Source organism: Streptomyces sp. NPDC056883 (genome assembly GCF_042788835.1).
Classification (GTDB): Bacteria; Actinomycetota; Actinomycetes; order Streptomycetales; family Streptomycetaceae; genus Streptomyces; species Streptomyces stoeckheimensis.
Map to the genome: position 1 here is coordinate 1 of NZ_JBHUBS010000016.1, position 106,794 is coordinate 106,794.

The 106,794-nt window shown below is 70.3% G+C and carries 130 protein-coding genes (1 of these 130 only partly in view); 52 read left to right on the forward strand and 78 right to left on the reverse strand.

All coding sequences use genetic code 11. The features are described 5' to 3' along the window. Positions 1-69 precede the first annotated feature (69 nt). The 3 genes from ACFRU2_RS30955 to ACFRU2_RS30965 are packed head-to-tail and all read left to right on the forward strand — an operon-like array spanning position 70 to position 1,984. A complete protein-coding gene (locus tag ACFRU2_RS30955) occupies positions 70-825 on the forward strand; it encodes a class I SAM-dependent methyltransferase (protein ID WP_382978314.1) in 756 nt (251 codons plus the stop codon). Then, positions 822-1,427: a TIGR02466 family protein gene (locus ACFRU2_RS30960; RefSeq protein ID WP_382978317.1), complete on the forward strand. Its 606-nt coding sequence runs from the start codon at positions 822-824 to the stop codon at positions 1,425-1,427. The genes ACFRU2_RS30955 and ACFRU2_RS30960 overlap by 4 nt, the downstream gene beginning before the upstream one ends. Next, entirely contained in the window at positions 1,424-1,984 is a 561-nt protein-coding gene (locus ACFRU2_RS30965; protein ID WP_382978320.1) for a hypothetical protein, read from the forward strand. Before ACFRU2_RS30960 ends, ACFRU2_RS30965 begins: the two co-directional genes overlap by 4 nt. 12 nt (positions 1,985-1,996) lie before the next feature. Here the strand turns inward: ACFRU2_RS30965 and ACFRU2_RS30970 are convergent, their stop codons facing one another. Both ACFRU2_RS30970 and ACFRU2_RS30975 read right to left on the reverse strand, forming a co-directional pair. Continuing rightward, entirely contained in the window at positions 1,997-3,265 is a 1,269-nt protein-coding gene (locus ACFRU2_RS30970; RefSeq protein ID WP_382978323.1) for an MFS transporter, read from the reverse strand. Between the two features lie 125 nt (positions 3,266-3,390). Further along, entirely contained in the window at positions 3,391-4,026 is a 636-nt protein-coding gene (locus ACFRU2_RS30975) for a hypothetical protein (RefSeq protein ID WP_382978326.1), read from the reverse strand. A 199-nt stretch (positions 4,027-4,225) separates the two neighbouring features. Between ACFRU2_RS30975 and ACFRU2_RS30980 the strand changes: the two genes are divergently transcribed. Both ACFRU2_RS30980 and ACFRU2_RS30985 read left to right on the forward strand, forming a co-directional pair. Next, positions 4,226-4,672 carry an NUDIX domain-containing protein gene (locus ACFRU2_RS30980; RefSeq protein ID WP_382978329.1) on the forward strand — a complete coding sequence of 149 codons (447 nt, stop codon included), beginning with the start codon at positions 4,226-4,228 and terminating at the stop codon, positions 4,670-4,672. Next, entirely contained in the window at positions 4,669-6,003 is a 1,335-nt protein-coding gene (locus tag ACFRU2_RS30985) for an NUDIX domain-containing protein (RefSeq protein ID WP_382978332.1), read from the forward strand. The genes ACFRU2_RS30980 and ACFRU2_RS30985 overlap by 4 nt, the downstream gene beginning before the upstream one ends. A 102-nt stretch (positions 6,004-6,105) precedes the next feature. Here the strand turns inward: ACFRU2_RS30985 and ACFRU2_RS30990 are convergent, their stop codons facing one another. Continuing rightward, a complete protein-coding gene (locus ACFRU2_RS30990; RefSeq protein ID WP_382978335.1) occupies positions 6,106-7,242 on the reverse strand; it encodes a tyrosine-type recombinase/integrase in 1,137 nt (378 codons plus the stop codon). Between the two features lie 206 nt (positions 7,243-7,448). Between ACFRU2_RS30990 and ACFRU2_RS30995 the strand changes: the two genes are divergently transcribed. After that, positions 7,449-8,033 carry a hypothetical protein gene (locus ACFRU2_RS30995; protein ID WP_382978337.1) on the forward strand — a complete coding sequence of 195 codons (585 nt, stop codon included), beginning with the start codon at positions 7,449-7,451 and terminating at the stop codon, positions 8,031-8,033. A gap of 1,192 nt (positions 8,034-9,225) precedes the next feature. Here the strand turns inward: ACFRU2_RS30995 and ACFRU2_RS31000 are convergent. The 4 genes from ACFRU2_RS31000 to ACFRU2_RS31015 form a co-directional block, all read right to left on the reverse strand. Then, entirely contained in the window at positions 9,226-9,873 is a 648-nt protein-coding gene (locus ACFRU2_RS31000; RefSeq protein WP_382978340.1) for a hypothetical protein, read from the reverse strand. A gap of 104 nt (positions 9,874-9,977) precedes the next feature. Beyond that, positions 9,978-10,187, reverse strand: coding sequence for a YozE family protein (locus tag ACFRU2_RS31005; protein ID WP_382978343.1), 210 nt, complete (start codon positions 10,185-10,187; stop codon positions 9,978-9,980). Between the two features lie 362 nt (positions 10,188-10,549). Beyond that, positions 10,550-11,314, reverse strand: coding sequence for a hypothetical protein (locus ACFRU2_RS31010; RefSeq protein WP_382978346.1), 765 nt, complete (start codon positions 11,312-11,314; stop codon positions 10,550-10,552). Continuing rightward, complete coding sequence (locus ACFRU2_RS31015; protein ID WP_382978348.1) at positions 11,301-11,810, reverse strand: hypothetical protein; 510 nt, start codon at positions 11,808-11,810, stop codon at positions 11,301-11,303. The genes ACFRU2_RS31010 and ACFRU2_RS31015 overlap by 14 nt, the downstream gene beginning before the upstream one ends. A 337-nt stretch (positions 11,811-12,147) precedes the next feature. Between ACFRU2_RS31015 and ACFRU2_RS31020 the strand changes: the two genes are divergently transcribed. Continuing rightward, positions 12,148-12,696, forward strand: coding sequence for a hypothetical protein (locus ACFRU2_RS31020; protein ID WP_382978351.1), 549 nt, complete (start codon positions 12,148-12,150; stop codon positions 12,694-12,696). Positions 12,697-12,798: 102 nt separating this feature from the next. On the opposite strand, the gene ACFRU2_RS31025 is transcribed toward ACFRU2_RS31020, so the two are convergent. The 8 genes from ACFRU2_RS31025 to ACFRU2_RS31060 form a co-directional block, all read right to left on the reverse strand. Continuing rightward, a complete protein-coding gene (locus ACFRU2_RS31025; RefSeq protein ID WP_382978354.1) occupies positions 12,799-13,248 on the reverse strand; it encodes a hypothetical protein in 450 nt (149 codons plus the stop codon). 66 nt (positions 13,249-13,314) lie between these two features. Next, entirely contained in the window at positions 13,315-13,737 is a 423-nt protein-coding gene (locus ACFRU2_RS31030) for a hypothetical protein (RefSeq protein WP_382978356.1), read from the reverse strand. A gap of 70 nt (positions 13,738-13,807) precedes the next feature. After that, entirely contained in the window at positions 13,808-14,017 is a 210-nt protein-coding gene (locus ACFRU2_RS31035) for a hypothetical protein (protein WP_382978358.1), read from the reverse strand. A gap of 37 nt (positions 14,018-14,054) precedes the next feature. After that, positions 14,055-14,591 (reverse strand): hypothetical protein, encoded by a 537-nt coding sequence (locus ACFRU2_RS31040; protein WP_382978361.1) that lies wholly within the window; start codon positions 14,589-14,591, stop codon positions 14,055-14,057. 256 nt (positions 14,592-14,847) lie between these two features. After that, positions 14,848-15,162, reverse strand: a complete 315-nt coding sequence (locus tag ACFRU2_RS31045; protein ID WP_382978363.1) for a hypothetical protein — start codon at positions 15,160-15,162, stop codon at positions 14,848-14,850. Beyond that, positions 15,159-15,698, reverse strand: a complete 540-nt coding sequence (locus tag ACFRU2_RS31050; protein ID WP_382978365.1) for a 2'-5' RNA ligase family protein — start codon at positions 15,696-15,698, stop codon at positions 15,159-15,161. Before ACFRU2_RS31050 ends, ACFRU2_RS31045 begins: the two co-directional genes overlap by 4 nt. Before the next feature lie 134 nt (positions 15,699-15,832). Next, positions 15,833-16,315: a hypothetical protein gene (locus tag ACFRU2_RS31055; protein ID WP_382978368.1), complete on the reverse strand. Its 483-nt coding sequence runs from the start codon at positions 16,313-16,315 to the stop codon at positions 15,833-15,835. A 537-nt stretch (positions 16,316-16,852) separates the two neighbouring features. Then, positions 16,853-17,323, reverse strand: a complete 471-nt coding sequence (locus ACFRU2_RS31060; protein WP_382978371.1) for a hypothetical protein — start codon at positions 17,321-17,323, stop codon at positions 16,853-16,855. A 48-nt stretch (positions 17,324-17,371) separates the two neighbouring features. On the opposite strand from ACFRU2_RS31060, the gene ACFRU2_RS31065 reads away from it, so the two are divergent. Beyond that, complete coding sequence (locus ACFRU2_RS31065) at positions 17,372-18,028, forward strand: hypothetical protein (RefSeq protein WP_382978374.1); 657 nt, start codon at positions 17,372-17,374, stop codon at positions 18,026-18,028. 182 nt (positions 18,029-18,210) lie between these two features. Here the strand turns inward: ACFRU2_RS31065 and ACFRU2_RS31070 are convergent, their stop codons facing one another. From ACFRU2_RS31070 to ACFRU2_RS31080, 3 genes are all read right to left on the reverse strand, one after another. Then, positions 18,211-18,942 (reverse strand): GNAT family N-acetyltransferase, encoded by a 732-nt coding sequence (locus ACFRU2_RS31070; protein ID WP_382978376.1) that lies wholly within the window; start codon positions 18,940-18,942, stop codon positions 18,211-18,213. Next, positions 18,935-19,285 (reverse strand): hypothetical protein, encoded by a 351-nt coding sequence (locus ACFRU2_RS31075; protein WP_382978379.1) that lies wholly within the window; start codon positions 19,283-19,285, stop codon positions 18,935-18,937. Before ACFRU2_RS31075 ends, ACFRU2_RS31070 begins: the two co-directional genes overlap by 8 nt. Positions 19,286-19,437: 152 nt before the next feature. Further along, positions 19,438-19,704, reverse strand: a complete 267-nt coding sequence (locus ACFRU2_RS31080) for a hypothetical protein (protein ID WP_382978381.1) — start codon at positions 19,702-19,704, stop codon at positions 19,438-19,440. 269 nt (positions 19,705-19,973) lie between these two features. Between ACFRU2_RS31080 and ACFRU2_RS31085 the strand changes: the two genes are divergently transcribed. After that, entirely contained in the window at positions 19,974-20,570 is a 597-nt protein-coding gene (locus ACFRU2_RS31085) for a hypothetical protein (RefSeq protein WP_382978384.1), read from the forward strand. Between the two features lie 32 nt (positions 20,571-20,602). Here the strand turns inward: ACFRU2_RS31085 and ACFRU2_RS31090 are convergent, their stop codons facing one another. Beyond that, positions 20,603-21,109: a hypothetical protein gene (locus ACFRU2_RS31090; protein ID WP_382978387.1), complete on the reverse strand. Its 507-nt coding sequence runs from the start codon at positions 21,107-21,109 to the stop codon at positions 20,603-20,605. Positions 21,110-21,613: 504 nt separating this feature from the next. Between ACFRU2_RS31090 and ACFRU2_RS31095 the strand changes: the two genes are divergently transcribed. Then, positions 21,614-22,549: a hypothetical protein gene (locus tag ACFRU2_RS31095; protein WP_382978390.1), complete on the forward strand. Its 936-nt coding sequence runs from the start codon at positions 21,614-21,616 to the stop codon at positions 22,547-22,549. 83 nt (positions 22,550-22,632) lie between these two features. Beyond that, positions 22,633-23,370, forward strand: a complete 738-nt coding sequence (locus ACFRU2_RS31100; RefSeq protein WP_382978392.1) for a hypothetical protein — start codon at positions 22,633-22,635, stop codon at positions 23,368-23,370. A gap of 57 nt (positions 23,371-23,427) precedes the next feature. On the opposite strand, the gene ACFRU2_RS31105 is transcribed toward ACFRU2_RS31100, so the two are convergent. The 3 genes from ACFRU2_RS31105 to ACFRU2_RS31115 all read right to left on the reverse strand — a co-directional run bounded on the left by ACFRU2_RS31105 (position 23,428) and on the right by ACFRU2_RS31115 (position 25,286). Then, complete coding sequence (locus ACFRU2_RS31105) at positions 23,428-23,742, reverse strand: hypothetical protein (protein ID WP_382978394.1); 315 nt, start codon at positions 23,740-23,742, stop codon at positions 23,428-23,430. A 64-nt stretch (positions 23,743-23,806) separates the two neighbouring features. After that, entirely contained in the window at positions 23,807-24,199 is a 393-nt protein-coding gene (locus tag ACFRU2_RS31110; RefSeq protein WP_382978397.1) for a Pycsar system effector family protein, read from the reverse strand. A 205-nt stretch (positions 24,200-24,404) separates the two neighbouring features. Next, positions 24,405-25,286 carry a hypothetical protein gene (locus ACFRU2_RS31115; RefSeq protein WP_382978399.1) on the reverse strand — a complete coding sequence of 294 codons (882 nt, stop codon included), beginning with the start codon at positions 25,284-25,286 and terminating at the stop codon, positions 24,405-24,407. 217 nt (positions 25,287-25,503) lie between these two features. Here ACFRU2_RS31115 and ACFRU2_RS31120 point away from each other — a divergent pair, with 217 nt between their 5' ends. Next, on the forward strand, positions 25,504-25,929 hold the full coding sequence (locus ACFRU2_RS31120; protein WP_382978402.1) for a hypothetical protein: 426 nt from the start codon (positions 25,504-25,506) through the stop codon (positions 25,927-25,929). A gap of 9 nt (positions 25,930-25,938) precedes the next feature. Here ACFRU2_RS31120 and ACFRU2_RS31125 read toward each other — a convergent pair whose 3' ends face one another. Next, positions 25,939-26,241 carry a hypothetical protein gene (locus ACFRU2_RS31125; RefSeq protein WP_382978405.1) on the reverse strand — a complete coding sequence of 101 codons (303 nt, stop codon included), beginning with the start codon at positions 26,239-26,241 and terminating at the stop codon, positions 25,939-25,941. Positions 26,242-26,322: 81 nt separating this feature from the next. Here ACFRU2_RS31125 and ACFRU2_RS31130 point away from each other — a divergent pair, with 81 nt between their 5' ends. Then, positions 26,323-26,664 (forward strand): hypothetical protein, encoded by a 342-nt coding sequence (locus ACFRU2_RS31130; protein ID WP_382978408.1) that lies wholly within the window; start codon positions 26,323-26,325, stop codon positions 26,662-26,664. A gap of 196 nt (positions 26,665-26,860) precedes the next feature. On the opposite strand, the gene ACFRU2_RS31135 is transcribed toward ACFRU2_RS31130, so the two are convergent. The 3 genes from ACFRU2_RS31135 to ACFRU2_RS31145 form a co-directional block, all read right to left on the reverse strand. Then, a complete protein-coding gene (locus ACFRU2_RS31135) occupies positions 26,861-27,115 on the reverse strand; it encodes a hypothetical protein (RefSeq protein ID WP_382978411.1) in 255 nt (84 codons plus the stop codon). Between the two features lie 143 nt (positions 27,116-27,258). Then, positions 27,259-27,927, reverse strand: a complete 669-nt coding sequence (locus tag ACFRU2_RS31140) for a hypothetical protein (RefSeq protein ID WP_382978413.1) — start codon at positions 27,925-27,927, stop codon at positions 27,259-27,261. A 9-nt stretch (positions 27,928-27,936) separates the two neighbouring features. Further along, positions 27,937-28,947, reverse strand: a complete 1,011-nt coding sequence (locus ACFRU2_RS31145; protein ID WP_382978416.1) for a hypothetical protein — start codon at positions 28,945-28,947, stop codon at positions 27,937-27,939. 279 nt (positions 28,948-29,226) lie between these two features. Here ACFRU2_RS31145 and ACFRU2_RS31150 point away from each other — a divergent pair, with 279 nt between their 5' ends. After that, the gene (locus ACFRU2_RS31150; RefSeq protein WP_382978418.1) at positions 29,227-29,541 is read left to right on the forward strand and encodes a hypothetical protein; all 315 of its coding nucleotides are present in this window, start codon (positions 29,227-29,229) and stop codon (positions 29,539-29,541) included. Between the two features lie 247 nt (positions 29,542-29,788). On the opposite strand, the gene ACFRU2_RS31155 is transcribed toward ACFRU2_RS31150, so the two are convergent. Continuing rightward, positions 29,789-29,992 (reverse strand): hypothetical protein, encoded by a 204-nt coding sequence (locus ACFRU2_RS31155; RefSeq protein WP_382978421.1) that lies wholly within the window; start codon positions 29,990-29,992, stop codon positions 29,789-29,791. Next, positions 29,989-30,429: a hypothetical protein gene (locus tag ACFRU2_RS31160; RefSeq protein WP_382978424.1), complete on the reverse strand. Its 441-nt coding sequence runs from the start codon at positions 30,427-30,429 to the stop codon at positions 29,989-29,991. Before ACFRU2_RS31160 ends, ACFRU2_RS31155 begins: the two co-directional genes overlap by 4 nt. A 400-nt stretch (positions 30,430-30,829) precedes the next feature. Between ACFRU2_RS31160 and ACFRU2_RS31165 the strand changes: the two genes are divergently transcribed. Beyond that, positions 30,830-31,327: a hypothetical protein gene (locus ACFRU2_RS31165; protein ID WP_382978426.1), complete on the forward strand. Its 498-nt coding sequence runs from the start codon at positions 30,830-30,832 to the stop codon at positions 31,325-31,327. Positions 31,328-31,436: 109 nt separating this feature from the next. Continuing rightward, entirely contained in the window at positions 31,437-31,883 is a 447-nt protein-coding gene (locus tag ACFRU2_RS31170; protein ID WP_382978428.1) for a hypothetical protein, read from the forward strand. 56 nt (positions 31,884-31,939) lie between these two features. On the opposite strand, the gene ACFRU2_RS31175 is transcribed toward ACFRU2_RS31170, so the two are convergent. Next, positions 31,940-33,262 (reverse strand): NucA/NucB deoxyribonuclease domain-containing protein, encoded by a 1,323-nt coding sequence (locus ACFRU2_RS31175; RefSeq protein WP_382978431.1) that lies wholly within the window; start codon positions 33,260-33,262, stop codon positions 31,940-31,942. 118 nt (positions 33,263-33,380) lie between these two features. Between ACFRU2_RS31175 and ACFRU2_RS31180 the strand changes: the two genes are divergently transcribed. After that, a complete protein-coding gene (locus tag ACFRU2_RS31180; protein ID WP_382978432.1) occupies positions 33,381-33,725 on the forward strand; it encodes a DUF6087 family protein in 345 nt (114 codons plus the stop codon). On the opposite strand, the gene ACFRU2_RS31185 is transcribed toward ACFRU2_RS31180, so the two are convergent. The 6 genes from ACFRU2_RS31185 to ACFRU2_RS31210 form a co-directional block, all read right to left on the reverse strand. Further along, a complete protein-coding gene (locus ACFRU2_RS31185; RefSeq protein WP_382978435.1) occupies positions 33,707-34,036 on the reverse strand; it encodes a hypothetical protein in 330 nt (109 codons plus the stop codon). The genes ACFRU2_RS31180 and ACFRU2_RS31185 overlap by 19 nt on opposite strands. A 379-nt stretch (positions 34,037-34,415) precedes the next feature. Continuing rightward, entirely contained in the window at positions 34,416-34,754 is a 339-nt protein-coding gene (locus ACFRU2_RS31190; protein ID WP_382978437.1) for a hypothetical protein, read from the reverse strand. Positions 34,755-34,883: 129 nt separating this feature from the next. Next, entirely contained in the window at positions 34,884-35,828 is a 945-nt protein-coding gene (gene hemC / locus ACFRU2_RS31195; protein ID WP_382978440.1) for a hydroxymethylbilane synthase, read from the reverse strand. Positions 35,829-36,053: 225 nt separating this feature from the next. Next, the gene (locus ACFRU2_RS31200; protein WP_382978443.1) at positions 36,054-36,614 is read right to left on the reverse strand and encodes a hypothetical protein; all 561 of its coding nucleotides are present in this window, start codon (positions 36,612-36,614) and stop codon (positions 36,054-36,056) included. 555 nt (positions 36,615-37,169) lie between these two features. After that, positions 37,170-37,376, reverse strand: coding sequence for a DUF397 domain-containing protein (locus ACFRU2_RS31205; RefSeq protein ID WP_327258102.1), 207 nt, complete (start codon positions 37,374-37,376; stop codon positions 37,170-37,172). Between the two features lie 4 nt (positions 37,377-37,380). Then, positions 37,381-38,406, reverse strand: a complete 1,026-nt coding sequence (locus ACFRU2_RS31210; RefSeq protein ID WP_327258101.1) for a helix-turn-helix transcriptional regulator — start codon at positions 38,404-38,406, stop codon at positions 37,381-37,383. A 172-nt stretch (positions 38,407-38,578) separates the two neighbouring features. Between ACFRU2_RS31210 and ACFRU2_RS31215 the strand changes: the two genes are divergently transcribed. The 6 genes from ACFRU2_RS31215 (at position 38,579) to murC (ending at position 41,752) form a co-directional block, all read left to right on the forward strand. After that, on the forward strand, positions 38,579-39,064 hold the full coding sequence (locus ACFRU2_RS31215; protein ID WP_382978445.1) for a hypothetical protein: 486 nt from the start codon (positions 38,579-38,581) through the stop codon (positions 39,062-39,064). Between the two features lie 2 nt (positions 39,065-39,066). Next, positions 39,067-39,285: a hypothetical protein gene (locus ACFRU2_RS31220; protein ID WP_382978448.1), complete on the forward strand. Its 219-nt coding sequence runs from the start codon at positions 39,067-39,069 to the stop codon at positions 39,283-39,285. A 180-nt stretch (positions 39,286-39,465) separates the two neighbouring features. Beyond that, on the forward strand, positions 39,466-39,672 hold the full coding sequence (locus ACFRU2_RS31225; RefSeq protein ID WP_382978449.1) for a hypothetical protein: 207 nt from the start codon (positions 39,466-39,468) through the stop codon (positions 39,670-39,672). A 64-nt stretch (positions 39,673-39,736) separates the two neighbouring features. After that, the gene (locus ACFRU2_RS31230; protein WP_382978452.1) at positions 39,737-40,015 is read left to right on the forward strand and encodes a hypothetical protein; all 279 of its coding nucleotides are present in this window, start codon (positions 39,737-39,739) and stop codon (positions 40,013-40,015) included. A 41-nt stretch (positions 40,016-40,056) separates the two neighbouring features. Next, the gene (locus ACFRU2_RS31235) at positions 40,057-40,257 is read left to right on the forward strand and encodes a hypothetical protein (RefSeq protein ID WP_382978455.1); all 201 of its coding nucleotides are present in this window, start codon (positions 40,057-40,059) and stop codon (positions 40,255-40,257) included. A gap of 148 nt (positions 40,258-40,405) precedes the next feature. Continuing rightward, positions 40,406-41,752 (forward strand): UDP-N-acetylmuramate--L-alanine ligase, encoded by a 1,347-nt coding sequence (gene murC, locus ACFRU2_RS31240; RefSeq protein ID WP_382978826.1) that lies wholly within the window; start codon positions 40,406-40,408, stop codon positions 41,750-41,752. On the opposite strand, the gene murF is transcribed toward murC, so the two are convergent. Continuing rightward, positions 41,749-43,149, reverse strand: a complete 1,401-nt coding sequence (gene murF, locus ACFRU2_RS31245) for a UDP-N-acetylmuramoyl-tripeptide--D-alanyl-D-alanine ligase (RefSeq protein WP_382978457.1) — start codon at positions 43,147-43,149, stop codon at positions 41,749-41,751. The two genes, murC and murF, sit on opposite strands and share 4 nt — an antisense overlap. Before the next feature lie 148 nt (positions 43,150-43,297). On the opposite strand from murF, the gene ACFRU2_RS31250 reads away from it, so the two are divergent. The 5 genes from ACFRU2_RS31250 to ACFRU2_RS31270 all read left to right on the forward strand — a co-directional run bounded on the left by ACFRU2_RS31250 (position 43,298) and on the right by ACFRU2_RS31270 (position 47,210). After that, positions 43,298-44,257, forward strand: a complete 960-nt coding sequence (locus tag ACFRU2_RS31250; RefSeq protein WP_382978460.1) for a D-alanine--D-alanine ligase — start codon at positions 43,298-43,300, stop codon at positions 44,255-44,257. Further along, positions 44,254-45,252 (forward strand): threonine/serine dehydratase, encoded by a 999-nt coding sequence (locus ACFRU2_RS31255; protein WP_382978463.1) that lies wholly within the window; start codon positions 44,254-44,256, stop codon positions 45,250-45,252. The genes ACFRU2_RS31250 and ACFRU2_RS31255 overlap by 4 nt, the downstream gene beginning before the upstream one ends. Beyond that, positions 45,245-45,844, forward strand: a complete 600-nt coding sequence (locus ACFRU2_RS31260; RefSeq protein WP_382978465.1) for a C39 family peptidase — start codon at positions 45,245-45,247, stop codon at positions 45,842-45,844. The genes ACFRU2_RS31255 and ACFRU2_RS31260 overlap by 8 nt, the downstream gene beginning before the upstream one ends. 113 nt (positions 45,845-45,957) lie before the next feature. Next, a complete protein-coding gene (locus ACFRU2_RS31265; RefSeq protein ID WP_382978468.1) occupies positions 45,958-46,605 on the forward strand; it encodes a hypothetical protein in 648 nt (215 codons plus the stop codon). After that, on the forward strand, positions 46,602-47,210 hold the full coding sequence (locus ACFRU2_RS31270) for an NUDIX domain-containing protein (RefSeq protein WP_382978469.1): 609 nt from the start codon (positions 46,602-46,604) through the stop codon (positions 47,208-47,210). Before ACFRU2_RS31265 ends, ACFRU2_RS31270 begins: the two co-directional genes overlap by 4 nt. A 288-nt stretch (positions 47,211-47,498) precedes the next feature. Here the strand turns inward: ACFRU2_RS31270 and ACFRU2_RS31275 are convergent, their stop codons facing one another. Both ACFRU2_RS31275 and ACFRU2_RS31280 read right to left on the reverse strand, forming a co-directional pair. After that, positions 47,499-48,713, reverse strand: a complete 1,215-nt coding sequence (locus tag ACFRU2_RS31275; protein WP_382978471.1) for a hypothetical protein — start codon at positions 48,711-48,713, stop codon at positions 47,499-47,501. After that, positions 48,713-49,420 carry a hypothetical protein gene (locus tag ACFRU2_RS31280; protein WP_382978474.1) on the reverse strand — a complete coding sequence of 236 codons (708 nt, stop codon included), beginning with the start codon at positions 49,418-49,420 and terminating at the stop codon, positions 48,713-48,715. Before ACFRU2_RS31280 ends, ACFRU2_RS31275 begins: the two co-directional genes overlap by 1 nt. An 889-nt stretch (positions 49,421-50,309) precedes the next feature. Between ACFRU2_RS31280 and ACFRU2_RS31285 the strand changes: the two genes are divergently transcribed. Further along, complete coding sequence (locus tag ACFRU2_RS31285; RefSeq protein ID WP_327258087.1) at positions 50,310-50,681, forward strand: helix-turn-helix domain-containing protein; 372 nt, start codon at positions 50,310-50,312, stop codon at positions 50,679-50,681. 742 nt (positions 50,682-51,423) lie between these two features. On the opposite strand, the gene ACFRU2_RS31290 is transcribed toward ACFRU2_RS31285, so the two are convergent. The 5 genes from ACFRU2_RS31290 to ACFRU2_RS31310 all read right to left on the reverse strand — a co-directional run bounded on the left by ACFRU2_RS31290 (position 51,424) and on the right by ACFRU2_RS31310 (position 56,111). Beyond that, positions 51,424-52,632 (reverse strand): hypothetical protein, encoded by a 1,209-nt coding sequence (locus tag ACFRU2_RS31290; protein ID WP_382978475.1) that lies wholly within the window; start codon positions 52,630-52,632, stop codon positions 51,424-51,426. Continuing rightward, entirely contained in the window at positions 52,622-53,353 is a 732-nt protein-coding gene (locus ACFRU2_RS31295) for a hypothetical protein (protein WP_382978478.1), read from the reverse strand. The genes ACFRU2_RS31290 and ACFRU2_RS31295 overlap by 11 nt, the downstream gene beginning before the upstream one ends. A 223-nt stretch (positions 53,354-53,576) precedes the next feature. Continuing rightward, positions 53,577-54,740, reverse strand: a complete 1,164-nt coding sequence (locus ACFRU2_RS31300) for an MAB_1171c family putative transporter (RefSeq protein WP_382978481.1) — start codon at positions 54,738-54,740, stop codon at positions 53,577-53,579. 1 nt (position 54,741) lies between these two features. Further along, complete coding sequence (locus tag ACFRU2_RS31305) at positions 54,742-55,434, reverse strand: hypothetical protein (RefSeq protein ID WP_382978484.1); 693 nt, start codon at positions 55,432-55,434, stop codon at positions 54,742-54,744. Between the two features lie 164 nt (positions 55,435-55,598). Further along, positions 55,599-56,111, reverse strand: coding sequence for an XRE family transcriptional regulator (locus tag ACFRU2_RS31310; RefSeq protein WP_382978486.1), 513 nt, complete (start codon positions 56,109-56,111; stop codon positions 55,599-55,601). Between the two features lie 969 nt (positions 56,112-57,080). Between ACFRU2_RS31310 and ACFRU2_RS31315 the strand changes: the two genes are divergently transcribed. The 14 genes from ACFRU2_RS31315 to ACFRU2_RS31380 all read left to right on the forward strand — a co-directional run bounded on the left by ACFRU2_RS31315 (position 57,081) and on the right by ACFRU2_RS31380 (position 70,317). Beyond that, the gene (locus ACFRU2_RS31315) at positions 57,081-57,707 is read left to right on the forward strand and encodes a hypothetical protein (RefSeq protein ID WP_382978489.1); all 627 of its coding nucleotides are present in this window, start codon (positions 57,081-57,083) and stop codon (positions 57,705-57,707) included. 9 nt (positions 57,708-57,716) lie between these two features. After that, a complete protein-coding gene (locus ACFRU2_RS31320; RefSeq protein WP_382978492.1) occupies positions 57,717-58,709 on the forward strand; it encodes an NlpC/P60 family protein in 993 nt (330 codons plus the stop codon). Positions 58,710-58,793: 84 nt separating this feature from the next. Continuing rightward, positions 58,794-59,114, forward strand: coding sequence for a hypothetical protein (locus ACFRU2_RS31325; protein WP_382978495.1), 321 nt, complete (start codon positions 58,794-58,796; stop codon positions 59,112-59,114). Between the two features lie 10 nt (positions 59,115-59,124). Continuing rightward, a complete protein-coding gene (locus ACFRU2_RS31330; RefSeq protein ID WP_382978497.1) occupies positions 59,125-59,922 on the forward strand; it encodes a hypothetical protein in 798 nt (265 codons plus the stop codon). Then, complete coding sequence (locus ACFRU2_RS31335; RefSeq protein ID WP_382978499.1) at positions 59,900-61,666, forward strand: hypothetical protein; 1,767 nt, start codon at positions 59,900-59,902, stop codon at positions 61,664-61,666. Before ACFRU2_RS31330 ends, ACFRU2_RS31335 begins: the two co-directional genes overlap by 23 nt. Continuing rightward, on the forward strand, positions 61,666-63,195 hold the full coding sequence (locus ACFRU2_RS31340) for an SCO6880 family protein (protein WP_382978502.1): 1,530 nt from the start codon (positions 61,666-61,668) through the stop codon (positions 63,193-63,195). Before ACFRU2_RS31335 ends, ACFRU2_RS31340 begins: the two co-directional genes overlap by 1 nt. Next, positions 63,192-64,637: an ATP/GTP-binding protein gene (locus tag ACFRU2_RS31345; protein WP_327258075.1), complete on the forward strand. Its 1,446-nt coding sequence runs from the start codon at positions 63,192-63,194 to the stop codon at positions 64,635-64,637. Before ACFRU2_RS31340 ends, ACFRU2_RS31345 begins: the two co-directional genes overlap by 4 nt. A gap of 23 nt (positions 64,638-64,660) precedes the next feature. Beyond that, positions 64,661-64,795, forward strand: a complete 135-nt coding sequence (locus tag ACFRU2_RS31350) for a hypothetical protein (protein WP_382978505.1) — start codon at positions 64,661-64,663, stop codon at positions 64,793-64,795. Further along, on the forward strand, positions 64,792-65,778 hold the full coding sequence (locus ACFRU2_RS31355; RefSeq protein ID WP_382978508.1) for a hypothetical protein: 987 nt from the start codon (positions 64,792-64,794) through the stop codon (positions 65,776-65,778). The genes ACFRU2_RS31350 and ACFRU2_RS31355 overlap by 4 nt, the downstream gene beginning before the upstream one ends. Then, positions 65,775-67,232, forward strand: a complete 1,458-nt coding sequence (locus ACFRU2_RS31360; RefSeq protein WP_382978511.1) for a type IV secretory system conjugative DNA transfer family protein — start codon at positions 65,775-65,777, stop codon at positions 67,230-67,232. The genes ACFRU2_RS31355 and ACFRU2_RS31360 overlap by 4 nt, the downstream gene beginning before the upstream one ends. Further along, positions 67,225-67,767, forward strand: coding sequence for a hypothetical protein (locus ACFRU2_RS31365; protein WP_382978513.1), 543 nt, complete (start codon positions 67,225-67,227; stop codon positions 67,765-67,767). Before ACFRU2_RS31360 ends, ACFRU2_RS31365 begins: the two co-directional genes overlap by 8 nt. Beyond that, a complete protein-coding gene (locus ACFRU2_RS31370) occupies positions 67,764-68,612 on the forward strand; it encodes a hypothetical protein (protein WP_382978515.1) in 849 nt (282 codons plus the stop codon). Before ACFRU2_RS31365 ends, ACFRU2_RS31370 begins: the two co-directional genes overlap by 4 nt. Positions 68,613-68,648: 36 nt before the next feature. After that, a complete protein-coding gene (locus tag ACFRU2_RS31375; RefSeq protein ID WP_382978517.1) occupies positions 68,649-69,083 on the forward strand; it encodes a hypothetical protein in 435 nt (144 codons plus the stop codon). A gap of 7 nt (positions 69,084-69,090) precedes the next feature. Further along, positions 69,091-70,317, forward strand: a complete 1,227-nt coding sequence (locus tag ACFRU2_RS31380) for a nucleotidyl transferase AbiEii/AbiGii toxin family protein (RefSeq protein WP_382978519.1) — start codon at positions 69,091-69,093, stop codon at positions 70,315-70,317. A 143-nt stretch (positions 70,318-70,460) separates the two neighbouring features. Here the strand turns inward: ACFRU2_RS31380 and ACFRU2_RS31385 are convergent, their stop codons facing one another. Continuing rightward, the gene (locus ACFRU2_RS31385) at positions 70,461-71,453 is read right to left on the reverse strand and encodes a hypothetical protein (RefSeq protein WP_382978521.1); all 993 of its coding nucleotides are present in this window, start codon (positions 71,451-71,453) and stop codon (positions 70,461-70,463) included. A 169-nt stretch (positions 71,454-71,622) separates the two neighbouring features. Here ACFRU2_RS31385 and ACFRU2_RS31390 point away from each other — a divergent pair, with 169 nt between their 5' ends. Both ACFRU2_RS31390 and ACFRU2_RS31395 read left to right on the forward strand, forming a co-directional pair. Continuing rightward, the gene (locus ACFRU2_RS31390; protein ID WP_382978523.1) at positions 71,623-71,784 is read left to right on the forward strand and encodes a hypothetical protein; all 162 of its coding nucleotides are present in this window, start codon (positions 71,623-71,625) and stop codon (positions 71,782-71,784) included. A 155-nt stretch (positions 71,785-71,939) separates the two neighbouring features. Then, complete coding sequence (locus tag ACFRU2_RS31395) at positions 71,940-72,611, forward strand: hypothetical protein (RefSeq protein WP_382978526.1); 672 nt, start codon at positions 71,940-71,942, stop codon at positions 72,609-72,611. A 244-nt stretch (positions 72,612-72,855) separates the two neighbouring features. Here the strand turns inward: ACFRU2_RS31395 and ACFRU2_RS31400 are convergent, their stop codons facing one another. Next, on the reverse strand, positions 72,856-73,026 hold the full coding sequence (locus ACFRU2_RS31400; protein ID WP_382978528.1) for a hypothetical protein: 171 nt from the start codon (positions 73,024-73,026) through the stop codon (positions 72,856-72,858). A 128-nt stretch (positions 73,027-73,154) separates the two neighbouring features. On the opposite strand from ACFRU2_RS31400, the gene ACFRU2_RS31405 reads away from it, so the two are divergent. Then, complete coding sequence (locus tag ACFRU2_RS31405) at positions 73,155-73,490, forward strand: hypothetical protein (protein ID WP_382978530.1); 336 nt, start codon at positions 73,155-73,157, stop codon at positions 73,488-73,490. A gap of 110 nt (positions 73,491-73,600) precedes the next feature. Here the strand turns inward: ACFRU2_RS31405 and ACFRU2_RS31410 are convergent, their stop codons facing one another. From ACFRU2_RS31410 to mobF, 4 genes are all read right to left on the reverse strand, one after another. Further along, a complete protein-coding gene (locus ACFRU2_RS31410) occupies positions 73,601-74,137 on the reverse strand; it encodes a hypothetical protein (RefSeq protein WP_382978532.1) in 537 nt (178 codons plus the stop codon). Continuing rightward, the gene (locus ACFRU2_RS31415; RefSeq protein ID WP_382978534.1) at positions 74,134-74,688 is read right to left on the reverse strand and encodes a matrixin family metalloprotease; all 555 of its coding nucleotides are present in this window, start codon (positions 74,686-74,688) and stop codon (positions 74,134-74,136) included. The genes ACFRU2_RS31410 and ACFRU2_RS31415 overlap by 4 nt, the downstream gene beginning before the upstream one ends. A 252-nt stretch (positions 74,689-74,940) precedes the next feature. After that, the gene (locus tag ACFRU2_RS31420; protein WP_382978536.1) at positions 74,941-75,510 is read right to left on the reverse strand and encodes an AAA family ATPase; all 570 of its coding nucleotides are present in this window, start codon (positions 75,508-75,510) and stop codon (positions 74,941-74,943) included. Between the two features lie 235 nt (positions 75,511-75,745). Beyond that, entirely contained in the window at positions 75,746-80,746 is a 5,001-nt protein-coding gene (gene mobF / locus ACFRU2_RS31425; RefSeq protein ID WP_382978538.1) for a MobF family relaxase, read from the reverse strand. Between the two features lie 774 nt (positions 80,747-81,520). On the opposite strand from mobF, the gene ACFRU2_RS31430 reads away from it, so the two are divergent. Beyond that, positions 81,521-81,847, forward strand: a complete 327-nt coding sequence (locus ACFRU2_RS31430) for a hypothetical protein (protein WP_382978540.1) — start codon at positions 81,521-81,523, stop codon at positions 81,845-81,847. A gap of 251 nt (positions 81,848-82,098) precedes the next feature. Then, positions 82,099-82,602, forward strand: coding sequence for a hypothetical protein (locus ACFRU2_RS31435; RefSeq protein WP_382978542.1), 504 nt, complete (start codon positions 82,099-82,101; stop codon positions 82,600-82,602). A 78-nt stretch (positions 82,603-82,680) separates the two neighbouring features. On the opposite strand, the gene ACFRU2_RS31440 is transcribed toward ACFRU2_RS31435, so the two are convergent. From ACFRU2_RS31440 to ACFRU2_RS31545, 22 genes are all read right to left on the reverse strand, one after another. Continuing rightward, positions 82,681-83,550 carry a hypothetical protein gene (locus tag ACFRU2_RS31440; protein ID WP_382978544.1) on the reverse strand — a complete coding sequence of 290 codons (870 nt, stop codon included), beginning with the start codon at positions 83,548-83,550 and terminating at the stop codon, positions 82,681-82,683. A 199-nt stretch (positions 83,551-83,749) separates the two neighbouring features. Beyond that, the gene (locus ACFRU2_RS31445; RefSeq protein ID WP_382978545.1) at positions 83,750-84,190 is read right to left on the reverse strand and encodes a hypothetical protein; all 441 of its coding nucleotides are present in this window, start codon (positions 84,188-84,190) and stop codon (positions 83,750-83,752) included. A gap of 71 nt (positions 84,191-84,261) precedes the next feature. After that, a complete protein-coding gene (locus ACFRU2_RS31450; RefSeq protein ID WP_382978547.1) occupies positions 84,262-84,810 on the reverse strand; it encodes a hypothetical protein in 549 nt (182 codons plus the stop codon). Between the two features lie 63 nt (positions 84,811-84,873). Then, positions 84,874-85,380 (reverse strand): hypothetical protein, encoded by a 507-nt coding sequence (locus ACFRU2_RS31455; RefSeq protein WP_382978549.1) that lies wholly within the window; start codon positions 85,378-85,380, stop codon positions 84,874-84,876. 163 nt (positions 85,381-85,543) lie between these two features. After that, entirely contained in the window at positions 85,544-85,978 is a 435-nt protein-coding gene (locus ACFRU2_RS31460) for a hypothetical protein (protein ID WP_382978551.1), read from the reverse strand. A 40-nt stretch (positions 85,979-86,018) separates the two neighbouring features. After that, a complete protein-coding gene (locus ACFRU2_RS31465) occupies positions 86,019-86,300 on the reverse strand; it encodes a hypothetical protein (RefSeq protein ID WP_382978553.1) in 282 nt (93 codons plus the stop codon). Between the two features lie 325 nt (positions 86,301-86,625). Next, positions 86,626-87,102 (reverse strand): single-stranded DNA-binding protein, encoded by a 477-nt coding sequence (locus ACFRU2_RS31470; RefSeq protein WP_382978555.1) that lies wholly within the window; start codon positions 87,100-87,102, stop codon positions 86,626-86,628. 96 nt (positions 87,103-87,198) lie between these two features. Further along, entirely contained in the window at positions 87,199-87,621 is a 423-nt protein-coding gene (locus tag ACFRU2_RS31475) for a hypothetical protein (RefSeq protein WP_382978557.1), read from the reverse strand. A gap of 92 nt (positions 87,622-87,713) precedes the next feature. Then, complete coding sequence (locus tag ACFRU2_RS31480) at positions 87,714-87,998, reverse strand: hypothetical protein (RefSeq protein ID WP_382978559.1); 285 nt, start codon at positions 87,996-87,998, stop codon at positions 87,714-87,716. 152 nt (positions 87,999-88,150) lie between these two features. Beyond that, entirely contained in the window at positions 88,151-88,561 is a 411-nt protein-coding gene (locus tag ACFRU2_RS31485; protein WP_382978561.1) for a hypothetical protein, read from the reverse strand. Between the two features lie 154 nt (positions 88,562-88,715). Further along, complete coding sequence (locus ACFRU2_RS31490; protein ID WP_382978563.1) at positions 88,716-89,198, reverse strand: hypothetical protein; 483 nt, start codon at positions 89,196-89,198, stop codon at positions 88,716-88,718. A 255-nt stretch (positions 89,199-89,453) separates the two neighbouring features. Beyond that, positions 89,454-89,936: a hypothetical protein gene (locus ACFRU2_RS31495; protein WP_382978564.1), complete on the reverse strand. Its 483-nt coding sequence runs from the start codon at positions 89,934-89,936 to the stop codon at positions 89,454-89,456. 97 nt (positions 89,937-90,033) lie between these two features. Further along, positions 90,034-90,504, reverse strand: a complete 471-nt coding sequence (locus tag ACFRU2_RS31500) for a hypothetical protein (RefSeq protein WP_382978566.1) — start codon at positions 90,502-90,504, stop codon at positions 90,034-90,036. 283 nt (positions 90,505-90,787) lie between these two features. Then, entirely contained in the window at positions 90,788-91,078 is a 291-nt protein-coding gene (locus ACFRU2_RS31505; protein WP_382978568.1) for a hypothetical protein, read from the reverse strand. A 70-nt stretch (positions 91,079-91,148) separates the two neighbouring features. Further along, complete coding sequence (locus ACFRU2_RS31510; RefSeq protein ID WP_382978570.1) at positions 91,149-91,607, reverse strand: hypothetical protein; 459 nt, start codon at positions 91,605-91,607, stop codon at positions 91,149-91,151. A gap of 1 nt (position 91,608) precedes the next feature. Continuing rightward, on the reverse strand, positions 91,609-92,145 hold the full coding sequence (locus ACFRU2_RS31515; protein ID WP_382978572.1) for an antirestriction protein ArdA: 537 nt from the start codon (positions 92,143-92,145) through the stop codon (positions 91,609-91,611). 75 nt (positions 92,146-92,220) lie between these two features. Next, a complete protein-coding gene (locus ACFRU2_RS31520) occupies positions 92,221-92,490 on the reverse strand; it encodes a hypothetical protein (RefSeq protein ID WP_382978573.1) in 270 nt (89 codons plus the stop codon). A 119-nt stretch (positions 92,491-92,609) separates the two neighbouring features. Next, positions 92,610-93,005: a hypothetical protein gene (locus ACFRU2_RS31525; protein ID WP_382978575.1), complete on the reverse strand. Its 396-nt coding sequence runs from the start codon at positions 93,003-93,005 to the stop codon at positions 92,610-92,612. A gap of 656 nt (positions 93,006-93,661) precedes the next feature. Next, positions 93,662-94,303: a hypothetical protein gene (locus tag ACFRU2_RS31530; RefSeq protein WP_382978576.1), complete on the reverse strand. Its 642-nt coding sequence runs from the start codon at positions 94,301-94,303 to the stop codon at positions 93,662-93,664. A 143-nt stretch (positions 94,304-94,446) separates the two neighbouring features. Then, entirely contained in the window at positions 94,447-94,737 is a 291-nt protein-coding gene (locus ACFRU2_RS31535) for a hypothetical protein (protein ID WP_382978578.1), read from the reverse strand. Between the two features lie 163 nt (positions 94,738-94,900). Further along, entirely contained in the window at positions 94,901-95,218 is a 318-nt protein-coding gene (locus ACFRU2_RS31540; protein WP_382978580.1) for a hypothetical protein, read from the reverse strand. Positions 95,219-95,443: 225 nt separating this feature from the next. Beyond that, positions 95,444-96,628, reverse strand: coding sequence for a DUF932 domain-containing protein (locus ACFRU2_RS31545; RefSeq protein ID WP_382978582.1), 1,185 nt, complete (start codon positions 96,626-96,628; stop codon positions 95,444-95,446). A 544-nt stretch (positions 96,629-97,172) separates the two neighbouring features. On the opposite strand from ACFRU2_RS31545, the gene ACFRU2_RS31550 reads away from it, so the two are divergent. The 4 genes from ACFRU2_RS31550 to ACFRU2_RS31565 all read left to right on the forward strand — a co-directional run bounded on the left by ACFRU2_RS31550 (position 97,173) and on the right by ACFRU2_RS31565 (position 99,603). Then, on the forward strand, positions 97,173-97,958 hold the full coding sequence (locus tag ACFRU2_RS31550) for a hypothetical protein (RefSeq protein WP_382978584.1): 786 nt from the start codon (positions 97,173-97,175) through the stop codon (positions 97,956-97,958). Positions 97,959-97,990: 32 nt separating this feature from the next. Then, positions 97,991-98,293: a hypothetical protein gene (locus tag ACFRU2_RS31555; protein ID WP_382978587.1), complete on the forward strand. Its 303-nt coding sequence runs from the start codon at positions 97,991-97,993 to the stop codon at positions 98,291-98,293. 172 nt (positions 98,294-98,465) lie between these two features. After that, a complete protein-coding gene (locus tag ACFRU2_RS31560) occupies positions 98,466-98,855 on the forward strand; it encodes a hypothetical protein (RefSeq protein WP_382978589.1) in 390 nt (129 codons plus the stop codon). A gap of 97 nt (positions 98,856-98,952) precedes the next feature. Further along, on the forward strand, positions 98,953-99,603 hold the full coding sequence (locus ACFRU2_RS31565) for a DUF3223 domain-containing protein (RefSeq protein ID WP_382978591.1): 651 nt from the start codon (positions 98,953-98,955) through the stop codon (positions 99,601-99,603). A 73-nt stretch (positions 99,604-99,676) separates the two neighbouring features. On the opposite strand, the gene ACFRU2_RS31570 is transcribed toward ACFRU2_RS31565, so the two are convergent. The 7 genes from ACFRU2_RS31570 to ACFRU2_RS31600 all read right to left on the reverse strand — a co-directional run. Further along, positions 99,677-103,285 (reverse strand): DEAD/DEAH box helicase, encoded by a 3,609-nt coding sequence (locus tag ACFRU2_RS31570; RefSeq protein ID WP_382978593.1) that lies wholly within the window; start codon positions 103,283-103,285, stop codon positions 99,677-99,679. Then, positions 103,282-104,088, reverse strand: coding sequence for a Hachiman antiphage defense system protein HamA (locus ACFRU2_RS31575; RefSeq protein ID WP_382978594.1), 807 nt, complete (start codon positions 104,086-104,088; stop codon positions 103,282-103,284). Before ACFRU2_RS31575 ends, ACFRU2_RS31570 begins: the two co-directional genes overlap by 4 nt. A 186-nt stretch (positions 104,089-104,274) precedes the next feature. Continuing rightward, complete coding sequence (locus tag ACFRU2_RS31580; RefSeq protein ID WP_382978596.1) at positions 104,275-104,676, reverse strand: hypothetical protein; 402 nt, start codon at positions 104,674-104,676, stop codon at positions 104,275-104,277. 126 nt (positions 104,677-104,802) lie between these two features. Then, on the reverse strand, positions 104,803-105,393 hold the full coding sequence (locus ACFRU2_RS31585; protein WP_382978598.1) for a hypothetical protein: 591 nt from the start codon (positions 105,391-105,393) through the stop codon (positions 104,803-104,805). Between the two features lie 109 nt (positions 105,394-105,502). Continuing rightward, entirely contained in the window at positions 105,503-105,856 is a 354-nt protein-coding gene (locus ACFRU2_RS31590; protein WP_382978600.1) for a hypothetical protein, read from the reverse strand. A gap of 131 nt (positions 105,857-105,987) precedes the next feature. Further along, positions 105,988-106,431: a hypothetical protein gene (locus tag ACFRU2_RS31595; protein WP_382978601.1), complete on the reverse strand. Its 444-nt coding sequence runs from the start codon at positions 106,429-106,431 to the stop codon at positions 105,988-105,990. Then, positions 106,388-106,794, reverse strand: the 3' portion of a protein-coding gene (locus ACFRU2_RS31600) for a hypothetical protein (protein ID WP_382978603.1). Its footprint extends 334 nt past the window's final position; only the last 407 of its 741 coding nucleotides appear in the window; the start codon falls outside the window, past its right edge; it ends in the stop codon at positions 106,388-106,390. The genes ACFRU2_RS31595 and ACFRU2_RS31600 overlap by 44 nt, the downstream gene beginning before the upstream one ends.

A 106,794-nucleotide genomic window follows, 5' to 3' on the forward strand; every position in this document is an offset into this window, starting at 1 on the left:
GGGCCGGCACCGTCCCGACGGCCCGGGCGCTACCCGCGCTCCAGTCGAAACCGTCCGAAGGAGAGGCACGTGGACGAGTCCGGACGCCAGCAGCAGCTGTGGGACCAGTGGGCGCCCCACTACAACGCCGAGCACCACGAACGCGACCCCGCTCCGGCCGCCGAGTTCCTCGCATCGCTGGCCGGGACCGGAGGCCGGGCGCTGGAACTCGCGGTCGGCACCGGCCGCATCGCCCTCCCGCTCGCGGACCTCGGCACCCCCGTCATGGGCCTCGACGTCTCCCCGAACATGCTCGACGAGCTCCACCGCCACCGCGGCGACCGGCCCGTCACGACCCGTGTCGGGGACATGGCCGACCTCGACACCGGCGGCGAACGCTACGAGCTGATCTACGTCGCCTTCTCCAGCTTCTACTTCCTGATGACCCAGCCCCGCCAGGCCGCCTGCCTCCAGCAGATAGCCGACGCGCTCGCGCCCGGCGGCCGCTTCGTCATCGAGGCGACCGTCCCGCGCGCCCCCGGGCTCCTCGCCGGCCGCCAGCAGCTCGCCATCCGCGACCAGAGCGACACCCACCTGAGCCTGTCCGCGATCACCCACGACCCCATCGCCCAGACCATCCACTTCCAGGAACTGCGCTTCGACCAGACCGGCATGCGGCTCCTGCCGGTCGCCATGCGCTACGTCCACCTCTCCGAACTCGACCTCCTGGCCACGGCCGCCGGCCTCACGCTCGCCGACCGGTACGCCGACTGGCGCCGCACACCGCTGACCTCGGCCTCCACCCAGCACATCTCCGTCTACACCCCCACCGGAGCCGCCCCGTGACCCTCACGGCGCCCGCTGCCGGCGACTGGACGGTCCGCGGCGCCCGCCAGGACCTGTGGCCCACCCGGATCTACCAGCGCACCACCCCCACCGGCCCGGACACCGACGCCCTGGCCGAAGAGATCCTCACCCGCGAGCACGCCGACACCTCACGCTCCCTGGGCGTCGCCGCCGCGCGCAAGTCGGCTCCCGACATCCTGACCTGGCAGCTTCCCGCCATCACCTCCCTGAACGCGTGGATCCGCGAGGCTGCGCTCGCCCTCACCGGCGCCGGCCCGCAGACCCCGCTCAGGGCCTCGGCCTGGGCCGTCCACTACCGCACCGGCGGCTTCCACGAAGTCCACGCCCACCACGACAGCGCCGTCTCCGGCGTCTACTACCTGCGCACTGCCCCCGAACCCACCGGCGCCCTCGAACTCGCCGACCCCCGGCCCGCCCGCTGGGCCACCGAACCGGCAGGGCCCGGCGGCATCCACGAGGTCACGCCGCACCCGGGCCTGCTGATCGCCTTCCCGTCCTGGCTCCGGCACGGCGTCGCCCCCCACCACAGCGACACCGCCCGGCTGTGCATCGCCTTCAACGTCACCATGGAGGTCCGGTGACCACCCTCTCCCCGCACCCGCACCGCCTCCCGGCCACCGACGCGGTGACGGAGGACCGGTGGACCACCCCCGTCTGGCTCGGCACCGTGCACCCAGCCGTCGACCACGACCTCCTGCACAGCCAGATGATCAAGCCGCCCACTGACCGCCGGGCCCTCGACCCCGGCGACGTCCTCGATACGGACAAGGCCCTCACAGTCCTGACCGCTCTCGCCCAGACCATCCGCCCCGGCGCCGCCACGACCGCGGTACGACTGGGTGTGGAGATCTGGGCGCCGGGCCACCGCGTCCCGCTCGCCTACGGCCACGGAGACTGGACCGCCTGGTGCTACCTGGCCACCGCCGGCGACGCACCGCACGAAAGCTCCGCAGCACTGTGCCTGCACGACCCGCGGGCCGGCTGCGACTCCGCCACCGTGCCCGGCCTTCCCTGGGGACGCGCCCTGACCCTGCGCGCCCAGACCGGACTCACCGTCGTCGCCCCCGGCTGGCTCGCCCACTCCGTACTCCCCGTCGCCGAGGGGCACACGGTGGTCGTCCTCACCGCCCGCACCTGACCGGGCAGTTCCTCACGCGGAGGACGCGGCCGCCGGGGCCATCTCCTTGGCCAGCTGCGGGTCACCGGGGAGCGTACGGATGTCCCGCGAGAACAGGGCCACGCCCACCGCGACCACCACCAGCCCGACGCTGCCGAGCGCGATCGGCCCCGGGCCGAACACCGCGGCGAGCGGCCCGGCCACCGCCAGGCCGGCCGGGGCCAACGCCAAACAGCCCAGCAGGTCGATCGAGGAGACCCGGGAGATGGCCTCCTTCGGGACCTCCCGCTGCAGGCACGTGCGCCACAGCACCATCGTCACGTCCCACATCACCCCGTACGCCAGCGCTCCCGCCAGGATGACCGGCAGTGGTGCGCGCACTGCGAGCAGCAGCGCGGGCAGCGCCGCGCCCGCCGTACACAAGGTCGCCACCAGCATCGGGCGGGCGGGGCGCAGCCGTGCCGCCCATCCCGCGCCGGCGATCTGCCCGGCGATCTGCGCGACCATCACCAGCGCCCAGGCCCAGGCCCCGCCCAGGTACTCCTGCGCCAGCATCGGCCCCAGCAGCCCGGCCACCGCGTTGACCACCGCCAACACGAAGGCCAGCTGGCCGGTGGTCACCCACAGCCACTCGTGGGCGACGAACTCCCGCCACCCGTCACGAAGATCCCGCAGTGCCGAGGACTTGTAGCGCACGGGCCGGTCTGGCGTCCGCCGGCCCAGAGCCGTGAACAAGACGGCGCAGGCCGCGAAGGACACCGCGTCCAGGGCGAGAGCGAGAGCAGGGCCGAGGAGGCTCACCACGACCCCGGCGAGCGTCATGCCGAGCAGGCGCGCGGTGTTGGTCGACACCTTCAGCAAGGCGTTCGCCTGCTGCCGGTCGCCCTTGTCCTCCACCACGTCGAGGACCACGCCCTCGAGTGCCGGGGAGAACAGCGCGCGGGTCACTCCGCCCAACGCTGCGAGGACGGCGATCAGCCAGATAGGTCCCCCGGAGGCGAACAGCACGGCCAGACCTGCCCAGCACACGGCCGCCGCGGTCTCCGTCACGGCCACGAGCCGGAAACGGGACCGCACCCGGTCGCCGAGTACCCCGCCCCACAGCACGAAGACCAGCTGCGGCACCGCCTGGCATGCCAGTACGAGCGAGAGGTCCCAGGGCGTCGCACCAGGCAGCGCCAGGACCCCGAAGGAGACGGCGATCGGCCCGAAGGCGCTGCCGAGCACGGAGACGAACCGGGCGGAGGCCAGAAGCCGGAAGCGCGGCTGGGACAGGAGTGTGAAATTGAGACCGGAGAGCACCCGCGGACCCTATCGACGCCCAGGGCCGACTCCCCACACAATGCAGGGAATTCAGCCAAACGAGCAGTACCGGTGGGCCCTCGCGGGATCTCCCGCCGCAGCCCTGCTCCGTACAGGAGCAGCAGCTACTCGAAGAGGCTCTCCTGGACCGGGCCAGTGGGCAGCAGGTGCTCCTCCACCGGCCGCGGGCGCCTGCCCACAAGATCCTCTACTTGGCGCAGAGCCGACCACCGGCCGGCGACCACCCCCTGGACGACCGCACGATGGCAGATCTCCGACGTGGCCCACACCCGATGCGTCAGGACAGACCCCGCCCCCGGAAGCCCGACACCAAGCGCCGCGGCCAGCGTCTTCTCCGACACTTCTGCCACCGACGGGCACGCGATCTGCGCCAGGCGCAAGGCATCCCACACCATCAAGGACGCCAAACGCGGACAGAAAGCCCGATGCTCCCAGAACGTCGCGGCCTCCACCGCGCCCAACCGCGCCACCACCACGTGGGGCGTCACCGTCAGCCGCCGCTCGACCTCCGCGAGGGCCTTCCCCACGGAGTCCGTCCAGACAACCCCTCCGTCCGGCGCGGGCCCCGCAACCTCCCCGGCACCGGCCACGCGGGCATGCACGCGCCACTGGGGTGTCCAGGCCACCCCCTTGACTGCCAGAGCGGCGACACCGGCCACCCTGACCGTGCCGAACTCCCGCACTAGCTCAAGGCCGACGGCCACGAACGTGCACGCTTCGAAATCGCGATCCATCCGCATGCCGTCACCGTATCCGCGCTCGTATCCGCTTCCGCAAGGACGAATTCCCATCATGGTTTGGCTCGCCCGTGCGGGTGGCGTTGCCGTGTTCTCATCCGGTGGCCTTCTCGGCGCGGCTAGGTTCGACCCTTCGTCCCCGTCGCCTGGTCGAGAACGCCTGTGAGAGGTCAGACGGCAGGGCTCATCTTGAGGAGAGAAAGTGCCGATCCCCCCAGCGCACATCCAGGCAGTGGTCTCGGTCTACCTGTGCGCCCACCCCGATGAACGGGCGGCGCTGCAGCCGCTCCTGGATGGCCTTGACGCCGGCCGCGACATGGCCGCCCGGGAGACGTTCGACGGGCACGTCACGACGTCGGCCGTCATCGTCAACGACCACGACCAGGTCCTGCTGATCCATCACGTCGCGTCGAACGTGTGGATCCAGCCGGGCGGTCACTGCGAGCCCTCTGACCGGACGCTGATGGAGGCGGTGCTGCGGGAGGTCGCGGAGGAGACCTCCCTCGTCGCGCTGGAGCCGTTCGGCGGCATTGAGGCGCCCATCCACATCGACGTCCATGAACTGGAGGCGCGGCCGGAAAGGGCGAGCCCAGGCATCGGCACTTCGATGTCCGGTTCGTCTTCCGGGTGCGCGGCGAGACACCGGTGACGCTGCAGCTCGAGGAAGTATCCGGGGCGCGCTGGCGCGGCCCCTCCGAGCTGGGGGACCCAGTGCTGCGAGCCCGGGTCGGGGAACTGCTCGGGCGTCCGCGCGAGGACCGGCCGGCGGACGAGGACCCGTACGGCACCGTCGTGGTGATCAGCGATGCCTCCGGGAGGGTCCTGATGCATCTGAGGGACGACCGGGTGGGCCTGTGGGCTCCAGGGACGTGGGCTCCGATGGGCGGGGGAGCCGAGCCGGAGGACGCCGACCCGCACGCCACCGCCGTCCGCGAGCTCCGCGAGGAGGTCGCCCTGACGGGCGTGGCGTTGCGGCCCATGTTCTCGGTCCTCTCGGACGGCTACCCCGTGCACGTCTTCCACGGCTGGTGGGACGGCGAAATCTCCGAACTCACCTTGGGGGAGGGCACCGACCTGGCGTGGATCGAACCGAGGAGGTTCGCGGACCTGCCCATGCACCCGTCGATGCTCGCCGACACGATGCGGGTGCTGGAACTGGTCACCCCGCGCCCGGCGCCCTACGGGTACGGGACCCTGGCCCTGATCCGCAACGTGGACGGGCACCTGCTCATGCACCTTCGGGGCGACGGCCCAGGGATCTGCTGGCCTTCCACGTGGAGCCCGAACGGCGGCAAGCCGGAGGCCGAGGACCAGGGCCCGTACGCGACGATCGCCCGCGAGGTGAAAGAGGAGATCGGCCTAGACCTGCCGCTCGCGCACGCCTTCACGCACACGGCAAGCAACGGACACCTCAGCTACGTGTTCGAGGGTCGCTGGGACGGAAACCCGGACACCCTGACCCTGACCGAAGGCGTCGCCCTGGGCTGGGTCGACCCCCGCCACCCCGGCGCCCTGCCGATGAGTGACCTCGTCCGCTACGTCACTGCCCGCGCGCTCGGCGACGACCTCGAGACCCAGGCCCGTACCGAGCAGATCGCCGAGTTCGTGGCCTCCGCGATGATCATCCACGACGGTCACGTGCTCGTCGTACGCCGGAACCCGGAGGACTTCCTCGGAGGGACCTGGGAAATCCCAGGAGGACGCATCACAGATGGTGAACCGATCGTGGACGGTCTGCTGCGCGAGACGCTGGAGGAGACCGGGCTCGCCATCACCCGCGTCGAGCACTACGGCGGCCACTTCGACTACCCCAACACCCGGGGGACGATGACCCGCCAGTTCAACTGGGTGGTCTCCGTCGACAAGCCTGCCCCCGTCGTCCTGAGTGAGCACGACCGCCACCAGTGGGTCTCCCACCTCGACGAACTCCCGCCCACCAGCATCCAGCTGCGCCAGTTCCTGGAAAGCTGCTGGCCGTGAGCGAATGAACCCCTTGGAGAGAGGGCTGCTCGTATTCGTGACGCCACCCGTCAAGTAGCACTTCGTAAGTTCGGGCTTATCCTTACCTGCCGCGGGCGTGGTTCAGGCTGCCGCCGGCAGCCAGCGGGCGACGGCCGGGAGGACTGTGGACATGGCTTTGTCGGCGTGCGCGAGCCGGGCGACCTGGCTCATCCGGCGCCGGATGTAGCGGCGGGTGGTTTCGATGTGGATGTGGTCGGCGAACTCCTGGATCTCCTCCAGCGGCACCTCCTCGTCGTGCTTGTGGGTCAAGCAGGAGGCGCGCAGGACGTGCGCGGTGACGTCCCGGCCGCCCAGGACCCCGGCCCGCTGCCCGAGCCGGGCGAGGAGGTCGTTGACCGCGTGTCGGTCCATCTCCCGGTCGTTGTCGTCCAGCAGGAGCGCGCCGGAGACCCGGCCGTCGAGGACGACGTCGGCCAGCTGCTCCAGTCCGTCTGGTACACCCCACAGGCGGCCCTTGGCCCGCTTGCGGAGCACGTCGAGGTGGCGGCGGCCCGCGCGGTTCTCGATCCTCTCCAGACGGGTGGCGCAGCACTCGGTGACGCGTCCGGCGAAGGTGTAGATCACCGTGGGGACGAAGGCCTCCCGTGCGGTGCGGGCGGCGCCGATGAACTCGGTCAGCTCGTCCTTCTCCAGGATCGGAGTGGCGGTCGACTCGTCGGCCGGGTCGATCTGCGGCCGGTCGAACTTCGTGACGGGGGAAATGAGTTGGCGCTCGCCGGTCCTCCACCGGGTGTAGTCGTACAGCGAGGACACCGTGGACAGGCGGCGCAGGATCGTACGGTCCGAGATCCGCCGGGTACCGTCGGCGCGCACCCTCGACTCCTCCGCGAGCCGCCACACCCGCACCAGCTCGGGGGAGATGTCGCGGAAGGACATCGGGAACAGGCCCAGCTCCTCGCGGACCACGGCCGCCCAGTGCCGCAGGTCGTCCGCGTAGTCCCGGGCGGACTGGTCGGAGCCGATCCGGGTGTTCGTCAGCCAGTGCATGACCGCGACGGTGGTCTCCTCGTCGCACAGCTCCGCCAGCAGATCCATGCGGTAGCGCGGTTCCCCGAGCCGCCGGTTGCGCGGATCGCGCGGCCGTACGATCCCGAGGCGCGCCCGGGCAGCGAGGTAAGACTCCTCCGCTCGCGGTCCGCTTGGGACGGCGAGCTGCGCGCCGCCTTGTGTGATGATCTCCAGTTCGCCTTCACCCATGATCGGGCAGCGTAGCGCTTGACCGATCTTCGCGCCCGCCGGACTCCCCCGCAGGAGTCGTTCTGACGATCCACATAACAAAGATTATGAGGAATCCTCAGAGTCGTCCTCCGGCAAGGGGCCGGATTGGCCCGAAGGCCTCCCGCGACGCGGCGAACAGTGCCAGGATGGGAAGTGAAGATCGGCCAAGGCGCGAGGAGGACCCGGTGAGCGAGTCGACGGAGTCGAAGCACCGGCCGGACTACCCGCCCAGGACACCGTCCCCCCAGCCGCGCCCGGTGTACCCGGACCGGCCGACCCCGCCGTCCACCCCCGTACCGGACAACCCGAGCAAGCCGCCGACGAAGTCCCTCATCCCGCCCGGCCTGGGGGAGTCCCGGCCACTGGCCGCGTCCAACCGCATGGAAGTCCGCAACCGCCGCGTCGCGAACTGGGCGCTGACCGGGGACCGTTGGGCCGCGAAGAAGGCCGTGGACAAGGTCACCGCCACGGTGCGCGGCTGGGGCTACGCCCGGCCCGAGGACATCACGGTGGACACCGCCGTACGGTTGCTGGTGGGCGCGACCGTCGCCGACGAGGGCAAGCGGATCAGCGTCCACCTGGCCGACCAGGACGGCATGGTCCTCGTGGTCGTCCTCTCCCACACGGCCGCCGACCCCGAGGGCGACCTGCTGGCCGAGCTCGCCGCCGTCGAGGGCACCACGTCCTGCGGCACCGAGGCCTCGGACGAGGGCCGCCGGGTGTGGGCGCTCCTGGACACCCTGCCGCCGCGCCGCCGCGCGGCGGCCTGACCCCGGCGAGCCCCGGCGGGGTGCTGCTCAGCACCTCGCCGGCGAGCGCACCCTTAGTAAGCGACACAAAGCTGGACGGGGGTGTAGCGGGCCGCCGACGGGGGAGCGCGACGGCCTCGGCGGGGTTCCGGAAGCCGCCGAAGCCGCACGCGGCCCGCTGACAGCCTCTCGCGCGACGGAGATCCCATCACGCTGGCGGCTCCGCGTTCGGCCGCGCACGGCGCCGTTCTGCGGGTCGATATTCTGACAGTCGCTGCCAGAATCGCCGTCCCGGGCGGCCCGGCGGGCGACCACCCCGCAACGTTGTGGGGTGGTCGCCCGCGCGGCCGCGGCGCCGGCAGTGCCGGGGGAGCCGACGTATCACCTACTACCGTTAGTAGGTGACCCCCCTCCGAGCAGGCGATACGCGCGCGGCGAGGCGCTGTACGACCCGCAGAACGCCTACCGGAGACGCAGTGGACCAAACCGGCCCCCACAAAGCACCGATTACATATTCCAGGAACGTCACGAACATACGCCGCGAACATACGCCGCGAACATACGCCGCGAACATACGCCGCGAACATACGCCGCGAACATACGTCACGAACCAAATATCCACGGGAAGCATTGAAATGGATTCACCACATAAGAATCCACCGAGATTTGACAAGCGTACGCGCCTGGGATTGTCGCCCCTGTACACTCTTATGTGTCACAGCTTATGAGCCCGCGTTACGACGCTCGTAACGGCGAAGGTCCGCCGCGGCCAACCGCGACGGACCTCACCCCCCGGACGGCCGCCGGGCCTGGTGAAGACAGGCCCGGCCGGCTACCGGAGCGTCACGACCAGCGCCGTGACGGCGGCAAGCAGCTCCACGTACGGAGTCGCGGCGCGAACTGCCCGGTGGCTACGGGTCCGTACCCGCTTCCACCGATCCCGCCGTCGACGACCGCTCGCCTCGTGCTCGGCATCCATGGATGCCCTTCCTCCTCTTCGGAGCACACCGGATGCGTACCCCTGGTGGCGGCACTCGGGTGTCTGAATTCCCGAGTTGCCTGTCCAGGGGCACCACCCAACGCGCCACGCGGCAGAGGGTCTAGCGAGACGACCATATCCGCTTCGAGGCACTAGGGAGGGAGAAATCATGGAATTAGCCGAAGGCGGCCCGAAGCCGCTGCGGGGTGATATTGGGAATGCCCGGAAGAGAACTTATTCGGCTTGCTCCTCAAGAACTCCGGCGAGCGCTCGCAGCACCAGCGGGCGCGACATCGCGGGCGCCGCCCGCCGCGACAGGTCCCGCCCGCCGCCCGGCACGTACTCCGCCCGCAGCGCCACCCCCAGCACCTCCAACGCCGCCGCCTGCGCCGCGCGCGCGGCCAACACCGCCTGGACCGCCTCCTCCACGCTCGGAGGGTGGTCAACGCGTTGACCACCCGCATCCGCCACCAGGCCTGACGGCTCGTGGTCAACGTCTTGACCACGTTCGGGAGCGCCCCGGCCCGGCGGGTCGTACTCCCGGGAGCGCGCGTAGCCGTACCCCGGCTCGCCCGTCAGCTCCTCGTCGTACGCGTCGATCCGCCGCTGCAGCGCGGTCGCGAAGAAGTCCGTGTCCAGATCGGCGACCTGCCAGTCCCGCGCCCGCGGCCAGGGCCCCTCCTCGATCGCCGTCACCGCCGCGGCGTAGGCGGGCCGGCCGTGCTGACGCGGCCGGTACCCCAGATCCGCCTCGCACAGCGCGCACATCGCCATCAACTGCTCCCCGGCGTGCGGAAGGTCGTCGGCGTGGACCTGGGCCTCCAGTACCCCGGCCCCCGGCCGGGCCACGTCCACCAAGACCTCGACCTGGGGGCCGGGCACCCACACCCGCACGTACGTCGAGGGGCACCGCGGGCAGCGCGGACCCGGCGGCCGCGGCGGACTCAACCGGCGGCGCGCCTTCCCCGCCTTCGCACGCCGGCGCTTCAGCTCCACACCTCGTACTGCTCCCAGGGCCGCTGCAACGTCTCCAGGACGGCCTCCATGGCACCGAGTTCCTCCAGGTGTTCCCGGAAGACGGCGATCTCGTCAGGCTCGTCCGGCCAGAGGGGATCCGCTGCGGCGTCCCGCGCGAGATTCCCGATCGCCGATTCCTCCCCCGAGAAGGAGGCCAGCCACTGCCCGAACCTGCTCAACTCGCTCTCCCCTCACGCCTGCACCTGCTCCACACGCTACCGGTGGCTGGCGCCGCGGAACCCGAAAGCCGCAGACTGCGGCACGCTGTTGGTCAGGCAGGGGCCAAGGCGTCCAGCCCGGCAGCGATCAGCTCGCGCAGCACGTCCGCCCGGGGACGTCCGGCGGCGAACTCGGTGACCCGGCGCTTAGTCTCCTCGTCCAGGCGTACCTCCCACTTCGGGCCGATCGCGGGGCGGCGTCGGCAAGGCCATGGTTTCAGGGGTGAGCTACGACTTTCCGAGCGCCGGGCACCGAGTGCTGGATCTGGAAGTGGAGGGGCGACGGACATCGAGATCATGCAGGTGGAACCCGGGCGTAAGGGCTACACCGGAGGGCGGCTGATTCCGGCCTGCTTCACCGCGTGGTGGGCCGCACGGGCACGAAGCCGGTCCGCCGCGGTGTCGAGCGCCGCGTGCAGCTCGGGCAGGAGTGTGAGCGCGGCCTCCACGGCGGCCGCGGGTGGCTGCTCATCCGCCTGCGCGGTGCTGAACGCCTCCAGCGGGGTCAGGGGGACCATTCGCCGGCGCCACGCCCGCTCGGCCTCACCGCGGGCGTAGTGCGCGGTCAGGGCCTCGATCGGGGTCAGTTCGACGTCAGTGAGGAACGCGGCGATCCCCTTCTTCGCGACGTAGTCGCAGATCACCTGAGATTCCCCGCCCCATCCCGGGCCGCCAGAGGACTTGGACTGCGCGACGATGTTGGCCACGATCGCCGACTCGCGCCCGTGGGCCTTGGGGCTCTTCGTCTTCTCGAAGAACTTCTCGACGTCGAAGGGGTGAATTCCGGGGCTCTGGAAGTCCTTGTCGGCCGGGGCGGCGGCCACCGTGAGGCGCAGGACCCCGAGGGCGTAGGTCTCCTTCGACAGCGTCCGCTCGTACAGCAAGCCTTCGGCCGCCTCGGGTTCGGTCGACGTGGCGGCGCGCCGCACCTGCGCCACGGTGGGGCCGTCCGGCCACACGAAGCTCCACTCGCGGCGGCCCTCGTCATACCGGGCCTCGATCGCGGTAGGCCCCCAGGGCAGACCGAACTGGCCCGTGAGCGTGCCGGCCAGCCGCCGGAGGCGGCCCGAGCGGTTAGCGACCGCCATCGGGGCCCTGCACGATGGTGACTTCGCGGCCGGTGAGGCGGGAGAGCTCTGCGGCGTCACCGGCGTTCAGCGCGGCACGCAGGTCAGCGTTCCGCTTCAGGTCTGCGAGGAGCTGGGCCTTGACCTGCTCGTCGTCCAGGCCGTCGATCGGGAACAGGGCCCGCCCGGCCGCGTACGACTGCACGAACGCGGTGGCGGCCTGGTGGACCCGCTTCCCGTCGGCGTCGGGAGCGGCGAAGCGGCGGACGACCCGGCCGTCCTCGTCGCGCTCGATGTCGCCACGGCCATCGCGAACGATTTCCGTCAGGCGCCGCTGGAACTTCTCGACGCTGTCACGCAGCTGGTCGGCCGTCTGGTTGGCGTAGTACCAGTTCCCGTCCTCAGCAGCACCGAGGAAACGGCTGAGGAAGTCAACGACCCCAGCGAGGTCTTCGGCAAGGTTCTTCTCCTCGCTGGTGCCGGCCAACAGGTCGTACACGGAGGGTCCGTCCGTCATTTTGCGCCCTTCGCCGGGAACTTGAAGTACGGCAAGTCTTCCACGACCACGGGACGCGCAGGCCCGGTATCGGCGCACGGATGGAGGAAGGCCGTTGTACTCCACGACACCCCTACATCTCGGTCACGTCCGTACGGTCCCCAGTACCCGGGGCAGGTGACCTTGAGCACGGATGCCGGCGAGGTGCTGCTCCTCACCCGGCCGACGGGCCTTCAGGCACTCGACGCCAAACATCGAATTGCGCCCCTCCCCAGACAGGGTTTTACTTAGCATGGGTGGCCACCCAAAGTTAAGCCCATCGGATGGTGCAGCGGACAAGAAAGTTGGTGAGGGGGCCATGGCGGTACGCATCAGGCTCGGCGACTACGAACAGACCACCACCGACGTGCTCCAACGGACGGCGATCGGATACTTCCCGCGCATGACCGAGGAGGAGGCCATGGAAGCCGGACGTGGGGTGTGGCGGCTCGACATGAGGATCATCAGCCGGGAGCGGTTCGTCCTCATCGTCGGCCAGGGACTCGTGCGCGCCGTCGGCGAGATCACCGCCGTCACCGAGCACCTGACCGACCGGGGTCTGAAGAAGGCCCTGGAGACGGATCTCCTTGGACCGGGCCACCCTCTGTACGACACGTACATCAACCAGCCCGACCCGCTCGCCAACGACTCCCGCAACAGCATCAGGTACGGCGATCTGCCCGAAGAAACCCCCTTCCGCACCCGCGACTGCGCGTGCGGCTGCGGCGAGACCACCACCCACGACTTCGTCCCCGGCCATGAACTCCGCGCCATCCAGAGCCGGGTCCGCGAACACTTCGGCGGCTCCGCGCTCGCCTTCATCACCTGGCTCGACGCCGAACTCCCGCCCGCGGCTCCGGCCGCGTGACCTGCCGGACCGCAGACACGAGGACCCCGGCGATCACACCGCCGGCGTCCTGCTATCCCTTTCGGCCGTATCTCGGCTGACCCTCTCGACACCTGCCGACATTCAGCCGGCCGGGGTGTGCCAGGACACCCCGGTAAAGGCCCCGGCGGCGCGCGCCGTGAGCTCGGCGATGACCGCGGTCAACTCCTCACCCGTCGGCCCGCTCTCGAACCGGTGCTCCTCCGCCCGCCCGTTCTCGTGTATCAACAGGCGGAAGGGGGCGGTGGCCGAACGGATTGAGGTGGAGGGCGGGATCGGCCGGGCCCGCACCTGGTGCTCGCGGCCGTCGATCGGGTAGACCACTGCGCTGGCCACCGCCTGCTCCACCTGCGCTGGCGACCCGTGGAAGCGGCGCTTGGCTCCGTCGAGGTCGCGGAAGCGGTGCACGGCGTACAGGGATGTTGACCTCGGGTCGTGGCTGTCCTGGTGACGCTGCTCCACCCACCACACCACCGGTCCGGCCCCCGCCTGTTCGTGCGCCCCGTTCCGTAGGCGTACGAGTCGTCCGTTCATCCTTCCGGTCAACCAGGTGCCGTGACTAGTACCTGATCGGTCATTCCGGAGGCAGGAGTCGGCTGCTCAGCGGGGAAGAGGCGCGGGGATGAGGGGAGCAGGAGCCCACCAGCCCGCCTGCGTCGCGATCGCCAGGCTCTGCTCGACGGCGCGGTCGATACCGGCTCCGGGGCCGACAGCGGGGAGGTACAGGACGTGGCAGAGAGCGCGTTCGGCGAAGCGGCGAAGCCAAGTGCGCTCGAAGTGGATGCCGGTCACCACGTCCTCGCCGCCATAGCGCAGGTTCGCGTGGCCGTCGTCGTCGATCCAGCACTCCCAGCGGGTTTCCCGGGGCGTGGGGTCGGCCATGGGGACCATGCCGGTGGCGTGGGGGAAAGCGTTGTCCCGATGGCCGTCGTGGGTGAGGATCAGGCAGGGCCCGAGGCCGTCGCTGTGGCCGACGACCACTGGCTCGGCCTTGATTTGCGAGAACGTCGGTATCTGCTCCATCCCCGCAGCCTACCGGGGGTGTTCCCGGACAAAGCCGCGGGCGCCGCGTTCCACCCGAAGGTCCGAGCGGTCACCGCGGGGACCGGACCTCGCCTGTCATGTCCTCTACGGTGAAGTACGAAGTCATCGCGGTGTCGGCCCGGCCCACCGGGGGCGGGGCCATGAGCCAGTCCTGTCGCATCTGGGGCTTTCGATGGCGCCGGCCGGGCATGGGCCGATCGCCGTACGTGCCGTCGATGATTTCTTGGCCTCCAACAGCGTGGTCGCTCGCATCGTCCATGGACGGCAGCCTACGACAGCGGCACCCCGGCCCGCCCTTAGTAGCCCGTACATCCCGTAGGCAGCAGCCGGCCTTCCTCAATTCCGCTGGCGGGCATCCCGCGGAATCGGGGTGCCGATGCTGGGTAGGGCAGGCCCTGTCCGGTCAGCAGCGAGCACAGGTCTCGGGCAGACTCCTCTACCAGCGCCGCCGCGCTGATGCCGTCCGTGCCGTCCTCTTCCCAGACGAACTGGGTCGCACCGCCGTGCCTGTGGATCGAGATGTACTCCGCGATGCCGTCCGCGCTGCCCGGTGTCGTCATCTCCGTACGTCCCATCTCGACGACGACCCGGGAGAACCTTGAGACCGCGATGTCGCAGACCACGCTGTGGCTGGAGGTCACTGAGACGTCGGAGCCGACGCTGATCCGGCGGACCCGTCCGACCACCGGCATCAGCTTGCGCAGGTCGGCCGCCGCCTCGTCGTCTTCCTCTTGGCCGGGCCGGGGCGCCAGACGGGCCGCAGGTGCGGGTTGTGCCGCATCATCTGGACCATCGACCGGTACGAGGTGACCGGCGGCCGGTCCTCCCGCCATATCACCGCCACGCGCGCGCCGGGCCACTGGACGCCTTCGGCCGGGTAGCGGCCGTGGACGTCCGAGAGGAGGAACGGGCGGCCCCAGCGGTTTCCAGGCCGCCATCAGGGATACGGTGGCGGCGGAGCGGGGCAGGGGAGGCTCGACGGCCTCAGTGTCCTGGGTCGTCATGCCCTCGACGGTACCGGGCGCCGCCGACAGCGCCCGGGCACTGGCCTCAGAACACTTCGCCGGCGCATGTCGGCGGGCACAGCGTTCAGCCTGGGGAGCCGGTGATGGTCAGCGCCCCGTCACCGTCCCGCTGGATCTCCCGCACCTTCAGCCGGGGAGGAGAGGCGTAGAGGACGGCGCCGCCGACGAAGAGGGTGAACGAGAAGGTCTTGCACCACGACAGCGTGCGGCGCTGCTGCGGGTCGGCGTCGGGCAGGGTCAGCCTCACCGCGAGCTGCTCGCCTTCGGCGGGCTTGAGGCCCTGGCACCCGATCGGCCCGGCCATCTTCATGACCGTGCCTTCGGCCCTGATCTCGACCGCGTCGCCGGTCATCGGGCGGAACCCGGGAAAGCCGGTCACGCCGCCGCTCCCAGAGGGACTTCGGCGATCGGCTCCCACAGGATCTGCGTGCCGTCGTGCCACTGCTCAACGAGGTGCAGGCGGTCCGCGAGGACGGTACCGGAGAGCGGGCCGTCGAGGGCCGCGAGCGCGGCCTTGAGGCTCCCGCTCTCGATGCTGTCGGAGCCCTCCGAGGTGTAGGCCAGGGACATGTGGGGATACCGACTCGGCGCCGACGTGAACTCCGCCCCGGTGCGCACCATGGACTGCGTGACGGCCTCCACGATCCCGGTGAACGGGCCTCCGGGCCATCCGCTGAGCTCGACCGCGACGTTCCCGATCGCGGGCCGGTCGAAGGTGAGGGTGAAGGGCTGTACCTCCCGCGCCCAGACTTCGACGTCATCGAGGAGGGCGTCCAGGTCGATGCCCTCAAAGGGCAGGCCGACAGTGTGGAGGAGGGTGCAGTGCATGCGGTGCAGCGGCACGCCCGGCAGTCCCGGCCGGAAGAATCCGGTGTACGGCGCTGCGAGGGCGAGGGCCTCCTCGGATGTAGGCAAGATGTGCCAGTGCAGGTCACGGCGGCCCGCAGGCCAGACCCGCGAGACCCGGTCGAAAAACGATTCCACTCAGCGCCCCAACTTGTTCATGGAGTTGCCCGTCGCGGGAGCGTCCCACACCCCCGTCCGGAAGGTCAGATGGTGATGGAGAACTGCTTGCGGAGCTTGTGCATCCCGACGGTGTACCCGGGACCCCAGCGGGTCATGGAGAAGTCGAACGTGTCGTCGTACGAGCCCTCCGGGGTGCGGTGGTCCTCAGCGATCTCGCGCCACAGCCGCACGACGGGGTCGCCGGCGTCGGTGAGTTGGTGACCGAGGGCGGTGAGCCGGTTCTCCCACGCCACCCGCCGTTCCTCCGTCGTCGCGCCGACGGCGTAGAGTTCCTCGACCTGCTCGCCCGTCACGGCCTCCGGGGCGACGCCGCGCTCGGCGGCCAGTAGGTACAGGGCGGTGTTCAGCCCGGCGGCGCCCTCCGCGATCACGACCCCGTCGAGCATGAGGTCGTACCCGCCCAGAGGCCCCTCGACCACCCGCACGGTCCTCTCCCACGCCCGTACCCACAGATCCGGTCCGCCCTCCGCCTGCCACTTGCGGAGCTGCTCAACCACGGTCGCCATCCCGTCCCCCCATGATCGTTCGCACGCCAGTTGATACGACCATGCCATGCCGGGCGTCGGGGCGGACGAGGATTCCGTAGATCGCCGCCACGCCCTGCCCGTGTCCCACGACACCTCAGCCGGCCGCTGCGTCCTCGGACACCTCCGCGGGAGTTGCGGTAGCCGGCTCCGGGTCTGAACCGGTGGTGGGTAGAAGGGTGGTTGACCAGGGCGAATGCGGTCGGTGATCCACCGGTTGCCCCTTTTGTCGTTACCTTGGCGGCGCACTGACCAGCAGGTTTACCGCCTCAAGATCCACTGACGGCGGCTTTTGCCTCCTACCGATACTGCCCCCGGGGTTCGCCCTGGTGGACGAGGCCGGGGGCGAGGCTGTGGCCGACGGAGTCGATCAGGGTCCGCTGGAACGGTCGAGGTCGAGGGCCATTCCGAGGCCGCCGTCGACGTGCGCGATGCCCGCCCGATCTTGAACCAGGAGGTCGGTCCCCGAAGACTCCCACCGGGCGGGCGGGACGTCCAGGCGGGCCCCACTTTTCGGGCTCACCTCGGCCGGACTCCGAGGTCGGGCGCGTCCTCGATGAGCGCCGACGCCCAGAAGGCCCCCTGACCCGTCTTCAGGGTCTCCAGCAGCTTCGCGTTGTCGTCGCCCGGACGCAGCCCCGGCATGAACACCACGGCGGCGAACTGCTGCACCAGCAGAGCCTGCGCCCACGGCCCGGTCATCGGCAGCTCGTCGCCGAGCGCCCATCCGTCGAACCCGAACCCGCCCCACCAGGATGCTGTCTCGTGCCGCACCCACACCCGCCACGGTGAACCCTCCCCGGACGCGACCTCCGTCATCGGCATCATCCACGTCATCGCGACGAAGCCGATCGCAGCCGCACGCCGCTCCTCGGAGTCGTTGTCGGGGAACACCACCAGATACGGGATCGCTGACCCGTCGTCGGCCCGCTGCAGCAACAGCGGCACGACTTGCATCAAGAACAGCTGCCGGGTCTCCCGTTCATCCATCCGGTGACCCTAACCCGCTCAACATCGGCCTGTGCCAGTGTGATCGGTATGACTGACAACGACCTCGAGGCCTCCCTCGCGGACACCACCGATCTGCACGCGGCTCTGCTGGCCATCGGCGCCATCAACCGCGTCTCCAACCGTGAGGAGCTCACCTTCGCGGAGATCATCAACAAGGGCCCGGACGACTACCGGCTGACCATGGCCCACGCCCTGGCCGGGGCCGTCGAGCAGCAGATCGCCCTCGCCGAGCGCGCCGCCGTGAGCAGCGGGTCCCAGGACCAGGACCTGATCCTGACAGGGGACATCTTCTACGAAGGCCACCGACCGCCCGCCGCCGACGGCCGCGACCAGCTGCGCGCGCTGCACCACCTCGCCCAGCGCCTGGAGCGCCTGCTCGTCTCCCGCGTCGCGGCCATCAGGCGGGGCGACGCCCCCGAGGGCCTGCCACTGCGCACGGTCTTCTCGTCGTACGGCATTGCCTCTGTGCTGGCCCGGCTCCTGGAGTACGGGGCGAACCCCGTGGAGGATCCCTTTGACCACGCCGGGTATGACGAGCGGGCCAAGGAACTGGAGCAGTGCGCCCGCGAGCTGGAGAACATGAGGGAGATCTTGAGGGAGACCGCTGACGGGTTCGCGAAGACCGCCGCCACACTCCGGAAAGACGAGGCGGACAGGAACGCCCGGTTCGGCCCCGACCGGTAGCCGCAGCAGGTGATGGTGAACACCTCGCCGGCCGAGGTGCTCACCATCACCTGGTGGAGCCCCTGCACACGCGGGGAACAAGGCCAGGGCCGATCGAGCCAGCGGTCTGGATGGTCGGCCAAGGAGTCCGAGTCCGACACCCGCAGGCACGCAGTCACCGCGGGGGGTGTCGGAGGACACGTTCACCGGCGCTTGGCCTTCTTCCGCTTGGGCCTGCGGGACTGCGGGATCTTCGGCACGACGACGGCTGCCCCGTTGCGGACCTCCCACGGCGAACCGCTGAAGATGCCCGCCACAGCCTTCTGCCCGGAAGCCGGGTCGAGGAGCACCTTCGTAGCCGGGTGCAGCAGGCTGATGCACAGCCGAAGGTCCCCGTTCATCTCTCGCACCGGCATCGCGACCCGGCCCGAGGGCTCGGTTAGCCGGAATTCCTGCCCGACCGGCCACATGGCGTCCTGGGGGTGGAAGGCGGCGTCGGGCGAATCGGCGTGGAAGTACCACAGCAGCAGCCGCCAGTTGGCGGCGATCTGGTGCGCGGCCACCGCCTCGATGAGTCCGTAGCCGATGCCCCGGCGGCGGTGGTCGGGGTGGACGGCGACCTCGTAGAGCTCCCCGATGCGCTCCAGCCACTGGGCGCGGCCGACTTTGGGCAGGCAGCCGAGGACGGGGTGGGACCACAAGCCGGTGGGCCCGACGGTTGCCGCGCCGACGATCCGCCCGGTGGAGGTGTCCTCTGCGACCAGCGTGAAGCCGCGCTTGTTCACGGGGCTGTCCCCGGCCGCCGTCATCTCCAGGAGCATCCGGGTCGCCTCCCGGGTGGCCTTGGTCTGCTTCTCGGCGGCGAGCTGCAGGAGCGCCTGAGCGGCGTCGACGTCACCGGGGGCCAGGTCCCGGATCCGGTAGCGGTCATCCATGGCCGATCACCGCCGTGCGCAGCGCGAGGGACCGGGCGAGTGCGGTGAGGTCCTCGCGGACCTCGTCGGTGAGGACCGGGTCGGCGGGGGCGGCCGATGCCTCCATGGCCTGGATCAGGAGGGCGCCGCCGGTCATGTCGTGCTCACGGGCGTGGAGGGCGAAGGCGTGGAAGAGCCCGGCGAGGACGTCCGTTCCGCCGACGGCCATGGCCACCGCCTGTTCGTGGGTGAGGCTGTTCACGAACGCGGCCGTGTCGGATGCTGCGTGTTCGTCCGCGGGTGGCCGGGACATGAGCCCGACGAGCGTGGCGAAGTCCGCGAGACCCTGCACCTGATTCTCCACTGTCCGTTCCCCGCCTTCCGCCCGCAGCGTGTGTCCTGCGATACTTCGCCGGCGCCGCCGCCGGTGTCCTCCGACGACCGAACCTACCGTCTGGCGGCGGGGGGTCGGGGCGAGTTGCCTGTGAGGCCGGTGATCATCCGGTTCGCCCGCCGTCACGCGCGCGGCGCAAACGGGGCGCGCGGAAGATTCTGCGGCGGAAGCCCTAGCGTCGTCTCCACGGCCAGCAGCAGGTCCTGGAGGCGGTTGCGGAACACGGCGCGCTCCCAGTCCGCCAGCGCGGAGGCGCCCTCGAGTTCCGGGTGCAGCTGCCAGTGCTCGTACGCGGGGGCGTCGGCGATGGCCTGGCGGGCCTGAACCGTCAGCTCGGCGAGGTGGCGGTGCTGCTCGGCGGTCATGGCGAAGTGGGGCGTGGCGTCCATGGGGTCCAAGTCTCGCGGGTGGCGCTGAGGGCCATTCTCCCGTATGCGCACCGAGGTTGACTGGGGTTCACCCGATCTGGTGGCCGTCCTGTGGACGGGATCCAGTCGATTTTGGGCTGCATCCAGTCAGTCTCGACGGAGGTCACCCGGAATGCCCATGAATGCACCTTGACCGGTCGGGTCTGTAGCGACCGCATCGGAGCCCGGGGCCTGCCCTCGGGCCGGGAGGAGTCCCGCCTGTGTCGGAGCCCGTCGTTACGTTCCCCGGCATGAACACCTTTCACCAGCAGGCCGCCCAGGGCGTCCTCGACAAGTACCTGGAAGACCCCGAGGCGGCCAAGGCGCTCTCCGAGGCCCGGACGGACATCCGCGCCGGGCGGCGCTTCTCCCGCAGGGGGCTGGAGGACGTCGGCCAGATCCACCGCATCCCGCACCCCGGCGAATGGCCGTTTGAGCAGATGGCCTGCTTCCTTGACATCCATGTGATGGCCGGAGCCGGATCCCTCGTGCGGTTCCGGATCGACGTCGGCGCCACACCCCTCCCGGATGCGGCCCGGGTGGAGAACGCAGCGCTCCTGGCGGCCAGGGCGGGCGCCGACGTCGACGCCTTCGAGATCTGGGTCGACCAGAAGCAGAACAAGGCCGACGCCGACGGCACGCTCACCCTCGTGCGGGAGGTGGAGTCCACCCGGTCCAGCGGGGAGGGCTTCTTGCAGGGGCCCGCTCTGTGCCGGTCCGGGCCCTGTACGACGTCGGTTGAGATGCCGGTCACGCTGCGGCCCTTCACTGTGCCGCTGGAGATCGGGACGACGATGCCGTCGAGGACCTTGGCGCACATCGTGCGCGACGGTGGGGTGGCGCGTTGACCGTACGGCCACGAGCACCTGACGGTCTTCGTCTACCTGGGTCGCACCTTCGGTCCCCGCAGGGTGTCCTGCGACGCTCCGCCGGCGCTGGTGTCGTAGGACGCGGGCCGCGGGTCGGCGGCCGTGTGTTCGGGGGCGTACGAGAGGCCGGTGGCCCAGTGGGGGGCGGGGGCTTCGGCGAAGGGCATGGGGAGGGTGAAGAGGCTGTGGAGGGAGCGTCCGGCGCCGTACCCGTGCAGGGTGGTGAATTGGCCGGGGGTGGTGGTGGCGTGCTGCCAGGCCATGCGGTGGAGCCAGACTTCGAGGTCGCCGCGCCGGGTGGGGCCGCCGGGGGCGTAGAGGTTGGCGTCCCAGCGGGAGGGGCCGGTCAGCTCGCGGGTGACGGGAGAGTCGTGGGGGAGCAGGAGGACGAACTTCTCCTGCTTGTCTTCGGGGAGGAAGTAGACGATGCCGTGGCCGGTGAAGGGCAGGAACCGGTGGGGGCCGTCGTCGGCGGTGAAGGTGGCGGACGCGAAGGCGAAGTGGTCGGGGGTTTCCATGGCGGGACGGTACCGGGCGCGGCCCGTACCGCGCGGGGGTGATCGGTCAACTTGTCTCGGCGGGGTTTTGGGCCGGTGGGGTGGTTCGGTCTAGGGTGCGGAGCGCGGGGCCTGCGATCTTGGCCCGAGCTCGCGCAGGATGCCGGGTACCCGCCCTCACGGTGTCCCGCTTCGCGTTGTCCGGCGCCGTGTGGGCCGGACAACTTCCGTGTCCGCCTCCGGGGAGGCCCCCTGTGCCGCTCGGCTGCTCAGTTCGTGGGAGTGTCCGCGGTGACGGCGCTGCGTGCACGCGGAGGGCTCTGTTCTCCTTCTCTCGATCCTCGGGACCGGGGTGTTCCACCCCCAATCTCTATGTGTGGTAACGGACCTGGCCACCACCCACTCACCTGTAGTGCGCGAGGCCCGCCCCGTCGTCGTGCACGTGGTCACGGTGATCGGCCAACGACAGGTATGAGTGGGTGGTGCACGTCCGTTACCACACATAGAGGTATAGGGTGACGGACCATGCCGAACGACACCATCGCCGATGCCCGCGCCCGCCTCACCGCCTGGACCGACCCCAACGGACCCGCCCGGCTTCGCTCAGCGGGCTTCTCCGAGGAGGCCCGCCGGCACTACCGCGCGTACACGGGCGCCTGGCTCGACCACTGCGCCGAGCAGTCGATCGACCCGTACGACCGGGCGCGCGACCGCGACGGCGACAGCCTCACGCACCTCGCCGCCAAGCACTGGATCAAGTCGCTCACCGACCCGCTCACCGGCGCCCCCGTCCCCCTCGCCACCAAGGCCGTCGTCGCCTCCGCGCTCAAGTCGTTCTACGCCCACCTCCTGGAACAGGGCGTCACCGACGGCATCGAACTCTCCCGCGCCGCCCTCATCGGCGCCCCCGTACCCACCGAACCCACCCGAACCGGCCTGCGCGGCGACGGCCCCCGCTGGATCCTCCAGGCCGCCGACCGCCTGAACGGTCCGGACGCCGACCGCGACCGGGCGATTCTCTACCTCCTGATGAACCAGTACCTCGGCCACCAGAAGCTGCGCCCCTCCATGATCCGCTCCATGGAAGCCGACGGCGGAACCAACGAAGGCTTCCGCACCACCTGGAAGGTCAACCCCGCCAACGCCTCCGACACCGTGACCATCTCCGTCACCATCAGCCGCGACGCCGCCCGCCTCATCGACACCTACACCGCAGGCACCCGCGCCGTAAGCCCCGCCCGCGGCACCACCGCCACCACCGGCCCCCTGTTCACCGCCTCCGGGAACCGGGCACGCGGCGCCGGGCTCTCCCGCTCCGACGCCGTCAACCGGATCGTCGCCAAGGCGGTCGCCTCCCACGAGGAACTCGCCCCCTGGGCCAACCGTCTTTCGGCCGACTTCATCGCCGCCACCCAGCCCGCCACCAAGAACCACGAGGATCAGCGCACGACCGCCAAGTAGTGGCCGCCGCGGCGTACGTCGCAGGACACCGCGCCGGCCGCCGAGTCCAAGGACACCCAGCCCGACCGAAGGAGCACCGCCACATGAGCACGACCGCCTTCACCGCCCGCGTCACCGACAAGGACGGCCGCTGGCACCTGGACATCCTCGAACCCGACCGCACCGTCCGCGTCACCGACCCCCAACCCGGGCCCCACGCCGAAGAAGCCGGCGACGCCCTCTTCCCCTACCACTGGAGCGACCGCGCCGCCCTCCTCGGCTACAAGATCACCGGCGACTGGACGCCCGCCGACGGCAGCACCGAGGCACCCTGCGAAGCAGCACCGGTGGCGTACGCCGCCCGGGACGCCGACGGCCGCTGGAGCCTCACCGTCCAGAACGCCCCCGAAGGCGCCCCCGCCCACCAGGCGCTGGACGACGAGGAGTTCTCCCAGCGCGACTTCACCGAGCACCTGCGCCAGCTCGGCTACTACACCTCGAACGTCGGCGCCGTCTTCCGCCTGGACGACGGCCCCTGGACCGAGCACACGGACGGGCGCTGGAGCACGCCCGCGCACACCGTGGCCTCCTTCGCCACCCACACCGCGACCGTCCGGCCCGTCGACGGCCGCTGGACCCTGGAGATCGCCGGGAAGACCTCCCACCTCGGCGAGGACGAGCACCCCTTCGCCCCCTCCCGCGCCTCGGCCGCGCTGATCCTGGCCGGGTACGAGATCCCCGGACTGGAATACCACCGACCCTCCACCACCGGCCCCTGGACGCTGCAGCCCGGCACCGTGTACACCGTGCCCTGCTACCCCAGCCCGCGCCGCACCGGCTGACCCGCGGCCTGTGTCGGGGGACACCGAGCCGGCTGCAGTGTCCCCCCGACACCCCCTCTACCGAACGCCGATCGACCGGATCACCTCCGCCGCATCCCGGTCGCCACGCATGGACAGCTCGGTCGCCAGGGCCGAGACCTTGCCTGCCATCCCCATCAGCAGGGACGGCAGGATGCACTCCTCGTCCGACCCGGCATCGGCGATCCTCCCGTACGACTTCCCCAGCTCCTGGGAGAACTCCTCCTCCAGCGCCGCGCCACGCTCCTCCGGCGACCCCTGCGCCGGCAGGGTCAGGTCCTCCATCCCACGGGTGGCCATCAGGCAGGCCAGGCGGACGACTTCCTGGTCGAGGACCTTCACGTCGACGTACATCAGGGCTCCTTCGCGTTGGTGCGGGCCCCCTGCATACCGGAACGCGGGGAGCCGACACGCCGCTTCACCACAGGGCGGGGACGGCCGCCGCCAAGAGCAGCGCGAACCCGGCGGCCGTCAGCATCACCGCGATGCGCACCGTGCGGTACTTCGCCTTGACGCGCTTCGTCATGGCCACCACCGCCTCGGCCCGCCGCTCCGGGGCTAGGTCGGCGAGCAGCTCCTCGGGGGTGCAGGCGGCCCAGTGGAGCCAGGATCCGCGCCCCGGCCCGGTGATCTGCGGGAAGACCACCCACAGGACCGTTCCGCTCGCGGCCGCCAGCGCGGCCAGGCCCAGGAGCAGCAGGACGGCGGTGGCCGGGCCGAGGCTGCGGCCGGTCACGACGGCGGTCACCACGGAGACGGGGACGGCCAGCGCGGCCAGGAGCGTGCCCGCCTTCGTGTCGGCGCGGCCCAAATCTCCGCGAGGACCAGGGTGTGCGCGGTGCCGATGTGCTCGTTGTCGTTGATCTCCACAGGGGTTCCCTCCCAATGAGTGCGCCCCCGGGGGTTCCGGGGGCGCGGGGTATGTCGTCCGGCTGGTTCTGGCCCACCTGGGCGGTGCGGCCGCCCGCAGCTGGTGCCGTACGACACGTGGCCGGCGGAGGTGTCCTTCAGCTCCGTCAGAGCCGGGTATGGGTCGGCTGACGGCCTGGGGTACGCGGCGCGGGCAGCGGGCCGAAGGCCCTAAAGGGCTTCATGCACAGGCCGCACAGGATCGGGCCGTCCGTCAGCGAGCGGGGGGTGAGCTGGAGACGGCGCACCGGAGTGCAGGAGCACATGGCGGTGACCCGCTTGCCGGCCCGCGTCTGCGGGCCCTCCTCTTCGGCGCTCTCCCACTCGACGTCGAGGCTCGAGATGAGACGGTCCAGGCGGCGCATCTCCTTGGCGAACTCCTCCTCTTCGAGCTTGATGCGCTTGTCGCGCTGGCGTACTTCGAGGTTCTGGCGGGCCTGAACCTTCCGGTTGCGTTCGGCGGCGATGACGCGCCTGGTGCGGTGGTGGTCGGCGTAGGCGAGGGTGGGGTCGTCCAGGGCGGCGATGACGTCGGCGTACTCGGCCGCCGTGGTGTCAGGGACGGTGGAGTCGGAGAAGCCGATGACCAGATCGGGGAAGGAAGGGGACAGAAGGCCGAGCTCGGCGGCCAGGGCCACGAAGGTCCGGTTGTGGTAGCGGCACTCGTTGGAGGTGTCCTTCAGTCCACGAACCCAAGCCAGGCCGTGGGCAGCCTCATGCAGCAGCACCCGCATCACCGCCCGGCCGCCCTCGGACACCGCCTCCCCGGAGACGTACAGCTCCGGGCGTACAGCGTCTCCTGAGCGCCCGATGCTCCAGACGCCTGCCGGATGGTGGGCGAAGTGACCCCAGTGGTGGTCCTTGTTGTCCAGCGCGCGCCCAGCGACAACCAGGACTTCGGGTACGTCGGGGTGGCGGGATCGGATCGCGTCCCAGGCGCTCTCGAACGCAGCGACGAGGCGGGAGCCGTGCTCGGCGGTGTCGGTCATGATTCACTAACGTGTGCACGTTATTACTGGTCACAGCAGACCGAGATCCTGGCCCTATAACGTGTGCACGTTATAGGCGCGGCCGCGCTGGCCGACAGAGCGTACGGGGCCCTCTGTGCTCCTCGGCCCGGCGGCCGGCCCGCGGCGGGTGCCGTACGCCAACCGCCGCGGGCCGGTACCTTCGTGAGCCGACCGGCACATCAGGGGAGGCGGACGCATGGAGCATTGGTTAAGGCGGCGGCCCGTACGGGAGCCAAAGCGGTACAAGGTGTTCGACTGCAAGCTGTGCCCGGGCAAGGGGACCGACCGGCAGATCCGGGGAGTCGGCGCGCGGTGCGCGGCGTACCGGGTGTGTTCCTCCTGCGACGCCTGGCTGACATGCGTGGGCTACCGGTTTCTCGGGGACCAGGACCCGGACGGGCGCCGCGCGCTGCGGATCGACGGCCGCCACTACCTGTCGTGGTCGAAGGAGCAGGGGTTTCCGCCGGAGATCGGGCACGTCGGGTTGGAGGTCCACCACTACGCCTTGCTGGACGACCCGGCCACCGTGCACTCCACCGAGCGGCTGTGGCTCATGGGCAGCATCCCGGATGCGTTCCGCGGCAGGCTTCCGGACAACGCCGTCTTCGCCCCAGCTCCGTAGAGCGGGCGTCTACGCCGCTGCGGCAGCCTGGGCGATGCAGGTGCACGGGCAGGCGCACGCCGGATCGGTGGCCGTTCCGGGGGTGCTCCGGCCGGCGCGGTGGATGCGCAGCCAGCGGCGCAGGTTTCGGGTGGCGACGAACAGGTAGCCGGCGGTGCCCAGGAGGAAGCCCCACTGCCCGAAGAGCAGGGAGTAGGCGATCCACGCGGACTGGCCGACGATGGTGAACGCCCACCCGTACCAGCGGCCCGAGCCCTGGAGCCACAGCCCGGTCAGTCCGACGCCCGCGAGGATGAATGACCAGATCAACATGGAAACGACGCTAGCGCCTCACCCCGCTTTTCCGGGCGCGGTGTTGACATGGGCGCAGGCGGTGTGCCAAGGCTGGTGTTCGTGAACGAATCGACCCCGGGCCAGCCTCGCTGCACCGGCCGGATATTCCTCCCCGACAGTGCCCCCGTCGAGCCAGGCTGGCACAGGTGCGAGCTTGAGGACGGGCACGAGCTCTACGAAGAGGAGCACCACGCCGAGCCGCTGTGCGGGACCGACGTGATGCCCTTCGCCGAAGGCCTGCACTCCTGGATCCGCTGGAAGGGCTGGACCACGGAGTATGAGATCTCGGTCCTCGACCACTGCGAAGCCCCCCGGAACCATCCGGACAACCCCGATAACGACCACTGCTGGCTCTACGACCAGCACCCGGGCCACTGCGCCTGGGCCCTGGCCGACGCCTGACCGCTCCGGGCAGAAGGCCAACCTCCGTCAGGGATCCGCGCCCTGCCTCGGTACCGGGGGCGCCTCCGCGTCCAGGACGGCATGGGCGTCTTCTGGACCTGCAGTCGTCGGAGAGCCCGACCGGCCGGCTGTACGGGTCCCACCCAGGCGAGCTCGCGCAGAGCACAGGCGGGGCGCTCTCCGGTACCTCTGCGGGCTACAGGCCGAGGAAGTGGCGCAGCCACGGCCACGCGGAGAGCACGCCGAGGGCTGCACCGATCCAGGCGATGTGGACAAGGTCGGCCCCGGCGTTGGGCTTGGACCGGATGAGGACATCGCGGTGTCCAGCTCCGCCGCCGTGGACGTCGGCGCGGTGCTGGTCTCGGGCGGCGATCGCCTTGCCTCGGGGCATTCGGCTGGTGGTGACGTAGATCCGGCAGGCGGAGCACCATGGCCGGTATCGGTAGTACACGGGGGTCTCCTCGAGGCCAGAGCGGGAGGCCAGAATTCTGGCTAGCAGAGTGGCAAGAGTGGGGTGTGAGCTGCGGTTTTCTGGGGTCTTGGGGATGAGGTGGGGCGGGGTGCGGAAGGGGGGAGAGGGGGCCTTGGAATGGGTCAGGAGAAGTCGTTTTGGATGTTGGTGATGCGGGGCTCGGTGGGGGTGAGGTCGACGGCTCTGGCGACCTCGGGAGAGGGGAGGTCCGAGGCCCTGATCCCGGTGAGGTTGTCCCCCTTCACCGAAACCTGGCGGCGCACGGTGATGCCGTAGAAGTCGGCGTGTTTGCGGGCCCTCCCCTTCTCCCCCAGGGCCTTGTCCAGGGTCGCGAGATGGACTCCGACGGTCCCCGGGGCGATCAGCGAGCGAGCGAGGAGGACGAAGCTTTCGCGGTCCATCAGGTGGGTCTGAGGCTCGGGTTCCGCCTCTTCTTCTGCGTCTGGATCGGGACCGGAGTCTTCGGGGACGGTTCCCTCCCCCGGGTTCTCGTCGTCTTCCCGGTTGTCGGCGGTTTCGGGTTCGGCCAGGTTCCGGTGGGCGACGACGAGGGCGATGATCATCCACAGGGCGAGAGCCGCGGCAACGAGCATGGACCGGTACGAGGCGTCCTCGGGTATGTCGTCCCACTTCACGTAGAGGGTCCAGGCGCCCCACGCGGCGATAAGGAGGCGCAGCTTCCAGTCTCCGGTGAAGGTGATCTTCCAGAGCCAGGAGGCCATGATGGTGGAGCCGTCCCACAGGGCCCGCAGGTAGGACCCGGCGAACTCCACTTCCTTGCTGATGTTCACGTCGGGCTCCTACAGGTGGATGAGGGCGGCGAGTCCGGTGGCGACGAACTGGGCGACCATCGCGTACCCGGCGCCGGCCGCGTTGTAGAGGGGGGCGGCGAGGAATCCGGCGAACGCGCTGCGGCGGGCGGTGAGGTTGAAGAGGACGATCACGAGGGTGACCGCGATGCACAGGGCGGCGTAGCCGACGCCGGCGAACACCGGGTTGGACTCCCTCAGGTTGTCGATCAGCCGCATCAACGAGTCGGCCGGGGCCTGCCACGGACCACCCGCAGCCTGGTAGAGGGACGCGGCGACGAACGACATGAGGGCGGCGGCGGCCTGCCCGATCTTCTTCTTCGGGTTCTTCTTGAGGAAGGCGATCATGAGGACGGTCACGGCGAGTGCGGCGCCGGGGTATCCGATGTCCCCGAGCCACGGGCCCGGGTCGGCAGCGGCGAAGTACACGGGAGGACTTCCTGGTTCGGGCCCGGGGCCGTAGAGGCCGAGAGCAAGGAGGGCAGAGACGAAGGGGATGCGGGTGGCCCAGGCGAGAATCCGGGCGAGGGGTCCGTTGCTCCGGATGAACAAGGAGCGCAGCAGGGCTCCGGCGAGGAGTGCGGCAGTGGCCACGCCCAGCCCCTGATAGACGGCCGACTCCTGGCCGTACTTCTCGCCCTGGTGGGTGAGGAACTCGCCGGCCCACTGGACGAGGTTGAAGGCGTATCCGGCTCCGGCGGCGGCCGCGAAGTAGGCCAGGCGCTGCCAGTCGCGCCATGATCCCGCCTCTTCCGGTTCCGGGTCGGGTTCGGTGGCGGCGGCCGGGACGGTGACGATGATCGGGATGGGTATCGGGGTGGGGACCGCGATGGGGACGTGGACGACCGGGCCCGAGGGTGGCGGGGGCGGCGGCCACGCAGGCGGTGGAAGTCCTCCTCCGGGCGGCTGACGCGGTGGAGGCGGAGGTTTCTGGCCGCCGGGCGGGATGATCGCCGTGATCGTCGCAGGCTTCGGCGTCGGTGGAGGTGGAGGTGAGGGCACAGGGGAACCCTTCGCGAAATGCAGGGTGTTGGGGGTGTCCCGAGGCTATACCGGCCGGGCCCCCGCACGTCGCCCTCTTTAGAACATGCCATCGAATTTGTTGCGTCGTCAGCGGGCGCCGCCGCACTTCGGTCAGGAAGGGCGGAGAGGCTCTGGGCCGGCGAGATGCCGAACGCCGCCGGGGCGATGGCCAGTCCCGTTTCGCTGATCGCCTGTACGCGTCGGGGATGGATCGCTGATGATCGGATCACGACAACCGTGCAGGCGAAGGAGCTTGGAATGGGCAGTGTGGTCAACAGCGTCACCGGGGGCACCTTCGCGGGAACCCTCATCCAAACGGGCGGGGACATCACCGGTCTGACGTTCACCAACGGCGTCATGAGCGCGGAATCCGCGCCGGAGCCGGCCGCGGGCGCCGAGGGGGAGCTCACCCGGGCAGAGCTGGAGTCGCTGGCGGTGTCGGCGGCCCGCCTGTACCGGGAGATGGTGCGCCAGGGCATCGGCGAACAGGCCGCGCACGTCCTCACCGGTGCGCAGCTGGACCTGATCAGCCGGGCGCAGCGGGTGTACGCGGCGAAGCTCGACGACGCGTAGGCAAGGGCCGGTCAGCACCTGGCCGGCGCGCTGGTCGCCCCCTGGTGCGGCACCAGGCACCTCGATCCAGCGGGAACGGGGCCGATATCCCGCCCGGCCGTCGTTCGGGTGGCGGACCTCATCTCGTCGGCCACCGCGGTGGTCCCGGCTCCGGCGCCGCCGGGTGCTCTCGAGTACCTGCTGCGGGAAGACGGGCGGGCCCGCACCCTAGTGGCACTAGGGTGCGGGCCCGCCCGTGATCATCAGGTCAGTGTGTCTTGAGCGCGCGGACGCTCCTCAGGGCGTCCCGCAGCGTGATCCGGGCATTGTGGAGGTGGCGGCCGCCGCCAGCCCAGTACCAGCCGAGAATGCGGCGTCGCAGAGGCAGCGGGCCGTTGCTGTACCGGCCGAGCCACAGCTCTCCGGCGGGCTCCGGGTACGTCTTGGCCGGGCGCCCCTCGCTCATGCTCATGCGCACTGCTCCTTGCTGATGACAGCCGTGGGCGAGTAGCCGCCGCCCTTGTCCGCCATGCCGTCGGGTTCCTTCAGCGCCTCCACGGTGGCGTGGTACCTCGTACGGTACGCCCCGGGGGTGCACGGGACAGCCAGCTTGGACTGTTTGGTGACCCCCTTCGCGGGCGCCTTGTCGAAGGCATCGCGGTCCACCTCGACCCAGCCGTCTGCCTGCTTCCGCTCGACGATTACGGTCAGGCTCTGCCTGAGGACCGCCTCGTAGCAGGTCACGTCGACCTGGCCCACGATCTTCCCGCGCTCCACGTAGGGGAAGTGCATGATGTAGCGGCAGGCCTGCCCCTTGTCCCCGTTGACGGCGCCGCCTTCGGCAGGCGGTGCGCACCCGGCCTCCTCCGCGCCGGTGGAGACGAGCACCGCGAGGAGTACTCCCGTCACGGTCAAACCACGGCGGAGCCGTCTGCTTCGCGCGGGTATCGGTGTCCTCGGGTTCGCGTCCATGCGCGGAGTGTGGTGGCGGCCCCGCCGGTAGGCAAGGCTCCGAGGAGAGAACCGGCCACCCGGAATGAAGGCCCGGTCACGCGTACGCGGGAATCGCGCTCACCGACCCGGCTCTGTGGCCGCGCCGGGGCAAGTCCCTGCTGTGGGACTTCGGCGGCCGGGGCTGGGAGCAACTGCGCGACGGATTCCCGCCGGTGAGTCTCGCCGTCGTCGACCGCCCGCTGGGAGACGGGGTAAAGCAGGTTCGCGGCGGCGCCTTGAAGTGAGGTACAGCGCCGCGGCTGGCGCAGGTGCTGTTTGCCACCTGCGCCAGCCGTCGGGCTGGAAGGGTGGGGCCATGGACGACATGAGCAGGCTCCTGTGGCGGATCGAGCGGGTGGTGCAGGTGGACCACTCCCAGTTCGTCATCGTGGATTTTGACGAGGGCAGCGACGAGCACTGCAACCCTCCGCTGGGGCAGGACGCCGGTCTTGGGGTCGGGGAGCGGGCTGTCCGTGTGATGAGTTTGATCGGGTACCACGAAGTCGAGCTGGACTTCGAGGTCTGGGACGGGGAGCCGGGCCCGGGGAAGGTGCCGCCGGTCGGCGAGGTGGAGATCCTGTCCCGGTACGGGGTGGTCACGGTGGAGGAGCTGTTCCAGGGGCACATGAATCATGGGCCGATCGCCCTGGGGGCGCCGGGCCGCTACCGGGTCCGTGTGGAACGCCAGTGCTTGTTCCCGCTGGAGGAGCGCTGGCAGTTGCAGCACTCGGGCCGCGAGAGTGGTCTGGAGAAGTACGTCGTGCGGACATGGCGGGTGGGGGACCTCAACCAGGGCCTGCGCTGGGAGGACTAGAGCGGCGCCACGGGCCCCGGACGCGCTGGGGCAGGTGGAGGTGAGCACGGTGACCGGTGCTAGGGCTGTTGAGCACCTGCTGTGGGTGGGCGCGTCCTAGACTCCGGCGATGGACGCACTGGACTTCGCAGGGATCTACGCAACCGGCTTGCCGGAGCAGCAGGCGCTCGCCGGACCGTTCCACGGGCAGTGGGGCTGGCTCTGGGTGCTGGGGGACGACGAGGGAATCCACACGGTGAAGCTGAGCGAGGACGAGCAGTTGGCGGTGAGTCCGACTGCGCTGGGTGTCCGGGTCCGGATCGGGCCCGGTCCCATCGCGGCGGCCGTGTCGTACTGGTCGCAGTCCCCGCCGGACGGGGCGGGTCTCCTGGTGGCCGATGTTGAGCTTGTGGCGCCGCAGCGCGAGATCCGGTGCACCTCGACCGAAGGCCGCAACGAGGGCGTCCTGGTGCTCCCGGAGGGCCGGAAGGAGGTACGGGTGCGGGTGTGGCGGCGGCCAGTTCCCGAGGACGGCGGGGTGGAGCAGTTCGACGTCCGGGTGTGGCCGCTGCGGTAGCGCGCCGGGCCCCGTATACCGTGGTGTACGGGGCCCGGGCCCAGGTCGCAGGGCAGCTATCCGCCGATGATGGGGTAGAAGCCCTCCCGGTTGATGACCCGCTCGTCCACGTACCAGGTACGCAGCCACGTACCGGCGGTGTTGTTGTCCGACGAGGTCACGTAGCGGACCGAGAAGTTCCCGTCGCCGGCGCCTGCGCCCTCCATCGTGCTCGCGAACGGGTACTCGTCGCACTCCTTGCCCGCTGGAGTCCCGGACGGAGACAGTGCCTTGCACGCGGTGTTCTTCGCGGTCGTGTTGTCCTTGCGCCGCTGGTAGCTCTCCAGGTCCCAGACGACGTCGGCGGCGTAGTGCAGCGGACGGCCGGAGCCGATCTTCCCGGGAATGGACTTGCCCGCCTTGGTCGGGAAGGTACTGCCCGGGTTGGTCTGGGCGTCGTAGATGTGCTGCGCGACCTCGTTCACGGCCGGGTCCGAGCGGGTGTAGTCCCACAGGGCCGCGTACTTGTCGGAGAAGATCGTGGCTCCGTTGGTGCCGAGGTAGGCCGCGGAGTCGGCGCGGACGTTCGTGGTGTGGAGCGTCACCCAGCCGAGGTTGAGGTCCGAGCGTGCCTGCTGGGCGACGGTGCACCGGCTGATCTTGTCCGGGGTGTACCCGTCCGCCTTGTTCGAGTTGATCTCGAAGACGGCGGTGCTGCCGGAGCGCCAGGCGGCGACGGTGGTGGGGCTGTTGCCGACGACGCCGCAGGCCGGGTTGGAGCCGTCGGTGTCGGAGTAGCCGGAGGTGCTGTACGACAGCTCCAGGCGGACCAGGGCGGCGGGGAGGACGACGCCGGAGTCCTTGAAGTTGGTGAACTCGGTGGTGAAGAACGTCTTGCGGGAGCCCTTGTCGCCGCGTCCGGCGGTGGTCATCCGGAACGTGGTGTTGCCCTGGACCTGGCCTTCCGTGTCGATGTAGTAGATGACGCTGTCGCGGCCCGCGCACCAGTTGAAGCGGTCCATGGCCATCGCACCGCTGCCGCTGGTGTCGGTGTTCTCCCGGCACCACTTGACCGTGACGAACGGCGTCGAGTGCGGGACTGGCCCGGCGAAGGAGGCCTGCGGCCCGGCGGTGGGCTGCGGAGTCAGTGGCCGGGATATCTCGGTCTTGGCGGCTTCTTCGGCCGCCTTCGTCAACGTCGGCGGGGCGGCCGCGCGGGGCGCGGTGAGGCTGGCCGGGAGGCGGGAGCCGATGGGGAGCACCGGGTTGCCGGCGCTGGTGATGCCGCCGAACACCGCCTTCACCGGGGGCTTTGCGGCTGTCGCCGTGGTGGCCGGGAGCGTCGCGGTGAGGAGGAGGGCAGCGCTGAGAGCGCCCAATAAGGCGCTGGTTCGCTTCATGAGCCGGGAGCGTAGTGCACGTGTTCGGCCGTTCGGGAGATGTTCGCGAACGTCGGTTGCCGAGCTGGGTGTCCGTCGGCAACCGACCGGCACTCGTCTCGTGGGACACTCCGCGGTCATGGAAGAGGAACCTCTCGACAAGTGGGCGCAGCGCTTCCTGGCCCGTCAGCAGGGCCGGGTGGGCAGGCTGCGGGCGGTGCCGATGGCGCCGGGTCCGGCCCGTGCCGCGCACGTGGAGCCGGACAAGCCTCGGGTGATCGAGCGGTGGGACGGGTACTCGTGGCTGCCGTACACGCGGCCAACTACGCCCAGGCGCAGCAGATCCTGTACCCGCCGCCGAAGCAGGACGGGCCGCCCTCCGAGGGTGGGCCGGTTCCGGTGCGCGGGCGGGGGCGGCACCGCAAGCCGCGGCCCGGCGAGGAGGGCTAGGGTTCGGCGGCACCGTCACTGGTGTTCCCAGTAGCCGATGTCGTCGCCGCTGTAGCCCCAGGAGGGTGACGTGGCCACGGGCTCGAGGAATGCGGCCTGGCGAGGCCGGGCCCAGGAGACGGGGGCCAGGGCCTCGTTGACGAGGTCGTGGTCGTCGGTCCACTTCTCGATGCGGCGGGTCATCACGACCACGGACACCTTGTAGCGCTCGGCGATCCTGCGGATTTCCTCGCCCTTCATGTGACGGCGCATGATCTGTAAGCGGTGGGCGTGGAGGTAGGCGTCGATCTGCTTGTGGGTGGCCTTGGGCTCGGAGTCGAGGTCGGTGGCGGTCATCAGGGGCATGACGGTGCTCCGTGGGTGTCGTGGGACATGCGGGCCGGCGAGCTGTCGCCGGACACAGTGCGGCCCCGGAACCCTCTGCTGTCCGAGGAAGGGGTGCCGGGGCCGTGCCGTACGAACTGTGCAGACTGCGGGCGCGGCTGGTGCCGACCCGTTACGCGACGTCGTCCTCGGCGGCCTCCCCTTCGTCGGTGGCCTCGGCGTCGATCTCTTCGGCCGCGTCCGGGTCGTTGGACAGGACGGCGGCGGCGATGAATGCGCGCATGACGGATTACCCCCCTTTCCGCAGGTGGGTGACGCTCAATCGGTACAGGCGAGACAGTAGCGCCCCGTGAGGGGCTGTCCGCCCAATTCTTGAATATGCCAGGCCGGTTGCCCTGGGTCAGCTACGGGCATCGGCGGGGGTCTTGAAGAGGTGCTCGGCGCGGTGCGCGCGGTCCAGGAGGACCGGAGTGAACGCGCTGACCTGCGTTCCGTAGGTGATGCAGTTCCCGCAGTCGAGATCGTAGGCGGGGACCTGTTCGGGATGGCTCACCGCGATGTGCTCGGCGAGGACTTCGGCGCTCTTGTTCCGCTGCCGGACCCCGGTCTCCGTTCGGACGGCCCAGAACAGCTTCCGCCAGACCACGACTCGTATCCGGCACACCCTGCAGTCGGCCATCCACCCGGGGATCTCCGGCAGCGAGTGCGCCGGGGCATGGGTGATGGATCGGATTGTCACGCAGGTGACGGTACGGGCCCGGAGCGGGCGCGCACCCTCGTGGTTCCGGCCAAACCCCGGTGGGTGTGGCCGGGAAGGGTGTCGCCCGACACCCGCGCCGGCCTCATGTCGTGCGACACGGGCCGCGGGTCAGCGGGCGTCGTCCAGGACGCGGCGGGCGCCCTGGGCGAGGAGATCGGCGGCCACCCCGTGGCCCACGGCCTCGGGTGAGGGGCCCTGGAGGGTGGACTCCAAGCGGGTCTTGCCGTCCGGGCTGAACACGGCGCCGGTCAGGCGCAGCTCCTTGCCCTGGACGACTACGTCGGCGTGCCCGGCGATCGGGGCGAGGCAGTGCCCGGCCAGCGCGCGGAGCATGGTGCGCTCGGCGACGGCCTCGGCCTCCGCGTGCACGTCGCACAGCCGCCTCACGGCCGCGATGGTGGCCTCGTCGCCGGTACGGGTCTGCAGGGCGAGGAGCCCGGCCCCGACGGCGGGGAGCATCCGCACCGTTGAGATCGTCTCCAGCACCATGCCCTCGCCGATCCGGGGGTCCGCGCTGCGGAGGCGTACCAGGCCGCAGCGGGCCACGATCAGGGCGTCGATCTCCCGTTCCGCGAGGAGCCGCAGGCGTGAGTCGACGTTGCCGCGTACCGGGACGGCGACGAGGGCGGGGTTGTAGGTGGCGAGCTGCGCGACCCTGCGCGGCCCGGAGGTACCGACCCGGGCGCCGGGGAGCAGCTGGTGCATGCGGGTCCCGCCGGCGGTGACCATGACGTCGTTGACGGCGTCGCGGGACGGGTAGCCGACGACGGTCAGCCCGTCGGTGGGCTCGGTGTCGCCGGGCATGTCCTTGAGGCAGTGGACGGCGAGGTCGGCGCGGCCGTCGAGGAGAGCCTGCTCGACGCCTTTGACGAAGGCCCCCTTGCCGCCGAGGTCGACGAGGCGGCCGGCCCAGCGGTCGCCCTCGGTGGACACGGGCAGGATCGTGACGTCGGTGTCCGGGTACCAGTGCGCGAGCCGGTCACGGACCTGCCCGGCCTGGAAGAGAGCCATCGTGGACGGACGGGACGCGATCGTGATGCGTTCGAGAGTCATGCCGCGCACCATATGCCCGCCAGAGCAGCCCAGTTGCCGTCACGTTGTCGGCGAGCACGGAAACAGGACGGGCCCCACCGGCAGGGGGTCCGAGCCGGGCAGTGTCCGGGGACACGGTGACGGCGGCCGCGTTCTGAGGCGCAGGCCGCGGCGGCCCTACGAGCGGAGTTTGGCTGCGTGGGGCGACATGACTACCGGCCTGCGCCCCACGACACCAGGCGCGGGCTACTTGTGAAAGATCGCCTCGACCTCGGCGGCCGTCTGCCAGGCCGCGCCCATCATCGCCATCAGGACGACCACGGTCTCCTTCTGGGACTGTGGATCGGCCGCCCAGACCTCGCGCATCACGGCCATGATCTCGGCGGCGTCCTCACCGGCCGGGTCGATCCCCGCTTGTGTTCCCGTCGCCCGCTTGTGCAGTTTCAGGTCGGCGGCGGCGTTCATAAGCCGCGCGCAGAGGGAGGCGGCCTTGGGAAAGTGTCGGTGGGCTTCGGCGTTGGGGATCGCTGAGAGCCCCGAGCACACGGAGGAGAGCAGGCTGAGCAGCGAGGCCTGTTCCTCGGGGTCGAGTCCGTACCAGTGCAGATCGACGTAGATGTTGTCCTCAGCGGCGGCCAGCCCATCGCGGGCGACCTCTTCTACGAGCCGGTCGAAGGCTTCCTGCGCAGTGCGCTTCACGCCGGCGTCACCCGGCCGCTCCTCGGGCTCGCCCCGCGGGCCGCCTTCACAGGGGGCGGGGATGTGTTCGTCGGGGGAGGCTGAGGAGGGGGAGTGCTGGTCAGACACGGGAGTCTCTTCCGGTGCTCTGGCGGCAGTCGAACAGCAGAGGAACACGTTGGAACCTCTGGAACACGGGGTGTCGCAGACTGTACTGGCTCCGGGCCGAGTCGGGACTGGCCGGCTGCGTGAGCTCGGGGAGTGCTCGTCGTAGTCCGCCCTCCAGTGTCGGGGACGACGACTGGGAGGGCCCTTCGCCTTCCGTAGACCGTTCCGTCCGGAACAAGTTCCTCGGCACGCGGCAAGTGAAGGCGGCCGAAGGGTTCCGCGGTCTGGTCAACGCGGGTAAGTAGCTGATGACGCCGGTGCGGGCACAGCGTGAGCTTGCTCCCGCCGATGCGCGACGCCCCCTCTTGAGGGTGTCGCACTACGCGTCCGATGGCGTACGACGTGCGCCATCAGACGGCACTATGCGAAGCCCCCCACCCCGGTTCCGACGGGGTGGGGGGCTTACGCACTCCATGCCCAGCACTACTGAGCAACGTGGCCGGCGAACGCCGACCACGCGAAGGCTGGGGCCGGCTGCCCGGCTCCTCCTGATCTCGTGCGGTAGACCTCAGCGCGCTACGAGCCAACGTGGCCGGTGAACGCGGACCAGGCGTCGACAGAGAACGACAGGATCGGCTGGGTCACCGCGCCGTTCTGCTTGGAGTCGCGGACCACGACCGGCACGGCGGTCTGGTAGTTGGCCTCCAGGCATTCCCCGTTGGGGTCACCGCTGTAGGAGGACTTGAACCAGCCGTCGGTACGGGTGTTGCGGGTGGTGCTCATGTGGTCATACCTCTCGTGAAAGTTGTTTCAGGAACGCGGGAGTTTCGTAGGGGGGCAGCGCCCCCCGGGACAAAGCTTCGAACCGCCGCTCGAACTGCTTGATCGACCTCGGTGTGGAGGAGACCCGCGTGCTGCCATCCACGGTGGCACTGGCAACGGCTGGTTCGAGGCGCTGCTCGGGGTCGAAGCTGAAGATCCCGAAGCCACCGCTCGTCGCACGATAGGTGGGGGCCCTCTTCGGGATGATCTGAATCGTCACATTTGGCAAATCGGTCAGATCAGCGATGGCTCGCAGCTGGGCGCGCATGATTTCGCTGCTACCGACCGTGTTCGTCAGCCCTGCCTCTTCCATGACGCAGTGGAGTTTCATCCCCTCCTCGGTGATGCGCTTCTGCCTCTTCAGGCGGACGTCGACCGCGTGCTCCACGAACTCGTTCGTGGTGTCGTTGGCCTCCTTCGCCGCCAAGATCAGCGCGTGAGCGTACTCCGGGGTCTGGCACAAGCCGTTGACGACCCCGGGGACCCACCACTTCGCCCCAACGGCTCCTGATTCCAGGGCAAGGTAGAGGTTCATGCCTGAAGGCAGGACGGCAACGCTGGCGGTCCACCAGTCATCGGCCTTGGCCTGCTTGTGCCAGTCCATCAACATCGCGTGCTCGTCCCGGCTGAGCTCGTACTCGCCCAAGAGGGCGGAGAGCTGCTCTATGCGCCGGAAGCCGCTCGTCCCGCTCTCGATGTTCGTGATGGTAGATGCTGCACACCCGGCCGCCTTCGCCGCCTGCGCGCCCGTCAACCCGGCTCGTTCCCTCAGGCGGGTGAGTTCCGCGCCCAGCATGATCCGGAGGAACGTCGCTCCGACGTTCGCCGCCATCTCTTCCCCTTCCGATCGGTTCGTCTCGCGGTCATGCCGGTTCGTCTCCGAGATACCCGGGCTCGGCTCCGCACACCCCCGGTTCACCTCCGGGATCCCCCGGTTCGATTCCAAACCCTGCCGGTGCGCCTCCAGTTGAAGTCGGTTCGCGTCCGTCATATACCAATCCGCCGTTGGGGTGCAACGGCTGTCGCGTTCAGATTGAATTCAACTCGAAGCAGGAGCACGGTGTATGTGAGCCGCCCGGCAGCTCGGAGGAACCCTTCCTCGGCAGTCGGCAGCCCGGGACGTCGGGCGGCAATCACCCCCTCCCCGTGGACGGAGCACCACTGTGGCGAGCCTGACCGAGCACGTAAGGACCCCCGAGAGCACCAGCAGAGCGCACGCGGTCAGTCCGCATCCGAACCAGGACCTCGGCCTCGTCCCCCCGCGCGGCCTCGTCCCCATGGACCCCGCCAGTGGTGTGCAGGGCACGACCTACCTGCCGGCGCTGAGCGCGGACATCGAGACCGCGCAGGGCCTGGCTCGCTGGTCGCCCCGCGGCCCCACCACCGGACCCGTGGTGGAGCGGCTGCGGAGCCACATCAGCCAGGACCTGCGAGATGCGGAGAAGTACGTTGCCTCGCTGCCGTGCAGCAGGCGGCGGGACATCGCCGACGAAACCCTGCGGCACGCGTCCCAGGTCCTGGTCCGGAAGGAGTGCCCCAGCCCCGCGGCCAGGCTGTTGATACACGCCAAGCTCGCCGACCACGTGCACCGCTACGCCCAGGCCCACCGGGCTACCCTCCCCGGGCAGGCCGCCGAGCGGGTGCGCTGACGGTGTCCATTCAGCCCTCCTGGAACCCGTACCCGGCCCGCCCCCTCGGCCCGGGACCGTTCACCGAGCCCGACCCGCGCTCGCTCGGGTACGACGACGACGGCCACCCCGGCATCAGCTTCGCCGAGGCGGTCCAGAGCCGGGTACCCGTTCCCGTGTCCGGAGACACGGCTGGCCTGATCCGTACGACGCAGCCCTCGTCAGGTGTCCCCACAGTGTGACCCTCCCCGCTCCTTCGGGAACCCCCACACACCCGAAGGGGCGGGCCCCTCCAACCCCACGACCGGTGCATGTCGTACAGCACGGACCGCAGGCGGCCTCGCCGCCCCACCAGACACCCCCGTCGAATGGTCGGAGCCGAAAGACGCGACGGGACCGCCCTACCCGAGGAGTTCGAGGACATGTCGTTAGCAGACCGGGCAGAGCAGGCCTTCACCCTCGGGCTGATTGCCTGCCAAGCCACCGCATACGGCCTGCTCGGCTACCTCGCCCTCTCGGAGGTAGAGCCCTCGGCATACGCGCTGCCCGCCGTGTCCGCTCCGGACCTGGCGGCCGACGACCCCGGGTGGTCGGAAGTCCCGCCGCCAGACTCCGGCCACCCGGTCTGACCGCCCCCTCCCCACCGGGGCTGTCGGGCGACTCGGTCGCCGGCTTGAGCCGCACCACACCACCGTGCAGCTCGCCGCCCTGCCGAACGCTCCGCGGTGCGGCATAGCCGCCGACACCCTCGAGGGAGCCCGCAACCTCCTCAAGAGGAACTGCTCCGTCCCGGCCGCCCGCCTGACCTTCCACGCCCAGTACGCCGAGCACCTGCTGAGCGTCGCCGAGCGGTGGTGGGCGAAGAAGCCCACCGGATCGTGGGGCCCACAGACCGCTCCGGGGTCGGGGGGCCTGCCTGGCCCGGCCTCGGAGCCACTACCCGGCAGACCGTGTCGCAGGACACCGCGCTAGCCGCAGTGTCCTGCGACACCCGAGAAAGAAGAGAGCCACCCATGCTCCGCGACCACTGGCGCGAGTTCCGCAACGACACCTTCCTCCTGACCGTCAGCGCGGCCACCGCGACCCCGTTCGCCGTCGCCCCGCTCCTGCACGGCGAACTGCCCGCGCCCGGCCCGTCGGTGATGGCCCTCGCCTTCGCCATCGCCGCCGTCCGTGCGCACCGCCGCCGCACCGGCCCGTCCATCTACAGCTGACCAGGGCCGCACCACCCCGGCCCCGTATCCGCGGGGGCGGGCCCATACCGCTTCCATCCGCTTCAAGGGAGTAGCTGTGGTCGAAACCAAGCACGTTCCGATCCCGACCGTCCCCGAGGGTCCCCTCGACACCTCCCGCCCCCACTTCGTGGGTATCGGAGGGGCCGGGATGTCCTCCCTCGCTCTGCTCCTGGCTCAGCGGGGCTCGACGGTCACCGGCTCGGACGTGCGCTCCACCACCGTCACCGACCGCCTCCAGGCGGCCGGTGCCACGATCAGCATCGGCCACACCGGGGCGCTCCCCGGTAGCCCGAGCCTGGTCATCTGGTCCAGTGCTCTCGGCACCGACAACCCGGAGGTTGCCGCCGCCAGCCGCGCCGGCCTCCCGGTCGTGCACCGTTCCCAGCTCTTGGCCCACCTCGTTGCCGAGGTCAAGGACTCCGTCATCGTGGCAGGCACGCACGGCAAGTCCACCACCACGGCAATGCTCGCCTCTGCCGTCGGCGTGCACCTGTCCGGCTGGTCCGGCGGCGGCGACATGATCGCGACCGGCGCGAACGCGGGCACCGGACCGGGAGACATCTTCGTCGCCGAGGGCGACGAGAGCGACCGGTCCCTCACCGCCTACCGGCCCGAGGTCGCCGTCATCCTCACCGTGGACGACGACCACCCCGAGACGTACGTCGACCGCGACGACGCCATCAGCGTCTACGCCGAGTTCGCCCGCAACGCGAACGCCCTGGTCTTCTCGGTCGACGACGAGGGCGCCCGGCACGTCGCCGAGCTGGTCGACGGCCAGACCCTCGCCGTCGCCTACGGGCGCTCGGCCAACGCCGACGTGCGCGTCACCGGCATCCGGCCGGACGGCACCGGCTCTCTGATCACCCTGCGCGGCCCCGACGGCGTAGAGACCACCCTCGGCATCGCCGTACCCGGCGACGCGGCGGCCATGAACGCTGTCGCCGCGTACACCACCGGTCTCGTCCTGGGCATCGACCCGGGCACCCTGATCGCCGGGTTGGCCACCTTCGCGGGGGTCGCCCGCCGGATGACGCCGGTCGGCGATGCGGACGGGGTCACGGTCATGGACTCCTTCGCCCACCACCCCACCGCCGTCACCGCCGACATCGGCGCCGCGCGCCAGCTCGCCGACGGCGGCCGGGTCGTGGTCGTCTTCGAGCCCTCCGGCTGGACCCGCACAGCCGCCCTGGGCGAGAGCATCGGCCGGGCGCTCGCGGAGGCCGACGAGGTCGTGCTCCTGCCCGTGCACTCCCTGCTGGACTCCCCGATCGGACAGGTCGGCACCGAGAAGGTTGCGGCGGCCGTCGCCGAGCACGGAACCCCCGTGCACGCCGTGCCGGACATCACCGCGGCCGGCGAGGTCTGCGGGGAGCTGGTGCGCCCCGGTGACCTCGTGCTGACGATGGGCACCGGGGCCGTGGCCGAGGTGGGCGAGGCGCTCCTCGCCCACACGGTCAGCGCCGTCCGGAGCTAGTCGTGGTCTCCCACGGTGTCGTTCGCGAGGAGGAGTGCGGTGGCCTCCAGGCCGGTGCTGTGGGAGCCCTTGACCAGGACGATGTCCCGGGCCGTCAGGACACCTGCCACGGCGGCTGGCACGGCGTCGCGGTCGATGGCCCGGATCACGTCCAGGAGCGGGTTCTGTTCCCGCGCGGCGGTGGCGAGCGCGTGCGCGTGCTCGCCACCGACCGCAACCAGCAGGCCGACACCGGAGTCGGCGGCCAGCTTGCCGACCTCCCGGTGTCCGGCCTCGGCCTCCGGGCCCAGTTCCTTCATCTCCCCGAGGATCGCGACGGTGCGTCGGTCGCCGGCCATTGCGGCCAGCGCCTTCAGCGCGACGCGCATCGAGTCCGGGTTCGCGTTGAACGCGTCGTTGACCACCCGCATCCCGTCCGGCCGGTCCAAGACCTCCATGCGGCCGGTCGTCAGGTTCCGTGCCCCGGACAGCGCCTCGGCGACGTCCGCGAGCGGCATGCCCAGGCCGGTGGCGACAGCGGCAGCCGCGAGCGCGTTGGCGACGTGGTGCTCGCCGTGCAGGCCCATCTCGACGCGGGCGTTGGCGATGCCTCGCAGGTGAAGGCGGAACGAGGGGCGTCCGGCCTGGTCCAGGGTGACCTCGTCGGCCCACACGTCCGCGTGCTCGCCCATGCCGAACGTCCGAACCCGTGCCTTCGTGCGCTCGGCCATCTTGGCCACGAGCGGGTCGTCGGCGTTCAGGACGGCGAGACCGTCGGCCGGGAGGGCCGCGACCAGTTCGGACTTGGCCTCCGCGATGGCCGCCTTGCCGCCGAACTCCCCGACGTGGGCGCTGCCGATGTTGAGGACCAGGCCGACCTGCGGGCGGGCGATCGTCGTCAGGTTCTCGATGTGCCCGGCTCCCCGGGCGCCCATCTCCAGGACCAGGTACCGGGTATCCGGGTTGGCACGCAGGATCGTGATGGGCATGCCGATCTCGCCGTTGAAGCTGCGGTCGGTGACGCAGGTCGGGCCGAGCCCGGGGATGACCTGGGCGAGGAGGTCCTTCGTGGAGGTCTTGCCCGCCGATCCCGTCAGCCCCACCACGACCGGATCGGTGAGCTGGGCCAGGGCGTGGCGGCCGATGGCAGCCAGCGCGGCAAGGGTGTCGTCCACGACGATGGCCGGCACTCCGACGGGGCGGGAGGCCAGCACGGCGACCGCCCCGCCCTTGACGGTGCGGGCCGCGAAGTCGTGGCCGTCCACACGCTCGCCGACGAGCGCGACGAACACGCAGCCCGGTACGACCTCCCGGGAGTCGGTGACGATGCCCTGCGTCATCGACGCGGCCGGGTCGGGCACGTCGGTAAGGCGGCCTCCGGTGACGGCGGCGATCTCTTCCAGCGAGAAGGACAACATCGTGCAGGACTCCCTCGGTACAGAGGCTCCCCGGAGGTGCAGTCGCGCGCCACCGGCCCGATGCAGACCGTAGCCCTCCCGGCGGTGTCCCCCGACACATGGCCGGCGCCCGTGTCGTCCACCACACCCATCTAGAGGAGCACCAGCCATGGCCCCCGTGCCCAACGAGAACCCCCTCGTCGCAGTCGTGACCGGCGGGAAGTCCACCGAGCGGGAACGGTCCCTGCTGTCGGGCAAGGCCGTCTTCGAGTCGCTCACCAACCAGGGCTACCGCGCTGTGATGCTCGACACCACCGCGGCCGACTTCGACACCGAGGTCCGCAACGTCGACATCGCGTTCCTCGCCATCGCCGGACAGCACGCCGAGGACGGCCACCTCCAGGGCTACTTGGAGACCATCGGCGTCCCCTACACCGGATCCGGGGTCCTGGCCTCCGCCACCGGCATGGCCAAGACCGTCTCGAAGAAGCTCGTCGCTGAGGCCGGGATCGAGGTCGCCACCACCGGCCTGATCGAGCCCGGCAAGACCACCGGGGAGATCGTCGCTGATCTCCTGGCCACCGTCGGCCTGCCCCTGATCGTCAAGCCGATCTCCGAGGGCGGCTCCATCGGCATGGTCCTGGCCCGCGACACCGACACCCTGACCACCGCCATCGCCCGCATCGACGCCGAGCAGGGCTGGTTCGCCGAGCCGTTCGTGGAGGGCACCCCGGTCACCTGCGGGGTCCTGGATGTCGACGGCTCCCTCATGCCGCTGCCGCCGCTGGAGACCCTCCCTACGAGCGCGGAGTTCTACGACTACGCCTCCAAGCGCGACGACACCTTGCACGAGTACCGGTGTCCGGCCGAACTCCCCGCCGACGTCATCGCCTTCATCCAGACCAGCGCTGTGGCCGCGCACCGGGCGCTGGGCTGCGCCGGTCACTCCCGCAGCGACTTCATCGTCACCACCGCCGGGCAGGTCGTCTGGCTGGAGCTCAACTCCCTGCCTGGGCTGTCCCACCACGGAAACCTCGCCACCATGGCGAACGCGGCCGGGATCGACTACGACCAGCTCGTACGGATGATCCTGACCAGCGCCGACCTGAGCGGCGGGTACCGGCCGTGACCTTACCCATCACCCCCGACGACGTCGTCGAAGCCTCCCGCGCCCTGCGCGGCATCGCCGTACGAACCCCCCACATCTCTGTCCCCGCCCTCAACGAGGCCGCCGGGGCGACGGTGATCGTCAAGGCCGAGAACATGCAGCGCACCGGGAGCTTCAAGTTCCGGGGCGCCTACCACCACGCCGCGAGCCTGCCCGACGACGCCCGCCAGCGCGGGATCATCGGAGCCTCTTCCGGCAACCACGCCCAAGCTCTGGCGTTGGCCGGGAGGCTCCTCGACGCGCCCACGATGGTCGTCATCCCCTCCGACGCCCCCAGGGCCAAGGTCGAAGGCGCCGTCGCGCTCGGCGCGGACATCGTCGTCTACGACCGCCGCTTCGGGGACCGCGACGGCCTGGTGGCCGACCTCGCCGAACAGCACGGCCTGACCATCATCCCCTCGGCGAACTCGCCCCTCGTGATGGCCGGGGCCGGGACGGCCGCCATGGAACTCATCGCCGACCACCCCGAGATCACCACCCTCGTCGTGCCCGTCGGCGGCGGCGGCCTGGCCGCCGGAACCGCCGTCATCGCCAAGGACCTGCGCCCCGGAATCCGGGTGGTCGGCGTCGAGCCGCGCTCCGCCGCCGACACCCTGGCCTCCCTGCGCGCCGGCCACCGCGTCTCCCTCGCGGAAGTGCCGAGTACCGTCGCCGACGGCCTGGGGCACACCACCCCCTCCGAGCTGCCCTGGCAGGTCAACTCACTGCTCCTGGACGACGTGGTCACCGTCGCCGACCACGACATCACCGCCGCCATGGGCTACGCCTTCCAGCACCTCAAGTGCGTGGCCGAACCGTCCGGCGCGGTCGCGCTCGCGGCCGTTCTCGCCCACCGCCTCGACCTGGCCGGGCAGACGGTCGGTGTCGTGGTCTCCGGCGGCGGGGTGGACCTTCGCATGTTCCATGATCTGACCAGCAGCTTCCGCACGAGGAACGGAACCCCCGCGCATGCATGACTTCCCGACCATCACCCAGTACGCCAGCGAGGACCTCATCGAGGCCATGGCCTACCAGGGGCACCCGGTCGCCGACGACCCCCTCTGGCCCGAGACCGGCGCCCCCGACCTGGCCACCTACAGTCGCTGGGCCGGCAACATCTGCGGCATCGCCTGCCTGCGCATGGCGCTCCTGCGCCGCGACGGCACCGCCCCGCGCCTCTTCGACCTCCTCGACGGCGCCCGCAAGTACGGGGCGTACGAGGAGCTGGACGGCGGCGTGATCCGGGGCCTGATCTACGCCCCGTTCGTGGACTACGTCCGCGCCGAGCACGGCTTCGAGGCGGAGGTACAGGGCCGCCTGCCTGTCGAGGACCTCCTGACCCTCGTCCGGAACGGGTTCGCCGTCATCGCCTCCGTCAACAAGGAGATCCGTCGCCCCGAAAACCCGGCGCCGGGCAAGGGCGGACACCTCGTGTACGTCACCGGGCACCGGGACGGACAGCTGCACTTCCGCAACCCCTCCGGGCACACCGACCAGGCCCGCAAGGCCGCGATCCCGGTCAACGTGTTCACCGAGTTCTACGCCGAGCGCGGCGTGAGCTTCGCCTAAGTCGCCTCCCCGCGGCCTGTGTCCCGCGACACCACGACGGCCGTGGTGTCGCGGGACACCCTGCCGGCGACGGTGTCGCCGGACACACCAGGCAGGAACAGAAGGGACCGAAGATGATCCGCAAGCGGGCAATCAGCTCGTGCACACCCCTCCTCCGCGACCGCCTCACCGCCAAGGGCTACCGGCCGGGCACTGAGGAAGAGGTTCACGAGTCGTACTTCACCGTCTCCGTCGCCGAGCGCTGGCACGGCGATGAGCATGTACTGGTGAGAGCCACCCTCGCCAGCGGCATCGCGGTCTCCTACACCCCCGCCGACGGCGGACCGGACCGCGCCAACGACATCGACCCCGCGGCCCTGGCCCTGCTCCTGTCCCAGGGCGACGACGCCTCGGTGCGCCGCCGCCTCGAAGCCCTCGGCCTGGACCGCCTCTCCCGCCTCCTGATCCACCGCACCACCTACCGCAACCCGAACTTCCCCGCTTACGCCGTCTCCCTGGCCGTCGTCAAGGGGATCGGCACCTACGTGGAAGCTGAAGCCCTCGGTACTCCCGAGCCCGAGGCCGCCCTCACCACCCTCGAATTCGGCCTGGGGCTCGGGGCCTTTCCCCTCCAGCGCGCCCCCTACCGGCAGTTCGCGATCCCCGCCTGGGACCCCCGCCTCGTCGGATACGACGGCTGGCACACCACCCCCACCGTGTCCCACGACACCAAGACCGGCGAGGTGTCGCGCGACACGGCCCGCGGAAGGGCCACCGCATGAGCAGCCCCCAACTGGGCGAGGGCCAGGGCCTGGCCATCGGACTTGCGACCGCCGTCTACATCACCCACGGAGACGACGCCGGGCCGCTCCTGGTGCGCTCGGCTCGCACAGGCCGCTGGATGCTGCCTGCCGGGTACATGCGCCCCGGGGAGGACAGCCCGCTCCAGACCGCCGGGCGCATGCTCCAAGAGGCCACCGGCCTGGCCCTGCAGAGCCCGGCTCCGCTCCTGGCCATCGACTTTCACCCCGCCACCGCCCAGGCCGCCCCGTACCAGCTGATGGTCTTCGACGGAGGCCACCTCACCGGCCGCCGCCTGAACTCGGTGCGCCTCCCCGACCGCTACGACCGGTACGAGACCCCGCCGTTCCCTGCCCTGGCCGCGCTGGAGGGCACCACCCCGCTCCTGGCCGAGTTCCTCAAGCACGTCCGCAAGGCCCGCACCGCCTACCGGCCCGTGCTGCTCCAGGCCGGACGGCAGGTCTCCTTCAACGGGCCCGGCGGCAGCGAGAAACCGTGGGACGCCGACCCCGCACACACCTACCGCCACGTGGTGGAGGACAGCGACTACGGCACGGGCGCCCCTCTCGGCCCCACCCGGGCGTGACATCTATTCACCCGAGCGGGTGGCACAGGGGTGGTGGCCTGGCGGTCAGTGGCTACACGGGAACCTCCGCCCACTGCCCGCTGGAGGCCCGGCGCTCGATGCGGATGACATGCACGCCGACGGCGCGCAGCTCGGCAGCTACGGCCCGGGCCGTGGATGCGCCTCCCGGGTCTCCTCCTGGCTCGCCCGGGTTTGGAGTGTCGCCACCCTGCCGGAGGCGGCGCGGATCGGACGTGGACCGCGCCGCCATATCGCTGGGTAACGCCCTGCGGCGTAGCCCCCAGCTGGCTACTCGGCAGAGGCCTGCGCGGGTACTTCGGCGTTGTCCTTGGCGCCGGAGGCAGCCTCGGCGCGGGCCATCTTCGCTGCAGCCAGGAGAATCCCGAGGGTCGTCACGAGTCCATCCATCTCCGTGTGCAGGGCCGTGAGGGCAGCACCTCCGTCACCGGCCTCACGGGCGTCCACGATCTCTTCGGTCAGATGCTGGAATACGGGGATCGGCGGCAGGCCGTTGAGGACAGCGTTGACCTCCTTCACCCTGCGTACGTGGCCCTGGATGAGGGCGGTCGCTGCGCTGACGCCGGGATCGGCGACCTCGGCCGTGGTGGTGACCGCCACGGGCGAGAACTTCTTCGGTGCGCTCGCGGCGGCCCTGGCCGCGTCCTCGGCCACCTTCTCGACCTGCGCGGGGCTGGCGCCCTCTGGGAGCTGTCGGACGGCCCTGGCTGCGCCCTCCAGCGCCCGAACCGAGGGCGCCTTCTTCCCCGTGGCCTTCTGTACGCCGGCCAGCGTCGCCGACAGACCCTCATTGCCGTGCTTCTTCTGCGCCGAAGCAAGCGCGGCGGCCTGCTTCTTCGTCAGCTGTGGAACTTCAACGATCGTCACCTCCCCACGTGGGGAGAAAGTGTTCGAATCAAATTCGAACGAAGTCTCCCCACGTGGGGAGGTGACCTGGGGGCGGGTGGCGGAGGCCTCCACCATCTGCGACAGCCCGGCCTTCACGTTCCAGGCGTCGAGCAGCGTGTAGAACACGGTCGGTGCCATGGGGCGACGCATGGAACGGCCCCACTCCTCCATGGACGTGTAGCCCTTGACGAGCCAGAGCCTGCGCGCGTACGCGCCGGCCACGGCCTTGGCCGCGACCTCCCACGCGTCCTCCATCTGCTCGACGGCACGCTCGGTCTGGTCGGCGAGGTACTCGTCACCCTCAGAGAACTCGGTGCGCTCAGGGAGCTCGACCGGGTCGGGGATATCGGCGAGAGAGAGCATCGGGCCGCCGGAGCCGCGCCCATGGGCGTACAGAGTCGGCATCTCGGACTGGGCGGGCCTGGCGGGCTTGGCGTCGGAGAAGGTAGCGACCACTGCGGTGGCCTTCTCCCCCGGCCCGGCGTCCGGGGCGTCTTCGGCGCCGGCTGCCTCGATGGCGGCCCTGGCCTCTGCCTCCGCCTTCGCCCGCTTCGCCTCCAGTCGCTTGTTCGCGGCGTTCTTCGCGGCCTGCGCCATCAGACAAGCACCCCCAGGTTCTCGAGCTCGGTGACGAGCTGATCCATACCGGAAGACTTCATTGCGTCCAGGCTCGGGGGGTTCGTCTCCGACAGGCGGGCCAGCTTGCGGTTCTCGGTCATCTTGGTTGTCAGGACCTGCCAGCCGCCCCACTCCTCGGCGTTGGCGGCATCGGTGATGTACTCCCGGGTCGCCTTCACATCCTGGGCGTTCACAGAGGTCGGCACCCGGAAGAACATCACCAGACGGCGGATCGCCGGGCGCCCGGCAGCAGCACGGTTGGCATCGACCTTGGCCATCGCGGCCGCCAGCGGCAGGGCCTCGAGGCGCTCCAGCTCGTTGAGGTTCGGCTCGGTCATGAGGATCACGGCGTCCGCGTGCTCCATGACGGCCTCGGCGTAGCCACGGGAGTCCTCAAGGTGCGCGGTGTCGACCAGGCCAACTTTGCCCTCGTGGGGGTGCTCTTCCAGGATGTCCTCGAACTGCGTGGTGGCGGCGAGCCGTACGTCGAAGGGGAACTCGGAGAAATCCTCGTCGGCCTTGGCGGCCTTGTACCACTTGCGGAGCTGCGAGGAGAAGTCACCGTCGTAGGCGAGGGGTTCGTAGGTCTTGTTCGGCGGCTTGCGGTTGGCCAGCGCGTGCCCGAGACAGGACACGACGGTGGTCTTACCGGTCTTGTTGCGGTTCGAGATAACGGCAATGAGCATGGCAGGGGAGCTTAGCCGCAAACGGGTGACCCGTCAGGGAACGGGGTGCCGTAGGACGTGCGTCCGGTCTGTCCGGGACAGCTCGGGTTGATGGTTCACCTGCGCCGGCTCGCGGCTCCTGCACTCCACCACGGGTCTTGCGGAGCGGCCAAGGTCCGCGGGTGCGGGCACCGGAAGCTGCGGGCGATGGACGACGAACCCATGGCCGCCTGGGCGGACAAGGGCTACTGCGGCGGGCCGAGCCTGTTGGAACTCCGGGCGGATCTCGACCAAGGTGTGCCGGCGAGGGCTGGGGCATCACGGCAAGCCCAGGCCTGGGGAGTAGCCGCAGCGGGCCAGCCGTCGCTGTTCTGAGGGCTCCGCGTGGTCAGGGCGAGGGGGGTGCAACCAACTGCGGGGCCTGGGCGCGGTGCTGCCCCTGTGTACACACCTGCACGGGGCGCTCCTCCACCTGGTGCGGATTCAAACAGGTCGCGGCGGCAGTCCACGTTCTGGCCGAGGCATCGCCTTGGTGTTGGCGCGTGCCAACACCAAGTCTCAAATCAGGCGAATATGTGATGATAAGGGATCTCTTGGTTCCCTCGGAGCTCGACACGCCCCGGGAACCCCGGTTCTCGCTGCGGTGGTAGAGCCCTTCGGCCCGACCTGGCGCGTCACTTGAGCCCAAATGCCCGCCGAGTGTCGTGGAACACCGTTGCCACGCGACTAGAGCCGTCCGAGCTACGCCTTCTGCGCGGTAGTCTCGGCGGTATAAAGACGAAACGGCCCACCCCGATAGCTTGGCGGCAAAGGGAGGACCGTTCCAGATGTATGCCGAACCAGGGTAACCGGACGCACCCACGTCTGACCACCCACGGCTCGGCTGTGGATCGGAGAGGTGCACCACAGCATGGCGAAAAAGAAGGAACGCCCTGCGTCGACGGACGATGCGGGACGGATGCGGCACCTGGGGCCCATCGGGTACTCCATGACCCCCGGGTGGGTCGTTCGGGAGGCCCGTACCTCCGTGTGGCTGTACGACTGGCTTCGCGCTCGGTACGGCGGCTTCGACGAGATGTTCCCCGGCATCGACACCCTTGCCAAGGACCTCACGGTGTCCAAGCGGACGGTGCAGAACGCGTTGGCCGGCTTGAAGGCGGTCGGTGCAGTTGAGGTCGTCCCGCGGTTCCGCGAAGATGGCGGACAGACGACCAACGAGTTCATCACCCACTTCTACGAGCCCGGGCACCCGTCCCGCCCCGAGGCCCCCGAGCGCCCGTAGCTCGACCTGTCACCAGCCCCAACCCCCGTGCAGTTTTCTGCACGGGGGTTTTTGTTGCCCTGACCCCCGTGCAGAAAACTGCACGGGGGTGTCGGAGTCCGATCCCCGTGCAGTTTTCTGCATTCCCCCCCAGCGCAGAAATCTGCGGGGCCCCCCATGCACAATTCTGCATGCATATACAGACAGACTCTCTATACATACAGAGAAATTGGAAGCACACAGATGTCGAGGGCTTCGCCCCCGTCTTGTTGTCCGGGAGTGCCGACTGCGTCGGCCTTCCCCGGGCGGGTCCCCCCCCGGAGGCCCCCCCGCCCGGGGCTGAGTACTTCGTGGCTCAGCTATTCGTCGCTCCCGTCACCACCAGAGCTATCTGACAGCAACCACAGAAGCGCGCGGGCACGCGGGCGCACGCGCGAGCTGCGCACAGATCGTCAGGACAGGCGACAGGGGCGCTGGATGCCCCTGTGGCGCTTCGTCGACCTTCGGGTAATGGGATTCGATCGACGGGCGCCTGGGAGGCCCTAGGTGGGCCCACTGGAGCCCTCCGGCTGGATGCTCGACTCGCCCTCGGTGTCGACACGTTCATGGGCGGTACCGTGCTTCCGACTCTAGGGGTAGCCGCGGTCTGGTGTTGGCACGTACCAACACCAGCGCTGTGCGGAAACGGTCTCTTTTCAACTTCGGCCAGGCGAGCGAGCCGACTACGGGTGGAGCACTCGTTGATACCTGCGCTCAGACAGGTCTAGCCGGAACGCATCGTGTCGAGCATGTCCGCCAACTCCTTCGCCTGGCTTCCCCTCTCCATCAGGTCAAGGGCGATATTCCGGTACCGGGAGATCAGCCCGTCGATCGCATGCCTGGTGTCGTCCCCAGTCCCCTTCGCGCGGGCTTCCGTCAGCAGTGCGGAGAGGTGCGTGCGGGCCGGCACATTCGCCAGGCCTTCGATGGACACCTCGAGTTCCTGGGCACGACGGACCTCCTGCTGAAGAGCCGCCACTTCACCGGGCCGGTCCTGGTCGGTCGTACTGGCTACGACCGGTCCTGCCTTCGGAGTGCGAGGCTTCGGCGCATGCGCGGCAGCGGCCTTCCTCGCCTCTTCGATGATCTCGTCAGCGGGGGTACCTGGAAGAACCTTCGCCACCCGCTGCACGGTCGCTTTGATGGTCCGCACGGGCGGCTTCTCTTGCCCGGTGGCCTCCTTCACGGTCTCGAAGACACTGACCATGATCTCGTCGCCGTGCTTCGCACGCACCGGGGCGAAGGCCTCGTAGGCCTTCTGGTCGAGTACCGGGGGCGTGCTGGCGGCAACCACCACACCGTCAGCCTCGGCGTCATCCGGGTCGCTGCTGGAGCCTTCCAGCTCGAGCCGTCCTGCCGACCCGTACACGGCATGGAAGGCCGTACGGGTTTCCCAGGCTCGGCACAGTGCGTAGAACTGTGCCCGGGTCAGCCGACCCCCGGCTTCCTCTGCGAGGAAGTCATCCATGCTGAGGTATCCGAGACGGAGGTGGAACTGACGTGACTTCACGTTCGCGCAGGACTTTGCCGCCACCTCCCACGCTGTGCTGAGCTGCGCGATTCCGCGCACCGACTGCATGAGGACGTGGTTGTCCCCGTCAGACATAGGCAGGGTGGTGTCGGCAATCTCCACCGGGTCAGGGAGGTCTTCCAGCGCGAGCATGTGCCCGCCCTGCCCGCGGCCCCCGGCAACAACCTGGAACTTGGGCTCAGGTGCAACCTGACCGACCACAGCCTGAGCCGGGACTGCGAGGGCTCGGTCGCTGAACCCGGAGGGGACCGAAGGCGTCTCCTCTGCCGTCTCGGAAATCGCCGGCGCCTGGTCCTCTTCTGCGATCGCTTCTGGTGCCGTCGGTTTGGCAGCTCTGGCTGCAGCTCGCAGACCGCCGCTCGTCTTCGAGGACCGGCGCCGCGTGGTGTTCTCAGACGTCATGCTGGAGGATCCCCTTCTGCTCCAGCTCGGTGATCAGCTCGTCAAAGCCCATCTTCCGGGCGAGCGCCGGGCTCGGAGGGTTGAAGGCGTCGACTCGGGACAGATCAGCTCGGTACGGGATTTTCGTGCTCAGGATCTCCCATCCCAGCCAGGCGCCGGGATCCCCGTGCTCGTCCTTCTCGACCTGCTGGTCGAGGATGTCGTCCCGGACCTCCTCCCAGTCCCGGGTCGCCGAGTAGTACTTCGAGAGCATGATCAACCGGCGCAGAGGGCGCTTCCCCTCATTGGCCCGCTGCTTGTCCACGTCCCGCATGATCGTGGACAGACTCAGCTGCTTCACCAAGCGCTCGGTCTCGTTGAAGGTGGGCTCCAGGACCAGGATTGCGACGTCCGAGGCCATCAGTACGGATTTGGCGATCGGTACGTGATCTTCCATGTGGCCTGTGTCGACGACCCCGACCTTTCCCTCGTGGGGGTACTCGCGGACGACCGCCTTCTGGAACCTGTTGTGGGCTACCGAGTGGACAGGGAACGGGTACTCGTCCAGCGCCTCGTTGTCCTCGGCCTCGTCCGCCCACATCTTGAAGTGGTTCGCGGAGTCCGCGTCGTAGCCGATCGGCTCGTAGCTCTGGGGCGCCGTACGTGCCGCGAGAGCGTGGCAGATAAGGGAGGCGGCCGTTGTCTTCATGGACTTACGGCCGGAGATCAGTGCGATGAGCATGGGAGCCACCGTACCGGCCCGAGGTACAGATCCGTAGAGGAGAGAGGCGACCGGGAGGCTTTGTGCCAATAAGCTCCGTAGCCCCCTGTGCACACACTTGCACGGGGGTAGCACCCGGTCCCCACTGAGCGTTCATGCAGCTCGAGTCGGTATTCGCCTCCTCCCAAGAGGGAGCGCGGGTGGTGTTGGCACGCGCCAACACCACGCCGCAGAATAGGACATTCTAGACCTCGCTGTCGGCCTGTCTGGCAACGAACTCGTCAGCCATGGGGGAGTGGTACACCCTCGCGAGCTGGAGGAGTCGGTCGACCTCCGCGTCGAAGTCCGAGTCCTGGAGGCCTTGGGCTCCAGCCTCCGGAACCTCCGCGACCGGCGGCAGACCGGTTGCCTTGGCCTCCCGGGCGGCGCGCAGCCGGAGGGCTTCCGCCGCAGGGCTGCTCTGGTGGTCGTATCCGGCGGCGTCCGCGGTACGGAATGCGGCTTCGCGGATCGCGTCGCTGGTGTAGGGCGCGAGGGCGAGGCCTGCGTCCCTGATCTCGATGACGCAGCGATGGAGCCGAAGGCGGGGGCCGCGAAGAAGTGTGCCCTTGAGGACGATCTCCGGGGTGGAGGTGGTGAGGTCGCGCCAGAGAGGCTGAAGGCTTCGGAGGCGGCGCCAGTCCCTGATCGTCCGGCAGGCGACCCCGAGCGCAGGGACGCTGCTGCCGATCAGGATGAGGCTGATGGAGAGGTACTTGAGGAGATCGGTGAGGGTGTCGGCCAGCGCATCGGTGGTGTCGGGGGTGACCCCAAGGAGGCGGCCGAGGAGGTAGAGGACGCGCGTGGTGGCGTAGAGGGCTCCGGAGGTGCTGCCGATGGCCATTAGGCGCAGGCCGAAGCGCAGGAAGCGACTGGTGGCGTGGCGGACGCTGGTCCAGTAGAGCCGGGCGGAAGCGGCCATCGCGAAGCCGAGGTAGGAGAGGAAGGCGCTGTAGTAGGCGGTGGCCCAGCTGCTGCCGGCGTGTTCCAGGAAGAAGTCGTCGACCTCGTGTTCGCGGGGGACGAACTGGAAGAGCACTGCGAGGAGCCCCATCGTGGCGAGGGCGGTGTAATGGCGGGGGCGGAACCCTCGGTGGTGGTCTGGGCGGGAGATGGCGGCGACGAACTCGACGACGGCGCCGGCCGCGACGATGCCCGCCCAGTGCTTGATGAGGGTGGAGAGGCTGTTGACGTGGAACCAGTCGTCGAGACTGTGCATGACGGCAGGCACGCGCAAGGTGATGGCGACGGCCAAGGCGGCGAAGGACAGCCACAGGGCCCGCTGTTTGGGGGTGCGGAAGGCGGAGGGCGCGCGCCAGATCGTGACGGTCCAGAGCATGGCGAGCACGCCGACCTCTACGGCTTGCACGTCACGACCAGGTGTTCCGCAGCGGGTGGCCGAGGGCGTCGTGGAGACGGCCCAGGCGGTCTTCGGCTTCGGTGGAGCTGGAGTGGGTAGTGTGCCGGCTGGCCCGCTCGTGGATGAGGGTGGCCAGCGTCTCGGCGGCGCGTTCCTGGGGCGAGGCGAACTTGCTACGGCCCATCAGGTGCGCGATGCGGCTGAGGTCCAGCCCAAGTTCCTCGTCGACGGTTTCGGTCATGGACGCGAGGGCGCGGATCCGGGTTGCTTCGGCGCGGATGATCGCGCCGAGCGGGAGGTCGGGGTGGTCGAATGCGGAAACGGCGCCGCGGGTGCGGGTGAGGAGGCGCTGGAAGTGCTCGGCGGCCAGGGAGAGGTCGTCTTCGGAGGGCGTCTGCGGTACGTCGAGCTCGGGCGCGGTGTGACCCAGGAGCATGTGCGCGATCTCGTGGAAGACGATCTGCGTCTTGAGGATGGCGGCAGCAGCGGCGTCGTAGAAGATGAGGTCGGCGACGTCGAGGCCGAGCCAGATGCCGCAGGGCAGGGCTGGGTCGGGTGGTCCGTCGAGGGGCAGCAGGATGAGGGGCCTCCCGCGGAGGGCGGCTATGCCCTCGCAGAATGCTTCAAGGTTGAACGGCTGCGGGATGGGCAGCTGGTTGACGATGGCGACGCACTCGCGGTCGCCCCGCTTCCACCAGCTCATCGACTGCCTCTCGCCGTCCGGCGGGAAGGTGCACTGCTGCTTCGAGCCGGATTTGTACTGCCCTGTCGGTATGGAGCTTAGGCGAAATTTTCACAATGGCTGAAAATTGTTGCTCACATGTCAGGTAGATGCAGCTTTGGGTGAATTGGGCTCGACGTGTCGTTTCAGCCCTTGGTGCGTCGGCCCCGGCCGGGCTTGACGTCCGGTAGGCCTTCGGTTTTGCGGAGGTGCTTGATCAGCGCGGTGACCGACTTGAGGGATCCGGCCGAGAGGCCGCCGAGGCGGAACGCGGCGGCCTGGACGTTCTCGTCTTCCAGGACCTGGGCGAACTCGTCGGCTGCGGCGGCCCTGCGGGTCTCCTCGTGCAGACGGGCGATACGCTCCTCCAGCCTCTTCTCGACCGCGGTGGAGTTCTCTCCGTCGGCCAGATAGCCGGTGCTGACTCCGAAGAAGCCGGCGAGGGCGCGGATCGAGTCGATGCCGGGGTTGGTGTTGACGCCCTTGTGGATGGTCTGGACAGTGCCGTGGGACACGGAGGGGCCGGGCAGCTGCTTGGTGCCGTCAGCGATCTCCAGGTAGGTGTACGGCCCGCGGCCGGGCGGGTGCAGGGTCCGGATCAGGAAGTCGAGGCGCTGGGCCATCGTCTGCTCGCGGCCGGGCGGGCTCTCTTCGCCCATGGGGAATCACTCCTGTCCGTTGCCATGCGGGGGCAGTTCAGCCCGAACCGCCAACCTTGATTATCTACTGTGCTAGACGGAATTTGCTAAACGGCACAACTACCCACGTCTAGAACGCTTATTGACTGGTCGTGTCCATGACGAATCGGGCAACAGTGTGATCTGCGACTTATCGGCTTGCAGTCGCAACGAGCATCGACGTATGTTGATCCACACCTTATCTAGCCCGCTAGATAAAGCGCGTCTCATGATTTGGGCGCGCGGAGTCTAGCCCGCTAAGCACGTGCTGTTCGACGTGGGCCGGATGGGGTCGGGGGAGGGGCCGTGCCATGTGCTGCGGCATCAAAGAGCCCGAGTAAGGCCGGTGTTCAGGGGAGTGGGATCCCCCGAACACCGGGACGCGTCTCCGGGGAGGGGACGCGGTTCACCGGGAGCTGGGCCGTATCGCCGTAGGAAGCTGCGGCCCGGTTCCCTGGATCAAGGGCAGTTTTTCATGCGATCACTCGTACGCAAAGACCCGGCCGCCACCGGCGCCGGGGTTCTGGTGCCGGCCATCGCCGGACCGTCACGTTCCGCCTGCCACACCGCTCCTGTCGCGGGTACGGCCGCTCTGTCCGCCTCGGCGCCGAAGCCGTCGGCGGGACATGCCTACTTCGCGCCCGGCTGCTCGGGGCCGAGCGTCTCGCTCCGGGCCCGCGGCCCCGTGTTCGCGGCTGCCCGGACTCCCCTAGTGGGTCCGCACCGTACGACGGCCGGCTCGGGTCCGTCGTAGCGGCACGCCGCTGGCCCCTGCCTCTGCCTCAGGGCCTTCTCCGCTCCCGCTGACCTCTTGGACGGCCTGGTGCTCACCAGCCGCGCCCGGGAGCCGGTGTGCGAAGGCATGCCCTGACTGCGCAGTCCTCTGGCCCCGGCGGGCCGTCGGCACCCCATCTTCTTCTTCGCTTTCACCGAGCCGCAGGCGGATTCTCCATGCCCTCAGAACTCCTATCCATCCGTATTTGTTCACGTCTGGCGTCTTCCGGTCTCGCGCTGGCCGCGCTGAGTGCTGCCCTGACGGCCTGCGGCTCCAGCGGCACCCCAGTGGCGGAGCCCCCGGAGCTGGCCCCCACCACGTCGGCCGCCGCCGGCCCCGCGCCGGGCAGCGGGACGATCCCCGTACCCGAGGGCCCGGCCGCCTCCGAAGGGGCCGAGCTCCCGCAGGACATCGCGAAGGTCGCTGCGGACTTCGCGGCCGCCTGGGCGAGCCACGACGCGCGCCCAGGCAAGGACGCGGCGTACACGGAGGCGGGCAAGAGGGCCGCGGTTTACGCCTCGCCGGACCTCGGTGCGTCGATCAGCACGCCCCGGGCGAGCACGAACTCGGTGTGGCGGCAGTGGACGGCCGACAAGACGACCGTCACCGCGACGGTCCTGAAGGTGTCGATTCCCGACGGGGCTCCGGCGCCGACGGCCACCTCCGCGCTCGCGCGGGTGGTGTACCGGCTGACCACCGCACCCGAGAAGGGTCAGGCCACCACCGAGACCAAGCAGGTCGCCATCCAGCTCGAACGCGGCGCCGACGGTACGTGGCGCGTCATCGCGCTGCCGTACGCGTAGGCGGCCGGCGTGAACAAGCTGATACAGGCGGGCGCCGCCGCCTTCGTGCTCGTACTCGTACTCGTCTTCGCCCTGATGATGATGCTGGGCGGGGCCGGGGGAGCGCGGGCCGCAAACAACGGCCCCGGCGGCTCGATCGCGGCCGACGCCCCGGTGCCCGACTGGGTCCGCAAGCTCATCGACAAGGCGATGGCGAACACCTGCCCCCAGGTGACCGCATCTCTCCTGGCCGCGCAGCTCCACGCCGAGTCCGGGTTCCGCCCGAACCCGCCCGACGGCGGCGCGGGAGCGCTGGGCATCGCGCAGTTCATCCCCGGCACGTGGGCCGTGTACGGGGTCGACGGCGACGGCGACGGAGTCAAGGACCCGCTGAACCCGGCGGACGCGATCCCGGCCGCGGTCGCCTACGACTGCAAGCTCGCCGAGATCGTCAAGAACGTCCCCGGCGACTCGGTCAAGAACATGCTCGCCGCGTACAACGCGGGGGAGGGCAACGTCCTGAAGTACCAGGGTGTCCCTCCGTTCGACGAGACCCGAGGCTACGTGGAGGAGATCACTTCGCTCGCCGCGAAGTGGGCCGCGGCCGCCGACGGCCAGGTACCGCTGCCCCCGGGCTCCGGCGGCGCCGCGCGGGCCATCGCCGCTGCCAGGACCGCGCTGAACACCCCCTACCAGTGGGGCGGGAGCTGCAACTTCCCCTACAAGAGCATGAACGGCTGCGACTGCTCATCGCTCATGCAGATGGCGTGGGGCGCGGCCGGCGTGAACTTGCCGAGGACCACCTACGACCAGGTGCACTCCGGCACCCCGGTCGCCGCGATCAGCCAGCTGCGCCCCGGCGACCTGCTCTTCAGCGTGGGCAGCGCCGCCGTGCCGGAGCACGTTGGCATGTACATCGGCAACGGCGAGGTCATCGAGGCCCCGCGGACCGGGCTCAACGTGCGGATCAAGCCCATGTCCTGGTGGCAGGGCCAGATCGTCGCCATGCGGCACATCGGATGACCGCATTTTCCTCCGGGGCGCTTGCGCCCCTTCGTCCGGACCCTCTTCCGGGTCCGGGCCCATCTCCCATTAAAGGACAAACTCATGGCTTCTGACGGTAAGTGGATGATTCTCGCTGACAGCGTCGGTGACGTGATCGGCGGTGTGGACCCGAGCTGGGGCCCCTTCGGGGCGCTTGGAGCGACTTCGAAGGTGATCATCGGCGTCATCGCCGCGATGGTCCTGGTCGTGTCGGCGGCGACGTTCCTGCTGGGCATCGCGAAGAGCAAGGGCTGGGTCGGCTCCGGCAACAGCACGATGCACACCGACACCGGCAAGGGCCAGATCGTCGGCGGTCTGGTGGGGATCTTCCTCGTCGCGTCCGCCGCCGCCATCTTCACGGCCGTCTACGGCATGGGCATCTGAGGCGATCTCCATGACGAACAACGACAACAACTCCGAAGGCCGACCGTGGTCGGCCGACCGCGCGCCCCGCCGGTCCGGCCCCAAGCCGCTGACCCTCATCGTCATCGCTGTCGTGGTCTGCACCCTGGCCGGGCTGCTCATCGCCAACCTCTTCACCTCCGGCACCCCGAAGGCCGGCTCCCCGGTCGCTACCCCCGGCAAGAGCAAGGAAGCCGACGGCGGCAACACCGAGGGCGCGGGCACCACGGGGTCCGTGCGCACGAAGGACGGTGTGCCGGTCGGGTACGAGCGGACCAAGAAGGGTGCGAAGGCAGCCGCCGCGAACTTCCAGGCGGTGCAGTCCACCGCCCTGTTCCTCGCCGACAAGGACATCCGCCACAAGATCACCAACGTGATCATGGCCCCGGAATCCGTGGCGCAGCGCCTCAAGACCCTGGACGAGCAGTCCGAGGCGGCCATGGCCAAGCTCGGCGTGCTCAAGAGCGGCCTGACCCAGGGTGGGGCCCCGCTGATCAACCGGCAGGCCACCCTGTCGGCGCAGGTCACGAGTTTCAGCACGGACATCGTCACCGTCGAGCTGTGGACGGCCGCCGTCACCGGCGTTGCCGACAGCACCTCGAAGCTGACGCCGACCAGCGAGTTCAACCAGTGGAACTACACCCTGCGGTGGGTGGACGGCGACTGGCGGGCGGTCGGCATCACCCGCTCCGCGGGGCTCGTCCCGCAGGCGACGGCCGGCCAGCCGTCCGCCCCCGACTCCTTCCGGCAGCTGGGAGGGGACGCGAATGTCGCGCCGTACTCCCGCTGAAGCCCCCCGGCGCCGCGCACCGCGCCTGAGGGCGCTGCGGTCGCTGCCCGCCACGATCACCGCCGGGCTGCTGGTGCCCCTGTGGCTGCTGTCCACCGCGCCGGCCGCCCAGGCCCTGCCCAGCGCCTGCGACATCCCCGGCATCTCGGAAGCCTGCGACATCAACGATGCGGTCGGCGCGATCGCCGACTTCGCGTCCGACCCGTTCGGGTTCATCGCGAAGAAGATGGGCGAGGGCGCGGCCTGGTTCCTGGGGAAGATCATCGGATTGATGGACGCCACCACCAAGGTGGACTTCACCAACCCGGGCTTCCTCAAGACCTACGCCCTGATCTTCGGCGTCTCCACGCTCCTGACGCTCATCCTGTGGCTCGTCGCGGTGGCCAAGCGTGTCGTCTCCGGGATCTCGCCCGTCACCGCGGTCTCCGAAGCCGTGGGACTGCTCCTGCTCCAGGTCATGGTGAACGCCTTCACCCCGGCCGCCCTGGTCTTCCTCAACCAGCTCGTCGACGAGATCACGAAGGTGTTCGCGGGCAACGCCATCCAGGAGGGCAAGGCCTTCATCGAGAAGCTGACGAAGGTCATCCTGAAGACCGACGCCACACAGGCGCCTGTCGTCCTGATCATCGTGTTCCTGTTGATCATCGTGGCCGCGCTGCTGGTCTGGATCGAGCTGCTGATCCGCGCCGGCGCCCTCTATATCGGCGCGGCACTCGGGCCTCTGGTCAACGCCGGGTTGGTCGACCGTGACTTGTGGGGCAAGACGAAGAAGTGGGTGGGCATGCTCCTGGCCCTCCTGCTGGCCAAGCCGGTGCTGTTCGCCCTGTTCGGGCTGGCCGCGGCCATCATGAACTCGGACAAGAGCGGCAACGCCGACGCGGTCAACACGATCCTCGTGGGCGCCCTGCTCCTGTTCCTGTCGGTGTTCTCCAGCGCCTCCATCTACAAGTGGCTGCCCGGATTCGGGGACGAGATGGGTTCCCTGATGAACACCCGCAAGGCCGCCGGGCAGGCTGGTCCGGCCGCGGCGGTACCCGGTCCGGCGCAGGCCGCGAACTCGGCGATGAGCGCACGGATGACGAGCTCGGTCGTCGGCAAGGGAACCGCCGCCGCCGGACCGGTCGGCGCGGCCCTGACCGCCGTCAAGGCCGGTGTCGACATGGCCAAGAACAAGGCCCAGGGCGCGGACACCATCGCGGACCAGGGCGGCGGCGAGGGCGGACCGCAGTCCGGCGGCTCCTCCACCGGCGGCCCCGGCGGCGGTTCCGGCGGCGAGGGTGCGCCGAGCGGCGCACCGTCCTCCAGCCCCACCGGCGGTTCGGTCGTCCCTGCCGGGGGCGAAGGCGCCTCGGGTTCGGAAAGCGGCGACTCGTCCTCCGTGCCGGCGGCTGCGGGAGCGGGCACCGCGAACCCTGTCGGCTCCTCCACGATTCCCGCCGACCACGCGGCCGGCGGCGGGGGAGAGTCCTCTGCGGCCTCGAGTCCCTCCGCGAGTCCGAACTCACCCGCGGGCCCTTCCACCATCCCGCTGCCCGCACAGCCCGCGGGCTCTCCGGCCTCCCCTCCCGCGCCTTCTCCCGCTCCGGCGGGGGCTCCGGCCTCGGGCGGCCCGGCCGGAACGTCCTCGGGGGCGGGCCCTGCGACCGTTCCCACCCCGTCCACCCCGAGCACTCCGCGTGCTCCGTCCGCCCCGTCCACTCCGGCCGCACCGGTCCGGCCCATTCCAGGAGGAAGTGGTAGCTGATGTCCGATCGCAGCTATGTCTTCGGCAAGCCGAGGCCGACCGGTCTGGTCGGCAAGCGGGACCTCGGCGAGCAGGTCCTGCTCGTCAGCGCGGGAGCGGTCGCCGTGTTCGGCGCCTGGCTGTTCTCCGCCATCCCGCTCCTCGCGTTCGTCGCGGTCGCGGTGCCCGTGGGCATCGCGGCCGGGGCGGTATTCATCCCGTACAAGCCCAAGGGGGCGTCCTCGCGCCGCACCCTCTACAAGTGGTGGCGGATCCAGCGGGACCACAAGCGGACCCTGGCGATCACCGGCGGGGTGTGGACCTCGCCGGCCGTGGAGGCCGGTGTGCTGCGTGACGGCGGGATCCCGCCGGAGGCCCTTGAACCGGCCCCGGGGATCACGGGTATCCGCCCGGTCACCGCTTCGGTCCGCGGCCAGGACATCGCGGTCGTCCTCCAGCCGGACCTCGGCTGCGTGACGATCGCCCTGGAGATCGCCTCGCGCGGTCACGCGGGCAAGGACCGCTCCGATCAGGAACTCGCCCTGGAGCGGTGGGGCTCCCTCCTGGACTCCTTCGGGAACTCCACCGACAACCCCATCGACCGGATCTCGGTGCTGGCCCGCCAGCTCAAGTCCGACCCCGAGGCCCACCAGCAGCACATCGCGACCCGCGCCCAGTCGCCCGCGACCGCCAAGGTTCCCGACTGGTTGGCCGCGTCCTACGACGCACTGTCGGACGCGGTGAGCACCAGCGCGGAGGAGCACCGGTACTACGTCGTCGCCTACGCCTCCTGGAACAAGGACTTCGCCGCCGAGTCCCACGACCGCGGGTCGGGCGACGAGGGCATCGCTGCGGTGATGGCGGCGGCCGCCGAGGAGCTGTGGGCGCGCTGCGAGGACGCCGAACTGCGGGTGGTGGCCCCGATGGACCTGGGCGCCCTCACCGCGCTCATCCGCAACAGCTACGACCCGGACCACCTGATCTGGGACGAGACGCTGCCGATGCAGCACGCCTTCCCCCGCCAGGTGGAGGTCCTCGACAAGCGGTCCTTCCGGGCGCGGGCCGCGGACTCGACGGAGGGCTGGTACCACGCCACCGCCGCGGTGGTGAGCTGGCCCAACACCCCGGTCGGCCCCGACTTCATGGCCCCGCTGCTCATCGGGCTGCCCGACATCATCCGCACCGTCGCCATCACCTCCCACCTGGAGCCCAACGACGCCGCCGTCAAGCGGATGCTCAGCGAGGACACCAACAACCAGGCCGAGATCCAGCGCGACATGCGCCTCGGCCGCAACATCGACCCCCGCGACCTGATCGCCACCCAGGCCACCGCCAAGCGCGGCATGGAGCTGGCCGCGTCCGGCGCGGCCGGCGCGGCGATCGTCGGTTACATCACCGTCTCCGCGCGCACCGAGAAGGAACTGTCCAAGGTCAAGCGGGACACCGGCGCGAAGGCGCGCTCCTCTCACCTGGGTATCGAGTGGCTTGACCTTGAGCACCACCGTGCCTTCGCCAACACGCTGCCGCTCGCCGGAGGGATCAGGAAGTGAACGTTTTCGCACCCGCGCGGGAAACGACGATGCGTCCGCTGTACACGACGACGCGCGCCTCCCAGGCCCTCTACCTGCCGATCGCCCCACCCACCCTGGGCACCGCCGGCACGGTCGTGGGAAGGGAACTGTTCTCCGGCAAGGCCTTCATCTACTGCCCGTTCTCCATCTTCGGCGACGGCCTGCCAGGCGGAAACTGCCTCGTCATGGGTGACACCGGCCGGGGCAAGTCGGCGCTGACCAAGACGTACGCGCTGAGGCAGGCCCGGATGGGCCGCCGCTTGGCGATCTTGGACACCAAGGAGCAGAAGGAGTCCGGCGAGGGCGAGTGGGCGGCGGTGTGCCGCGCGCTCACCGGGTCCGAGCCCATCAAGTTCGTTCCCGGCGGCGGGCCCGGCTCTGCGTGCATCAACCCGCTGGACCCCGAGATCAGCGGCCGCCGCCAGGTCGAACTCGTGCGCACCGTCGTCGAGCTCGGTCTGGACCGGAGCCTGGACGAGTTCGCCGGCTCCGCCCTGCGCATCGCGGTGCGCCGGGCCAACGAGCGGGCGGCGGCGGAGGGCCGCGTCGCGGTCCTGCCCGACGTCGCGTTCGCGCTGCGCCACCCCACCGAGCAGGACGCCGCCGCGAAGAAGCGCGGCCTGGACGAGCTCCTGGCCGACGGCCTGGAAGCCTCCTACGTCCTGGACCGGCTGTGCGGCGGCACCGCCGACGATGCGGCCGGCGGCGGCGACCTGGTCGGCATGCTGGACGGGCCGACCTCGCTGAGCGTCGACCTCGACGCCCTCATGATCGTCTTCGACCTGGCGCGGGTCCCCTCCGGCGGCGCCGCGATGACGATCCTCATGGCCGTCATCTCCGTGTTCCTGGAGGAGGTGTGGCTGCGCGGCGAGTGCGAGTGCGGCACACCGCCGGACACGCACGCCCGGATCGTCACCGACACGGCCTCCGGCGCGTGGAAGCGCGGCGGGAACCCGGACACCGGATGCCGCGGCTACAACCAGATCAAAAGGATCCTGGTCTTCGAGGAGGCCTGGCACATCCTGGGCACTCCACAGCTGGCGAAGTTGTTGGAGAAGTTCCTCAAGTTCGCCCGCGGCTACGGCCTGTCCTGCATTTTCATCGTGCACCACTTGAGCGATGTCGACGACAGCACGGAGACCGCGGCCGCGCTGAAGATGGCCGACACCCTGGTCGTCTACTCGATGAAGGCCGACGAGGCACGCGCGGTCGTCAACCGCCTGAACCTGCCGGCCTGGACAGCCGACCACATTCCGCGGCTGCGCCGCGGGGTGGCCCTGTGGAAGGTCGGCGAAACCGTCTACCCGGGTGTCCAGCACCTGCTGACCACCACCGAGGAGCAGCTGTGCTTCTCGTCCAACGCCATGTCCGAAGCCGCGGTGGACGAGACCTCGGACGAGTCGGCGCTCACCGCGGCCTGACCACGACCTGCTGAGGACTGCTCATGACGACTCCCGCCTCCGCCGGAACCCACGGCCACGCGCCCGGTGCCCGGCTGCTCCAGGGGCAGCTGGCCGCCCGCGCGCTCTGGTTGCAGTCCTGTGCGGCGTCGGCGTTCCGGCCCGGAGGCGCCTCGTGAGGATCTTCCACGGCCGGCCCGGCGCGGGCGCCGTCCAGAAGGAGACGCTGCGCGCAGCCGGTCTGGACGGTGCGGCGCTCACGCTCCTGGGCGCCCTGCTGGACTGCGCGGACGGCCAGACGCTCACGCTGGCGGCCCTCGCCGAGCAGCACGGCGTCCCCGTACGGCGGCTGCACTCCGCTGCCCGGTCCCTGACCGCCGACGGGCTCCTGCTGCGCGTGAAGTACGAGTCCCCCGGCGGGCGATGGGCGACCGACCTGTACGTCTTCCCCACCCCGGTCACTGCCGTGGAGTTCGAGGCGGTGCGGGGACGGCACGCCGGAGCCGTCACCCTGACGCTGGAGCCGGACCGCGCCCCCGGAACACCCCAGCCGGCCCCGCCCGCCGAACCCGTCGCGGCGGCCGCCGTGTCGGGCGGGCCGCTGGAGCAGGATGTCGAGCTCGTCACGGTGGCCGCCGTCCTCGAGGTCCTGGACGCCCTGCCCGGCCAGCTCACCGTGCTGCTGCCCTCGCCGCTCCCAGCCGCTGTGACCGGCGCCGTCCGGGCGGCGCTCGCGGCCGGACGGCAGGCAGAAGACCTGTCCGCGCGGGTCGTGCGCCGCTGGTGGGCCCACGGCTACGCGACGAAGGCCGCGCTGGGAGCCATGTCCCGGCCGGTCGGCGTGGCCATCGCGCTGCTGCGGCCCGGCCCTTGCCCGGACCCCCGGTGCGAGGACGGCGTGAACCTCGACACCGGCATGCCCTGCCCGCGCTGCGCCGAGCGCAGCGAGGACTTCCACCGCGCCAAGGCCACCGAGAACACGCCGCCCGTGGTGGACGTCGCGGATTTCCCGACGCCTACGCCGCCCGCGTTCGCCTCGCTGGACCTCACGTCCCGCATCGACCCCGAAACCAACGCGGCGGGCATAGCCCGTACGCGCGCCGCGCTGGCCGCGGCGAAGAACGCCCGCACCACCCCGCACCCGTCCAGGAGGACCACATGACCGACTTTCCCTCGCTCGTCGAAGGCGGCGGTCTGATGCAGTACGGGCCCTGGGCCCTGCTGGCCGTCGCCGCCCCGGTCGCCGCGGTAGTCCTCAAGCCGTGGGAGCGCCAGAGCGACGGCGCGACCTGGGGCGGCCGCAAGGTGGAGAAGCACCTGCGCGCCGAGAAGTCCCTGGAGACCCGCGCCGACCGGCTGGTCGCGGGCCGCGGTCTGGTCACGAAGAAGCTCGTCGCGGGAGAACCCTGCCTGTCCGGTCTCGCCTTCGGCATCCCCGGCTCCGGCAAGTCCATGGGCCTGCTCCTGCCCAACGCCCTGGAGTGGGCAGGCCCCCTCGTCATCACCACCGTCAAGGCCTCCGACCTCGACATGATCTACGCCCGGCGCGCCGCCGAGGGCCGCCCGGTGCACGTGGTGGCCCCCAAGGGGATACCCGGGCGGGTCACGTCCCGCTGGTCTCCGGTGGAGTACTGCAAGACCGAGCAGGACGCCGACGAGATGGCGAAATGGCTGACCGAGGCCTCCTCCAACAGCGCCGACCCCAAGGCGCAGACCTGGCTGGAGCAGGCACAGCCCATCGTCAAGGGCGTGCTCCTGGCCGCCCGCGTCTCCGGTGAGGGCATCACCGCGTTCCGGCGCTGGCTCTCGCTGGGCAAGGACGCCGTCGACACCGTCGAAGGCGTCCTCATCGACGCCGGGTTCGCCGAGGCCGCGGAGGACTACGCTTCCCCGTGGCGGCGCCTGCACGGCGACGGCGTGGGCTCGATCCAGCTCACCCTCAACGTGATCGCCCGCGTCTACCAGGACAAGGCCGTACGTGAGAGCAGCGCGGCCAGCGACTTCGACGTCGAAGAGGTCATCGCCAAGGGCGGCACCATCGCGATCGTCGCTTCCGCCTCCGACAGCCGGCGTTACGCGCCGCTGATCACCGCGCTGATCGCCTCGGTGATCCACGCCGCCGAATCCCAGTACGCCCGCACCGGCAAGCCGCTCGCGCCCGCCCTCGGCCTGCTGATCGACGAGGCTGGCAACGTGCTGCGCTACCCGGACCTGGCGACCGTCCTGACGACGGGCCGCGGCCAGGGCATCGTGCTGTTCACGATCTGGCACGACCTCAGCCAGCTGCGGACCTCCCTGGGCGACGACAAGGCCAATACCGTCATCTCCGCCTCCCCGCTGCGCATGCTGCTACCGGGCGTCGCCGATCCCGAGACGCTGAACTTCTTCAACCTGACGCTGGGCCGAGCCGAGGTCTCGATCTCCCCCGAGTCCCACAACCGCGAACGCGACCTCGCCCCGGTCCATGCCCTGCAGCAGCTCAAGGACGGCACAGCCATCGTCCAGTACGGCAACAAGGCGCCCGTCCTGGTCAGCCTGCGGATGATCTTCGAGGACAAGGACCTCCAGCGGCTGATCAAGGAAGCCCCCGCACGCAAGGAGCTGGCACGTGCCTGACGAAGAGGGCTACGACATCCCGCCCATGGACGGCCTCGTCGACGAGGACACCGGCGAAATCCTCGACGACCTCGACAATGAAGAAGAAGAGGAGGAGGTGGACCTGTCGGGGTGGGTCTGGGCCGCGATGGAGCCGGCCGTCCGCCGCGAGCGCCTGGCAGAACTCCGCATCTGGGTGCAGTGGCTGGTGCGCACCTACCCGTGGACGCTCACCCACCTCACGCCCTGCTGGTACCAGCACAAGGACGTCCGCGAACTGCTGACGGCACTGTTCGTGTCCTGGGTGCGGACCTACAGCCCGGGCAGCAAACGCGACACCGCCGAGGTCGAGTGGATCGACGCCCTCTACCGGACGGTGCCCCGCATCGCCCTCAAGGAGTGCACCGCGCAGAAGCACACCGACCCGCGCGTGCGGGAGTTCCGGGACGACGACCGGGCCTTCGAGATCCACTCCAAGGTCTCGGACGACATGACCGACCAGGCCCTGAAGCACCCGGGCCTTCACGAGATGATCCGACAGGGAGCAGAGCAGTGACCGTACCCGCACCGTCCGCCGCCGAGCCTGAGGGCCGTATCTGGCCGAGGTGGGCCACCGCCGCCGACTTCACCGGCGAGCGCGGCGAAGCGCTGCGCCAGGAGATGGCCCAGCGCCTGGAGCTCCCGCCGTACGCCGAGAGCATCGCGGTCCTGATGGGCCGCGACGCGGCCGGCAACCAGTTCACCAAAATCATGGCCTGGCCGTTCGCCCGCCACCTCCTGGACCGGCCCACCGACTGGTGGCACATCGCCGACAAGGAGCCCGCGCAGCCGGGCTGGCCCCGCCGCTCGACCGGACTCCTGGGCACCCTCGACCTCGCCGGCCTGTTCCCGCTGTTCGCGATCCTGCCCGACCGGCCCGCCGCCGTGGCCTTCTGCGGGGACGACGCGGCGTGGCAAGGGGCGCGGCGCCACGCCCTGTCCGACGCCGTCGCCCGGCAGGACGGACCGGACCGCTGGAGCATCCGCGTCCCGGAGCAGGTCACCCCCTGGCTGACGGCGCACTGGTCCATCCCCTACCCGGCACGCAACGTCCCCGTCTCCCGGAACCTGGCCGCGCTCACCATCGGACAGCCCTCCGGGGGCCTCCTGCGCGGAAGGAAGACCGCCACGGTCGAGCTCGGCGAAGTCCAGACGCACATCGCGGCCCTCGCGCACATCCTCGTCGGCGTGGCCCGCGACACCGGACGAGCGGCCGCCGGGGGAGCGGTGGAACTGCGCTCCCTGCTGTGGCGGGTCGCGCAGGAGCAGAGCATCGAGGAGGGCGACATCACGATGGCCCACCGGCAGGCCTTCAAGTGGCTCGCCGGCACCAACGCCAACGTTCTCCAGCAGGCCTCGTAGCGGCCCGCACACCACCACCATCACCAGGAGTCGATGATGAGTACCCCCGTCCCCCGTGAACGCGCGGCGCGCGGCCGCGCCGTCCAGCAGGAACTCCGCGCCCGCGCGGTCGCCGAAGGCCGGCTCGCCGCCGATATCGCCGAGGCCCTGTCCGATCCCGCGCTCAGCCGCTGGAGGAGCGCCAACGGCTTCGCCGTCGTCGACGACCTCGACAGGCTGGCCGGCCCGGCCACCGGAACCGTCCGCGTTCCCGACGACCTCGTACGCGACACCGTGCCCGCCGAGGTAGACCTCACCGACCCGCGCGCCGTGAGCGAGCTGTACCGGGTGGTCCTCGCCGAGGGAACCGCCGCACAGCAGTACGCGCTCCTCAACACCGCCCTCCTGACGTCCGTCTGGGCCGTGGGCCTGGCCGAAGCACCCGTCATGCGGGTGTGGGAAAGCCGCTTCCCGCAGCTCACGGAACGGTGAGCGGGCAGTGACCGAAGAGGAGAAGTGGCGGATAGCCCGGATCGCCCTGGAGACGGTCGGGGACAAGTACGACTACGCGCTGGCCGGCTCGATGGCGCTGCGCGCGCACGGCCTGGCCGACCGGCCGGTCGACGACATCGACCTGTTCAACATGCCCGACATCGGTGAGGCAGCCGTCGATGCCCGCGCGGAAGTCGTCACCGCGCTGACCGACGCCGGCTACCACGTCGAGGTGGAGAAGGTCTGGGCCCTGGACCAGGCCGCGAACCTGAGCGTCAGCGACCTGGCACGCCCCTGGGACGAGCCGGTGACCATCCAGATGGTCCCGATGGAGATGCACTACTTCCCCTCCGACCTCGACGGCATCCGCGTCATGTCGGTGCAGGACTGCGTGCAGATGAAGGCCGAAGCGGTGGGCTGGCGCACCGAGGCCAAGGACTACGTCGACCTGAGCGAGATGAACGCCGTGCTCGGCGCGGAGGTCGTCGACGAGTACCTCGCGGCCAACCCCAACCCGGCCCCCGAGGTCGTCTTCCGCTCCCAGCTCGGCAAGGTCGCCGAGATCCCCGACGAGAAGTTCGCCGCCTACGACCTGGGCCCGGACAGGGCAGCGGAGGTCCGGCAGAACATCCTCGCGTGGGCCTCGGAGATCGCCCCCGCCAGACCGAACCCGCTCGCCGTGGAGGCCACCGGCCCAGCCGCGGGCGTCCAGGCGCTCCTCCCCGAGCAGGCCGAGGCGGCCGCGGACCGGATCGCGGACGCCTCACCGCAGTCGCTGATGACGGACCACGAGCTGATGGTGACGGCCGGCAAGACCCGCCAGCTCGCCGACACCGCCGACGCCGTCGCGGCCGAGTCCGAGCACGAAGCGGCATCGATGCGCGCCAGCTACGAGGAGACCGGCGGAGGCTCCATGGCCGCAGAGCTGCGGGAGATGGGCGCCGACGACGCCATGGTCGCGCGGGCCTCGAACAGCGAACGTGAGGACGTCGAGCGCAAGGAATCACGTGCCGGTGAACTGCGCGGACAGGCCAGCGAGCTGCGCGAGCAGTCCGAAGCCGCCAAGGGCGAAGTCGACCGCCGCTCGGCACTGAGCCCGGATGAACGAGCGGCGGAAACCGTCATCCGGCGCGAGATCACCGGCCAGGTCGCGGCCCAGGTCGATCCGACACGCGCCTCCGTCGTCGCCCGCGCCACAGCAACGGCGTCTCACCAGCAGGCTGCACGCATGTGACGGCGAAGGTGCACACCGAACCAGAAGACGGATGCGCACCCCGCCGGGGCCCAACACAGGGACCCGCGGACCTTGGCACGGTTGACAGGCCGGAAAGCGGGAGCATGTCGGGACGGCGCCAGCCCGGCCTGTTGGCCTACCGGCTACTTCATGTGCGAGAGGACGGCCTGCTCCATCAGCTGGTGCGGGTCGCCCTGCACGAGCTCCCACATCCTGCGGTTCGCCGGGTCCAGCAGGAAGCACAACATCCACGCCGTGTGGTCGCACGCCGGCTTGCACGCCTCTCCCCCGTGGGGGATGACCCCTTGGTCCTGCAAGTCCGCGTGTCCCATCCCCTTGGTCTGCGGGGAGAAGATCCGCAGGGTCGTCTCCCGGAGACGCTCCGGATCGGCGTCCGCCAGCAGTGTGCGCAGGTAGGCGAAGTCGGTCACGGCGACGGCTGGCCCTCGGGTGTGCTCCCGCAGGCTCTCGTCGGCCGCCAGGAGCCCGTACAGGAGCCCGGCCTGATCGTCGGACCGCGAGGCCGCTTCCATGATCGCGGCGACATCGTCGTCCGAGAGCGGTGCCCCCGCGGCTGCGTAGATCACCTTCGCGACTTCTCGGAACGCAGCCGCGGGGGAGCGCCGCGGCGTCCCCTGCTCGACGAACAGTTCGTCGACGACCGCTTGAAACTCCCGACGGTCCTCACCTTGCACGGCCGCCTCGACCAGCCGGGTCAGGGCATCGCGGACCCCCCGGGCCGTCTTCGCGGTCCGTTCGCCGATGTCGTCGCCCATGTCGCTCGAGACCGCAGGCAGCTGGAGCGCCCCGCGGGCGGCTCGCCCCGCGACTCTCACGACCGCCGTGTCCAACGCCTCACGGAGCTTGGAGAGGGCCTCCGGCTCCGGACTCCGGGCCAGGAGGTACCACCCCACCACCGGGCACAGGTGCCCGGTTCCTCTCCGACCCCGGGCGCACACCAACGCGGCCTGCACCGCGTCATCCACCGTCGCCCCCGCCCGGCCGGGCAGCGGGATGAACCGGTTCACCCGGTCCCGGCGCAACAACTCGTCGCTGTAGACCAGCGGGCCATAGCCGTCCCGGTCCAGGATCGCGCGGACCGGTGCGAGTGCTGCCGGCGGCAGCTTCTTCGTCATGGTGCCGAGAGTAGAAGGCACGGCCAGTAAGCCGGGAGCGGATGCACTTTTTCCACCGATCCTCACTCACCTGCCCGATCCGCGAGAACTTGGCTTCAGCGCCCAACACCTGGGCCTGACCTGGGCCTACCGCGCTGCGGCGGGCCTGCGTAGCGATCGGAGACGAGAGATGACCACCAAGAGCACGACCCGGAACGAGCGCCCCCGGCCTGCCCTCGAAATCCACCTGGGAGGCATGCACCTCACCGTGGAGCGGGTGCCCTACTGGCTCATGACCGCCACCGTCATGACCCTGATGACGGCCAGCGGGATCACGATCACCTGGAACTGAGCCGAGCACGACGCAGGCCCGGCCCACAGTGACTCAGCCGAAGCTTTGGTGTCAGTCGTCGCGACCAGTCACAGCCGCGGCGACGGCCGGGGCTGGCCGCGAATGGTGTCCGGGCCTCTGGCTATAGTCGGCCCTTACACACCCAGGGAGCCTCCATGAACCACCGTATCTCCGGACTCGCCCTGGCCGCGTTCCTCGCCCTGGCCACGGCCGGCTGCGGCAGTTCCAGCCAGGACCCGTTCCCCGCGGGCGTGAAGCCCGACACCACCACACCGCCCGTCAGCGAGTCGGACCTGCGGCTGCGGCTGTTGACCGGGGCAGACCTCGGACAGGACTACACCGAGGTCCCCACGTCACCCGCCCGCACCGGCGGCGGCATGAGCGGCTGCCCAGCACTGGAGAAACTGGACGGCCCCTCCGGCGACGGCGCGCTCGACTTCTCGGCCAGGGTCAAGGCCTCCTTCACCTACAGCACCGCCGTCGGAGGTGACGTCTCCAAGCTGGGGGAGGAGCTGTACAGCGACACCCCGGCGAAGCTGGCCCAGAGCACCAAGGCCCTCTTCGACGCGTACGCCTCGTGCCCGTCCTTCAACCTGAACTCGGGCACCACACCGGTCAAGATCGAGATCAAGAAGGAGACCGCGCCCAAGGGCCTCGGCGACGAGCAGTACGCGCAGACGATGACCGTGGTGACCGGATCCTCCACCACCGTGCTCCGGCAGACCGCCGTACGAGCCGGCAACATCATGGTGATGCTGTCGGGGGAGCCATCCCTCGTCGCCAAGGACCTCCCGGCCGCCGTCCAGAAGGCGAAAGCAGGGAAGTAGCCGCACCCCGCTGCCCAGAGCCCCGCCATCAAGGTCGCCGGGCCCTTGGCCGGGTTCTGCTCCGCTGCTCGAGTCGGGTACCGGCTCCACCCGGATCGGGGGGAGAACCAGGGAGCCGGTACCCGCAGCGGGCCCTGTGGAGAGGCCCGGATGTCCATGAGTACAGGACACGAGCCGCTGGCCGGGCATACGAGCTGGAGTGTCCCAGGACCGCTTCTGAAAACTCCGCCGCCCTCCCGGAGCTTCAGATCTCCTTGGTGGCGTTCAGGCGGGCGATGTCCGCGGCGGTGCGCAGCGTCGAGCTGCCCGACACGTACAGGCCTGTTCCGAGGACGGCGAAGGGGAGCGAGAGGAGGAGCCCCGTGGTTATGGGGCCCCAGTCGCGCTCGGCATCGCACCGCTCGCCCTCGTCCACGCGGTAGGACGCCCGCGTTCCGGCCGCCGCCTGAGCGGATCGGTCAGGTCGCGCTGCGGCGCCACGGCGGGACGCGGGTCACCCGTACGGCCGACCTGCCCCGGCGCCGCACAGCCGTTGGACCCGACATGACCCACCACCCCTACGAGCACGACCTCGGCACCCTGTACCTGACCGTCGCGCCGGCCAATCTGGACGACGACGAAGCGGCGCTCGCGCTGATCGCGAACTTCCCCGACATCAGCAGCGCCCGCATCAAGCACGGCCTCGCGTGCCGCCATCTCGTCACGACGGGCGACGCCAGCCGGGTCGACGCCTACCTCGACGCCGCGGACATCCGCCCCGACCACGAGTTCGACGCGGCGATGGTGGCCGCCGCACGGCGCGGCGTCGAGCGGATGAGGATGCTGGAATGGGAACTCACCGGGACCCACCCGAGCGACATCGACCCCGACGCCGAGTGATTTTCGCGAATGTCACCCCACAGGACACCGGCGCTGAGCGGCGCCCTCAGTGGTCCGGCCGGACAGCAGGGCCGGCTGGACCACACGGCGGAGGAGAGGTTTCCAGGGAGTTACTGTCCGCTCACGTCGTTGCCGCAGGTGGCTTCGGGCAGTGGTTCCCGAGCGTCCACAGCTGCCTGCCACTTCGCGTCAGCGGCCGGTCCGTCGGCGCGCTCGGCACCCCAAACCCATCGTCCGCCGCCCTCGCGTTCCTCGGCGAGAACGCCGACGGCGTAGCGGTTCCCCGCTCGCAGGGGTTCGTTCAGGACTTCGGTGGTGCCGAACGTCCCGTCGGGCTTCTTCACCACCCCCTGAGCGAGGTCCAGGGTGGCGGGCGCGGTGCCCTTGAGGGCCTTCTCCACGGTGAGCGTCGACAGGCTCACCGCGCTGTCACCGCTCGCGTCGGGGGTGATGCGCTGCTCTCCGACCGTGCCGACCACCAGGGTCTCCACGTGTGTGGCGATCTGCTCCGGGGTGTTCGCCGGCGTTCCGCAGAGGGACTCGGTGTGGACCTCGCCGCTGAAGAACACAATGTACGAGCCGGCGCTCCCGGCGATCGCGAGAGCGGCGGCGCCCGCCACCCACCACATGTGCTTGGCCATGATCATCCCCAGAGTTTCTTGTAGTTCGCCTTGTCCACGGGCTGGGGCTCGGTGACCGGCATGCCCACGTTGATCGAGGTCCACATGAGCGAGAGGATCTTGCCGTCCTTGTGGCACAGACCGAGCGCGTGGCCGACCTCATGGGCGGCTGCCGAGTCCTGATAGGCCCGGTTGCGGCCGTCCATCTTCGACCGGTTGAAGCGGATGAAGTCGGTCCGTCCGACCCCGGAGTCGCGGACGTACGAGGCGACCGGGTCCCGGTCACCGGAGGGCCCGGTGTAGTCCTGGAACTCGAGGTCGTTCACCGTCGTGGCCGAGTCGGGAGCGAGCTTGATCTTCGCGCCGGAGTACTGCCACGTCGACAGCGCCCACGTGCGGGAGGCGTCGTACTTCGTGGCGTCGGTCCACCGGATCTCGCCTTCGTCCACGGCACTCTTCGACCTTGATTCAGATTCGCCGTTGATACAGGGAGCGGGATCCACGGCGTGGGCGGGAGGTATGGCGAGGAGGAAGGCGGCGACGGTACAGGCGGCCAGGGAGATGGCGCGTGTGGTCATGGGGACGGAGCGTAGCGGCGCTGGTGATCACCGCGGAACCGTCTTCTCGTGTGGGTGAACGCGATATCGAGAAGCTGATCTGACGGCGGTCATACGTCTGGTAGCGATCAGAACCCCGAACGCGCTGGCCTGCCCGGAAGGGCTGTCTGTGATGAGTCAGGGGGGGAGGGGTCTCCCCGCGCCGGCCGGTCGGATTGGGGAGCGCGGATGCGGAATCGAGGCTGGGGGAGGAAGTCGTGGCCGTGTCCAGGTTCAGCAGGTGGGACTGGGCCGCCGGGCACGAAGAGGGGAAGGCGGCGCACCCTTCGACCGCCCTGCCAGGGCCACCTCCAGTTCGTCGATGCTGAGGGCATCCTCCTCGGGGCCGGGGGGCTCGAAGCGGGCGATGAAGTCGTCCAGGGCCCTGGGGGTGACGGTCAGCGCGTTCGCGTCGGCGCGCTGGTTGCGCTCGTTCAGGCGCCGCAGCAACTCCGTCTTCTCGACGGGGAGGTAGACCAGCAACCACTGGCCGCCTGCGTCCTCGACGGTCTTCTTCCATGCGCCGCGGTCGGCGCGCAGCCACAGCCCATGGTCGAGGACGACATCGTTTCCGGCGGACAACTCGTCGGCGAGCCGTTGCCGTACGACGTCGACGGCGGGGCGTTCACGCGCGAAGTACTCGTGCTCGGGATAGTCGACGCCGTACCGGCCATGGAGGCGGTGGACTTCCTCGTCGACGGACAGGCGGAGCATCCCGCGGTCGTTCAGGGCTCGGGCAAGCACGGTCTTACCGGAGCCGGTGAGGCCGATCAGCAGCACGGCGACGGGTGCGGATGTGCTCACTTCGTACCCCTTCGGACGGTCGGAACCTGCTCCTCCCAGTGTGGGCCGACGACCGGGCTCGCAGTCAGTACTCCAGACGTATGCCGGCGCGGCCCGGGGGTGGGCGCCACATTATGGCGGTGCCCCTGGGGCCAGGCCGACTTGCCCATCCCGTGGTGATCACCGCCGGTTGCGGCGTCATGGCCGTCCGCTGCGGGGCGCTGCACCGTGTCCGGCCGCAGGGGCTCCGTGCGGGTCAGTAGCGGTGGCCGTCGCGGCGGTTCTGCTCGTCCTCGTGCTGCTGTCGCGCCGCCGCCTGCGCGGCGTCCTGGGCTCGCTGCTGCTGCACGTCCTGAGCGTTCTGCGCTCGCTCCAGGTCCTCACTGTGCCTTTCGGCGGGATCCATGCTCCGCCGGACCGAGAGCTCACGGCGAAGGCCCACAGCCCGCTCGCGGTGCGTCTCGGCACGGCGGCGCATCTGGTCACCGGTGGCCCGGGCGTGGTCCGCGTCGCCGCCAGCGACCTCCTTCTCCTTGGTGACGACGGCCTCGACGCTGCCGCCGAGCTGCGCCCATTCCTCAAGGAGCCGGTCGTGTTCTGCCTCGTCTCCCGCGAGCGGGGCCAGCCGCTGTGCCTCACCGAGCAGGGCTGCCTGGCGCTGCTCTGCGGCCGCGCGCTCGCGGGTGGCCTGGGCGAGTTGCTCCTCGGCGATGCGGCGGTCTTCGCCGCGCAGGACCGGGCGGTTGAAGCGCGTGGTCTCCTCCAGCCGGACGGTCGTGGCGGCGATCGCCGCTTCGGCCCGTGCCCGCTCACCTTCGGTGGAGGCCAGGTCTACGCGGGTGCGGCGCAGGTCCTGAACGGCGGTGACCTGCTGGCCGCGCTGGGCCGCTTCGGTCTCGATCCGGCCGCCCGGGGCAAGGTCGGCCCGCAGCCGGTCGGCGCGGGCGTACGCGGTGTCGGCCTCCTGGTCGGCGAGGCGCGCGCGGGCCAGCGCGGAGGCCTCCGCCGTACCCAGGGCGTGCTCGGAGAGCGCGCCGAACGGTCGCTGCTGCCAGCTGGATCGGGCCGGGGCCGGCTCGGGCCCGAGCGCATCGAGGGCGCGCGCGGCATCGCGGCCCGCCCGGTGGTCGGCGCGCGCCTCCAGCGCGCGGGGGGCGTGCCGACGGGCGGAGTCCTCTGCTTCCTGAGCGCGCAGGCGTGCCTGGGCGGCGGCCTCGGCGGCCTGATCGGCGTGCGCGGACAGCTCGGCGGCGCGGGCCGCGAGGGCCTCGTGGTTGCTGCGCCGCTCGGGGTCCGCCGCCGCCTTGAGTGCCGTCTCGGCCCGGTTCCGGGCGTCCAGTGCCTGCTGCGCCGCCGCGTCGGCCGCACGGCTCTTCGCGTGCAGGGTGTTGTCGGCGCGTGCCGCGTCGTCGGCGCGGATCGCACCGATCTCGCCCCGCTGGACCTTGGCCTGGAGCTCGGGACGCTCGCTCTCCTGCGGGGCACCCTGCGGCGGGGTGCTCTGGCGGAACACGTCGACGGCGGCGTGCGCGGCGTCGTAGTCGAGGGCCTGCACGGGATCGGCGGGACGCCGGCCCAGGGAGAGGTCTTCCCGGCCGTAGTCCCACCGCTCACGGTAGGTGTCGATCGCGACAGCCGCGTCCATCCACCGCTCCCGCAGCGCGCTTTCGGGCGCCGGGACGGGTCCGAGGGAGTCGAGCCAGCGAGCTCCCGCCTCGGCGGCACCGAGTACGCGGGCGGCCGCCACGGCGTCCTCGACCGGTACCTGTCCGTCGCGCCACACGCGGCGCAGGTGGTCGGGTCCGGGCTCGGGGGCGGGGCCGAGCGGGACGGTGTCCGCCAGCTGGACGAGGTCGCGGTAGGCGGCGGCGGACGCCAGCCGCTCCCGCCACGTCGTGGCCTCGCCGCTGTCCTGGGGCGCCGGTCCGTATGCGGCGGCCCAGCCTTCGCCGAGAGTCGCATCTTCCGCCGCGCTGGTGGCAAGTTCCTCGGCGCGCGTGGTGACGGCGCGGGCCAGATCGTGCGCGTAGGTGCTCTTCTCGCTGCCGTCCTCCTCGGGGAGGCGAAGGTGCAGCTGGGCCAGGAGCAGGGGACCGGAGGCAAGCTGCTGCTCCGCCGCATCGAGGGCGGCGAGGACCACGTCGTCGTTGTGGAGCCGCCAGTGCAGGACCGCGGCGACGTCGTCGGCGTCTCCGAACCCGCGGACCGGAATCGCCCGCTGCAGGGCTGCGACGGGATCGGCTCCGCCCGCTTCGACACGGCTGAGGACGTCGCGCAGCGCGGGCCAGGCCTCGGCCTCCACGATCGAGGCGACCATCGGGATCTGCTCGCGCAGTTGCTCGACCAGACGCTCGCCGGCGAGGTCGTCGAGGGTGTAACGCAGCCGGGGCACGAGGGTATGCAGCGCTTCGGAGGCGTCCAGGGAGTCGCGCTGGGCGACGGTCGCCGACCGGGTGGTGCCGTCACGTTCGATGATCTGCGCCCACGCCTGGCGGGCGGTGCGTACCGGGTCCGGGTCGCCGACGATCGGCACCATCTCGGGCGTGACGACCAGGTACATGTGGTTCGCGTACTTGCCGCGGGTCGCCGACGGGTAGGCGGCGTTGCGGTTCATGCCCTGGTCGAAGAGCGCGTGCGCGGTGTCGGTGGTCAGGCCCTGCGCGCGGTCCTTGGTGATGGCGTAGCCGAGCTCAACGGACGCCTCCACGTAGGAGGCGGGCAGGACTGCGCTCGCCTTGGAGTGGGTGGACTTCACGACGAGGCTGCCGTCACCGAGGACCTTCGTCACCGTCCACATGTCGCCGTTGCGGATGTAGCCGCGGCCGCCTCGCACTTCGGTCTTGCGGTCGATGGCACGGGTGACGATGCGGTCGCCGACGCCCGCAGAGTTGCCGTCGCGCAGCAGGATCGTCTTGGTGTTGTCGACGATCCCGGCCTGGATCCGGTCCTCGCGGGCGCGGGCGGAGAGAGCGGCCGCGGTCGCGTTGTCCGGAGCGATGAGGATGGAGACCAGGCCGTCGTTCGTGTCGGACAGCCACGCCCCGTACGCCTTGGCCGACATGGCGTCCGCGCTGCCGGCGTGGATGCGCCCGCGGGTGTGGTACTCCTCGAAGGACGTCTCCGAGTCGCCTTCGGCGAGGGCCTTGGATGCCTCGATCTCCCAGGTGCGAAGGGTTCCGTCGTAGTCGCGGAAGCGCCGGATCTCGGTCAGGTAGAGGGCGCCGGCGTCTGCTTCGATCTGTGCCAGGAGTCCACCGGGGCCAGGTGCGCCGAGCTGGAGGGGGTCACCCACCGGCAGAAGGCGGCCGCCCGCCGCGGCGGCCTGACGCAGCAGTGCGGCCATGTCGGTGGAGGCTGCCTGGCCTGCCTCGTCGACGATGACGATGGCGCCCGCGGGCAGCGTCCACTCCGGGGTTCCGGGGGCGCTGGTCTCGCTCATGAACAGCCAGCGGCGAATGTTCTCGGTGCGGATCTCGGCCTCTTCGCCGAGGACGTCTGCCTGGATCTGGCCGTTGGCCATGCCGATGACGGGGATGCCGTAGGCGTCGCCGACCTCGCGCAGCAGCGCCATGATCGTGGTCTTGCCCGCTCCGGCCCGGCCGATGACGGCCTGGACGCGACGGTCGCCGGTGAAGATGCCGTGGATGGTGGCCAGCTGCTCCTGGCTGGGGGTAAATCCGCGCTGATCGTGGCCCGCTGCGAGCGCGGCGTCGATCTGTTCGTGGCTGAGTATGAGGACCGGCGCGGGCTCGCGGGCAGCTCGGACGACCTCGCGTTCGGAGGCCCTGATGTTGTGCGAGGTGTAACGGGTGGAGCCGGCGTCGTGGAACAGCGAGGTTCCGTCCGGGCGGAGGTAGTCGGCGGGTACGGGGAGTAGGTCGGGCATGTCGACGAGCTCGCAGTACTCGGGCGACAGGGCGGCTGAGGTCAGCTGCTGGATGACCGTGTCGAACTGCTCGCCCAGGGATATGTGCCAGCCTCCGGCGACCAGCTGGCGTATGACCTCGGCCTCGGCGTTGGACCGGGTCCAGGTTTCACGGTTCGCCTCCAGGACCGAGACAACAGCGGTGGGGATGTCCTGGAAGGCGGTGGTCCTTCGTGCTTCGAGGGCGTGTTCCACAGGCGTTCGCGGGGCACTGCGAATGGCCTGAGCGGACTGGCGCTGGGCGAGTTCAACGATCCGATCGGGGCGGCGCAGGCCCTCCTTCCGGGCGCGCTCACGCCACAGTTCCCGCTCGTCTGTTTCCGAGCGGAGCTCCTTCGGGGGGCGGTCTGTCAGCGCGGCGGCCTGCGCCATCCGGTAGCTCTCGGCGCGGTTGGGCTCCCGTTCCTCACGGACCCGGAAGGCCTTCATCAGCTCGCGGAGGTGGCCCTCTGTCTGCCTGCGGCGAGAAGAAAACTCGGTGATCAGGCGCTGTCCGACACCGTGGAACTCGCGGACGGGGCGCTTGTCGAAGGAGAGGCTGTCGTCGCGCTCGATGGCGGTGATGGCGAGCTCCTCGGCCATGCCCCGCTCCAGCTCGGCGGTGTACATCTCGCCGAAGGTGACGCGCTGACGGTGCAGAGGCCGTGCGTCCAGTGCAAGCCACTTCCCGTCGACGGAGACCTTCGCGCTGATCGCGATGTGCCGGTGGAATGCGGGATCACCGGCCCGGCTGGACCGGTGGGTGAAGACGGCTGCGGCGAGGCCGTCTGTCTTGACCTGGGCGACTCCGTTGGCCCCGATACGGGCGTACCCGGCGCTGGATTCGATGCGCTGCCACATCTTCTGGAAGGCCCGCTCCTCGACCTGGAGAAGTCGCTGACGGCCTTCATCGTCGGCCAGGGCGACCGCGATGGCGAAGGACTTGACGGGGGAGACGACCATCTCCCAGCCGGCCCTGGCAGAGCGCTCGCCCTCGCGCTCCACGAGCGCGCGCAGTTCGTCCTTCCGGGCGTCGGAGGCCTTCGGCTCCTGGCGCAGACGCTCGGTGTACCGCTCCTCGACGGTCTTGTACTGGCGCCACCGGCGGCCCAGCGCCTCGCCTGTAAGGGGGTCCTCGCCGTACTTGAACAGGGCGTCCGCGTGGGCCTGGGAGACGTCTCCGGAGAGGCCGAGAGCGGCGGCGCCTTGACCGATCCAGAAGCCTGGAGTGTCCGCTCCGGCTGCCCAGTGCTCCTCGTTCGCGCTGACGCCGAGGGTGCGGTCGTCGCTCGCGACGGTGCTCAGGAGGTAGTCGATACCCATGCCGGCGCTGACCGGGTGGATCGTCAGCATGCCGTCCTCGGCATCCCGTTCATCACGTCCTGGCCGAGGGCCTGGGGGAGCGTGATCGGACGGTGCATGGAAGTGATCTTAGACAGCCGGGCGGCATATGCCAAAGGTAATGCACATGGTGTGACTAGATGATCTTGGAGAGATCTCAATGATTGAAGAATGAGCAGGTGAGAGATGGTGTGAAGGAGGAAGAGGGTGAGTTGGAAGGTAGAGGTCAGTGAGGTGGAGAGGTAGTGGGAGGAGGAGGTATCAGTGAGGTGGCAGTGGAGGGTGGATATAGAAGAGGCAGAAGGTCAGTGGGAGGGGGGCGAGAGGGACGAGTGGGGTGAGGAACAGGAAGGTCTCAGTGGGATGTACAGGGATTCGGCCGTGATGGTGCAGGGTTCTGGAAGTGACCTGGGTACGTGCGCTGGACATGTGAGGGGCCGGCGAGGACGTTGTCGGTGAGGGGCCGACGAGTCCTCGCCGTTGACCACGCGCTCTCATCAGGGTGCGAACCCTTCGGTGAAGACGTCCTGCAGGTCTCCTCAGGCCGGATGGGGGCCTTTACCGCGCCGCGGGTCTCGGTGACCAACGAGGGCATCTGTCTGACCGGGGTGGCGAGCGTTGAGTCCGGCGGTGGTGCAGTAGGCGTGCCGCGGGATGAGGGCGCCGCCGGCGGCCAGGGTTGAGTCGTCATGGTCGTGGGCTTCTGGGAACCCGGGCCGGCCCGGCGTCGATCGATGGCCGCCTGTCGCGTGGGGCACCGGGGCCGCCCGGTGTCATTGTGGGGTCATGGGGAATCGGAACGAGGAACTCGCCGACCTTGCTCGCCAGGCCGTTTCGACGGCGGGTGAGCTGTGCCTGCTGGCAGAGCGGATGAACGACGTCGGGTTGCGCATGTACGACTACGGCGAGGAGGCCCTGCTCGCTACCGTATCGGCGCTGTACAGCAGTAAGGACATGCGCAACGTCACCTCCGCCCTCCTGGGCACCGGCGTGATGATGGCGATGGACAAGGGCAACGTCGTGATGCTGAGGGATATCGCCGGTGGCAGGTTGTTCGAGCCCGACCCCGCCGCTTGGCTGGGAAGGTTCCGCAGGGATGGAGGAGAGTCTTGACGAGGACATCCGCGGCCAAGATGTGAGGGGCAGGGAGCGCGTAGGTATCCCTCGGTGCGAGTCGCTGGAACTTCGAGCGGCAGGGTGCTGACGGTGACACCTCCTTCTGGGTGAGGGGGTGTTGGGGGTGGTTCAGAGAGGCGCGCGGGTTCCCGGGGTGGTGGTTGCTGCTGGGGCCAGCAGGCCTGGTGTGAGCATTGCCGCAGGTCGCGGGCGGGGTTCGGCGTTTATGGCCGGTTTAGGATCCGGGCATGACGTCACGAAGCAACGAGCAAGCGCTGTCGCGGAAGCAGAAGCTCCGGGAGCAGCAGAGGCGCCAGCTGAAGGTGCTGGACCAGGTCGAGAAGCACGAGAAGAAGCTGGCCTCGATTGACGAGGACAAGGAGAAGAAGATCGCCGCGATCGAGGCCGACGCGGCGCAGGAGACAACCGTGGTCGAGCGGGAGATGGCCAAGACGATCGTCGAAGCCGTCGAGGCCTTCGGAAGCCAGCCGAACGCCGCCGAGCAGCTGGGGATGACGCTGGGCGACATACGCCGGTACCTGAACCAGGACAAGGACGGCCAGGAGGAGGCGACGACCGATGTTCAGGCGACCGAAGCCGCTGCAGGACCTCGGGAGCCGGCGCGGGAGGTCCCGGTTACCGGTGACGGTCCGGCCCCTGACGATCTGCCGGAGACCGCCGGCACGGCGCAGACGGACGCTGTCGGAGAGGGCGCTGGTGTGGAGGAGCCGGTCGGGGTTCCGGCGGCGTAGCGCGAACACGAAGCGGCCCCCGACCTTGTGGCACCGAAGGGTGCTGAGGTCGGGGGCCGTTTGCTGCCCGGCGGGGTTTCACGAGCCGCGATTGGCCTGGGCCTTCTTCCGGCGCTCGATCCATGCCTTGACGTCATCGACGTTGCGCTCGCTGTTGGCGTTCTTCGCCGGGAACGGGTCCGCGCCGGCGCTGAAGGTCTTCGCGTAGTACTTGAGCATGTCGGTGGTCGTGCCGGCCGCTTCCGCGAGGGCAACCGGGCGCAGCATCTTGGATGCGCCGGGCCCGCGGTGCTGTTCGATGGCCCGCAGGAGCCTGCGCGCGGAGTCGGCTGACTTCAGCCCGAGCTTGTCGGTGAGCCAGGGGACGGTGACGTCCTGGCCCTCGGCGTCCGCGGCCTGGACGAGCTCGAGGACTTCGCGCTCGCGCGTGGTGAGTCCGCGTTCGTCGCGGGTGGAGGGCTTGGACGGCTTGCGGTCGCGCTCGGCGTTGTCGAGGATCCAGGTCCGGACCTCGGACCAGTCGCGCAGCCCCTGCTCGTCGGGTTCGGGGAAGGGGTTCTCGCTCTTGTCGGCGCTGTAGGCCGAGCCGTAGTAGTTCACGCCGCGGACGGTGATGCCGAGGGTGCGGGCGAGGTCCTTGGTGTCCATCTTGGCGTGGCGGGGGCGCGCCCGGCGGGCGGTCTCGGCGACGTTGCGGGGTCCGCCGATGGTGCTGTCGTCTGCGGCGAACGGCTGGCTCTCGTACCAGGCGAGGACTTGGTCGCGGTCGCGGAGTTTGGTTCCGCGCAGGCCTGGGGGCGGAACGTCCGGGGGGAAGCCGGCGCTCTTGTCGTAGACCCAGTTGCGGACGGAGTCGAGCTCGCGGCCGGTGGCGTCGGCGATCTGCTTGAGGGTGACGCGCTCGGGCAGGAGGGCGAAGGCGGCCTTGACTTCGTCGAGGGACTTCATGAGCGGGTGCTCCTTGCGGTGAGGGTGCGGCGGCTGGCGGTGGGGGTGGATACGCGGAGAGGCCGACGGCGGGTGCGCGGTGTTCCCGTACCTGTGTACGGGAACACCGCGTCCGTCGTCGGCTGTGTCTGCTGGTGTGTTGTGGTCGTGGGCAGGGTTCCTCACGGTGGCCGGGGTGGTGTGGGGCGTTGGTGGCGGGTCACCAGGTGCCCCGGGCGGTGTGGGCGGCGGTGCCACTGGTGATCCAGTCGGTGAGGGCCAGGAGGTCGTTGATGGCCTTGTCGTACTGGCGACGGCTGTGGTCGCGTACTTCGCGGGAGGAGCGGTAGGCGGACTGCCCGTACCAGGCTCCGGCGTCCAGGGCGTCGGCCCAGCGCTTGGTGACGTCGGCGAGGAGCTGCTCGGGGAGGCCGTGCAGGCAGGTGCACCGGCTGGCCGTGAGGGCGTTATGGAAGGCGCGGGCCCGCTGCTGGTGTTCGCGGATGTCCGGCGGCAGCGCGATGGGCTGGGTGTGCCAGGCGGGCAGGTGGGTGCAGGTGCTCAGGTGGGCGGCGGCCTGGGTGACGGCGGGGGCGGCGGTGGTGGCCTGGTGCAGGACGTGGCTGATCACGTCGGGAGCCAGGGGGAGCGTGGTGTTCATGTGCGCGGTTCCTGTTCGGTGGTTGTGGTGGCCGGTCCGGGTTCGCCCTCCCATCTCCGACGTGTACTAAATTACTGGTTGGAGTGGGCGGGGTCAAGCAGGGGGTGGTCGTCGGGCCACCAGCCGGCTGCCGCCGCGTTGGCTTCGTGGCGCACGGCGGCGGCTTCGAGGGCGTCGGGGTCGGCGAGGTAGGCGGCGTACGGGGGCCGTGGGAAGGCTTCGGTGAGGGCGCATATCCGCAGGGCCTGGGCGACGAGGAGCTGTGCGGCGGTGGCGAAGAGTTCGCCGGGGGAGTCGGCCGTGAGGACGGTGTCGGGGCGGTCCGGCCGGTGGGTGCGGGCGGTGACGCGGAACGGGTTGATCTGGACGGTGTAGCGGTAGTCGATGGCGCTGCCGGGCTCGGGGGCTGCGGGGGTGGTGACGGCGGTGATGAGGTGAGGGGCGTGTTCGCCGACCCAGGCGCGGTAGTCGGCGAGGGTGCACACCTCGGGGTGAGATGCGGTGGAGAGGAAGTCGGCCAGGGCGGGTATCTGCTGGGCGGGGGGCGACCAGCGGGAGTAGAGGCGGGCTTCGGGCCGGCCGTCGGGGCCGGTCCAGTCGATGATGGCGCGCTCGGGCACGGTGAGACTCCGGGGCGTTGGGGGACGGGCGCGCCGCCCGGCGGCCGGGCGGCGTGCGGGCGGCTACGCGTCGAGGGCGGTACGGATCGCAGTGAGGCTGCGCTCGGCCTTGGCGGTCCGGTCCATCCACTCCGTCAGTTCCTCGCGGGCGGCATCGCGTTCCTTGCGGGCGAGGTCACGCTCCTTGACGGCCTTGGCTGTGGCCTGGGCCCGCTCGACGAGCTGCCCCAGGTTGAGCGAGGCGAGAGAGTCCGGCGTGAGGGACTCGGGGGCCGGGCGGTCGGGTGCGGTCGGCACGGCCGTCTTCTTCGCGCTGGCGCGCGCGGGCTTCTTGCGCGGCGCGTCGGGTGCGGAAACGTCGGTCGGGCGGTGGGCCTTGAGGTGGGTCCGTACGACGCCGATCCCGGTAGCCGCGAAGTCGCAGTGGACGCAGCCGTAGAGCTCGGTGTCGTTGGCAAGGAGGAGGCGGCGGGCCTGCTTGAAGTAGATGGGCTTCGCGGAGGTGCTGATCGGGGCTTCGACGGCCTCGGATGCGAGGACCTGGATCCCGTTGACGGTGGTGGCGGTCACGGCCGCGTCCTTCCTGACGGGCACCGCACGGCCGCTGGTGAGGCCGTTCCCTGGTGCTAGTGGTGTGTGGTGTCCGGCCCGGGGTTTGCCCTCCCTGGTCCGACATTTACTAGTCTACTTCACGTGATCGTGATGGTCAACTCCGCGAACGGGTCGGTGGCCTTCACGGTGTGTTGGCCGCGAGGAAGGCGGCGTGCATGCGGTCACGGCAGGGGATGCAGATGGCGCGCGGCACGAGCCCGATCCACACGAGGGGCACGCCCGGCTCACCCAGGGAGGCCGCGCAGGTCGTGCAGCTGGACGCGGGCCGGCGGGCCGGGGGCGGCAGGTGGTAGAGCGTGATGTCGTGGCCGTCGAGGGTGAACCGGGCCTGCGGCACGCGGCCTTCCTCGTACGAGCCGGCGTTGACGTGCGCGGCGGTCCGCAGGAGGTCGGACACGGAGCCCGGCCCCGGGGCGATGGCCCCGCTGAGGGAGTGGCGGCCGTCGACCTCCCGGAAGATTTCCCAGCTGGTGGTCTCGGGAAGCCAGGGCGGCGGGTTGTCGAGGAGCTGGGCGAGGAAGGCCGCGGCGGACTGCTGGTCGGGGGTGGGGCTCATGTTGTGCTGCTCCATGTGTGGGCGGGGGTGCCGTCGGGGGTCAGTGCGGGCCGAACGTCGAGGTCCAGGTGCCGGCGCCGTCCGCGGGCCAGTCGCCGTTGGTCACCTGGGCGAGGTGGGCGTGGAAGCGGGGGCAGTGGACGTCGGCGGGAACATGGTCGGCGGGTAGGTCGTCCGGGATGACGATCAGGAGGTACTCGCCGCAGACCGGGCAGTCGGCCAGGGCTCCGCGCAGGTACGCGGCGCTCCAGCGGGCGTGCCGGCGTTTCCAGGAGTGTCCGCATCCGGTGGTGAAGCGGATGCCGAGCGGGGTCTTCTTCACGTGGGGCCTTCGTTCGTCGGTTTCGTGGCGCCGCACCCTTGGGGGCGGCGGCGGGGCGGGCGGGGTGTGCGCGCCGGGGGCGGCTCGATGCCGCTCCCGGCGCGGTCTGGCTGCGCGGCGGAGGGGGTGCTCCGGGTGGCCGCGCGCCGGGGCCCGGGCGTGCAGCGGCGGGGCGTACGGCGGGGGCCGGCTCCGGCCTGTCGGCGCGGGCGCAGCCAGGCCGGCTCGATGCCGGCCTGGCTGCGGTCGCCGGACGGCGGCGCGGCGTGCGCCACACCGGGGCCGGTGCCGCACCGTGAGGGCGCGGCACCGGCAGGGGCGTTGGTCAGAAGGGCGGGTTCTCGTCGGTGGGGGCGGCGCTCCAGGCGTCGGCCGTCTGCGCGGTGCGCTGCTGGGGGGCCTGCTGGCCCCAGCCGCCCTGCTGCTGGTTGGTGTTGCGCTGAACCTTGGCGACCTTCGCGGTGGCGTTGCGCAGGCTCGGGCCGACTTCCTCGACGTCGAGTTCATAGACGGTGCGCTTCTCGCCCTCGTTGGTCTCGTAGGTGCGCTGGCGCAGGCGGCCGGTGACGATGACGCGCATGCCCTTGGTGAGGGACTCGGCGACGTTCTCGGCGACGTGGCGCCAGACGGAGCAGGTCAGGAAGAGGCTTTCGCCGTCCGTCCACTCGTTGGTGGTCTTGTCGAAGATGCGGGGGGTGGAGGCGACGCGGAACTTGGCGACTCCGGCCCCGGAGGGGGTGAAGCGCAGCTCGGGGTCGTCGACCAGGTTGCCGATCAGGGTGATGGTGGTCTCGCCTGCCATGGGAGTGTCTCCTCGTGTGTGGTTCTGTGGCGGCCGGTCCGGGGTTTGCCCTCCCCTTCTCGACATTTACTATTCTACTCAACGTGGGTGGGTGTGTCAACCTCCCCCGGTGTGCGGGTTGATCCCGTTGCCTGTGACCGGTGGGTGCGGCGCCTCCCCGGCGCCGGGTGCGGGGCGGGGCGCTCCCGTGGGGCCCTTGGCGGCGGGGCGTACGCGGTAGGCGCTGAGCGGGCCGGGTTCGCGGGAGGGGTCGATCTCCAGGCCGAGTGCGGCCAGTTCATCATGCGCGACGGGGAGGGGGTCGGTGTGCTCTGAGATCCGCGCACGGGTCGTCTTGGTGAAGCTGTGGCCGGCCTCGCCGGTGAAGAGCTGGAGTCGCCAGTAGGAGGCGGCCTGAGCGGGCCGGTACTCGATGCCGATGCGGCAGTGGGTGAAGTCGGCGGCGGTGAGCTGCGCGGCGCTCTTCTGGGGCCGGGGCGCCGGATGTTCGGGACGGTAGGGGTCGGTGGGCGTGGGCATGGATCCTCGCTGCGGCGTGGTGGAGCGGGCGCGGCTACGTGCCGTGCGGGGCCTCGGGCCGGGGCGGCGGTGACGTCGCCCCGGCGGGCGGGTCAGTCGAACATGTAGCTGGCGAACTGGCGCTTGAGCGTCCACCCGAAGTGCTCGGGCATGTCGGCGAAGTCGGGGAACAGCTCGATCATCACGCGGGTGGCCTCGTCGGGGACGGACACGTCGATGAAGGTGTCGCCGGAGCGGTACTCCCACCGGTGGAAGCGGTAGAAGGTGCCGCCGATGCTGCGGACGTGGGTCTCGCTCGGCTCGGCGTAGGCGCTCTCGCTGACGGTCTCCAGGATGCGGGGGCCGACGGTGGGGCGGGCTGCGGTGGCGGTGGACATGTTCCCTCGTTTCGATCGGTGGCTCGCGGTGACCGGCCCGGGGCTCGCCCTCCCCGTTCCGACATGGACTAGTCTACCTCAAGTGGGCGGGGTGTCAACCTGACCCCAGGTCCGACCGGGGGTGCCGGTCGGACCCGGGGGTGCCGGTCGGGTCAGCTGACGCGGCGGAAGCGGTCGGCGGCGTAGCGGGCGAACTTCTCGTTCGCGTCGTGCCACAGGTGCTGGCGGGCGTCCGCGATGGGGTTGCCCATGGTGCCCCCGGTCGGGGTGGAGCTCCGCTCGGCCTTGGCCATCTGCTCGTGCCACGTCGCGACGGCGTCCCGGGTGATGGACAAGGCCTCGATGAGCTCGGTCCACAGCTCGACCTGGAACTGGTAGCCGGTGATGTGCTCGAAGAAGCCGTCCATCCGGACGTTCTCCGCCGTCAGTTCCTCGCCGTGCAGGCGGTCCCACCAGTTGCTCGCGTAGCGGCGGGCGTCCTTCCGGCCGGCCTCGGCGGCGACCCTCAGACGCTCCTCGAAGTATTTGCGGTCGCGGGCGGCGCGGTCGGTGGTGCTGGCCATGGGTGCTCCTCGTTGCGGCGGCGGTTCGCGGTGGCCGGTCCGGGGCTTGCCCTCCCTGTTCCGACATTGACTAATCTACTGGATGGGGGGTGGATGTCAACTCCCCATCCGGCTTTCTGGGGTGGACGGCGGGGTGGTCGGCCCCCTGGTCGTATCAGGCGTGGTGGCGGGCGATGCGGATCAGGGTGTCCGCCACGGTCACGGCCTCGTCGTCGAGCTTGACGGTGACGCGTCCGAACGCCAGGCGGGCGCTCCCGCGCGCGTACTCGTGGTCGGCGCGGTAGTCGATGTCGTGCTCCTCGTCGCCCTGGGAGAGGGCGGCGAGCGTGGGCCACGGGTCCGTGAGGCAGTCGCAGTCGTGGTCGTGGTGGCACTCGTCGCGGTCCTGGGCCCAGGCTCGCATCTTCTCGTACGCGGACGGGGTGAGGTGGGGAAGGGTGATCTGGACGCGGTCACCGTGCGACCCGGCGATGATGTGCCCGCTGAAAGAGGGGGCGCTGATCAGGCACAACGCGTCGGGGCCTTCACCCCTCCACGCCCGGTGGATGCTGCCCTGGCCCCCGCCTGCTTCGATCATGATCATGGCCGCGGTGTGGGCTGTTGCCGCGGCGGCGGCCTTGGCGGACTCGACCGCCATACGGAGAGTGGTAGCGCTCGCTTCGGACATGGTGATGCTCATGAAGACCTCGGGGTTGCCGGAAGAGCTCTTGCGGGTAGGGCGGAGCGAAGGAGGTCAAGGCGCGCACCGGGCCGCGTCGGGGCGGCGGGGCCGTCGCCGAACGGCCTGGACGTGAACGGCCGGCCGCCGGGCGGGGGTGCGGCCGCTGGGGCCGGCGCGCTACGGCCGTCCGGGGTTCGCGCGGCTGCGGGCGCGGCTCCCGGACGGCGGTGGTCAGCTGCGGACGGCCACGGGGCCGACGGTGGTGTCCGTGAGCGGGTCGCCGGTGCCCGGGTCACCGAAAAGGGCCTGATGGATGGCGCGGGCCTCCTGCCAGTCCTCGTTCCAGTCGCCATTGCTGTTGATGGCGAAGACTTCGGGCATCAGGGTGTGCGCGCGCAGGAGTACGGCGGTGACGGCCATGTCGTAGGGGAGGCCTGCCGTTTTAGTGAAGCTCCAGACGAACGGGCCGAACTGCGAGAGGCGGCGGGGGGAGAGCTCCAGGCGGAAGTGCTCGCAGCCCTCGTCACCGCGCCCGTTGAAGGCGATCAGGTCTTCACTGATCACCGGCAGACCGGTGCCGTCCGGCCCGGCCAGCACCACACCGGCCTTCTTGGCGAAGTCCACGACGGCCGCCGCGTCCACGCGCAGCTGGAGCCAGTTGCTGCGGAAGGCTTCCGCCTGGGAGGTGTAGGCGAAGGAGTGGGTGTATCCCATGGGAATCGTTCCTCGTCTCGGTGGTTCGCGGTGTCCGGCCCGGGGTTTGCCCTCCCCAGTCCGACATTGACTAGTCTACTTCACGTGATGGGGTGCGTCAACTCGCGGGCCGGGCCGGGGGAAGGGTCACGGTGCACAGGAACGGCGGCGCGGCGCCGTCCTGGAATCCGTAGGTGCTCTCCACGCTCCACGGGCGGGGGCCGGGGGTGGCTCCGGCGTTCCAGTGGAGTACGGCGGCGTAGGCCTCGCCGAGGGCTTGACGCAGTAGGGCTTGGTCCTGCCGGTCGAGGGTGTCGGCGTCTTCGCGGGTGGTGAGTGCCGAGCCGTATTCGTCCTCGATGCGCAAGAAGGTGACCGGCTGGCGGGGGTCGGCGTCGTTGGCGGTGCGGTCGAAGATCACGCGGGCGGCCGTGGGGCAGATGGCGCGAATGGTGGGCGCGGCGGAGTAGAGGAAGGCTCCGGCGAGTTCGGTGTTCGCCTGGTGGAGCCGGGAGCAGCGGACGACGAGATACCCGGCGGGGTCGGCGTACGGGTCGGGCAGGGGCGGCGTGGGGGCGGTGGTGGTCATCGGGCGGTCGCTTCCTGGGGGCGGAGCATGCGGCGGGCGGCGGCGCGGCCGCTGGCGGTGAAGGACTCGCGGCCCGTACGCGGGCGGTGCGGGCGGCGGCGAACTGGGCCTGGGCGGCGCGGTCTCCTGCGGCGGCGCGGGCGAGCAGTTCCGCCTGCGGGTCTGCGGGGCTCTGGCTGGTCACTGGGGGTTCGTTCTGGGTGCGGGTGGGGCTGGAGGCCGGCCGGGGCTCCCTGGCCGGTGGAGGGCCCCCGCGCCCGTTGCAGGCGCGGGGAGCGGGCGGCTACAGGCGGACCGTCTGGCCCTGGTCCATGACCTGGTCGGGGTCCGCCTCGGGGTCCTCGGCGTACTCGGCGACGTGAAGAGAGAGTTCATGGCGCAGCTTGGTCGCCGCGATGCTGTCGAGAGCGACCCGGGTGGGGGCGCAGAATTCGGCTCCGTAGGCGTACTCGTCGGCCCGGAAGTATCCGAATCCGGCCCGGTCGACGGTCTCGGCGCGTCCGGCGTACAGCTCGTGGGCGAGTTCGCGGATCGTGTCGAGCTGGTCGGCGGCGGTCAGCATCACGGTGGGCATGTGCGTCTCCTCGGTTCGGTTCGTGGTGTCCGGCCCGGGGTTTGCCCTCCCCGTTCCGACAAGTACTAATCTACCTGACGTTCGCGTGGGCGTCAATTCGTCCGGCGCCTTCTTCCGGGGAGTCGAGAAAATCGGTGTGGACGAGGAAGAGGCGGGCGGCCTCCCATTCCTCGTACTCGGTTCCGTATTCTCCGTGGTTGCGAAGTTCTGCGCGGAGCCTGCGGACCTCTGCTATCAGCTTGCCATCCTCCGGGGTGAATACGGCGCCTTCGGCCTGCCTTTCCATTTCCGGATGTCCGACGGCCCGCGCGCGGATCCTGCGCCATATCCTGGCTCTCTCCTGGGCCAGTGCGAGCGGGCCTATGCCGTACACGTCTTCGTCGGCGCGCAGGATGGCGCGCAGGCTCTTCTGCTCTTCGGCCCTTTCCGTGAATGCCGCGTCGGCGAGTTTTCGCAGGTGCTCGGCATATTCGGTGTCGGGCACGTTGGCGCGGTAAAGGTGCAGGGGGTGCGGGGTTCCGTGCGTCATTTCAGTTTCCTCGTACAAGGTGGTAGGTGCCCGCTCCGGCGTAGAGGGGGATCACGCTGCCGCTGTTGATCATGTGGATGGCGAGCGACTCGGCCACGGCCTCGATGTGGTCAAGCCACAGCTGCGGCACCCCCTTGGTGCCGTGATCGGTGAGGTAGTCGAGGGCGTATTCGGCCACGGCCGATTCGGGATCGACGCTGAATTCTGTCGTCCGGATGTACTTTTCCTGACACTTTTCCGAAAGGTGTTCGACCTCGCACGTCTCGTAAATGTGCTGGACGACTGCGGACGGGAAGTTGTCCAGCGCTTCGGCGATAAGGATAAGGTCTTCAATTTCCTCCGTCTCGGCAACTTCGATTCCGCCGAACCCCTCGAAACTGTGGATCGCATATTCTTCCGCGTCTCCCTGTGGGGAGGTTTCGAGTATGCCGCTAATCTCGTCGTATACGGCCTCGGCGTCATCGCCGATGTTTATCCATTTCCCGTGGAGTCGTCCGGCGTTGTAGTCGGAGAGGGAGGCGACATAGATTGCGTTCATGGGGGTTCGTGTCCTTGCCTTTGCGTGCCGGGGCGGGGCGGGGCCGGGCGGCCCGGTGGGGCCGCCCGGGAGGGGCTATCCGATGACGCGCATTCCGATCAGGCGCGGGCTGTCGTCAGTCTCTCCGCACCAGTCGTGCGCGCAGTCGGCGCACAGGTGGGGGCAGTTGCAGGAGTCGCGGGTGAAAGTGGCGACGTGCCAGCCGTGGTCATGGGCGGCCCAGGCGCCGTCGTCGCCGTCGTCCGGGAAGTCGGACCGCGCGCCGCACCGCTCGCACTGGATGGGGTCGCAGGCCGGCTGCGGGGTGATGAGGACGGGCGGGACCTCGGTCATGACGGCGACCATGGGTGACTCCTGGGCTCGGTGGTCCGTGGTGGTCGGCCCGGGGTTTGCCCTCCCCGTTCCGACATTAACTATTCTACCTATCCGTGGCGGGGAGTCAACCTCCCCCGCCCCGGATTCGGTCAGTCCGTGGGGCGGTTCGCCTCGGCGAAGGACAGCAGCCACTGCGGCACTTCGCGCATGGGGGGCGAGAGGTGGGGGACCTCTGTGCCCGGCGCGCCGGACTTGAGTACGCGGACCCCGTGCACGTAGGCGGTGCGCAGTTCCCACGCCTCGGTGTTCATGCGGGCCCAGGAGAGGGAGGCGCCGGTGGGGCGGACGGAGTAGCGGCGCTCCGCGTTCCGGATGTCGGGGGCCCCGGCGAGGAAGTAGTTGCGGTGCACGTAGGTGAAGTGCCGTACGACGCTGCGCCCTGCGTCGTCGTAGATGCTGTTCACCTCGGTCCGGTCGGTCCGCAGGGTTCCCGTGACCGGCGCCGGGGTGGCGCTGGCTGCGGTCTCGTCCTGGTGGGCGGTCATCACGGGGGTCTCCTCGACTCGGCGTTCGTGGCGGTCGGCCCGGGGTTCGCCCTCCCTGTTCCGACATTGACTAGTCTAGTCGTCGGGGTGGGTTTTCGCAACTCCTGACGGGTTGGTTTCCGTGATGGCTCGGCCCCGTGCCGGGCTGGCGGGCGCGCAGCGTCCGCGTGTCCCTGCGCAGTGTTCGCCCCGGTCGGCCCGTCAGCCGGTGTGCGGCGGTGGCGTGGACGTGCAGGTGGCCGCAGACCTTTCTTTCTCCCGCCCCGGTAAAGGCAGTTCCAGGGCGCGGGGGTCTGGCGGTCAAGCGCGGGAAGGAGTACCGCAGGCGGTATAGCGACGTAGGAGCGGGCCGGCGAGGACACGGACTGGAGCGCTTGAGGGCCAGACCCCCGCGCCCACAATCAGAAAGCCGGGGATGGAGGAAGACCCCGGTGCCGGCCGGAGCGAAGCGCAGGTCGGTGCCGGGGTGAACAGTGCCCGGCGCAGCCGGGCTCCTTCCGGTGCGCAGCGCCGGCCCTTGTCACTGCGGAGAAGGGGTACCGCGGCGGGCCGGCCGTGATCCGGCGTGGTGCCTGGCCGGTTCGGTGCGCACTTCCGGGCTCCGCGTCGGAGGAGGCGGGGCCCGGAAAGTGCCGGGCGGGTGGTGCTCGTGCTGGTTACGCTGCGGCCGCGCGCTCTGTGCTGGCGAGGTGGGCGCGGAGGGCGTCGGCTCGTCGGGAGGTCTTGTCCCGGGCGGCCTGGGTCTTGGTGAGGGTCTGGTTCAGCTGGTGCAGGTCCTTGCTGTACCTCGCGAGCCAGTAGACGGCGGCGATCTTGCGTCCCGCGTCTTCAAGGGCCTCGCGGTCGGGGCTGGCGCGCCAGTGGGCGACGACCGCGGCGAGTACGGCCTGGGCGTGTCGGCGGGTGGCGGGCGGCAGGGGGGCCGTGTTGGGGTTCTTGTCCCGCCGGGAGGTGGGCACGGGGGAGCCGGCGTCGAGGTGCGCGAAGAACACGCGGGAGCTGCGGGCGAGTTCGATCCGGTTGACGGTGAGGGGGTCCGCGCGCCGGTGGGCGGGCGTTACGGGGGCGGTCCCGAAGAGGATGTGCAGGTCGGGTGACCAGGAGCGGTCCGGATCGGTGGGGTCGGACAGGGTGGTCCCGGGTGAGAGAACGACGCTGCCGGTGACGTGGGGTCCGCGGAGCCGGTAGGTGGTGGAGACGTCGTCGAGGTCGGTGGTGATGTCCATGCGCAGGAGTCCGTACGAGCCGAGGTGCTGCTCGGAGTGCGCGGGCGGGGAGGGCTGGGCGGTGATGGTCACGATGTCCTTCGGGTGGGGTCCAGGGGGGTGGTGGGTGCTGCTCCGGGTCCCGGGGGTCGCCGGTCCGGGGTGGCCGGCCCGAGTGGGGCGGGAGAGCCGCCCCCGACCTCTCGGAGGTCAGGAGGCGGGCGCGGTAGCGGAGTTCACGAGTCCCCAGGCGGTGAGTTGGGGTGGGCGTGCCAGGGCTCGAGATCCCAGGAGAAGTCCTGGCAGTCGACGCGGACGGTGTCCGGAACGGCGGTGGTGAGGCTCCCGCCGGGGCTGAGGGCGTAGACGAGGGTGACGCGGAGCGCGGCCCCGGTGTGGTTGTCCAGCCGGCCGCTGAGCATGGCGGCGATGTCCCGGGGCGTGGCGCGGTCGAGCGGGACGTACTGGCCGGTGATGCACTCCGTGCACGCGCAGCCGGGCGGGTCGACGGCTATCAGGGTGGGCATGACGGGTCGGGCCTTTCGCGGAGGTGGGCGGAGGCCGCCGTGCGGCGGTGGGCGGGCTGGGGCTTGGGCGCGCGCGAGCGCGGCGGCTCGATGCCGCCGTGATCGCGGTCGCCCACCGGGCCGGCTCCTCCGGGGCGGGGGAGCGCCCCGCCCCGCGCTGGCGTCAGAGCGTCTTCATGTGGCGCATGACGGCGCGGTGGGCGGGGTGGTCGGCGGGAATGAGGCAGGAGGCCTCGTACGCGCTGTAGTCGGGGCGGACTTCGTGGCGCACGCCGGGGCGCTCGGCGGGGGTGCACATCGTCCGGGCGGTGATGGAGACGAGGTAGCCGTTCTCGTAGACGTTGACGGGGGCGTAGGAGGTGGCGGGGCAGAGCGTGAGCATGTGGGTGCCGGACTGGGTGACCACGAGCCACCACGTACCGGGGCGGGCGGCGGCCGGGGTGGTGTCGGTGGGCTGGGGGCGGGTGGCGGTGGCCTGCATGGCGGTGCCCTTCGTTCGGGTCGTGGTGTGTTCGCGGCGTGCGGCGCGGTGGTTGGGGCCGACGGCGGGGACCGGGGGGTGCGCGGGCGGGGCGGCTCGATGCCGCCGCGCCTGCGGTCCGGGTACCGGGGGACCGGCCCGCCCGGGGGAGAGGTCCGGGCGGGCCGGGGTGCCGCTCCCCGGGGCCGGGGCGGTGGCCAGAGCCCCGGGGAGCGGCAGTCTGGGCTACGCGCTGGCCGCGAGGCTCATGGCGGTGAGGGCCTGGCCTTCGAGTTCGAACGCGGCGTCGGCGTCGTCCAGGGTCTGGGCGGTGGCGGTGATGGCCTGCATGAGGCCGCCTGCCGTGTTCTGCCCGCCGGTCACGAAGTGGCCCATGATCGACTCGCGAAGGGAGTCGGTGAACTTGAGCTTCTTCGAGACGACCTCGATGGTCTTGACGGGGTCGGCGAGCGGGCGGCCCGCCTCCTTCTCGATCTGGGTGAGCTTGGCCTCGACGTACTCGCGGTCAAGGAACGTGGCCACGGCGTCGCGGGCCTGAGCGGTGATCAGCTCCAGGTTCTTCGTCTCGGTGTCGCCCGACCACCGGATGACGCCTTCGTCCAGCTTGGCGCCGAGGTGGACGGCGCGCAGAGCGTCCTTCTGGATGGTCATGCCGTTCTCGCACACCTTGACGGTGATGCGGGGGGTGATGGTGAACGCTCCCGCGCCGACCTCGCTGTTGGCGATGACGAATCCGGCGGACACGATGGGCAGTTCGTCGCCGCTCTGGCCGGTGAAGGGGGAGCGGTAGCCGCGCAGGAGGGCCGGGGCCAAGACCTTGATGTGCTCGGACTCGACGCGGACGATCATGCGGCGCTCGGTGAGGTCGCATCCGGTGATCTTGACCTCGTGGCCGGACTCCTTCACCCCGCTGAGCGCGGCCATCAGCACATCGAAGTTGTCGATCCGCTTGTAGCTGTCGGACAGGAACGCCCGGAGGATGCCTTCGCCGCCCTGGTCGCCGGTGAAGCCGCGCAGGAGGAACTTGCGGGACGGGTCCTCGGCGAGCCACCCCATGACGTTCGCGTCGTACAGGTCCACCTTGTCGGCGCGCATCCGGCGCAGGTAGGCGAGCGGGATTCCGAGCTTGGCGGCAATGCCCTCGTCGGCGACGGCCGTGGGCCGGTAGGTGCCGTCGGCCATGGTGACGCCGGTGTCGGTGAGGATCGGGGGGAGGCCCTGGACGGTGAAGTTCCCGCCCTGCACGGTGAGGGCGCCAGCGGGGGCCACCATGTCGATCTTGGCGCCCTGCTGCCGCTGGAGGATCTGCGCGAGGTTGGAGAGATCGGCGTTCCGCGCGCTGGACGCGGCGTCGGTCGGGATGACGACGGCGGCGCGGCGGGTGAACTGCTCGGCGGTCTCGATAGCCATGATGCGCTCCTGTGTGAGGCTGGTTCGTGGTGTCCGTCCCGGGGTTTGCCCTCCCCGTTCCGACATTTACTATTCTACTCATGATGGGCATGGTCCGCAAGTTCGGGACGGCGGATTTCCATGATCTTTTAGCGGGGCGTGCTGCGTCCCGCAGATGGCGGCGGCCTGAGCGGTGGTCCCTCCGGTCGGTCGGCGGCGCGGTGGGTGCCGCGCCCGGGCAGGGCGGCCGGGCTCGCGCAGCGACCGCGTAGCGGCTTGGCCTGGCCGCCCTGCCCGGGGGTGGCAGGGTTCGGACGTCGATCGACCGGAGGGACCACCGCGCCCCGCACCCCCCACCACCAACCAGCCGCACCCGACGACGGCCCCCGGCCCCTCTGGGACCGTTGGCCGGGGTCCGGGGCAGCGCCCCGCTCCTTCACGCGCGGCTTCCGGACTCGGGGCCCGCCCCCGTAGGCCCGCCTGCGCGGTGGCGGTGTCGGGCAATCGGCCCCGGCGACAACGAGGTTCCCGCTACGGTGGATGTCAGTCCCCGCAGGGAGGTCACGTGCCCACAACCGTGGTCGGATTCCGTCTCGGCTGTGACGAGCGGGGCCGCCAGGTGACCGTCATCCTGACCGAGGCCGGCGTCCTGCACCGCTGCCACGGCCCGCTGGGGCTCAAGCCCACGCCCGTTAAGCCCGATGTGCCCACCTCCGTGGACCCTCACCCGGTCCCCCGGCAGGCCGCACGGCTGCGGAAGATCCACGCCGACCTCACCGGCCGGGCGTACGGCCGTGTCCTCGTCGCGCCGGCCTGCGTACGGCTGGAGACCAGCGAACACCCGCTCCACGCCAATCCGTACGGGCCCCACGCTCCCCCCGTGCACCCGGAACTACTGGAGGAGTTCGTCGGGCTCGCCCCGTCCGGACCGCGGTCGCTGGACGAGGCCCTCCACGCCTTCTACGAGGCGATCGGCGTCGCCTCGCGCTACAAGCACCCGCTCCCCGCCGGCCACCAGGCATCGCCCCTCTCGCCCCGGGCCGCCGACGCGTTGCGGGTGCTAGCCCGCGGCTCCGCCATCGGCTCGCCGGCCCGCCGCGCGGTCGGCTGGCGCGTCACCGCCCAGGAGGTACGCCTCCACGTCGGCGCACGCGGTGAGGCCCTCGGACATCGGGAGGTCACCGAACTCCAGGCCGCACTGGCGGCGTGGCTCCGTCTGAACCCGGAGCCCGGCACGCCCGCGGTGTCGGCGCCGTCTTCCGGGACGGAGTCGGGCACCCGAGTCCCGTCACCGACAAGAGCTGACCGGGAGCGCGTTGGGGGACGTCGACAAGGTGGCACATCCGGCTGACGGGAGACTGATCCCACTGCCACCATCAGGCGATGGAGTACTTCACGCTCACGTCCAAGACGACCGGGCATGACCCGGCCGATGTCGAACCTGCTCTCCGGCGGGCCTGGAATGCCTGCGCCGCGGTTCCCTGCCCGAAGTGCCACGTTGCGGCGGGCCAGTACTGCCGAAACCCGATCCGGGGCATCTGGTACGTGACCCGCTTCCACAAGCCCCGGCAGACCGCGGCGGATGTCCCGAGCGTGCTGGGGCCGGTCGGCGTCCACGGACTCAGCTGGGCCAGGGGCACCGGCGTGTTCGCGTGGGACGACCGCCTCATTCCAGAAGCACCGTGACCACCAGGTTCCAGACCCCGCCGGGCCGTCCTCCGCGAGCGTGATCCGCGGGCAACACCAGGAGCCAGACGGCGGAGAGTCCTCGATCCAGGGCCTGGTGGGTCATCCCGAAGCCGAGAGGGCGAGGTCAAGGGTCGCTTGGGTTAGGTTCACCTGTATGAACGTCACCCCCATGAACTCATTGGCACAGGTGTACGACAGGGAGTTCCGGGTGCGGGGACTGCGTGAACAGGGCTGGGGACGGGGCCTGATGGCCGTGGCCGTACTCATCTGGCTGTGGCTGGGGTACTTGCTCGTGTTCCCCTTCAGCGTCGACGGCCACCGCGGTGCTATCGAGTGCAAGTCCCGCGCCTTCCACGAGACCGGATATCTCCGCGAGTCCTACCGCGTGGACGAGGGAGACAGCTGCGACGGCGCGCGCGACTGGGGCCCGATCACCGCCGGCCTGCTGCTCTCTCTTCCCTTCGCCGTCGGAGGCGCCGGCCTGTTTGTGTCGGGTACCTCGACGGTCCGCACCGCCGCGTACGCCGCGGACATCGCCCGCCTGAACATCGAGGAGTAGCCCCCGTGGGGATGGCAGAAGTCGAGGGACCGCCCCGCCGTATGGGCCGGTGGTCTAGCGTGAGGCGTCTGTCGGCCCTCAGAGCAGAGGAGTGGAAGTGGCTGAGGTCTGGATTGGTCCGCGCAGGTACGCCACGAAGAAGGCGCGCCAGGGGGCTGTGCAGGACATCCTGGCCCGCTACGCCCACGGGCAAGTCGTCGACCAGGAGGACGACGACCTGCTGCTGCGGGACCTGCTCAACATGCACCCCGACGCAACGGAGAAAGTCGGTCCAGGGGTTGACTACTTCCGTGTCATCGCCACGCCGCGCGGCAATCACAAGGGGCCCGAGGCAGTTCTGGTGAACGGGGACAAGGTCGCCTTCTCCTACCAGAAGTGCCTGGAGGTGCCCACGCACAGGCAACGCGTCCTCGCCGCGATGCGCACGGAGATCCAGCCCCAGGTGAACAGCTACTTCGAGTCCCGCAACGAGGCCAACACCCTGGTCTCCGACGAGACCGGACAGCCCTTGGACACCAGCGACACGCACGTCTCCTACTTCCGAGGCCCTCGGTTCCACGACATCGCCGTGCAGTTCGCGGGCGAAGCCGGCGGCTGGGACGCCGTCGACCTTACTTCGGAGACCGCACGCGGCCTGGCTTTGTTCACCGATCGCAAGCTGGCGGAGCGCTGGCACGCTCACCACCGCGAGCACGCCGTGCTCGGCCTGTTGTCGTCCAAGGAGAACCTGCGTCGGCCCCAGGCGTAGGTTGCCGGACCGGGGCCAGGACCGCATCGCATCGTCCCGGCCCCGCAGCTGGCCCCAACCCCTGGTGATGGAATCAGCTCAGGGCCGGACCGAGGGTGATGGTGAGCTCGACCTGATCGTGGGCCGTCAACTGCTCGATGCCAGCGCTGGCGGCGAGTGCTTGGGCGTCGGAACGCAGGATGGTTGTGACCGTGGGAGCGTTGTGGTCGTCGAGGGCCAGCGCAAGGGGCCTGGCGGTGCCCATGGCGATCCATCCGAGGCGAAGACCTTGGTACTCGACTCGGATGGCGTTTGGGTCCGCCGGGTTGTGTAGGTCTCGTACCAGGTCGAGAAGGGTTCCCGCCGGGAGGGTAGCGAGGAGCCAGACGTTGTCGGCATGCTGGACGCCGCGCAGGGGGGTGGTGAACGTTCCCCGGCCGCTGAGGATCATCTTTTGCACGGTGCGGGGGCTGCGCCGCTCGGCACTGCGGATGAGCAGGGCCGCGACGCTCGGGGTGGTGATGGCGGTGATCTCGTCGGTGGTCAGGTCGCCAAGCCAGCCGGTGAACTCGGAGAAGGACGGCTCGGCGACGGGGCAGCGTTCGGCCAGGCGGATTGCCTCACGGCGCTCGTGGATGCCCAGGCTGGCCGCGTAGCAGGCCGGGGCGGTGTCGACGCCGTACTTGAGCATGGCCGGCAGGGCGGCGAGCGGGCCTTCGGCGGTGAGGCCGTGGCGGGTCTCCAGGATCTGCAGGATCGAAGAGACGCCCCAGGCCAGGTCCTGAACGATGACCTTGTCGATGTACGCCGAGGTGGCGGTGATGTCCTGGGCCCCGAGGACCAGCTGGTGTGCGGTGTGGATTTCCTGGAGGGGCAGTCCGGCGATCCAGTCGGCAGCGACAGCGACGACGGCCTCGATCGGCTGGCCCTTGGAGGTGGCGCTGCGGCGGACTTCCTGGATGGTGGCGGCGGCCGCCAGGATTCGGTCGAGAATGGCCGGCCACGTCGTGGAGGTGAGGAGCGCGGGGTACTCGGTGATGGTGAGCGCGAGTTCCTCGGCGGCGGTGATCGCGTCGAGGCCGCCTTGCAGGCTCAGCCCGGTACGCAGGATCGCCGCGCGGGCGGCCGGCTCGGGGAGTTGACGGGCCAGCGCGGAGACGCGGCGGGCGGTGAAGCGGACGAGCGGCTTGAGGGACCAGCCCTGCGCACCGATCTGGTGGCCGCCCAGGGTGTGCGAGAGCAGGTCGTGAGCGGCGTCCTCCAGCAGCTGCTGGTCGGGGGTGTCGACGACCTCCTCGGCGAGCATCGTCAGGAGCTGGAGGTCCAGGCCCTGCGCCCAGTCGGTCAGCAGGTCCTGCTCCGGGTCGAGGAGCTCAAGATCCGTCAGGTCCTGGTCTCGTTCGGGGCGGGTGCCCAGCCTCGCGATGGCGAGGCGGTGAAAGAGCGCACCGATGGTGGAGAGAACCGGTTCGATGTTGCCCTTGTCGAGGTAGCGGCTCCGAAGCTTGCTGGCCTCCTGGGCGTCCTTGGCGATGAGGACGACGTGGCCCTCGGTCTCCTGGAAGGCGCGGCCCGCGCGGCCCGCGGCGTTCCAGAACTCGCGGACGGGGATCTGCTCCTTATTGCGCCAGGTGCTGTGCACCAGGACGGTTTTGACCGGCAGGTTCATGCCCTGGGAGAGGGTGCTGGTGGCGCACAGGACCCGTAGCGTGCCGTCGCGGTAGCCGCGCTCCAGCAGGTGCCGGACGGCCTGCGGGACCGTGCCGTGGTGGTAGGCGAAGCCCTGCAGCACCATCGTGGTGAGCTCGTGCTCGTCGCCGAGGTGCTCGGCGATCTTCTCTGAGAGCGTCCGGCGCTGGTCACCCGGTGTCTGCCCGTGCCAGTCCGCAGGGCGCTCGGGGGTGCCGGCCTTCTTCAACGCCGTCTGCAGGGCGCGCGCGGCGGCCTGCGCATAGGCCGGCTGCGTAGTGGAGATCAGCACCGGGCCGAGGCGTTCGAAGTGCAGGGCCAGCGCGGCCGCGACGTCCTTGGTGTCGCGCGGGTGCAACCGGGTGCGGGCGCGATGGCGGGTGATCACCTTGGGCACGAAGAAGTGGCCGTCCTTCGCGGTGCCGTACCGGATGCCGCCGCTCTGCCCGTCCTGCTCCTGGCCCCACCAGGCGAATACCCCGGTGCGCAGCTGGGACGGCGACCAGTCGACCGCCGCGTGGTTGGTGCCTTCAGCGGTGGGCTCCAGCCAGCGGGCGATGTCCTCGCCGTTGGGCAGGACCGCGGACAGCAGGACGATCCTCGCCAGCGGGGTGGTCCGGCGGATCCGGGTGAGGACCATCTCCAGACGCAGCCCGCGCTCGGACCGGTCCAGGGTGTGTCCTTCGTCGACGAGGACCAGCCGCAGCCGGCTCGCGAGTTCGGGAGCGTTGCGCAGCAGCAGGTCGAGCTTCTCGGTGGTCACGACCAGGACGTCGGTGAAGTCCAGGAGGTGGTTCTCGTAGCGGACGTACTCGGAGCCGCCGAAGAGGGAGGAGACGCGCAGGCCGACGAGTTCGAGGCTTGCGGCGAGGTGCCGCTCGACCTGGGCGGCCAGTGCGCGGGTGGGCACCACGTACACGGCCAGCGGTGGGTCCATGAACCGCAGGAACGTCCCGAAGGGGCTGTCGTCGGCCTCGCCAGTGTCGGCGAGGGCGTGGAGGATGGCCCATTCGGCGATGTGGGTCTTGCCCGCGGAGGTGGGCATGGTGACCGCGAGGTTGTGGGCCCGGGCGTCCAGGAGTCCGGCATCCAGGGCGGTGCGCTGGGAGGGCCACACCTGGGTCAGCGGGCGGTCGGTGACGATCAGGGCCTTGAGGTAGCGCTCCCAGGTCCTCGACCAGCTGGAGGCGCGGCGCAGCAGGAGCCACGGGGAGGTCGCGACGATGTCCTCGACGGCGTGGGCGAGGGAGTCGACGAGGGTCCAGGTGTCCACGATGGAGGCCTGGAGCAGGATGGCCGCGGCTTGCTCCAGGTCGTTGACCGCGGTGCGGCCGGCCGTACGGTCGCCGTTCCGCCACAGCGCGGCAAGCGAGCGCGCCGCGCGGCCGACCAGGCCGTAGGCGGCGAGCACGGCGAGGTCCGCCTGCTCGGCCCGGCCCGCGGCGAGCGCGGTGGTGAGTTCGCGGCCGAGGCGCGGCAGTTCGCTCACCGCGGCGGCGCCGAGCTGGGCGACGGCGTCGATGTCGCGCTGCAGGAACGCGCCGGCGGCCGCGGCGATCCGGTACGGGGCGGCCGCGGTCAGCCCGTCGGGACCGGGGATGTCCCCGTAGGTGAACAGTTCCCCGACCTCCTGCTGGAAGTCGCGGGCGATGGCGGTGGCGTTGGCCTGGTAGCCGGCCAGACCCCACATCGTCGCCGAGATCGCCAGCAGCTCGATCCGGGCCTCCGGCTCGCCCGCCCGCGCGGCCAGATCGGCGTACGCCTGGGCGATGTCCGGCAGCGGCCCTGGATCTGCGCGGCGCTCGCGCGGGGTGCGGGCCAGCTGCCCGAGCCGGGCGAGGGAGAGGCCGCGCCGCAGAGCGTCGGGGTCGTAGGTGTACGCGGCGCTCCCCTCGGTGCTGATCTGCTCGGCCAGGACGTGGGAGCGCAGTTGGCCGCGCAGGGATGCGGACGCCTCTCCCATGGCCAGTGCCTCGTCGCCGAGACGCCGCATGGTCCCGTCGTCGTCCCTCACGCTGTGCCCGCCGTTCCGTTATCCGTGCCGCTGCTGGTGGTGCTGCCGGGGGCGGTCTCGGCCGCGTCGTAGACCCGGCCGACGAAGTCCTTGAGGTCGTCGATCTTCACGACGGTCAGCTCGGTGCGCTGGGTCACCTTCGCGCCGAGTCCGGTCACGATGTCCTCTTTCCACGACTTGGCGTCGTGGACGAAGAGCATGTGCCGCTCCACCTGGCGGTGCCCCGGATCGCGCAGCAGAGCTCCGAGCCGGCGTGCGAGGAATACCTGCCCGCGTTCGCTGCAGCGCGCCATGAGGAAGTGGATGCTCTCGTCGAGCCTGTCGAAGACCTTCTCCAGGCTGTCGTACGCCTCGTTGCCCACCCTGTTGTCCCGGGAGGCGCGGGTCTTGACCTCCGGTACGGCGATCGCCGGCGGGTCCTGCCGGAAGCGGAACGCCAGCACGTCCGTGCCCTGCACGGCCTGCGCCGGGGTCTGCTTGTAGCGCAGCTTCAAGACCGGGACGCACCACCGGCGCACCTTGCGGTAGAGAGCGCCGGTGACGATCTCCCCGAAGTCCCCGTGCCGGATCTTTCGGTCCACGGGGAACTTGTTCACCCGCAGGTAGCCCGCGACCTCCGGCGCGCCCAGGTCGTCGAAGACGTTGGCGAGCTCGCCGGGGGCCAGGTAGTTGCGCATCACCTCGTGGCCCAGCTGGGCGACCAGCTCCTCGTCCTCGATCAGCCCGCCGTCAGCGAGGAGCTGGTACTCCAGCAAGCCGTCTGGCTGCTGAACGTCCTGGGGCCTGAGCCACTTGTCGAACACGCGCGCCTCTCCTCCCCCTGGGCGCGCACCCGGTCGGCGAACGCGTCTCGGACCAAGGCTAGGTCAGCACCCGCTCGCCGGCTCCGGCTAGGGAAGGCCGAAGGCGATCGACCCGTCGGTGGACCGGAGAAGGGTCTGCCGAGTGACGGAGATGCTGGTTGGTGTGCCGCGTGAGCGGCGCACAGGTTAGGACCCGCCGTCGAGCTTGGGCGGCTCAGGGACCTCGACCAGGTAGCCGAGCCCGCTGTCGATGGCCTCGGTCGCGGCCGCGGGGAGTCCGTAGGCGTCGGTGTAGCCGCGGCACATGGCTGCCGGGGTGCCGAGCGGGGCTACCGGGTCGAGGGTGCTGTGGCAGACCACGCTGCCGTCCCGGCTGGATCGGACCGCCTTGATGAAGGCCTGGAGCCGGCCCGGTTCGAGCTCGACAGCCGTTCCGGCCGGGTTGAGGAGACACGTGGTGCAGCGCTTGCGAAGAACACGGATCTCGCCGGTGGCCGGGTCCGCGTACGAAGGCGCTCTCTCGGCGATCAGGTCTTCGGCGCGCATCTCGGCGAAGGCCTGGCGGAGCAGGATGAGATCGTCAGCCATCTGCCTTCTCCGGAGCGATGTACGGGGTGAGGCCGGCCATTCCCGTAGGGAGGCCGGAGCGGGAGGTTGGGGTGCCGCTCCGGACGGCAAGGTACCGGAGCGGCATGCACGAGGCACCCCTCTTGATCATTTGTCCTTGCCGGGTGAGACTCCCTGCGGCACGGTTTCGCACTGGGTCGCTCGCAGGCCCGCACGGGCACGAATGAGCCGGGCGCGGTCGGCGACTTCGTTCGGCGGGGGCATCGGTCCACCCCGGCCCTGGGCCGCGAGGCTGCGGATGCGGGCGGCCTGGCGGTCAAGCAGGGCGGCCGCTTCCTCGTGGAGTTCGGCATCGGTTCCGGCCTGCACGAGGACCGTCCAGCGTCCTCGTGCACCGGGGAGGAGCACTTCGCGCTCCCTCGCGGTGACGAGAAGGGTGCGCTCGGCAGGCTTGGTGCCGGTGAGCTGGACGAGGTAGTGGAACTGGATGTCCGAGGTGGGCAGCAGGAGGGCTGTGCGCTTACCCGTCTCCTCCTCGCCCAGGACGTAGGGGGCGTGCTCTGCGGCCCAGCTCTGGAAGAGGCAGGCGTCGAGGGTCTGGCCGGTCTGCCGTGCGGCGTGCACGAAGTCCGCGAGCGCGGGCAGGAAGGTGCTGGGGCTCAGCCAGTGGTTGCGCCGCAGGAAGGCGGGGGCACCGCTGTCGGTCTGGTGCCACTCGATGATGGCGCGGGCTCCCATCGGGAGGCCTCCTCGGGGGTGGTGGTCGTGGTGAGCTGCTCCGGGTTGCCCTCCCGGAGATCGGTGGTCTGCCGGGCGCCCCGGACAGGACCGGGGCGCGCGGGAGGTTTCAGGGGGAGGTCAGGCTCGGGTACCTCTCGGTCGGGGGCTCGACGCTGCCGGGGGTGAGCGGGAGGTACTCGTGGTCCGGGTAGACGTTGTGGGTGCTGAACCTGGCGTCGGGGTAGGCGTAGGTCTGCTTCGTTCCCCGGTAGGTCCGGCTCCAGCGGAAGGACCACGAGGCGAAGCCGTCCTCGTCGACGCTCACCGTGGCGATCTCGCCGACCGAGTACTCGGAGTGCGGGCCCGGGGTGAAGGCGGTCTGGATGAGCATTCCGGCCTTGAGGTCGCGGGCTGCGACGGCGGGCAGGCCGGTGGCGATGCAGGCTGCGCAGGGGCCGTTGGCGTGGTGCGGGTGCGGCATGAGGAGCAACTCCTGGAGGCGGGGCGGCGTGTGGAGGACGGTCCAGGACTTACCCTCCCTGTTCCGACATTAACTATTCTATCCATCGGGTGGTGGGGTGTCAACGGGACACCCCACCGGGTTCACCGGCGCTACCCGGGGAGCTCGCTCTCCTCGCAGGCGATGACGAGGTGTTCCAGGATCCGTTCGGGCCTGCCGGGGCGGTCCTGGAGGCGCGCGACCCGCAGCGTGATCCGGCGGTGGCGGGCGAGCGTCCGGCCGCAGACCCTGCACTCCTCGAACACCAGGTTGGGCGTGCCGTCCGCGGCGAGGCGCAGCCGCTCGCTGTCCCACACCTCGTCGGGGGAGCGGGTGGCCGCCAGGGCGTTGCCGGTGTGGTGGAGCTGTCCCTTCACGTCGTCGGAGTCGAAGAGGTGCCCCCAGACGGTCTGGCCGCTGCGCAGGTCGACGATCTCCATGAGGGTCTTGCCCGGCTCGTGCTGGACGCTGGACTGGAGCATGAACTCCGGGGGGAGGGTGCCCAGCACGAGCTCACAGGGGCCCGTCTGCGGGTGCGGCGGGGTGGGGGAAGCCATCAGGTGTCCGTCCTGTAGCGGGTGGCGGGGTCGGGGTGATGCTCTGCTGGGGCGCCGGCTGGGTGCGGAGGGCCTGGGCGATGCGGTCGGTGAGGTCGAGGGCGGTGCGGACGTCGTCGCGGATCCGGCGGAGCGCCGCTCGGCGCTGCTCTTCCAGATTTCTCACCTCCCGGGGCGCGTAGGCGTATTCGGCGGCCTGGTGCAGGTCGGCGAGGTCGGGCCGCCCGGTGTGGTGGCGGACCAGGGCGGCCACGGTGGAGGCCACCCGCTGATGAGCCCGGTCGGTCAGCCGCCCCCTTTCCCACGGGTCTGGGCCCACGGCCCGGGGGACGGCCCGGCGGGGGCGGGTCAGCCAGTAGTGCC

Bases quoted from the DNA above. Each gene is read 5' to 3' on its own strand.
- ACFRU2_RS30975 (WP_382978326.1), bottom strand. From the start codon at position 4,026: ATGCGGATGGATCGCGATTTCGAAGCGTGCACGTTCGTGGCCGTCGGC.
- ACFRU2_RS30990 (WP_382978335.1), bottom strand. From the start codon at position 7,242: ATGGGTGAAGGCGAACTGGAGATCATCACACAAGGCGGCGCGCAGCTC.
- ACFRU2_RS31010 (WP_382978346.1), bottom strand. From the start codon at position 11,314: ATGGCGGTCGCTAACCGCTCGGGCCGCCTCCGGCGGCTGGCCGGCACG.
- ACFRU2_RS31015 (WP_382978348.1), bottom strand. From the start codon at position 11,810: ATGACGGACGGACCCTCCGTGTACGACCTGTTGGCCGGCACCAGCGAG.
- ACFRU2_RS31020 (WP_382978351.1), top strand. From the start codon at position 12,148: ATGGCGGTACGCATCAGGCTCGGCGACTACGAACAGACCACCACCGAC.
- ACFRU2_RS31025 (WP_382978354.1), bottom strand. From the start codon at position 13,248: ATGAACGGACGACTCGTACGCCTACGGAACGGGGCGCACGAACAGGCG.
- ACFRU2_RS31030 (WP_382978356.1), bottom strand. From the start codon at position 13,737: ATGGAGCAGATACCGACGTTCTCGCAAATCAAGGCCGAGCCAGTGGTC.
- ACFRU2_RS31035 (WP_382978358.1), bottom strand. From the start codon at position 14,017: ATGGACGATGCGAGCGACCACGCTGTTGGAGGCCAAGAAATCATCGAC.
- ACFRU2_RS31040 (WP_382978361.1), bottom strand. From the start codon at position 14,591: ATGGCGGGAGGACCGGCCGCCGGTCACCTCGTACCGGTCGATGGTCCA.
- ACFRU2_RS31055 (WP_382978368.1), bottom strand. From the start codon at position 16,315: ATGGCGACCGTGGTTGAGCAGCTCCGCAAGTGGCAGGCGGAGGGCGGA.
- ACFRU2_RS31060 (WP_382978371.1), bottom strand. From the start codon at position 17,323: ATGGATGAACGGGAGACCCGGCAGCTGTTCTTGATGCAAGTCGTGCCG.
- ACFRU2_RS31065 (WP_382978374.1), top strand. From the start codon at position 17,372: ATGACTGACAACGACCTCGAGGCCTCCCTCGCGGACACCACCGATCTG.
- ACFRU2_RS31070 (WP_382978376.1), bottom strand. From the start codon at position 18,942: ATGGATGACCGCTACCGGATCCGGGACCTGGCCCCCGGTGACGTCGAC.
- ACFRU2_RS31080 (WP_382978381.1), bottom strand. From the start codon at position 19,704: ATGGACGCCACGCCCCACTTCGCCATGACCGCCGAGCAGCACCGCCAC.
- ACFRU2_RS31085 (WP_382978384.1), top strand. From the start codon at position 19,974: ATGAACACCTTTCACCAGCAGGCCGCCCAGGGCGTCCTCGACAAGTAC.
- ACFRU2_RS31090 (WP_382978387.1), bottom strand. From the start codon at position 21,109: ATGGAAACCCCCGACCACTTCGCCTTCGCGTCCGCCACCTTCACCGCC.
- ACFRU2_RS31095 (WP_382978390.1), top strand. From the start codon at position 21,614: ATGCCGAACGACACCATCGCCGATGCCCGCGCCCGCCTCACCGCCTGG.
- ACFRU2_RS31100 (WP_382978392.1), top strand. From the start codon at position 22,633: ATGAGCACGACCGCCTTCACCGCCCGCGTCACCGACAAGGACGGCCGC.
- ACFRU2_RS31105 (WP_382978394.1), bottom strand. From the start codon at position 23,742: ATGTACGTCGACGTGAAGGTCCTCGACCAGGAAGTCGTCCGCCTGGCC.
- ACFRU2_RS31115 (WP_382978399.1), bottom strand. From the start codon at position 25,286: ATGACCGACACCGCCGAGCACGGCTCCCGCCTCGTCGCTGCGTTCGAG.
- ACFRU2_RS31120 (WP_382978402.1), top strand. From the start codon at position 25,504: ATGGAGCATTGGTTAAGGCGGCGGCCCGTACGGGAGCCAAAGCGGTAC.
- ACFRU2_RS31125 (WP_382978405.1), bottom strand. From the start codon at position 26,241: ATGTTGATCTGGTCATTCATCCTCGCGGGCGTCGGACTGACCGGGCTG.
- ACFRU2_RS31150 (WP_382978418.1), top strand. From the start codon at position 29,227: ATGGGCAGTGTGGTCAACAGCGTCACCGGGGGCACCTTCGCGGGAACC.
- ACFRU2_RS31155 (WP_382978421.1), bottom strand. From the start codon at position 29,992: ATGAGCATGAGCGAGGGGCGCCCGGCCAAGACGTACCCGGAGCCCGCC.
- ACFRU2_RS31165 (WP_382978426.1), top strand. From the start codon at position 30,830: ATGGACGACATGAGCAGGCTCCTGTGGCGGATCGAGCGGGTGGTGCAG.
- ACFRU2_RS31170 (WP_382978428.1), top strand. From the start codon at position 31,437: ATGGACGCACTGGACTTCGCAGGGATCTACGCAACCGGCTTGCCGGAG.
- ACFRU2_RS31175 (WP_382978431.1), bottom strand. From the start codon at position 33,262: ATGAAGCGAACCAGCGCCTTATTGGGCGCTCTCAGCGCTGCCCTCCTC.
- ACFRU2_RS31180 (WP_382978432.1), top strand. From the start codon at position 33,381: ATGGAAGAGGAACCTCTCGACAAGTGGGCGCAGCGCTTCCTGGCCCGT.
- ACFRU2_RS31185 (WP_382978435.1), bottom strand. From the start codon at position 34,036: ATGCCCCTGATGACCGCCACCGACCTCGACTCCGAGCCCAAGGCCACC.
- hemC (WP_382978440.1), bottom strand. From the start codon at position 35,828: ATGACTCTCGAACGCATCACGATCGCGTCCCGTCCGTCCACGATGGCT.
- ACFRU2_RS31205 (WP_327258102.1), bottom strand. From the start codon at position 37,376: ATGAGCACCACCCGCAACACCCGTACCGACGGCTGGTTCAAGTCCTCC.
- ACFRU2_RS31210 (WP_327258101.1), bottom strand. From the start codon at position 38,406: ATGACGGACGCGAACCGACTTCAACTGGAGGCGCACCGGCAGGGTTTG.
- ACFRU2_RS31225 (WP_382978449.1), top strand. From the start codon at position 39,466: ATGTCGTTAGCAGACCGGGCAGAGCAGGCCTTCACCCTCGGGCTGATT.
- ACFRU2_RS31235 (WP_382978455.1), top strand. From the start codon at position 40,057: ATGCTCCGCGACCACTGGCGCGAGTTCCGCAACGACACCTTCCTCCTG.
- murF (WP_382978457.1), bottom strand. From the start codon at position 43,149: ATGTTGTCCTTCTCGCTGGAAGAGATCGCCGCCGTCACCGGAGGCCGC.
- ACFRU2_RS31250 (WP_382978460.1), top strand. From the start codon at position 43,298: ATGGCCCCCGTGCCCAACGAGAACCCCCTCGTCGCAGTCGTGACCGGC.
- ACFRU2_RS31260 (WP_382978465.1), top strand. From the start codon at position 45,245: ATGCATGACTTCCCGACCATCACCCAGTACGCCAGCGAGGACCTCATC.
- ACFRU2_RS31265 (WP_382978468.1), top strand. From the start codon at position 45,958: ATGATCCGCAAGCGGGCAATCAGCTCGTGCACACCCCTCCTCCGCGAC.
- ACFRU2_RS31270 (WP_382978469.1), top strand. From the start codon at position 46,602: ATGAGCAGCCCCCAACTGGGCGAGGGCCAGGGCCTGGCCATCGGACTT.
- ACFRU2_RS31275 (WP_382978471.1), bottom strand. From the start codon at position 48,713: ATGGCGCAGGCCGCGAAGAACGCCGCGAACAAGCGACTGGAGGCGAAG.
- ACFRU2_RS31280 (WP_382978474.1), bottom strand. From the start codon at position 49,420: ATGCTCATTGCCGTTATCTCGAACCGCAACAAGACCGGTAAGACCACC.
- ACFRU2_RS31285 (WP_327258087.1), top strand. From the start codon at position 50,310: ATGGCGAAAAAGAAGGAACGCCCTGCGTCGACGGACGATGCGGGACGG.
- ACFRU2_RS31290 (WP_382978475.1), bottom strand. From the start codon at position 52,632: ATGACGTCTGAGAACACCACGCGGCGCCGGTCCTCGAAGACGAGCGGC.
- ACFRU2_RS31295 (WP_382978478.1), bottom strand. From the start codon at position 53,353: ATGCTCATCGCACTGATCTCCGGCCGTAAGTCCATGAAGACAACGGCC.
- ACFRU2_RS31305 (WP_382978484.1), bottom strand. From the start codon at position 55,434: ATGAGCTGGTGGAAGCGGGGCGACCGCGAGTGCGTCGCCATCGTCAAC.
- ACFRU2_RS31310 (WP_382978486.1), bottom strand. From the start codon at position 56,111: ATGGGCGAAGAGAGCCCGCCCGGCCGCGAGCAGACGATGGCCCAGCGC.
- ACFRU2_RS31315 (WP_382978489.1), top strand. From the start codon at position 57,081: ATGCCCTCAGAACTCCTATCCATCCGTATTTGTTCACGTCTGGCGTCT.
- ACFRU2_RS31325 (WP_382978495.1), top strand. From the start codon at position 58,794: ATGGCTTCTGACGGTAAGTGGATGATTCTCGCTGACAGCGTCGGTGAC.
- ACFRU2_RS31330 (WP_382978497.1), top strand. From the start codon at position 59,125: ATGACGAACAACGACAACAACTCCGAAGGCCGACCGTGGTCGGCCGAC.
- ACFRU2_RS31335 (WP_382978499.1), top strand. From the start codon at position 59,900: ATGTCGCGCCGTACTCCCGCTGAAGCCCCCCGGCGCCGCGCACCGCGC.
- ACFRU2_RS31340 (WP_382978502.1), top strand. From the start codon at position 61,666: ATGTCCGATCGCAGCTATGTCTTCGGCAAGCCGAGGCCGACCGGTCTG.
- ACFRU2_RS31350 (WP_382978505.1), top strand. From the start codon at position 64,661: ATGACGACTCCCGCCTCCGCCGGAACCCACGGCCACGCGCCCGGTGCC.
- ACFRU2_RS31360 (WP_382978511.1), top strand. From the start codon at position 65,775: ATGACCGACTTTCCCTCGCTCGTCGAAGGCGGCGGTCTGATGCAGTAC.
- ACFRU2_RS31375 (WP_382978517.1), top strand. From the start codon at position 68,649: ATGAGTACCCCCGTCCCCCGTGAACGCGCGGCGCGCGGCCGCGCCGTC.
- ACFRU2_RS31385 (WP_382978521.1), bottom strand. From the start codon at position 71,453: ATGACGAAGAAGCTGCCGCCGGCAGCACTCGCACCGGTCCGCGCGATC.
- ACFRU2_RS31390 (WP_382978523.1), top strand. From the start codon at position 71,623: ATGACCACCAAGAGCACGACCCGGAACGAGCGCCCCCGGCCTGCCCTC.
- ACFRU2_RS31395 (WP_382978526.1), top strand. From the start codon at position 71,940: ATGAACCACCGTATCTCCGGACTCGCCCTGGCCGCGTTCCTCGCCCTG.
- ACFRU2_RS31405 (WP_382978530.1), top strand. From the start codon at position 73,155: ATGACCCACCACCCCTACGAGCACGACCTCGGCACCCTGTACCTGACC.
- ACFRU2_RS31410 (WP_382978532.1), bottom strand. From the start codon at position 74,137: ATGATCATGGCCAAGCACATGTGGTGGGTGGCGGGCGCCGCCGCTCTC.
- ACFRU2_RS31415 (WP_382978534.1), bottom strand. From the start codon at position 74,688: ATGACCACACGCGCCATCTCCCTGGCCGCCTGTACCGTCGCCGCCTTC.
- mobF (WP_382978538.1), bottom strand. From the start codon at position 80,746: ATGCTGACGATCCACCCGGTCAGCGCCGGCATGGGTATCGACTACCTC.
- ACFRU2_RS31430 (WP_382978540.1), top strand. From the start codon at position 81,521: ATGGGGAATCGGAACGAGGAACTCGCCGACCTTGCTCGCCAGGCCGTT.
- ACFRU2_RS31435 (WP_382978542.1), top strand. From the start codon at position 82,099: ATGACGTCACGAAGCAACGAGCAAGCGCTGTCGCGGAAGCAGAAGCTC.
- ACFRU2_RS31440 (WP_382978544.1), bottom strand. From the start codon at position 83,550: ATGAAGTCCCTCGACGAAGTCAAGGCCGCCTTCGCCCTCCTGCCCGAG.
- ACFRU2_RS31445 (WP_382978545.1), bottom strand. From the start codon at position 84,190: ATGAACACCACGCTCCCCCTGGCTCCCGACGTGATCAGCCACGTCCTG.
- ACFRU2_RS31460 (WP_382978551.1), bottom strand. From the start codon at position 85,978: ATGAGCCCCACCCCCGACCAGCAGTCCGCCGCGGCCTTCCTCGCCCAG.
- ACFRU2_RS31470 (WP_382978555.1), bottom strand. From the start codon at position 87,102: ATGGCAGGCGAGACCACCATCACCCTGATCGGCAACCTGGTCGACGAC.
- ACFRU2_RS31475 (WP_382978557.1), bottom strand. From the start codon at position 87,621: ATGCCCACGCCCACCGACCCCTACCGTCCCGAACATCCGGCGCCCCGG.
- ACFRU2_RS31480 (WP_382978559.1), bottom strand. From the start codon at position 87,998: ATGTCCACCGCCACCGCAGCCCGCCCCACCGTCGGCCCCCGCATCCTG.
- ACFRU2_RS31485 (WP_382978561.1), bottom strand. From the start codon at position 88,561: ATGGCCAGCACCACCGACCGCGCCGCCCGCGACCGCAAATACTTCGAG.
- ACFRU2_RS31490 (WP_382978563.1), bottom strand. From the start codon at position 89,198: ATGGCGGTCGAGTCCGCCAAGGCCGCCGCCGCGGCAACAGCCCACACC.
- ACFRU2_RS31495 (WP_382978564.1), bottom strand. From the start codon at position 89,936: ATGGGATACACCCACTCCTTCGCCTACACCTCCCAGGCGGAAGCCTTC.
- ACFRU2_RS31500 (WP_382978566.1), bottom strand. From the start codon at position 90,504: ATGACCACCACCGCCCCCACGCCGCCCCTGCCCGACCCGTACGCCGAC.
- ACFRU2_RS31505 (WP_382978568.1), bottom strand. From the start codon at position 91,078: ATGCCCACCGTGATGCTGACCGCCGCCGACCAGCTCGACACGATCCGC.
- ACFRU2_RS31510 (WP_382978570.1), bottom strand. From the start codon at position 91,607: ATGACGCACGGAACCCCGCACCCCCTGCACCTTTACCGCGCCAACGTG.
- ACFRU2_RS31515 (WP_382978572.1), bottom strand. From the start codon at position 92,145: ATGAACGCAATCTATGTCGCCTCCCTCTCCGACTACAACGCCGGACGA.
- ACFRU2_RS31520 (WP_382978573.1), bottom strand. From the start codon at position 92,490: ATGGTCGCCGTCATGACCGAGGTCCCGCCCGTCCTCATCACCCCGCAG.
- ACFRU2_RS31525 (WP_382978575.1), bottom strand. From the start codon at position 93,005: ATGACCGCCCACCAGGACGAGACCGCAGCCAGCGCCACCCCGGCGCCG.
- ACFRU2_RS31535 (WP_382978578.1), bottom strand. From the start codon at position 94,737: ATGCCCACCCTGATAGCCGTCGACCCGCCCGGCTGCGCGTGCACGGAG.
- ACFRU2_RS31540 (WP_382978580.1), bottom strand. From the start codon at position 95,218: ATGCAGGCCACCGCCACCCGCCCCCAGCCCACCGACACCACCCCGGCC.
- ACFRU2_RS31545 (WP_382978582.1), bottom strand. From the start codon at position 96,628: ATGGCTATCGAGACCGCCGAGCAGTTCACCCGCCGCGCCGCCGTCGTC.
- ACFRU2_RS31555 (WP_382978587.1), top strand. From the start codon at position 97,991: ATGGAGTACTTCACGCTCACGTCCAAGACGACCGGGCATGACCCGGCC.
- ACFRU2_RS31560 (WP_382978589.1), top strand. From the start codon at position 98,466: ATGAACTCATTGGCACAGGTGTACGACAGGGAGTTCCGGGTGCGGGGA.
- ACFRU2_RS31580 (WP_382978596.1), bottom strand. From the start codon at position 104,676: ATGGCTGACGATCTCATCCTGCTCCGCCAGGCCTTCGCCGAGATGCGC.
- ACFRU2_RS31585 (WP_382978598.1), bottom strand. From the start codon at position 105,393: ATGGGAGCCCGCGCCATCATCGAGTGGCACCAGACCGACAGCGGTGCC.
- ACFRU2_RS31590 (WP_382978600.1), bottom strand. From the start codon at position 105,856: ATGCCGCACCCGCACCACGCCAACGGCCCCTGCGCAGCCTGCATCGCC.
- ACFRU2_RS31595 (WP_382978601.1), bottom strand. From the start codon at position 106,431: ATGGCTTCCCCCACCCCGCCGCACCCGCAGACGGGCCCCTGTGAGCTC.